Source organism: Ruegeria sp. BF8 (assembly GCF_056538625.1).
In genome coordinates, this window is sequence record NZ_JBQFTL010000006.1 from 1 (window position 1) to 107,532 (window position 107,532).

The following is a 107,532-nucleotide window of genomic DNA, read 5'->3' on the forward strand; positions in this document are numbered from 1 at the left end:
CCGGCGCACCGTCAATCTGGTCATACGCCTTGAAGTCGCCGAAATACTTGGTGATTGCTGCGGTCAGCGTCGTCTTGCCGTGGTCAACGTGGCCAATCGTGCCGATGTTGACGTGCGGCTTATTACGCTCAAACTTTTCCTTTGCCATTCCTCAGGCGCCCTTTTGCGATTTGGGGGACCCTTGGTCCCGTGGTTACATCTGCGCGCGCGAGATATTTGGTTCAAAGCGGAAAATCAAGCACATCCTGAGGGAAATCCTCAAAACTATGCCGGGTTTTGTATCGCCTGCCCGGATTCAATCGGTTGGATCAGGCCGGGGCGCAGGTCGAACCAACCATTGTCCTTGTGCTCTTCAGCCAGCCATTCCTCGACGCGGTCCGCCACTTTCAGTGCCAAACCGCTCATCTGCTCTTCCTTGGTGCGTTCGTTGCCCGAGCCCTTCAGAGCGCTGCCACCGGTGGTATCTTCGAGGACCTGAAACTGCTTGCCCTTGGCCAGAAACTCTTTCTTGCCGACATCATAGACGTTGACCAGAACGATCGCTGTGCTTTTGGGGTTGTAGATCACCGGAATACCAGGAGGCGCCAGCATATAGCCTTCGAGGCTGATCCCGATGTCATACTCCTGCGAGCCCTGATAGCGACCAAGGCGGATATCGACGGCCTTCTGGATCGCTTCGGTCCATTCCTGGGGCGTCGCGTCACGAGACACCGGCCCCTGGACGGCCTTGTCGGCAAACGCATAGTTCACACGCAGCTTGAATTCACCCAGATCTTCCGGTTCTTCGTAGAGTTGCGTCTGCGTGCAGGCGCCCACCAGGGCCAGTCCGGTAATCAGGGTCAGAATGCGCAGCATTGTCTCGTCTCGATAGGCCTGTTTTTCTTTGATCTAGCGCACCGATGCAGCTTGTGCCAAGCCGTATCGGCAGATTTCCACCGTGGTCGGCGCACGATCACGAGAACTTGTAATCGCGCGGGAACCCATAGGGCGGTTTTTTTCCGACGCTTGCGCGCTTTGCCAGCCATTGAGACATATCTGCCTCATGCCGCGTCTTGTCGCCGCCCATTGACCATTTCAAACCGTCCTCCCAGTTGAACGTCGTCAGGTCGGACAGGCCGCCATCCAGCTCCAGCGTGCCCTGGCGCCCGCGCGCCATGTTGTATTTCTGGAGACGCACGCCCTTGCCCCGCGTCATCTCGGGCAGTTCGGAGACCGGGAACACCAGAAACTTGCCGTTCTGTGATACCACAGCGACGTGATCGCCCTCGATCGGCTTGCAGATCACCGCGCGCTCGTCATCCTTGACGTTCAGCACCTGTTTGCCGTTGCGGGTCTGGGCCAGCACCTCGTCCTCGGGCACCATGAACCCGTTGCCCGCATCCGAAGCAACCAGCAATTTGCGCCCCGGCTTGTGGATCAGGATATCGACGATCTGCGCCTCGTTGGGCAGATCGACCATCAGGCGCAGCGGCTCACCCATTCCCCGGCCACCGGGAAGGTTCGCGGCGCTGACCGTGTAGACCCGCCCGTTCGATGCGAAGACCAGCAGCCGGTCGGTGGTTTCCGCATGGAAGATGAACCGCGGCCCGTCGCCGTCCTTGAACTTCAGCTCGCGGTTCAGGTCGATATGGCCGGTCATGGCGCGGATCCAGCCCATCTGCGAGCAGACGACCGTGATCGGCTCTTTGTCGATCATCGCCTCTAGCGGTACGTCCTCGACCTCGCCTGCTTCGGCAAAGCGGGTGCGACGCGCGCCGCCCTCATAATCCTTGCCGAAGGTCTTCTTGGTCTCTTTCAGCTGCTCGGCGATCTTGGCCCATTGCAGACCCTCATCCGCCAGCAGATCCTCGAGTTCTGCGCGCTCTTCCATCAGCGCGTCACGCTCACGGACCAGTTCCATCTCTTCGAGCCGACGCAGGCTGCGCAGGCGCATGTTCAGGATCGCGTCGACCTGAACTTCGGACAATTCGCCCTCGCCCGGCTTGGGCGAGACATAGTCGGCCTCGCTGGTGGCGCGGACATGGTCGATGCCCCAATTCTCGCGCATCAGCGCGGCCTTGGGATCGTCGTCATAGCGGATGATATCAATCACGCGGTCGAGATTCAGGAAGGCAACGATAAAGCCCTCCAACACCTCCAACCGGTGGTCGATCTTGGCCATGCGGTGACGAGAGCGGCGCAGCAGCACCTCTTGCCGGTGATCGAGGAAGGCGCGCAGTACTTCCTTCATCGAACAGACCTTGGGCGTCAGCCCGTCGATCAGCACGTTCATGTTCAGGCTGAACCGCACCTCGAGATCCGAGTTACGATACAGCATGTTCATCAACACCTCGGGGTCCACGTTCTTGGAGCGCGGTTCGAGGATGAGGCGGATGTCGTCGGCGGATTCGTCGCGCACATCGCCCAGGATCGGGATCTTTTTGGTCTGGATCAGCTCGGCGATCTTTTCGATCAGCTTGGATTTCTGAACCTGATACGGGATCTCGGTGACCACGATCTGCCACTGGCCGCGGCCCAGATCCTCGACCTCGTATTTGCAACGCAGCCGGAACGATCCGCGCCCGGTGCGATAGGCCTGCGCGATATTCTCGGCCGGTTCTACGATTACGCCGCCCGTTGGGAAATCGGGCCCCGGCACATAGTTCAGCAGCGTGTCGTCACGCGCGTCGGGCGTCTTGATCAGATGCAGACAGGCGTCGCACAGCTCGGCGATGTTGTGGGGCGGGATGTTCGTCGCCATGCCCACGGCAATGCCTGAGGCGCCATTGGCCAGAAGGTTCGGGAACTGTGCCGGCAAGACGACCGGTTCGGTCAGCGTGCCGTCATAGTTGTCGCGGAAATCGACGGCGTCCTCGTTCAGCCCCTCCAGCAACGCCTCGGCAACGATGGTCATCCGGGCCTCGGTGTAGCGCGAGGCCGCCGGGTTGTCGCCGTCGATATTGCCGAAATTCCCCTGCCCGTCGACCAGCGGGTAGCGGACGTTGAAATCCTGCGCCAGACGCGCCATCGCGTCATAGATCGCGGCGTCCCCGTGCGGGTGATAGTTACCCATCACGTCACCCGAGATCTTGGCCGACTTGCGGAACCCGCCCGAGGAGCTGAGTCGCAGCTCGCGCATAGCGTAGAGGATTCGCCGGTGAACCGGCTTCAGCCCGTCGCGCGCATCCGGCAGCGCGCGGTGCATGATGGTGGAGAGAGCATAGGTTAGATAACGCTCGCCAATTGCCCGGCGCAGCGGTTCGGCCACCTCGCCCCCGGCGTCGGGGGCCTCCATGTTGGGGTCGTCGATCGTGTCGTTCATAGATGATGTGATACGACGCCCGGCGCGCGTGGTAAAGCAACCAAGGCATATTTTGCTGGGGACAAGTCGGGGTTTTTGCAACAGGGGGAGCCAACCCGGCGATTTCCCCCGATTTTCGACTCGGGACCCGAACTATGGTAGGATCCCAACAATTGAATGCTGCCTTTTTCTTGTTGTTATGATTACCGGGGGATGCGCCATGACGCGCCTTATGCTTGTTACTTTTGCCATGCTCGGCTGGTTCTTCTACGTCATGAGCGGTGGATCCGAATTCGAACCGCGCGGAACCCGCGCCGAGGCACCACCCGTCGTTGCGGCAGCTGAGAAACCCGAGCCCAGGCCACTGGTCCCCTCCCCGGCAACCGAGCTTGTGACGAAAGTGGCCCTGCGCCCCGCCAAGCCGTCCGAACCTAAGCCGGAACCGATCCCCGCCGCCGATGCCGTCGATACCGAGGCGTTGCTAGCGCAGATTGCGGCCGGTCTGAATTCTGATCTGTCCAGTTTCGACAATACCGGCGGCACCTTTTCGCTGGCGTCGCTGGATGAAAACGCGGCCGTCCAGGTTTTGGACACCGACGCCGAACCGGAAACGGCAGCCGCCCCTGCACCCGCAGAGCCGCCGAAAGACATCCGCATCGTGTCCGGCACCCGCGTGAACATGCGCGACGGTCCCGGCACGATCTATCCGATCATCGGCAAAGCGCGGATGGGTCAGCAGGTCGAAGTTCTGAGCGAGTCCGGAACCGGCTGGCTGCGCCTGCGCGTGTTGCCCGAGCAACAGGTTGGCTGGATTTCCTCCTCGTTGATCCGAAAAAGCACAAATTGACGTGATGCCGTCATTGCCGGAGGCCGATCCTCGCAATAGTTTTTGCCGAGGACGACTTTGGGGCAGACATGCAGAAATCCATCCTCATCACCGGATGCTCATCCGGCATTGGTCTGGACGCGGCACACGGGATGCGTGCACGCGGATGGCGCGTGTTTGCCGCCTGCAGACATCAGCGCGATTGCGACAGACTGAGGGCACAGGGCTTTGACAGCCCAAGAATCGACTATACCGACGCCGAAACGATCACTTCGGGATTGGCCAGTGTTCTCGAAGCAACGGGCGGCACATTGGAAGCGCTGTTCAACAACGGCGCCCATGGCCTGCCCGGTGCGATCGAAGATGTGCCCACCGACGGGTTGCGCCATATCTTCGAGACCAATGTTTTTGGCTGGCACGAACTGACCCGCCAGGTGATACCCGTCATGCGTGCACAGGGCCATGGCCGCATCGTGCAGAACTCGTCGGTACTGGGTCTGGTCGCCTTTCCCTGGCGCGGTGCTTACGTCGCCACGAAATACGCAATCGAAGGCCTGACCGATACGATGAGGCTGGAGCTGCGCGGCACCGGCATCAAAGTGGTGCTGATTGAACCCGGTCCCATCACCTCTAAACTGCGCGAAAAGGCCATACCGGTTTTTGAACGGTTCATAGACTGGGAAAACTCGGCTCTGCGCGACAAGTATGAGGGGTCGCTGCTCAAACGTCTGTACGAAGACTCGGGCCCCGACCGGTTCGAACTGCCGGCGTCTGCGGTAACTGACAAACTTGCCCGCGCGCTCGAGGCAAAGTCGCCCAAGGCTCGATACTACGTGACCACACCGACCTATATCGCGGGTTATCTGCGCCGCATTCTGCCAACGGGCACGATAGACCGCATCCTTTCAGGAATCTGAGACGAAATTACCCGTTCGCTTTCGCGGGCCGCCCCGCTAGATGGTGCGCAAAGGATACAACAAATGCGGACGGTGAGTTCATGGACCTTCTAATGGGCGTACTTCTTTTGGCGATGGCGGCGGTCGTCGTTGTTCTTGCCATCGGCATATCCAATTTCGGCAAGGGCGGCATGGAGGCCGCCAAGAAAAGCAACAAGATGATGAGGCTGCGCATCCTGTTTCAATTCATTGCCGTGGTGCTGATCGTGCTCTACGTCTACCTGCGTGGACAGGGAGTGCAGTAGATGGTCGTTCTGAACAAGATTTACACCCGGACCGGGGACGATGGCAAAACCGCGCTGGGCAATGGCGAACGGGTTGCGAAGTATTCGGGCCGCGTGGCGGCCTATGGCACGGTGGACGAACTGAACGCCTTTGTCGGCGTGGCGCGCACCGAGGCCGAGGGCGAGGTCGATGCGGCGCTGGCCCGCATCCAGAACGATCTGTTCGATCTGGGCGCTGACCTGTGCCGCCCCGACATGGAAAAAGACGCCGAGGCCGACTACCCGCCCCTGCGGATCGCCCCGGCCCAGATCGATCGTCTGGAATCGGAAATCGACGCGATGAATGCCGACCTCGAACCGTTGCGCAGCTTCATCTTGCCGGGCGGATCAAAGCTGGCGGCGCATCTTCATGTCTGCCGCACGGTCTCGCGGCGCGCCGAGCGCCTGTCTGTCGAACTGACCAACATGGAACCGGTGAACGAGGCCGCGGTGAAATACCTCAACCGCCTCAGCGACTGGTTCTTCGTGGCAGCCCGCTGCGCCAACAACGGCGGTCGCGATGACGTCTTGTGGGTTCCGGGCGCGAACCGCTGAAAGCGGCACAACGTCCAGCGGACGTTGGGGCGACCGGAAGGGCGAAGCCCCGGCCCAAAGAGCGGGCGCGAACCGCTGAAACCCGTGCTTCTTGAATGCGTTTTCACACCATCCGGCGCGGCAAAACCGCCCATCGGCCGGGTAACAATCTTTCGTTCCTTCACGTCAAAAAGCGTGAAACGCGACGTCCCCACAACATGACGTGACGATTTTGCCCTGTCCCGACGCCCCGCAAGGCGCTATCTAGGCCGACGAGAGCATTGGTGGAGTCGCATTGCGGCTTGCCGTTTTTGTAAGGAGCGTACGCAAAAATGAAGGTACTTGTGCCTGTCAAGCGCGTGATCGACTACAACGTTAAAGTTCGCGTCAAAGCGGACGGCAGCGGTGTTGATCTCGCCAATGTCAAAATGTCGATGAACCCGTTCGACGAGATTGCCGTCGAAGAGGCGATCCGCCTGAAAGAAGCCGGCAAGGCCGAAGAGGTCGTGGCCGTTTCGATCGGCGTCAAGCAGGCGCAGGAAACGCTGCGCACCGCGCTGGCGATGGGTGCAGACCGCGCCATCTTGGTCGTCGCGGCGGACGACGTCCACCAGGACATCGAGCCGCTGGCCGTCGCCAAGATCCTGGCCAAGGTGGTCGAGGAAGAGCAGCCCGGACTGGTTCTGTGCGGCAAGCAGGCGATCGACAACGACATGAACGCCACCGGTCAGATGCTGTCGGCACTGCTGGGCTGGAGCCAGGGCACCTTCGCGTCCGAACTGGACATCGAAGGCGACACCGCCAAGGTCACGCGTGAAGTTGACGGCGGTCTGCAGACCATCAGTGTCAAGATGCCGGCCATCATCACCGTCGACCTGCGCCTGAACGAGCCGCGCTATGCGTCGCTGCCGAACATCATGAAGGCCAAGAAAAAGCCGCTGGACGAAAAAACCGCCGCCGATTACGGCGTCGACGTCACGCCGCGCCTCGAAGTCGTCAAGACCGAAGAGCCGCCGGCACGCGCCGCTGGCATCATCGTGGGCTCGGTCGACGAGCTGGTCGGGAAACTCAAAGAAGCGGGGGCTGTGTAATGGCTGTACTTCTGCTTGCCGAAGTCAACAATGGCGAACTGGCGATGGACGCAACCGCCAAGGCGGTCACCGCAGCCAAGCAGCTGGGTGACGTGACCGTTCTGGCCGCGGGCGGCTCGGCCGCCGCTGCCGGCGAAGCCGCCGCCAAGATCGACGGCGTGTCCAAGGTCCTGGTCGCCGAAGACCCGTCGCTGGGCCACCGTCTGGCCGAATCGACCGCCGCGCTGATCGTCAGCCTGGCCGATGGCTATGAACATATCGTGGCGCCCGCCACCACCGACGCCAAGAACGTGATGCCGCGCGTGGCCGCGCTGCTGGACGTGATGGTCATCTCGGACGCGTCGGGCGTGGTGGACGGCTCGACCTTCGAGCGCCCGATCTACGCGGGCAACGCGATCCAGACCGTCAAGTCGAACGACGCCAAGAAGGTCATCACCTTCCGTACGGCCAGCTTTGATGCGGCCGGCGAAGGCGGATCGGCCCCGGTCGAGACCGTATCGGTCGGTGAAAACCCCGGCCTGTCGGACTGGGTCGAGGACAAGGTCGCCGAAAGCGACCGTCCGGAACTGACCTCGGCCGGCGTCGTTGTCTCGGGCGGCCGTGGTGTTGGCTCGGAAGAAGACTTCAAACTGATCGAAGCCCTGGCCGACAAGCTGGGCGCGGCGGTTGGTGCCAGCCGCGCGGCAGTCGACTCGGGCTATGCCCCGAACGATTGGCAGGTGGGTCAGACCGGCAAGGTCGTTGCACCCGATCTGTACATCGCGGTTGGTATTTCGGGTGCGATCCAGCACCTGGCCGGCATGAAGGATTCGAAGATCATCGTCGCGATCAACAAAGACGAAGAAGCTCCGATCTTCCAGGTCGCGGACTACGGCCTGGTCGCCGACCTGTTCCAGGCTGTGCCGGAACTGACCGAAAAGCTGGGCTGACGGCCCCTCTTTCGAGAACTCAAGGCTCGCCAAATTGGCGGGCCTTTTTCATTCGAGGTCTCGGATCGCAGGCAGCAAACGTTCGGCAATGGCCCGGTGCGTGGCAGGCCCGATCATATATTCCGCCATCGGTTGCTGCATCGTGCCGAACAGCATGTCCTCAAGATCATCCGAAGCACCTGAAGGGCGCACCGTCATCTTCACGGTTGCCACCCCTCCATCCGACACCCCATCAATCATGGCCTGTGTAATTGGCACCGGATCAGATACCCCCCGCGCAACCAGCCCGACTGCCGGGCTGTGATCCCAGTCCAGCCACAGCAGCAGAACCCGGCTAGTGACGTTGTCCAACAGGGTGCGAAGAGCCTCTGCCCAAGCCCGCCGCAGCTCGGCGGCCACCACTTCGAACCGTGCGTCCGAAAATGCCGACAACCTGGACATAAGGTGCCGCACAAAATGAACGTCGGCGAAGTCAACTTCGGGGTACAACGCGGAAAGGTCCGAGGTTGCCTGGAGCACCCGATCATTGCGTCGGGGATGAACACGGTAGAACCGGTTGGACTGATTCAGCGCCGAGGGCAGTTGCACAACGCAAACCTCGGCGCCATTCATCAGGCTCAGAATTTCCGGATCCCGCGCCAATCCCTCGGCACCCGTGAACAGACTGCCCAGATTCAGACACTGCATTTCCAGCCGCTGCTCCAACGCTGCGGGAAACGGAGAATCGACGAACCGACCGAATGTCTCGGTGCCGCCGACGCAGGCCACATATGGTACCTGCAACGCACGCTTTGGCCCGCGAAACCACAGTTTTGACGCCCTGTACCGGCAGACGGATTCCTCGACACCGGTCGCGCCCGACTCATGATAACTCATGTCAGCCACCCATTTTCTTCACCCAATTGCCATTCTGCGGCCTTAGGTGTTTAGAAAACTCTAATGTGCGCATTTGAAGCGAATTGGACGGGTCCCAACCCCTTGCCGCCCAACCCGGACTGCCGATAATGTCCCCCTGAACCTTGATGCGGAAGGCAGTTCAATATGGACGTGAAATCAGTCGGAGTAATCGGCGCGGGCCAGATGGGCAACGGAATCGCCCATGTGATGGCGTTGGCAGGGTATGACGTTCTGCTGAACGACATCAGCCAGGATGCGCTGGATGCTGCCATTGAAACGATCAAGGGCAACCTGGCTCGTCAGGTGTCACGCGGCAAGATCGGTGACGACGAGATGCAGGCCGCATTGCAGCGGATCAAGACCACGCTGAACCTTCCCGAGATCGGCCAGACGGACCTCGTGATCGAAGCCGCGACCGAACGTGAGGCCATCAAGCAGGCGATTTTCGAGGATCTGCAGCCGCATTTGCAGGCCCACACGATCCTGACGTCGAACACTTCGTCCATTTCGATCACACGGCTTGCCAGCCGGACGGATCGGCCGGAGCGTTTCATGGGGTTCCACTTCATGAACCCGGTGCCTGTCATGCAATTGGTCGAGTTGATTCGCGGTATCGCCACCGACGAAGAAACCTTCGCCACCTGCAAGGCCGTGGTGGATCGGTTGGGCAAAACCGCCGCCAGCGCCGAGGATTTTCCGGCTTTCATCGTGAATCGCATCCTGATGCCGATGATCAACGAGGCCGTCTATACTCTGTACGAAGGGGTCGGCAGCGTTCAGTCGATCGACCAGTCCATGAAGCTGGGCGCCAATCACCCCATGGGTCCGCTGGAACTGGCCGATTTTATCGGGCTGGACACCTGCCTGGCCATCATGAACGTCCTCCATGATGGGTTGGCGGATACAAAGTACCGCCCCTGCCCGTTGCTGACGAAATACGTCGAGGCCGGCTGGCTGGGCCGCAAGACCGATCGCGGGTTTTACGACTACCGTGGCGAGGTTCCGGTCCCGACGCGCTAAGCCGTCAAGAGACCGCCCCGCTCGCTTGCGATGTTTTCGCGCAAATGAACGGTGGATCAGGCTTGTGGTGACTGCCCCAAGCCCAGCGTGTGTTTTCTGAGCCAGGTCATGAATCCGCGTGGGTCGCGTTCGAGCAGTTTCATGTCCTCGTCCGAAATCGGCTCTCCGATCACGGGGCCGACCGGTTTGTTGCAGGACCGCACGATCTCGTGCAACAGAAGTCCCTGACGCAAAATTGCCGATAGTTTGTTGGCAATCTGGTACCAGCGCGAATTGCTGCCAGGGAAGTAGATGGGCAGAACCTTTGCACCGGATCGCCGGATCATCTTGGCAGTGAATACGTTCCATTCGCGTTCCTGAGCGGGGCCGAACCACGTGTCGGACGACATCACCACGCCGGATGGGAACAGCGCGACGACACCACCGTTCTTGAGGTGCTCCATCGCTTTGCCCCGCATCTCAAGCATCTTGCTCTGGGCTTCGGGATCATGTGGAAACGGGACCGGGATCATGAACGAGGTCGCGGCCTCGTCCAGCCCGGTCAGAACCGAGCGGGTCAGGATGCGATAGTCCTGGCGCACCCGTCCGATCAACTCGGCCAGGATCATGCCGTCCACCATCCCATGCGGGTGATTGGCCACCACCACAACGGGCCCCTCTTTCGGAATGCGCGCAATCTGGTGTTCGGGCGTGGTCAGGTCGATTCCCATGATACCCAGGGCACCACCCCAGAATTTCTGGCCGCGATACTTTTCATTCTGCTTTTCAAACTTGTTGACCATGCGCAGAATGGTCAGCTTGCCTGTGCACCATTCGATCGCCTTGATGGCCGTCGAGGTCCAGGCGTCGTCAAACGAATTTGCGTAGGTCAGCGTGCGGCGGTCGTAGATTTCGCCCGCTTCCGCGGTCTCGGCCACCACCGTGTTGGTCTTGGTATCGTGCGTGGTTTCCGCCAATTCCTGGTCTTCCCGTTCTTGTTTTGTGGCAGTGCCCTGCGTCAGAAACCTTCGCCGAACTTGTCGTTCACCAATGCTTCCAGCGCATCTGCCAGCGCCTCAGCATCCGGCCCGGACGTTTCGACGTCAATAGTCGTTCCACGCGAAGCCGCCAACATCAAAAGGCCCATAATGCTGTCACCCGACGCGGACATGCCGTCTTTGGACACTTCGGCGCGGGCGTCAAACCCTTCGACTACCTCGACCAATTTGGCTGAAGCGCGCGCGTGCAAGCCCTTTTCGTTTATGATTTTCAAGCTTTTGGTGGCCATATTCAATCGATCCGATGTCAGTCCAATGTCACATTTTGCGCATTGATGTACTTTCGTCCAGCCTCCATAGCCCTACGGACGGCGTCCCCGACCGGAAGTTGGCGGCTTTTGGCCAGTTTGATCAGCATCGGAAGGTTGGCGCCGTAAAGAATTCTACGGTCCTGCGGCGCACAGGCGCGCAGGCTGAGATTCGAGGGGCTGCCCCCGAACAGATCGGTCACGACAACAACACCGTCGCCGACATCCACAGCATCCGCGGCCCGACAGATTTCGGCCTGCTTTTCTTCGCGATCATGATCAGCGTCGATCGACACTGCCACAAGGCCGGGTTGCTTGCCCACGACGTGTTGCATGGCCGCCAGGTATTCCTGGGCCAATCCGCCATGCGCCACGATTACAATTCCGATCAATCCGGCCTCACATTCAACGATCGACGTTCCATCTCGCGGTGTCTAATTGCCACCGGCTGCCCCTGCTCTGCAAGGGCTTTTGCGACCGCTTCGGCCATCGCGACCGAGCGGTGCTGACCCCCGGTACAGCCGAAGGCGACCGACAGGTGCGTTTTGCCCTCGGCCTTGAAGGCGGGCAGCAGAGACAGCAACAGCTCCACCACCCGTTCAAAAAAGGCGGCATAGTTCGTGTCAGCCTGAACATAGGACGCAACGTCCGGATTTCGACCATCAGCCTCGCGCAGCTCCGGACGCCAATAGGGGTTGGCCAGAAATCGGCAGTCGAACACCATGTCGAGGCCCAGCGGCAGCCCCCGTTTGTAGGAGAAGGACTCGATAGAAACGGCCAGATGCCGGCCTCCTTCCGGGGCGAACCAGCGTTCGACCTCGGATCGCAGCTGGTGCACGTTGAGCACGCTGGTGTCGATCAGGGTGTCGGCGATCTCGCGGATCGGCTCCAACAATTCCTTTTCCTGGCGGATGCCGGTTTCGGGGCTGGCATCGGTTGCGACCGGATGACGGCGTCGGGTTTCCGAAAACCGGCGCAACAGCACGTCGTCGCTGCAATCCAGATAAAGCGTGGACAGGTCCACCTGGCTCATCCGGCCCAGTTTGGCGACCAATTCGATAAAGCCGATGGTCGAGAAATCACGATTGCGGGCATCGATTCCCAGCGCCATCGGCCGGGACGGATCCGCGCCCTCCATCAGGCGCAGCAACAGGCCCATCGGCAAGTTGTCGATGGCCTCATAGCCCAGATCCTCGAGCACATGAATCGCCGTCGACCGGCCCGCGCCCGACGGACCTGTCACCAGAACGATGCGCGTTTGTGCTGTCATGTGCTTGGCCATTGCGGATCGACGCGCCCCATTTTCATCAGTTGAACAAGTGCTGATGCCAAGTTGGGGACGCCGGCGGCATGAAGCAAGGGAACAGGATGTCCCAGCACAAGAACCTGTCGCGGTTCCGGCAGTCGTTGGGACTCCACCTGATCCAGATCCACGATCCAATCCAACGGAACGGGACCGCAGGCCGTGGCGCGCAGCAGCCCAACGCCGCGGGCTTCGACCAATCCACGGATCTGAGGAACCGCATCCGCCAGCACCCGGTCGCCCGACAGGGTCAAATTCACACGATCATCGGCGACGAGGTCCGCTCCGAAGCCCATCATCTGCAATGCAAGCGCCGATTTTCCGACCCCGGACGGCCCCGAAATCAGGGCGCCGCGGCCAGCAACGGCAACGCATGTGGCGTGCACGCAGACCGGATCATCGCTGGGCTTTTCCGGAAGGCGCAAAGCCCACATCGCTTAAAGGGGAAGACCCACGACAAACCGCGCACCTTGCGGGTCCGACGTGATGTCCGCCTCGGTCGGGCGGATGTTCTCGGCCCAGATGACGCCGCCGTGGGCCTCGACAATCTGTTTCGAGATCGCAAGTCCAAGACCCGAGTTGTTGCCGAAATGCTCGGCCGGGCGCTGCGAGTAGAAGCGCTTGAAAACCTTGGTCAGGGCCTGGTCCGGAATACCGGGGCCGGTGTCTTCGACAACAACGAGAACCCGATTTTCGCGTTGGCGCACCCAAACGCGGATCGCGTCGCTTTCCTCGCAGAAGGAAATGGCATTTGTAATCAGGTTCACGAAAACCTGCGCCAGACGGGCCTCGAGCCCGTTTATGACGATGGGCTTGGACGGCAAATCCGTGATGTAGTCGATCCCCTTCGACCGGGCATCTTCGCCCAGATACTGACTGATATTGCCGATCAGCTTCAGTAGATCGAAGGGCTGTTCCTGCTCTTTGACCAGTTCAGCGTCCAGGCGGGACGCATTCGAGATGTCGCTGACAAGGCGGTCCAATCGGCGGACATCGTGCTCAATAACGCCCAACAATTTCTCGCGCTGATCGTCACGCTTGACCATTCGCAGCGTACCGACGGCCGATTGCAGGCTGGCCAAGGGGTTCTTGATTTCATGCGCGACGTCAGCCGCGAACTGTTCGTTGGCGTCTATTCGGTTGTAGAGCGCCGTCACCATTCCCCGCAGCGCACGGCTAAGCCGACCAATCTCGTCCGGGCGGGCGCTCAGGTCGGGGATGCGGATACGGCCGGGATTGACCCCAGTGCCGCGGTCCTTGCCCATTTCCGCCGCAGCGGCCAGATCCGCCAGCGGGTTCGCGATGGTCGAGGCCAGCACAAGGCTGAGACCCACCGAGACCAGCAGGGCAACGACAAACATCTGTAGAATGCGCTCCTGCTCTTTTCGAGCCAGTGCATCGATTTCTCCGGCGGGGCCAGCCATTGCGACAGCCCCCACAGGGGCGCCATCCAGAACGATTGGCGACGCCGCCACAATCACGGTGTCTCCGGCCGCATCAGACACGGCGTGAACCTGCATGTGGCCGTCCAGCGCGTTTGGTATGATGTCCTGAACCCGCTGTGCCAGCGTCGGCGCCTCGGTTTCAGATCCGGTGGTGAAAACCGAATACAGACCATTCCAGACGGCGGTCAGGGCATCAGAGATCAATGTGCTGCCGGTCGGAACATCCGCCTCGGCCTGAATCAGGCCCGGCAATTCCGACACGGTCGAGGAACCCCGTGTCCAGCCGATCAACGTGCCGGTGCTGTCATAGACGAAGACTTCGCCGCCTTCGGGGATGCTCAGCCCGGCAAGTGTCGCCTTGACGTTCAGGTCAGAAGCGTCCCGCGATCCGGCAACCTGGCGCAGCTGGGCCTCGAAGACGTTGCTGACCAGTTGCGCATCGCCGATCAGGTTCCGCGCCGTTTGCTGGACCCTCTCTTTTCGGGTGTCATCCAGATACAGCAGCCCTGCGACCAGGATCACCAAAGCAATCAGGTTGAACGTGATGATCTTGCGCGCCAGCGGCGAGTTGCGCAGCGTGAACAGAGTACGCCGCGATCGCCGCGCGCGCAGCTCGGCCGACTCGGGGTCTTGCGGGATGACCCAATCATCGCCCAGAACGACGTCACCGTCGCGCAACTCGCTGGATTGCTCGGTGTCACGCACGAAACAAATTCACCTTTGCAGAAAGCCGGCCCGGCTTATTCCTCGTTGTAACGGTACCCGATACCGTACAGCGTTTCGATAGCCGAAAACTCGGGATCAGCCGCACGCATCTTCTTGCGCAGACGCTTGATGTGGCTGTCGATGGTCCGGTCGTCGACATAGACCTGATCGTCATATGCGACATCCATCAGCTGATCGCGGCTTTTGACGAAGCCGGGGCGTTGCGCCAAGGCCTGCAGCAGCAGGAATTCCGTGACCGTCAGCGAAACATCGGTCCCCTTCCAGCTGACCGCGTGACGCAGGGGGTCCATGCGCAGATCGCCGCGCTCCATCACCTTTGCGTCCCCGGTGGTTGCAGCCGACGCATCCCCGTCGGTCGCTTCCTGACGGCGCAGCAGTGCACGGATGCGCTCGACCAGAAGGCGTTGAGAGAATGGCTTTTTCACGTAGTCATCCGCGCCCATCCGCAGGCCCAGAACCTCGTCGATCTCATCGTCTTTGGACGTGAGGAAAATCACCGGCATCTGGGTTTTCTGCCGCAGCCGCTGCAGCAAATCCATGCCGTCCATGCGGGGCATCTTGATGTCCAGAACCGCCATGTCCGGCAGTTTCTTGTTGAACGCATCAAGGGCTGCCTGCCCGTCATTGTAGGTTTCGACCTCGAACCCTTCGGCCTCGAGCGTCATGGATACGGACGTCAGAATGTTCCGATCGTCATCCACCAGTGCAATCTTAGACATAGGGCTGCCCCTTTACCTGCTCACTCACGATGTATTTTTGCTTTTTGTAGGGCATTCTTGGCTTTTTTAAGGCCGCGAATCAATCCGGATGTACGAATCGCGCCACATTGTTCACGATCCTGCGACAAAAAGGTCGTCCTGCGCTTCCGAAAGTGCCCGGGTTTTCCGACCGGAAAATCTTGGTTGCGCTAAACCCGGCCTTGGTTGCGCTAACTGTGCCAAACCGTCCTGTTCATGCCCTAAACGGCCGTGATATGAGGCCCTTATCCGCCGGACTAACCGGCACTACGCCTCATGAGCGCAGACGGCCCCAACCGCCGCAGCGCCGCCACAGGAGAAGACACGAATGACATTTGGACGGGTAAACCCGCAGTTCCGCCTCGAAGATCAAGGCATCGAGGGGCTGGGCAATGTCTATTACAACTTGATGGAGCCGGCGCTGATTCAGAAGGCGCTCAAGCGGAATGAAGGCACGCTGGGCAATGGCGGAGCGTTTCTGGTGTCCACCGGCAAGTTCACGGGCCGGTCACCCAAGGACAAGCACGTCGTCCGGACCGAAAGCGTGGCGGACAGCATCTGGTGGGAAAACAACGCGGAAATGAGCCCCGATGGCTTTGACGCGCTGTACGCCGACATGCTGGCCCATATGAAAGGCAAGGACTACTTCGTTCAGGATCTGGTTGGCGGCGCTGATCCTGCCTATGCGATCAATGTGCGCATGGTTACGGAACTGGCCTGGCACAACCTGTTCATCCGGCACCTGCTGCGTCGCCCGGACCGCGAGGACCTGGACGAATTCATCGCAGATTACACCATCATCAACTGCCCCAGTTTCCAGGCGGACCCGAAAAAGCACGATTGCCGAAGCGAAACGGTGATCGCGCTGAACTTTGACCGCAAACTGATTCTCATCGGCGGCACCGAATACGCGGGCGAGAACAAGAAGTCCGTGTTTACGCTTCTGAACTACCTGCTGCCGGAAAAAGGCGTGATGCCGATGCATTGCTCGGCCAACCATGCGGTGGGCAACCCCGTCGACACCGCCGTTTTCTTCGGCCTGTCCGGCACCGGAAAGACCACGCTTTCGGCTGATCCGGCACGTGTTCTGATCGGCGACGACGAGCACGGCTGGTCGGATCGCGGGACCTTCAACTTCGAAGGCGGATGCTATGCCAAGACCATCAATCTGAGCGCCGAAGCGGAACCCGAGATCTACGCGACCACGTCGAAGTTCGGCACGGTGATCGAGAACATGGTCTTCGATCCCGAGACCCTGAAACTGGATTTCAACGATGACAGCCTGACCGCGAACATGCGGTGCGCCTACCCGCTGGAATACATTTCGAACGCTTCCAAGACGGCGCTGGGCGGGCACCCAAAAAACATCATCATGCTGACCTGTGATGCCTTCGGCGTCCTGCCGCCGATCGCCCGGCTGACCCCGGCGCAGGCGATGTACCACTTCCTGTCGGGCTTCACCTCGAAGGTTGCCGGAACCGAGCGCGGCGTGACCGAGCCGCAGCCCACCTTCTCGACCTGCTTCGGCGCCCCGTTCATGCCGCGCCGCCCCGAGGAATACGGCAAGCTGCTGCGCGACAAGATCGCCCAGCACGGCGCAACCTGCTGGCTGGTCAATACCGGCTGGACCGGCGGCGCATACGGTGTGGGCAGCCGGATGCCGATCAAGGCCACGCGTGCCCTGCTGACTGCGGCTCTGGACGGCTCGTTGGCCGATGCCGAGTATCGCAAGGACGCAAATTTCGGCTTCGACGTTCCGGTGACGGTCCCCGGCGTGCCCGAAGTTCTGTTGGATCCGCGTCGCACATGGGACGATCAGGCCGCTTTCGACAAACAGGCGGAAAAGCTGGTGCACATGTTTGCCGAGAACTTTGAACAGTATTTGCCGTTCATCGACGAAGACATCAAAGCCGTCGCAATCGGCTGAACCGACATGCAGGGGCGCGGTTACGGGCCCCTGCGCGCACAATAACGGGTCCTTGCAGTTGTTTGTTCTTCCTGCAGTTGTAATGTGACATTGGCATGAACAAATTCGTTGCCCGCCTAAAAATCATGCAGTAAATCAAGGACCCATTACAAGGAAATAGCCCGGCGCAAAATGCACCGGGCCGAGACTGAAAAAACCTTTGGGCAGCTCGCGCGCGGACACTCACACTCGCAAGATGAGCAGCCTAATCAAGGCGGTAGTGTATTATCAAGGGGATGAGTGTCAACATGAGATATGCCGCGTGATAGGCGACTATCATGGGTCATTTGACCAAGCGGATATCAACTGGTGGCACTGGTAAAATCAGGAATGGAAATGACCGAGATCTCGAAACTGGCGGAACTGCGCAAGTTGATGCAGAGCATGGAACGCACGTTGGGGCTCGAAGAGCTTTCTCCGGTAGAGCGTGACATTTATTACGCGGCCGAAGAATTGTCGAAAGACACGCGCGAAGTCCGGACCTATGGCCTGATCGAGCACACTTTGGTGCAAAGCGTTTCGCGCCCGACCTTCTTCCGCGCCCTCAAGTCGCTGGTACAGAAGGGCTACTTGTCCCAAAGCGGGAACGCCAACCGGGGACGGTATGTCGTCAACGCCCCGCGTTGACCGCTGAGCAATCCTGAAAGAAGCATGACGTGATGCGATCGTGGGCCTCTGACACGTTTTACGCTTCTTTGGCCTATATCGGCGCATCGTTTCTGACATTTTGGGTTTTGATGCCCATGCAGAACGTGTTCTTTCCAGAGTACCCCAGCCGCGCCAGCCTGTTGTTTCTTCCGCACGGCGTGCGGGTCCTTGCGGCGTGGCTCTTGGGGTGGCGTGCGATACTGGCCATGCTGCCCGGTGTCTTTCTGGTTTTCGCGACACTCGGTGGCTCGGACGTTTTTTTGACAAGCCGCCTGTTGGCCATCTTGATTGCGGTCACGACGGCGCCGGCCGTATTCTATTTGTTGAAATGGCTGGGATGGGATCTGTTTCCCGCCGCTGATCGCGCGCCCTGCTGGGCCTGCATCATGGGGGTCGGGGTCATCACGTCAATCCTGGTGTCCGGCCTGACCAACCTGGCTTTTGGCAGCGCGACGGCCGAGTATTTTGCCTTTTTGATCGGCGATCTGTCGGGACTGCTGTTCCTGATGTTCGGACTGTTTTTTGCCTTCCGCTACTTTGAGCGTAAAGGTTGAGCGTTCAACCGAACACCCCCCTGCGCAGCAAGTTCGCACCTGCGATCATCAGAACCAACAAAGTCGCCTTGCGGAACGTGGCCTGATCGATCCGATTATGCATCCGCAAACCCAGCCACATGCCGGCCAAAGCCGGAAGGGTCAGCGCAGCCGAAAACGGCACGGTTTCAGCCCGCAACACGCCTGATCCAATATGCGCCACGACCAGAGCCAAGGCTCCCAAGCCATAGATCACACCCTGAATGCGCAATTGTTCAGATTTGGGGGTATTCAGCGCAGTCAGATAGGCAACGGTCGGAGGTCCCCAAACGCCTGATATGCCGCCAATGAACCCGGTAACCGCACCGACTGCGGCCTCGATCTTCGGCGATTGTTCAGACAGGCTCAGTTTCACGCCCAGCAGTTGGATCGTGGCAAAGAACGTGACGGGAATTCCGATCATCAGAAGGAAAGCCTGCGATGGAACCAAGCTGATCAGCTGAGCGCTCCCCAACAGAAAAACCAGCCCGACGGAAAGAAAGACCCGGAACTGCCGGATGGAAGACATCGCTGCCGCGCGTCCTTCTCTCAAGGCCTGGATCCCGTTCGTCACAACCGTTGGCAGGATCAGCCCGGCCAGCGCAAGCTGGGGCGGCAGCATCATGCTCAGCCCCGAAATCAGGACCATCGGCATGGCGAAGCCGACCATGCCTTTCACCGCTCCGGCCAGAAAGGCGACCGCGAACGCAAGGCAGAGTTCGGGCAGGGACATCAAAGAAAACAGATCCATTGCCCCTACATATCACCGCAGATTTTCTCTGCACCGCAAAATTCGTTACGTAATTTTTGGACCTTTTCGACGCATTTTGTGAATTTTTGTTGCGCTGCAGTTGCAGCATGATATGACCAGACAACCCAGCAAAGGACGTGATTCATGGCCCATGACGGACAAGATATGACGAACATGACTTCTCAGCCGGTTCTGCCTGATCTTCTGACCCTGACGGGGACCGCGCTGCCGGCGGTTCAGTCCGTCTTTGACCGGGCGCGCGATGCGGTGCGCGAGGTGGTCTCGGCCGAGGGTCGCGTCTCGGGCGCTTTGGTCGAGGCGAACCAGACCGCCGCGCATGGGCTGGCCTGGCTGGCGACCTACAACCAGTCGCTGCAACAGATGCAGAAATGGGCCGAGGCGCTGGACGCCCAGGGCAAGTTCGGCGAGATGGAGCAGCTGCTGCACCAGATCGCCTTTGGCGAATATCTGCACCAGGTCGCCGGCGGCATCCCGATGAACCAGGGCGAGGTCGTGCGCCTGCAGGATCTGGGGCTGGGTTGGGATGCGCTGTCAGGCTTCCAATGCGCCGAGGTGCAGACTCTGATGGCACAGGCCAACAGCCAGGCCGCGCGCAGCCGTCTGGTTCAGCTAATGCAAGACCAATCCGGGGCCACCATGTTCGGCGCCTCGGGCCTGGACGAAGAGCTTGAGATGATCCGCGAGCAGTTCCGCCGCTATGCGCTGGATCGGGTCGAGCCAAACGCCCATGAATGGCACCTGAAGGACGAGCTGATCCCGATGGAAATCATCGAGGAACTGGCCGAGATGGGCGTATTTGGCCTGACCATTCCCGAAGAATATGGCGGGTTCGGCCTGTCCAAGGCGTCGATGTGCGTGGTTTCCGAGGAATTGTCGCGCGGGTATATCGGCGTCGGCAGCCTTGGCACCCGGTCCGAGATCGCGGCCGAGTTGATCATCGCGGGCGGCACCGACGACCAAAAGGCCCAATGGCTGCCCAAGATCGCCAGCGCCGAGATCCTGCCGACGGCCGTGTTCACCGAACCCAACACCGGCTCGGACCTTGGCAGCCTGCGCACCCGCGCGGTCAAGGACGAGAATGGCGACTACAAGATCACGGGCAACAAGACCTGGATCACCCATGCCGCGCGCACCCATGTGATGACGTTGCTGGCGCGCACCGATCCCGAAACCACCGACCACCGGGGCTTGTCGATGTTCTTGGCTGAAAAAACGCCCGGCACCGACGACAACCCCTTCCCGACCCCCGGCATGACCGGCGGCGAAATCGAGGTGCTGGGCTATCGCGGCATGAAGGAATACGAGCTGGCCTTCGACGGCTTCCACGTCAAGGGCGAGAACCTGCTGGGCGGCGAGGAAAGTAAGGGCTTCAAGCAGCTCATGGAAACCTTCGAATCCGCGCGTATCCAGACCGCCGCCCGCGCCATCGGCGTGGCCCAAAGCGCGCTGGACATCGCCATGCAATACGCGCAGGAGCGCAAGCAATTCGGCAAGGCACTGATCAACTTCCCGCGCGTGTCCGGCAAGCTGGCGATGATGGCGGTCGAGATCATGATCGCGCGCCAACTGACCTATTTCAGCGCCTGGGAGAAGGACAACGGCCACCGCTGCGACCTAGAGGCCGGGATGGCCAAGCTGCTGGGCGCCCGTGTCGCCTGGGCCGCGGCCGACAACGGGTTGCAGATTCACGGCGGCAACGGCTTTGCACTGGAATACAAGATCAGCCGGGTGCTGTGCGACGCCCGCATCCTGAACATCTTTGAAGGTGCCGCCGAGATTCAGGCGCAAGTCATCGCGCGGCGTCTGCTGGCCTGAACGCCCGCCCGTCGCGGTTTCCCCAACTTGACCCGGCCCAGCGCCGGGTCTTTTCTTTTCTGGCAAGCCAAAAGCGCCGAGTGACCAGATCTGCCCTGTTCATTTCACCCAACCGGACCCGCCGGACACATGGGCCGGGAAAATTCCCCCTTGGGTCCTGGTACCGGTTTCGGCTAAGTAGCGGTCGAACCGCATCGTGCTGCGCCGCGGCTACGCAGATGCCGAACCGATCTTTGCGGAGTGACCATGGCGCGCCTACTGATCCTTGTTCTTGGCCTCCTGTTTGCAGGATGCAGCACGCCCTCCGGCTCGACCTCGGGCGATGTTGCCGGTCTGACCCGCGCCATTCAGAACCTAGGCCCCGATGTCGATCCGCAGGAAGCCGCCCGCGCGGCGCAGATCGCCCATGACTATGCGCTGCAGCTGAGGGCCGAATACCGGGTCACCGATCCGGCGATCATCCACAACGCCAAAGTCATCAACGGTTTTCGCGAACGCGGGCTGTGCAATGACTGGGCCGAGGACATGCTCAAGCGGCTGCGGCAAGAGAATTTCCGCACGCTGGACCTGCACTGGATCACCTCGCCGCCGACCCCGTTCCGGATCATCCACCATTCGGCCGCGATCAGCGCCAAGGGCGAGGGGCCCTATGACGCGATCGTTCTGGACGGCTGGCGCAACGGGGGTGACCTGTTCTGGGCCCCGGTGCGCGAGGACACACGCTACAACTGGCGCCCCCGGATGGAGGTGCGCGCCGAACTGCTGGCGCAATGACGCCTAGTCGCGGTAGAAAACCCTCATGCTGCGCCTGAGCCTGATCCTGCCCGCCCTTGCCCTGCTGCAATGCGACCGCGACGAGAGCGTCGCCGCCTACGGCGCGGCCGACCGCACCTGGGTGCTGCAGGAGGTGAACGGCCAGCCCTATGAGGCCAGCGCCCTACTGCGCTTTCCGGAGGAAGGCAAGATTGCCGGCAACGCGCCCTGCAACAGCTACTCGGGCACATTGAACGCGCCCTATCCGTGGTTCGAAATCACCGACCTGTCCGCCACCCGCGCCGCCTGCGCCGGGCTTGAGGCCGAAGGGTTCTATTTCGCCGCGCTGCTGGCGATGACGCAGTCCGAAGTGTCGGGCGACGTGCTGATCCTGCGCAACGAGGACGGGCACGAGATGGTGTTCAAAGCCGCCGAGTGAACTGATCGACAAAGCGGGCACGGGATTCGGGCAGCGGCGTGTGACCCAGCGATGGCGCCACGCAATGCGCCAGGAAATAGCCGGTCGTGCGCAGCCCGGCGGCGATCTCGCCATCCGGGGCAGCCCCCTGCCCGCGCAGCACCGGCGGCAGAGGCAACAGCCGGTCGGCCCATTCCCCGGCGCCTTCGGCGCTGACCGCCCGGCCGGTCTTGGGCGAGACATAGGCCAGCCCCTCGGTGGTGCCGGTCACGGCGCATCGGGTCAGGTCTAGCCCAAAGCCCAGCTCTTCAAGCAGGGCCAGTTCCCAGCGCAGGTAAGCCAGCGGCCAGATCTCGTCCTGGCCCAGCAGATCCATCAGCTGTTCCGTGTGTCGATAGATGCCGGGGTGCGGTTCGCGTTCGGGCAGGCAGAAGGATAGCAGCGCCACGACCGCGTTCAGCCCCGACAGCGCCAGCCGCCCCGAAAACGCCGCCGCCGCGCGCGAGCGCAGCGGTTCGACCTGGAAAGTGCCGATATGTTCCTGCAGCCGCGCCCGCCACAGCACGTCCAACTGCGCGCCGGGCTGCAGGATGGGCGCGATCTTGCGGCTGGCACCCCCGCGCACCACGCCCGCATGGCGGCCATGGGTTTCGGTGAACACCTCGATGATGGCCGCGGTTTCGCCGTGGCGGCGGGCGGTCAGTAGAATGCCATGGTCGCGCCAGTCCATGCGGGGCCCTTGGGTTGCCTTGAGATCGCGTCGGACCGCGACGGTACGGCGCGGCGCGGAAAGAAGCAAATTCAATCGGAAGACGCCGGCTGACGTGCCGGAATTGTGGACTTGGACCCGGGGCGATATTACCCAGAACAGGCAGCCACGAGACCAGACATGACCGACGCGACCTTTCCCAGTTTCAACCCCGCCTTCCGCCGCGCGGACATGACGGTGCATGCAGTGGGCCTGGCTTTGATCTTGATTGCGGGCGGCTTGCTGGTGGCTAAGGCGGCAACCCATCTGCAAGCCGCGCTGGTGGTCGCCGTCGTGGTTTACGTCTTGTGTGCGCTGGCGTCGAACCTGGCGTCCTGGGCCTATCACTTTCTACCGCTGCACGAGCGGCGCACACTGCTGCGGCGCATTGATCACGCGGCGATCTACCCCAGCATTACGGGCACCTTCACGCCGTTCTTCGTTCTGGCTGGAACGCCTTGGACCCTGGGCCTGCTGGTGGTGTGTTGGGCGCTGACAGCGGTGGCGGTCTGGAACAAGATCACCAACGAGACGGTGAAATCGCGCTGGTCGACGGCATCCTACCTGGGGTTGGGCGCGCTGGGGCTGCTGGCCCTGCCCGATCTGCGGGGCGTACCGGTGGCGACGTTGTGGTGCATTCTGGCCGGGTCGGGTTGCTATGTGATCGGAACCGCGTTCTACGCCCGCAAGACGCTGCCCTACCGCTATGCGATCTGGCATATCTGGGTGAACCTGGGCGGGATCGCCATGTTCGCGGGCGTCTGGCTGGCGCTGTCGCCTTTGTGGTAAGGCAGCCCTAGTCCAGCCCTTCCTCGTTCAACAGATGCCGGCCTTGCCGGTCTTCGACCTCGATCACCCAGAGATCGGGGTCAAAGCTGCGCTGACGGGCGATGGCCTCGTCCACCTCGGCTTCGGGACCTGTGGCGAGCTCGATCCATTTGCGTGCGCCGCTGAGCAGGTCGAAGCTGCGCTGAAAGGCGGTGGCATTGCCGTCGAGCGTGTTGAGCTTGACCAGAACCGCGCCGGCAGTGTCGTCGCCATGGGATACGACAAAGGCGGGGATCTCGTGCAGGCGCAGCCGGGCTAGGTAGGCGTGGACCCAGAACTCGGCAGTCAGGCGGGTCATGCGTTGCCGTCTTTGAAATCCAGCCCCATTTCCGAGTAGCGCTCGGCCTCTTCCAGCCAGTTGGGCCGGACCTTCACCTGCAGGAACAGGTGGACCTTGCGATCAAGGAATTCCTCCAACTCGGCCCGAGCGGCCTGGCTGACGGCCTTGATTGTCTCGCCGCGCTTGCCCAGCACGATGCCCTTGTGGCCGTCGCGCATGACATAGATCACCTGGTCGATCCTGGCAGAACCATCCTTTCGCTCTTCCCAGTTCTCGGTCTCGACCGTCAACTGATAGGGCAGTTCCTGATGCAGGCGCAGGGTCAGCTTCTCGCGCGTGATCTCGGCCGCGATCATGCGCAGCGGCAGATCGGCGATCTGGTCTTCGGGATAGAGCCAGGGGCCCTCGGGCAGATGCTGGGCCAGCCAGGCACGCAAGTCCTCGACGCCGTGGCCCTTTTCGGCCGAGATCATGAAGGTTTCGGCAAAGGGGAAGCGGTCATTCAGGTCGCGGGTCAGTGACAGCAGCGCGGGGGCTTCGACCCGGTCAATCTTGTTGATCGCCAGCGCCACCTTGCGGCCCTGCGCGATCTCGGACAGGCCATCCAGGATGCGCTCGACGCCTTCGGTGATACCGCGATGTGCTTCGACCATCAGCACGATGATGTCGGCATCGGCCGCGCCGCCCCACGCCGCCGCGACCATCGCGCGGTCAAGCCGGCGGCGGGGTTTGAACAGGCCCGGCGTATCGACGAAGACCAGTTGCGCATCACCCTCCATCGCGACGCCGCGGATACGGGCACGCGTGGTCTGCACCTTGTGCGTCACGATCGAGACCTTGGCCCCGACCATGCGGTTCAGAAGGGTGGATTTGCCTGCGTTGGGCTCTCCGATCAGGGCGATGAATCCGGCGCGTGTCGTCATTGTGTGGTGATCCTGTTTTCAAGTGCGCATCCCTATCGCAGAAAGGCACAGCGGGCCAGAGGCATTTGTCGCATTGCCGGGCCGGTACGGGAATGGCAGGACAGGCGCACAGGCCAAGCCGATCCCAGCCAGGCCGCGACCCGCATCTTGAGGATCAGGCATGAAACGACGGGAGTTTCTTTTATCGGGCGGCGCCGCAATGGGGGCCGCGGGCTTGGGTGGACTTGCATTCGCGTCCAATAACTCCGATCAGGCACTGGTGGTTCAAAGCGCCAGCTACATGTTTCGGGACCAGCCTACGCAAGGAATGGTCAGCCTGAGCCCCGACGCTCCTCCGCCCATCCTTTTTGGACGTCAGGGTGAAGCGATGAAACTGACGGTCAAAAACACTCTGTCCGACTATACCTCGATGCACTGGCACGGGATGCGAATCCGCAATGATATGGATGGCGTGCCTTATCTGACCCAGATGCCCCTGGGACAGAACGAAAGCTTCACCTACGAGTTCACACCCCCAGACGCCGGAACCTACTGGTATCACCCGCACTGCATGACGATGGAGCAGATGGCGCACGGTCTGACCGGAGTGATGGTCATCGCCGAGCCTGAAGACGTCGGGTTCGACAGCGAGCAAGTGATCAACCTGCGGGACTTTCGCCTGGACGAGACGGGGGCATTTCTGCCAGCCTACACCCAGCGGGGCGCGGCCAGAGCCGGAACTTTCGGCAATGTGCAAACCGCGAACTGGCACCAGCATCCAGTCTATGACCACTCCGCCGGCAGCCTCGTGCGGCTGCGACTGCTCAATTCGGATACGACCCGGATCTACAAGTTGCACCTGACGGGCGGAAACGCGCAGATCATCGCGTGGGACGGTCACCCGGTCACCGTCGAACTGCCGATGCCGAGTGCCGACGATCCCTTGCTAGTGGGCCCCGGTCAGCGTGTGGACTTTGCCGTTGCGATGCCAGGCGGCGAAGGGGCGCAGGTCGACCTTGTGGCCAAACTGCCCGGTCAGCCCTTGAGGACGATGGCCAGCCTGCGATCGGTCGGGCGATCCGCGCACCGGGACCTGAGAGAACTGAAGCCTTTGCCGAAGAACCCGGTCGCCCTGCCCGATCTCGGCAACGCTCAGGTGCACGAATTCGTCTTCGGCTGGACGCCAGAAGGTGAACTGCCGGACAATGGGTTCTGCGGGTCTCTTGGATACAATTTCTGGTCGATCAACCGGGTTCCCTGGCCCGGAGATGCTGCTGCGGACGTCGGGCCACTGGCGACGCTGGAACTGGGCAAAAGCTATGTCTTGAGGCTGCGCAATGAATCTCCGAACCTGCATCCGATCCATCTGCACGGGCTGGTCTTTGTGCCGTTGCGATCAAACCTGCGAGAATTGCCGCCGCTGGTGACGGACACCATGCTGCTGTTGAAAGACGAGGTCGTCGAAATCGGGCTGGTCGCAGACAATCCGGGCGACTGGGCCTTTCACTGCCATGTGATCGAACACCAGAAGACCGGGCTGACCGGGTTCTTGCGGGTCGTTAGAGCGGCAAGGTCTAGCCGTTGCAGACGTAGTTCGTGATAGGTGGACAGCCCTCGCGGACATTCCCGGACAGATCAAGAGCAGGTAACACCGCGATCGAAGAGATCAGCTTGTCACACGATCCAGCAGAGCCTGCGCAGCCGCCTGTTCCGCCTGACGTTTGGAGCCGGCCGTTGCTTGGGCCTCGGATCCGTCCTGCAGCCGGGCCGCGATGGTGAAAACAGGGGCGTGATCCGGGCCGCTGCGCGAAATCTCGACATAAGCGGGCGGTTTCTGCCCGCGCGCCTGCGCCCATTCCTGAAGCGATGTCTTGGCATCGCGCGCATCCGCTTCGACCGTGTGAATCCGGTCGCCCCACAGCGACAGGATCACTTGCTGCGCCGCCTCAAAACCGGCATCGCGATAGACCGCGGCTATAACTGCCTCCATGGCGTCGCCCAAGAGCGCCTGCTTGCGGCGCCCGCCCGACAGCATCTCTGACCGGCCCAGCTTCAGAACCGCGCCGATATCGATCTGGCGGGCAACGTCGGCACAGGTTTCCTTGCGCACCAGCGCGTTGAAACGGGGGGCCAGCTGGCCTTCGGTGGCCTTCTGATCGGCCTCGAGCAAAGCGGTGGCCATCACAAGCCCCAGCACACGGTCACCCAGAAACTCGAGCCGCTGGTTGTCCGGACGCGTCGAAGACGAGACCGAACCATGGGTCAGCGCCCGAACCAGTAGTTCGGGATTGGCGAACCTGTGTCCAAGGCGTTTTTCGAACGCCTTCATGTCGGTCGACAGCTTCAATTGACCGCCTTGAAGAACCGGTCACCGCGCCAGGTCCAGAAAAACAGCATCGAACGCCCGGCGGACGAGAACATGATGCGGTCGGCTCGACCGATCAGGTTTTCATAAGGAACGTAGCCGACGCCGCCTGCGACCTGCGGCACGCGGCTGTCACTGGAGTTGTCACGGTTGTCGCCCATGAAGAAGTAGTGCCCTTCCGGCACGGTGTAGACACCCGTGTTGTCAGTGCTCTGATTGCCGATATTCAGGATTTCATGCGACACGCCGCCCGACAGCGTTTCGATCATCCGGGTCTTTTCACAGGTGCCGCCGACACCGACCGGGCCATTTTCACAGCGCGGCCGAAGACGTTGAGGCCCTTGCGGCTCGGCGATTTCGGTAAAAGTGCCATCCGGGGTCTGCTTGGCTTCGGTACCGTTGATGTAGACCACGCCATCCTTGATCTGGATCTTGTCTCCGGGCAGGCCGATCAGTCGCTTGATGTAGTCACGCCCCGAAACCGGATGGCGGAACACGATGACGTCGCCCCGCTCGGGCTCGCCGCCCAGCAGTCGGGTATTGTCGCCCCCCATCCAGCCGCAGATGTCCTCGGCATCGACATCGAGGCCGACGCTGGGGATGATCAGACTGGGGCAGGACGCGTAGGAATAGCCGTAGGCCATCTTGTTGACGAACAGGAAATCACCGATCAGCAGCGTGGGTTTCATCGACCCCGACGGAATCCAGAACGGCTGAAAGAACAGAGTGCGGAAAACGCCCGCGATCAGCAGGGCATAGACGATGGTCTTGATCGTCTCCCAGATGGCGTTTCCGGATTTGGCTTGCTCGGCCATACTGCTCTCCAGTCCTTGCTCGGCTCGGGGGGTTACATGCGGCGCGGTCGCGGGGGTGTCAAGGCCGCTGCGTCGGGATCACCAAGCGGGCGCGCCTCGATCACCACGAAGGCCTGCGCCCATGGATGATCGTCGGTCAAGGTGACGTGGATGATCGCCTCGTGCCCTTCGGGCGTCATTTCCTTCAGCCGTTCGGCGGCCCAGCCGGTCACATGCATCACGGGCTGACCTGTGCGCAGATTGGTAACTGCCATGTCCTTCCAGGCGATGCCCATACGCAGCCCCGTGCCCAGCGCCTTGGAGCACGCCTCTTTTGCGGCCCAGCGCTTGGCGTAGGTTCCGGCCGTATCCCGCCGGCGCTCGGCCTTGCGCTGCTCGGTCTCGGTGAAGACACGGTTGCGGAACCGGTCACCGAACCGATCGAGCGTGCCCTGAATGCGCTCGATATTCGCAAGATCCGTACCAATGCCGAGTATCATGAGTGCGTCTCTTTCTTTGCCCTTTCAAGAGCCTTGAACGCAGACCGGGCGCCCACCCACAGGAATAGTCGCGAAATGAGAAACGCCACGACAAAGGTGATCGTGAAACCGATCACCAAAAAGTTCACCGGGATACCGGCCAATCCCTCGGACATGCCTGGAACGACAAGAAAGAACAGCCCAGCCATGACCAGGTTAGCCAACATGCCGACGATGCCCATCCATAGTGCGGCGCTCCACATGTCGCCGCTGCCCGGCATGGTCTGGTGCGTCTGAACCTGTCGGTGTCCTTCGAAAGTCGCGGCGGCCAAAAAGGGGATGAACGGCAGGAAACTGCTGGACAAGTCAATTCCGAACACCGCCGAAACGCCAAACAAAACAGCCGGGACCGCGATCGATGTGATCACGAAGACGACAAGAAACCTGGGAGTGTTCAAGCGCATCGGAAGATCCAGAAGAAGGAGGCTTCAAGGCAGTGGCTCATTGGCGCGCCTCATCCATCAGGCGGCGCATTTCCTGAATGGCTAGGGTGAGGCCCCGGAAGATGGACTCGCCGATCAGGAAATGACCAATGTTCAACTCGCGCACTTCGGGAAAGGCGGCAACGGGCTGGACCGTGTCATAGGACAGGCCATGGCCGGCATGCACTTCGAGGCCCAGCGAATGGGCAAAGGTGGACATCTTGCGCAGCGCCTCCAGTTCGCGTTCCGCGTCGTCCACCCGACCCTCGGCATGGGCGTCGCAATAGGCACCTGTGTGCAGCTCGATCACTTCGGCGCCGATGCGGTGGGCGGCCTCAATCTGCTTGGGGTCTGCGGCGATGAAGATCGACACGCGGCAACCGACGTCACGAAGCGGCGCGATGAAATGCGCCAGACGGTTTTCGTCGCGCGCGACTTCCAGGCCACCTTCGGTGGTACGTTCCTCGCGCTTTTCGGGGACGATGCAGACGGCGTGCGGCTTGTGACGCAGAGCGATCTTCTGCATCTCATCCGTAGCCGCCATTTCAAAGTTCAGCGGAACAGTCAGAACCTCCATCAGCCCGTCGATATCCGCATCCGAGATATGCCGCCGGTCTTCGCGCAGGTGCGCAGTGATGCCGTCGGCCCCGGCCTCTTCGGCAAGCTTTGCGGCGCGAAGCGGGTCGGGATAGGCGCCGCCACGGGCGTTGCGCACGGTGGCAACATGGTCGATATTCACGCCCAGGCGCAGAGGGGTGTCAGACATCCTTCGAATCCTTTTTGTTCGCGTCGCCCGAGCCTATCGGGTTTGGTCGGGGAACGGCAGAGCTTGCTTCGGCCAAGCGTTTGATTTCTTCGAACTTCGCCTTGATCTTTGCGCGGCGGCGCATCTGATAGGTTCGGATCACCGGCAGGCTGATATAGGTGCAGATCACGCCGGCCACGATGCCGGGAATGATGCCGCCAATCATGTAGGGAAAGAACACGTCGTCATAAAATTGCGACAGCCCGTGCCAGTCAGCGACCCGATCGGAAAACATCGCCAGGAAGTTATCCTTGAGGTCCCCCATTGCACTGGCAAATTTGCCCATAAGCCCCTTGGTGTCGCCCTCTTCGTATTCGGTGCCCAGCAGGAAATGCCCAGTTTGCAGGCAGACCACGCCGATCGGAACGTAGGTCAGCGGGTTGCCGAAAAACGTGCCGCTCAACGCGGCAAGGATGTTGCCGTTCAGCATCCGGGCCAAGACCGCGGCAACCAGAAAATGAAGGCCGTAGAATGGGGTGAAGGACGCGAACACCCCGGCCCCTACCCCACGGGCAATGCGTTCGGGCGAGTCCGGAAGACGACGGACGCGGTGTTTGACATAGTGGAAGGCGCGGGTCCAACCGCCGCGAGGATAGACCAACTCGGACAGGACTTGGAGTACCGAGCGGCGATCACGGCGCTTGAAAACCACTCCTGATCACCCCTTCTCAGCCAGCTGCGACCGCAGCGCTTGTCATGTCCCGATACCGTTCGACCGCAGCCACGTCACTTTCCGCCTCGAGCATCAGCATCAGCGAATGCAGCTGTTCAAGATCCCGCACCTCGATACTGATAAGCAGACGATAGAAATCTGGCTTCCGGTCCACGAATTCCAGGTTCGAGATATTGGCCTTTTTCTCGCCGATCAATGTGCAAATACGTCCCAGCACGCCGGCGTCGTTGCCGATGGTCAGCTCCAACGTGGCGCCATAAGCGGCCGGGTGCGTGCCGGTATGCCAGTGAAGGTTCACCCACCGTTGCGGCTGATCCTCGAATTCGGCAAGGCGATCGCAATCGATGGAATGCACCACCACGCCCTTGCCCCGAGACGTGATGCCCACGATGCGTTCGCCCGGCAAAGGCTGGCAGCACGGCGCGCGTTCAAACCCCTGCCCCGGCTCAAGCCCGATCACGGCGCGACGCAAGGGGATTGCTTCGCCCTCGTCGCGGGTCAGGTCGGGATAGACCGCGGCCACTACATCATGGGCGGTCAGTTCGGCACTGCCGACGCGGGCCAGCAACTCATCGCTGTTCTTGATGCGCAGGTGTTTGGCGGCGGTTTCCAATGCCTTGTCGGTCGCCTTGCGGCCAACATGTTCGAACCCCGCGCGGACCAGTTCGCGTCCCAGTTTGATGAACCGTTCACGGTCAACCTCGCGCAGCGCGCGGCGGATGGCGGTGCGGGCCTTGCCGGTCACGGCAATCTCAAGCCAGGTCACCTGCGGGGTCTGGCCGTCGGCGGTGATGATGTCGACCGATTGGCCATTCTTGAGCCGCGTCCACAGCGGCACACGGATACCGTCCACCTTGGCTCCGACACAGGCATGGCCGATACGCGTATGGATCGCGTAGGCGAAATCGATCGGGGTCGCCCCGCGCGGCAGTTTCACCACGTCGCCCTTGGGGGTGAAGCAGAAGACCTGGTCCGAATACATCTCGAGCTTCACCGCCTCGAGGAAATCTTCGTGGTCTTCCTCGGTATCGAACTGCTCGGTCAGGTTGGCGATCCACTTGGCCGGATCGACCGCAAAGGGGTTTTCCGTCCGCACACCGTCACGATAGGACCAGTGCGCGGCCACACCTGTCTCGGCGACATCATGCATCTGACGGGTACGGATCTGCACCTCGACCCGCTTGCCGTCACGGCCCGAGACCGTCGTATGGATCGAGCGGTAACCGTTCGATTTCGGCTGGCTAATATAGTCCTTGAACCGCCCCGGCACCGCGCGCCAGCGCTGGTGTATGGCCCCAAGGGTGCGATAGCAGTCTTCTTCGGTCTGGGTAATGATGCGGAAGCCATAGATGTCGGACAGGCGCGAAAAGCCCTGATCCTTTTCCTGCATCTTGCGCCAGATCGAGTAGGGTTTCTTGGCGCGACCAAAGACTTCGGCCTCGATCCCCGCTTTCTCAAGCTCGTGCCGCATGTCGCCGGTGATCCGGTGAATCACGTCGCCGGTTTCGCGCTGCAGCGTGATGAAGCGGCGGATGATCGACTGGCGGCCTTCGGGATTGAGGACGCGGAACGCCAGGTCCTCAAGCTCTTCGCGCATCCACTGCATGCCCATCCGGCCGGCCAGCGGCGCGTAGATGTCCATCGTTTCGCGCGCTTTCTGCACCTGCTTTTCAGGGCGCATTGCCTTGATCGTTCGCATATTGTGCAGGCGGTCGGCCAGCTTGACCAGGATCACCCGCAGGTCCTTGGACATGGCCATGAACAGTTTGCGAAAGTTCTCGGCCTGCTTGGTTTCGCGACTGGAAAGCTGCAGGTTGGTCAGCTTGGTGACACCGTCGACCAGCATCGCCACCTCGTCACCGAACAGTTCGGCGATCTTGGAATAGCTTGCCTTGGTGTCCTCGATCGTGTCGTGCAGCAGCGCGGTGATGATCGTGGCATCGTCCAGGCGCTGCTCGGTCAGAATGGCGGCAACTGCGACGGGATGCGAAAAATAGGGCTCGCCCGAGTGCCGGAACTGCCCTTCATGCATCTGCATTCCGAACTCATAGGCCCGGGCGATGCGATCGGCATTTGTCTTGGGGTTGTAGTTGCGGACCAGCGCAATCAGGTCTTCAACAGAAATCATCCGGTCCGCACCTTCGCTTGCAGGGCTTACCCCTGCCCCTGGGCCTCCATCAGGGCACGCAGGAGTTTCTCTTCGGACATGTCGTCATCTGCCGGCTTGTCCGACTCTGCACCCATCAACAGCGCCATCTGATCTTCTTCGGGCTCGTCGACCTCGATCTGTGTCTGGTTGGCCTCGATCAGACGTTCACGCAGCTCGTCCGCCGTCTGGGTTTCTTCGGCAATCTCGCGCAGAGCCACGACGGGGTTCTTGTCGTTGTCGCGGTCAACGGTGATCGATCCGCCAGTGGAAATCTCGCGCGCACGATGGGCGGCAAGCATCACCAGTTCGAACCGGTTCGGTACCTTGTCTACGCAGTCTTCGACCGTCACGCGGGCCATGAGGCGCTCTCCACAAATGAATCCGTGTCAGGAAGGGGTTTATCTAAGCGCGATTCTCTGCCTTGACAAGCGGGAAATGCCCAGCATTGGCGGCTCAGAGGGGGGTTACGGCGGCAACCTCGTCCGCAGGCAGCTGTCCGATCATTTCCCGGACGGTCAAATCCAGCACCGGATGGCGCCAATCGGGCGCGACGTCAGCCATTGGAACCAGCACGAATGCCCGGTCCTGCAGCCGCGGGTGCGGCACTATCAGTTGTTCGGGCGCGGATCGCACCTGCTGGTCCATCGGCAAATCCAACCAGCGGCGGTATCCGTCCAGGTCCGGCAGAACGCGGTCGTCCCAGCAGACAAGATCAAGATCAAGTGTGCGCATACCCCAACGCTGAACCCTGGCGCGGCCGAACTCGGCCTCGACCTCGTGCAGCAGGTCCAGAACACCGCGCGGATCCAGTTCCGTCTCGATCACAGCGGCTGCGTTCACGTAGTCCGGGCCGGCGCCCGCAGGGAAGCAGGGGGTCGAAAACAGCCGGCTTTTGGCCCGAATCACCAGCCCCTTGGCCTCCATGACCTCGAGAGCCTGCGCGAGTGTCACCTTGGGCCCGTTTCCTCTCAAGGTGAGATTTGCCCCCAACGCCACGACCACTTTTGACATGGATTTGACCACTTTTATCCCCGTATTCCGTTCAGAGAATACTTGCGATACAGGTCAAATAGCCTATTTTAAAGGCATCAATGCGCGAATTTATTTTTTTCACTCACAGACACCTCCGCGCGTTGAGCGATACCGGAAGGACAAATTAATGTTTTACAAGGACGAACGGCTTGCGCTGTTCATCGACGGCTCGAATCTGTACGCCGCCGCAAAAGCACTGGGGTTTGACATCGATTACAAGTTGCTTCGCCAGGAATTCATGCGTCGAGGCAAGCTTCTCAGAGCCTTCTACTACACAGCGCTGCTAGAAAACGACGAATACTCACCGATCCGTCCGCTTGTCGATTGGCTGCATTACAACGGCTTCACCATGGTGACCAAGCCGGCCAAGGAATACACCGACAGCATGGGGCGCCGTAAGGTCAAGGGGAACATGGACATCGAACTGACCGTCGATGCCATGGAGCTTGCGCCGCGCGTGGATCATATCGTGCTGTTTTCGGGTGATGGGGATTTCCGCCCGCTGATTGCCAGCCTGCAACGTCAGGGCGTGCGCGTGTCGGTCGTCTCGACCATCCGCAGCCAGCCGCCGATGATTTCGGACGAGCTGCGTCGTCAGGCCGACAATTTCATCGAGCTTGACGACCTGCGCGACGTGATCGGACGCCCTCCGCGGGACGTGTCCGATGAACCGCGTACGGTAGCCGTCGCAGGAAAATAAGAACTCCGCCATCCACCACTCACACATGTGGAGCAATCGCGCGGTCAGGACTTCGTGTCCTGGCCGCGCTTCTTTAATCAAAAACCCGTGCTCAAGCGGGTATTGGCTAACAGGACTTCATGTCAGCATGATGACAAGGCTGTCCTGACTGGACCAACAGGTGGAAAAGCCTTACCTGTCCCTTTCAAGGAGACAGACGCATGACCAAGCCCCCCCTGACCCTGTATCTGGCCGCCCCGCGCGGGTTCTGCGCTGGCGTGGACCGCGCGATCAAGATCGTGGAAATGGCCCTGCAGAAATGGGGCGCCCCGGTCTATGTCCGGCATGAGATCGTGCACAACAAGTTCGTCGTGGACGGGCTGCGCGCCAAGGGTGCCGTCTTTGTAGAAGAACTGGACGAATGCCCCGATGACCGGCCGGTGATCTTTTCCGCCCACGGCGTGCCCAAGTCGGTGCCCGCCGCCGCAGCCGCACGCGAGATGATCTATGTCGACGCCACCTGCCCGCTGGTGTCCAAGGTCCATATCGAGGCCCAGCGCCATGCCGAGGCCGGGTTGCAGATGATCATGATCGGCCACAAGGGCCACCCTGAAACCGTCGGCACCATGGGCCAGCTGCCCGAGGGCGAGGTTCTGCTGGTGGAAACGGTTGACGATGTGGCCGGGGTGCAGGTCCGCGACCCCGAAAAACTGGCCTTTGTCACCCAGACCACCCTGTCGGTGGACGACACGCACGACATCGTGGCCGCGCTGCAGGACCGGTTCCCGGCCATTGTCGGCCCGCACAAGGAAGACATCTGCTATGCCACCACCAACCGGCAGGAGGCGGTGAAGACTGTCGCACCCAAGTCGGACGCGCTGCTGGTGGTAGGTGCGCCCAACTCCTCGAACTCGCGCCGCCTGGTCGAGGTGGCGTCCAAGGCGGGCTGCACCTATGCCCAGCTGGTGCAGCGCGCCACCGACATCGACTGGCGGGCGCTCGAGGGGATTTCCAGCATCGCCATCACCGCCGGTGCCTCGGCCCCCGAAGTTCTGGTGAACGAGGTGATCGACGCCTTCCGCGACCGCTTTGACGTGACCGTCGAAACCGTCGAAACCGCCGCCGAGAATGTCGAGTTCAAGGTGCCCCGCATTCTGCGCGTGCCCGCATGAGCGGCATCCCCCGCGCACCATTGGTTCTGGGCCTGGCCGGTCTGATCCCCTTCGTCTGGGGCGCGCTGACCTACCTAAGCGGAGACCTGAACGACTGGGGCAGCCGCGCGCTGGGTCCCCGGTTCGTGGGGCCCTATGTGCAGCTGTTTTATGGCGCTGTGATCCTCAGCTTCATGTCCGGCGTTCTTTGGGGTTTTGCCACGAAGACCTCGGGCAGCCGGGCGGCGCTGTGCTATGGGTTGTCGGTACTGCCGGCGCTGTGGGCGTTCTTCACCACCGGCGGCGGGCCGGTCGACGCGGGCACCAACCTGATGATCGGCTTTGCCGGGCTGCTGGTGCTGGACGCGCTGTTCTGGTCCTGGGGCCTGACCCCGCGCTGGTGGATGAAACTGCGGCTGCTGCTGAGCGCCGTCGTGCTGACTTGCCTGGCCGTCGGAGTAGTCCTGTGAGCGACAAACGAACCATCGACGCCTACACAACCCGTGTGGACGACTATCTGAAAGTGCCGCTGCCGCCCGAACAGATCGAGGCGCGCGCAGCATTTGCGCAGGCGGTCGGCGACGGGCTGGTGCTGGATCTGGGGTCGGGTCCGGGTTCGGACAGCGGTTTCTTTCTGCGCCAGGGGCTGCGGGTTCGGGCGCTGGACGCCACACCTGCCTTTGTCGAACACGCCCGCGCAAATGGCGTGGACGCGCATTTGGGCACGTTCGACGACGTGACCGAAACGGCCGAATACGATGGGGTCTATGCCAGCTTTTCCCTGCTGCACGCCCCGCGCGCCGAATTCCCGCGACACCTGGCCGCCATCCACCGGGCCCTGAAGCCGGGCGGCGTGTTCTTTCTGGGCCTCAAACTGGGCACCGGAGAGCATCGCGACGAACTGGACCGCTACTACACCTATTTCACGCGCCCCGAGATCGAGACCGCGTTGGTCGAGGCCGGGTTCGTCATTGACCGTGTCACCACCGGTATGGGAAAGGGGCTGGCCGGTTCTTATGACGGTTTCATTCTGGTGCTGGCCCATGCCTGATCTGTTTGCCTATACCGATGGTGCCTGTTCCGGCAATCCCGGCCCGGGGGGCTGGGGCGTGCTGCTGCGGGCGATGGATGGAGAAACCGTCCTGAAAGAGCGCGAGTTGAGCGGCGGCGAGGCCGAGACCACCAACAACCGGATGGAGCTTCTGGCCGCGATCAGCGCGCTCGAAACATTGGAGCGGCCCTCGAAGATCACAATCGTGACCGACAGCGCCTATGTGAAAAACGGGGTGACGGGCTGGATCCACGGGTGGAAGCGCAACGGCTGGAAGACCGCAAGCAAGAAGCCCGTCAAGAACGTGGACCTGTGGCAGCGGCTGGACGAAGCCCAACAGCGCCATGACGTGACCTGGGAATGGGTCAAGGGCCATGCCGGCCACCCCGAAAACGAACGCGCAGATGAGTTGGCACGCGCAGGCATGGCCCCTTTCAAGCCGAAAAAGGCCCGCACATGAGCGGTCTGGCCCTGCTGGACTATGCCTCGGTTCTGGTCTTTGCGCTGACCGGGGCGCTGGTGGCCAGCCGGGCGCAGCTGGATCTTGTGGGATTTGCCTTCATCGCCTGTCTGACGGCGGTGGGCGGTGGCACGGTGCGTGATCTGCTGCTGGATCGGCACCCGGTCTTCTGGGTGGGCCAACCTGACTATATCCTGATCGCGGTGGCGGCGGCGGTGGTCGTGTTTTTCACCGCGCATCTGGTCGAAAGCCGCTACAACTGGTTGGTCTGGCTGGACAGTTTCGCGCTGTCGATCGCCGCGGCCGCGGGAACTGGCGCGGCGCTGGCGCTGGGTCAGTCGGGCGTGATCGTGGTGTTGATGGGTGTGACCACCGGTTGCCTGGGCGGGCTGATGCGCGACGTGGTCTGCAACGAGGTGCCGCTGGTGCTGAAACAGGGCGAGCTCTATGTCTCATGCGCCTTCACCGGGGCGCTTGTGGCCGTGTTGGCCACCCGTCTGGGGCTGGAGACGCTGCTGGCGCTGGGCCTGTGCGCACTCTCCTGCTGGGCATTGCGGGCCGGATCGCTGCTGTTCGGCTGGCAGTTGCCGGTCTACAAGGCACGCCCGCCGCGGAGCTAGAGGCCGCGCCAGACCTCTTCCTCGGTCAGGTTCAGAGATGTGAAATCTTCGGCCCGCAACGATCTGTCAGCCTCCCACTCCATGAAGAACTCATCCAATTGCGGCGGAGCGATCATCGTGTCCGAAAGCATCGAATGCACTTGCCCCCGATGGTGAATCTGGTGCTGCAGCAAGTGCAGGATCGTGCGGTCGTACCGCTCGACTTGCACCAATTCCCCACGTGGAATCCTGACGCGTGCAGTTTCATCCAAAACCTTCTCATCGCGGCAAACATCCACGAAACGTCGGTCGATGGCGCGTTGGTGCGCCGAAAGCTCGGGCAAGTCGGGATAGGGAGTTTCCGGGTCGAAGGCGTCCAATCCCATTGGCCGGCCTTCCAGAGCGGTGACGTAGAAAAGATCAACCGTATAAATGTGATTGAGAGTCTCGATGATGGACGGGAAGAAACCAGTACGGTGCTTCGCCAGTTCTTCGGGGGGCAATTGCGCGCAAGCCTCCAGAATTCGGTGGTTGGCCCATGCGTTGTTATAAGCTTGTGGGAAAAAATAGTTTTTCATTGCCGATGCCTAGTTGATTGCCAAAGCACTGTCTAGCGTGGCCTGCGGCCTGCCGCATCAACGCCGGAAATAGGTCTTCCAGATCCAGATCAGCAGCAGCGCGCCCAGCACCGCGCCGACGAATCCGGGCATCCAGCCCATGACCGTCAGCAAGGCGCGCATGATCAGCCCGCCCACCACGGCCCCGGCGATACCGATCAGCAGGGTAGTGGGGATGTCCGCCTCGATCCGCATCAGGCGGGTGGCCAAAAATCCGGCCGCGGCGCCGATGACGATCAAGGCAAGGACGGGCATCTCATTTCCTCCAGTGCGTGGGCACGATGATCAAGGCCCCCACCGACGAGATCACCGCATCCAGCCCAGGCGGTCCAAAGCTGATGCCGAACATGATGCGGATGAAATAGAACAGGAACGCCCCGCCCACGCAGATGATGATGGATTGCAGATAACCGTTGTGGGTAAAGCCCGTCACCTCGGACAGATAGCCGACGATGCCGGCAATCACGACGGTACCCATCATCACCATGAACATCAGGACGTCTCCGAGCCGAGGCGGGTTCCGGCCGGGATCGGCCAGCCCCGCAGGAAGGTTTCCCTATCCTGCGCCGCCTTGCCCGCCCGTTGCAAGCGCAGCAGTTCGACTGCGCCGGTGCCGCAGGCCACGCGCAGCGCGTCGTCCAGCACCTCGCCCGGCACGCCCTGCCCGTCCGACAGGCGCGAGGCGAGCAGCTTGACGCGCTCGCCCTCAATCTGAGTCCAGGCGCCGGGAAATGGCGACAGGCCGCGGATCTGGCGATCGACTTCGACAGCTGGGCGCGACCAGTCCACGCGGGCCTCGGCCTTGTCGATTTTTGCGGCATAGGTCACGCCGACCTCGGGCTGCGGTTCGGGAGTCAGCTCGGGCAGGCGGTCCAGAGCCTGCACGATCAGATCGGCGCCCATCGCCGACAGGCGGTCATGCAGCTGGGCGGTGGTTTCCTCGGGTCCGATCGGGGTGGCCTGACGCAGCAGGACGGGGCCGGTGTCCAGGCCGGCCTCCATCTGCATAATACAGACGCCGGTCTCGGCATCGCCCGCCATGATCGCCCGGTGGATCGGCGCGGCCCCGCGCCAGCGCGGTAGCAGGCTGGCGTGGATGTTCAGGCAGCCATGCCGGGGTGCGTCCAGAATCGGCTGCGGCAGGATCAGCCCATAGGCCACGACCACGGCCACATCGGCCTTCAGCGCAGCAAAGGCGGCCTGTTCCTCGGGCGATTTCAGCGAGGTGGGATGGCGCACCGGCAGGCCCAGCGCCTCGGCGCGGGCATGCACCGGCGTGGGCCGGTCCTTCTTGCCGCGACCGGCCGGGCGCGGGGGCTGGCAATAGACGGCGGCGATCTCGTGCCCGGCCTGCACCAGCGCATCCAGCACCGGCACCGAAAACTCGGGCGTTCCCATGAAGATGACGCGCATGCCGCCCTACCCCGCCTTTTTCGCCTTGCGCAGCAGCATGTCGCGTTTGACCTTGCTGAGACGGTCAAAATACATCCGGCCGTTCAGATGGTCGATCTGGTGCTGCACGCTGGTGGCTTCGATGCCGACGAAATCGCGCCGGTCGATCTCGCCTTTTTCATTGAGGAACCGGACCGTCACCGCACGCGGACGTTTGATCTTGGCCGACACGCCCGGCAGGTTCGGGCTGGCCTCGTCATGCTCGCGCAGTTCGATCGAGCTGTGCAGGATTTCGGGGTTGGCCAGGCGCACCGCGCGGCCACGCTCGGCCGAGCCGTCCACGACCGCCAGCCGCAGCATCACGCCGATCTGGGGCGCCGCCAGGCCGACGCCGGGCATCGCCTCCATCGTGTCGATCATGTCGTCCCAGATGGCGCGGATCTCGTCGGTAATTTCAGTCACCGGTTCGGCCTTGGTACGCAGGCGCTTGTCGGGCCATGGCAGGCAGGGACGGACGGTCATGCGCGGGCCAGCTCACGCTTGAGCTTGACCATCTTGCGCGTGATCATCTGCCGTTTCAACGGCTTGAGATAGTCGATGAACAGCTTGCCGTTCAGGTGGTCGATCTCGTGCTGCACGCAGGTGGCCCAGAGCCCGTCGAAGGTTTCGCGCTGCGCCTTGCCGTTCTTGTCCATCCAGGCAACCTCGACCTCGGCCGGGCGGGTGACCTCGGCGAACTGATCGGGGATCGACAGGCAGCCTTCCTCGTAGACGCTGGTTTCGTCCGAGGCCGAGATGATCTCGGGGTTGAACATCACCAGCGGGCGGGGGGTGGCGCCTTCCTCTTTGACGCAATCCAGAACGATCAGCCGTTCCAGCACGCCGATCTGGGGCGCGGCCAGCCCGATGCCCGGCGCATCATACATGGTTTCCAGCATGTCGTCGGCCAGCGCGCGCAGCTCGTCCGACAGGTCGTCCACGGGCGCACAGACCTTTTTCAGGCGGGGATCGGGATGGATCAGGATGTTGCGTTTCATGGGGCTGATTTAGGTCATCGCGCGCGTGGCCGCAACGCCCCCCTTGCGCCGGGCGAATTTCCCGATAGCTTTCAGGCCAACGAATGGAGCAGACATGACTTTCAACGACCTCATCGACCGCCGGGGCACCTTCAGCTCGAAATGGGACAAGATGGAGCAGCTGTTCGGCGTCTCGCCCGAGGACGGGCTGGCCATGTGGACCGCCGATTCCGACTATGCCACCGCGCCCTGCGTGATCGAGGCGGTGCGCCGCGCGGCCGATCACGGGGTGTTCGGCTATTCCTGGCAGCACCCGGCCTATCTGCAGGCGGTGCGGTGGTGGATGCAGAACCGTCACGACTGGGCGATCGACACCGATTGGATCCTGACCTCGCAAGGTCTGGGCAACGCCATCGCGCTGAGCCTCGATGTCTGGACCGAGCCGGGGGACGGGGTCGTGATCTTCACGCCGGTCTACCACGAGTTTGCGCACAAGGTGAACAAGACTGGCCGCCGGGTGGTCGAATGCCCCTTGGTGCGGGCCGGCGACACCTATGAGATCGACCTGGACGACGCTCAGTCGCGGCTGGACGGGTCGGAACGGATGTTGATCTTGTGTTCGCCGCAAAACCCGTCGGGGCGGGTCTGGACACCGGACGAGCTGCGTGCGGTGGCGGCCTTTGCCGAACGCAACGGGCTGATCCTGATCTCGGACGAGATCCATCACGATCTGGTCTATCCCGGGCACAAATTCGTGCCGATGGACGTGGCCGCGCCGGATGCACGGCCCTGGACGGTGACGCTGACAGCGGCGTCCAAGACCTTCAATATCGCAGGCCAGCGCACCGGGAACATGATCATTCCCGACGACACGCTGCGGGCGCAGATGCGTCACCGGCTGAACACGTTGGACTATGACCCCAGCGCACTTGGCGTGGCGATGATCACCGCGGCCTACACGCCCGAAGGTGCGCAATGGGTGGATGCCCAGATCGACCACCTGAGGGGCAACCGCGCGATATTCGATGCAGCGATCTCCGAAATCCCCGGTCTGTGGTCGATGCCCTTGCAGGCAACCTACCTGGCCTGGGTCGATTTCTCGGGCACCGGCATGGATCACGCCGAATTCGTGCGCCGTCTGCGCGATGATGCGCGGATCGCAACGTCATCCGGCCCAGGTTTTGGAACGGGAGGCGAGACCTTCGAACGGTTCAATCTCGCTACTCAGCGGGCGCGGGTCGAGGACGCGTGCGCCCGTTTGAAACTTGCTTTTTCCGACCTTCAATAAGGCCGCGTGAACGATCTGCCCTAGTCGTCTTTGCCGAGAAGGGCGATTGGGGCATCCGGCGCGCGATAGAAATCCAGTGGCGCCTTGTCCGCCGCGACGGTGCTGCGCTTGAACTCATATCGCATCTGGCCGCCGTCTTCCTCGTCAGCGACGATCAGGCATTGATACAGGTGGTTGGCGCCATCAAAAATATCGACCAGTCCACGCAGACGCGGTGTTGTCTCGGCCTCGACGGCGAAACCATCCTTCCACAATTTGAGGATTCTGTAGGTATTGTCGCCCATTTCCACCCGCAGGCGGCTGGACTTCTTGAGCGATGCGATTCGGGCCGCATCCAATTCGGCGCTAATTTCCTTGGAAACATAAGTACTCATCAAAATTCCCCCCAAGCTATGCTATCTATTGTGGGGGTATCTTCGTAAAAATCCAGTGAAGTCCGACCGTTGACGCGGACCTGTGGGCGATTTGTTGCACAGACATCCCGGGCGGCACTGTGCGACTGCGCAGAGATGCTGCGCGCCGTCGGCGATGTGAACTGCGGCGCTGTCGCACTAAGCTTTGTCCGGACTCGGAAACGGAGGATCCAAGATGGGCCTGTTGGTCGACGGCACCTGGCACGACACCTGGTACGACACGAAATCCACCGGCGGAGCGTTCAAACGTTCGGCGGCCCAGTTTCGAAACTGGATAACGACCGATGGCAGTGCGGGTCCCTCGGGCAAGGATGGTTTCAAGGCTGAAGCCGGGCGATATCACCTGTATGTCAGCCTGGCCTGTCCATGGGCGCACCGGACGTTGATCTTCCGCCAACTCAAGGAACTTCAGGACCTGATCACCGTATCGGTGGTTCATCCGGACATGCTGGACCGCGGATGGACTTTCCAGACCGACGATCACGGCGCCACCGGCGATGCTTTGTATGGGCTGGACTATGCCTATCAGGTCTACACACGCGCCGACCCGAACTACTCGGGCCGGGTGACGGTGCCGATCTTGTGGGACAAGGTGCAAGAGACCATCGTGTCGAATGAAAGCTCGGAAATCATCCGCATGTTCAATTCGGCCTTCGACCAAATCACTGGCAACACCGACGACTACTGGCCCGCCGAGATGCGCGACGGGATCGAAGAGGTCAATGCGAGGGTCTACTCAAACGTGAACAACGGCGTCTACAAATCCGGCTTTGCCACCTCGCAGGAGGCCTATGACGCGGCCGTGCACCCCCTGTTCGACACGCTGGATTGGCTGGAAGATCGGCTGTCCACGAACCGATACCTGATGGGGGATCGCCTGACCGAGGCCGACTGGCGCCTGTTCACGACCCTGATCCGGTTCGACCCGGTCTATCACCTGCATTTCAAATGCAACCGCAGGCGGCTGATCGACTATCCCAACCTGTGGGCCTACACGCGCGAACTGTATCAATGGCCGGGCGTGGCGGGCACGGTGAACCTGCACCATATCGTGCGGCACTATCACTACAGTCACGACAGCATCAATCCGCACCGGATCATCCCGATCAACCCCACCCTGGACTATTGGGAGCCGCACGGACGCGATCAGCGACCCGCGGCGTAGTGCTCGACCATGGCCGCCAGATCCTCGGGCGGCGTTCCGCTCTGGACATAGGCGCAGGCGTTGGGGCTGTGGGCAAAGATCGACCCGTCGGAAAAAAACGTGGTGTTGGTGACGAAAATCACCCGGGCATCCGGGCGGCGGTAGCTGGCGAAATCGGCGACCGCCAACGCGCTGCCTGAATCCAGAACCAGATCCAAGATTATGATGTCGAAGGGCGTGCCATACAGTGCAAGGATCGCTGCCTCCTGGCTTTCGACCAGAGAAACCTCAGCCCCCTGCCGTTCCAGGTGCCGCTGCCAGACCCGACCCAGGTCGGGGTTACTCTCAACAATCAGAACTTTCATTTGCAACAACCTCGGCACTTGATAAGGTGAGTGGTGCCGACCCCCATAAGCTGTGATCACGTTATTTCGTTAACAAAGGGTTAACGGTCGCTCCAGCGCTCCTCTATGAACCGGATTTGCTTGTAAAAACGGCGTAAATCCGCTTGAAGCGGGGTAATTTCGGCGTTTTGGACGATTCCGGCATGACTGACCGCACTGACGACTTGAACCCGCGCGGCAAGCGTGACCACGGCGGTGGGTTGGACGACGCCATTGCCCGTCATGGCGGCGAGCGAGGCGATTGGATCGACCTGTCGACCGGGATCAACCCGCAACCCTACCCTGTCGAGGGGCTTTCGTCTGACGACTGGACCGCCCTGCCGGATCACGGGGCCTTTGCCCGGCTCAGCAATGCGGCCCGTCGCTTCTGGGGGGTGCCGGAGAGCGCGGCAATCCTGCCCGCACCGGGGGCCTCGGCCCTGATCGCGCGGATCCCGGCGCTGGCCCCCGTCGGTGCGGTCCAGATCACCATGCCCACCTACAACGAACACGCCGCCGCCTTTGCCGCGCAGGGCTGGACGGTGCAGCCCGACGGCCCGGCGCAAGCGCGGGTGATCGTGCATCCCAACAATCCCGACGGCCGGATCTGGCAGGCCGAGGACGCCCATGCGCCGCTGACCGTGATCGACGAAAGCTTTTGCGACGTGACGCCCGATGCCTCGCTGATCAGCCTGTCCCAGCGCCCCGGCGTGATCGTCCTGAAAAGCTTTGGCAAGTTCTGGGGCCTTGCGGGCCTGCGGCTGGGCTTTGCCATCGGGCATCCCGACCTGATCGCGCGACTGAACGATCTGACCGGCCCCTGGGCGGTGTCCGGCCCGGCCCTGCGCATCGGCGCGCAGGCCCTGAATGACACGACCTGGGCTGAAACCACGCGCGCGCGACTGGCCCGTGATACGGAACGGCTGGATACGCTGATGACCGGCAAGGGCGCGCATTTGGTCGGCGGCGCCACGCTGTTCCGCCTGTACGAAGTGGACGATGCCGCCGCCTGGCAGGACCGGCTGGCACAGGCCCATATCTGGAGCCGCATCTTCCCCTATTCCGATCGGTTCCTGCGGCTGGGCCTGCCGCCCGAGCATGGTTGGTCGCGGCTCGAGGCGGCGCTGTGAGCACCGCCCTGACGCTGGCCCTGGCGATGCTGCTGGACGCCGCATTGGGCGAGCCCGACTGGCTGTGGTCGCGCCTGCGGCACCCGGCGGTTTTGATGGGCAACGCCATCGCCTGGCTGGACCGCCGCCTGAATCACGGCAAGCATCGGCGGGCCAAGGGCGTGCTCGTCGCCCTTCTACTGGTCTTGGGCGGCTGGGTGGTCGGTGCGGCGCTGGCGTGGCTTGGCTGGGTGGTCGAGGTCGTGGTCTGCGCGATCCTGTTGGCACAGAATTCTCTGGTGGCGCATGTCCGCACCGTGGGCGTCGCGCTGCGGCAATCCTTGCCCGAGGGCCGCGCGGCGGTGGCGATGATCGTGTCACGCGACACCTCGCAGATGACCGAGGCACAGGTGGCGCGCTCGGCCATCGAGAGCGCCGCCGAGAACCTTAGCGACGGGGTGATCGCCCCGGCCTTCTGGTTCCTGCTGGGCGGCTTGCCGGGGCTCCTGGTCTACAAGGCGGTGAACACCGCCGACAGCATGATCGGCTACCGCAACGACACGTACCGAGACTTCGGCTGGGCCGCCGCCCGGCTGGACGATCTGCTGAACCTGATCCCGGCGCGGCTGACTTGCCTGATGATCGTGGCCCTGTCGGGGCAGTGGCGCCAATGGCGGGCCATCGTCGCGGACGCACAGCGCCACATCTCGCCCAATGCCGGCTGGCCCGAGGCCGCCATGGCCCGCGCACTGGACGTGGCATTGGCCGGGCCGCGCAGCTATGACGGGCAGATGCGCGATCTGGCCTGGGTCAACGGCGAAGCCCGGCGCACGATCGGCGCAACGGAGGTTTTCCGCGCATGTGGAATGCTTTGGCAGGTTTGGGGGCTTGCGTTGGCGGGGCTGACGGTGTGGGTTGGTCTGAACACGGTTTTCTGAGGATGGTTTTCGTCATGCGCTTTGTCTCGGGCCTTGTGGCCGCTTGCCTGTTCGCTGCCCCTGCCCTTGCCCAATGCGGCGGCGGCTTCAACGCCTTCGTTCGCGGACTGAAGGCCGAAGCGGTACAGCAGGGTTTCGATACGGCCACGGTCGATGCGTTCTTCAAAGGTGTGCAACAGGACTCCAAGGTGCTGAAGGCCGACCGCGCGCAGGGCGTATTCCAGAAACCGTTCATCGAATTCTCGCGTCGCCTGATCTCGCAGGATCGGATCAGGCGCGGCCAGGCGATGGCACAGAAATACGACGCCGTGTTCGACCGGATCGAGGCCGAATACGGCGTGTCGCGCGGGGTCCTGTTGGCCTTCTGGGCGTTCGAGACGGATTACGGCGCGTTCCAGGGCGATTTCAACACCCGCAATGCGTTAGTGACGCTGGCCCATGATTGCCGCCGCCCCGAGCTGTTCCGGCCGCAGATCTTCGCCGCGATCGAGCTGTTCCGGAACGGCGATTTCGACCCGAACCGCACCACGGGCGCATGGGCGGGCGAGATCGGCATGGTGCAGATGCTGCCCCGCGACATTCTGGAAAACGGCGTGGACGGTGATGGCGACGGGCATGTGCGGCTGAAAACCTCGGCCCCCGATGCGCTGATGTCGGGTGGCAAGATGCTGTCTCATCTGGGCTGGCAGCCCGGTCAGCCCTGGCTGCAGGAGGTCACCGTGCCCGCACAGATGGACTGGTCGCTGAGCGGGCCGGGCAAACCGCGCCCGGTGTCAGACTGGCAGGCGATGGGCGTGCAGGCGCGCAGCGGGACATTGGCCAACCTGCCGGCTTCGCTGATCCTGCCGCAGGGGCGCAAGGGGCCAGCCTTTCTGGCCTATCCGAATTTCGATGTCTATTTCGAGTGGAACCAAAGCTTTGTCTATGTCCTGACCGCTGCCTATTTCGGAACGCGTCTCGAAGGCGCACAAGTCTATTCTGCGGGCAACCCCGATCCAGGCCTGACCGGTGCCCAGATGAAACAGCTGCAGGCGAAACTGCAGGCGCGCGGCTACGACGTGGGCAAGATCGACGGCATCTTGGGGTACGGAACGCGGGCCGCAGTGCAGGCTGAGCAAGCCCGGCTGGGCCTGCCCGCAGATGCCTGGCCGACGGTTGATTTGCTGAACCGGCTATGAAATCTCCATCAGACCAAAATCGACATCTGTCGTTTGCTCCCGATGCGGGCAATGGATACTGTTGGACAATTGGACCATCCGGTTGAGGCGAAACGTGACACTCAATCTCCGCAGACAGTTGATAGCCGACGTATTGCGCCCCTACGACACTGGCCACGAACTGATCAGGGTAGGCGCATTCGGCGATGGCGGTTACCTGGTTCCCAATGACTTCAATGGGATCCGCGCCTGCTTTTCCCCTGGCGTCTCCATTCAATCAACATTCGAATACGATCTGGCAAAAAGGTCGATCCCATCGTTCATGGCCGACGCTTCGGTTGACGCTCCGGCGGAACCGGTCCCTGGCGCGATCTTCCGCAAGAAATTTGTCGGCCCCGAGACGAAGGGTGATTTTATTTCTCTGCGCGATTGGATGGACGAGTTTGCCCCGCGGTCTGGTGACTTGATCCTGCAGATGGACATCGAGGGGGCAGAATATGCCGCGATTGCCGCTTTGCCTTCCGAATACTTGAAAAGGTTCCGGATCATCGTCATTGAACTGCACCGGATCCCCTCGATCCTTATGAAACCGAATTTTTTCGCCAGGGCAGAGCCATTTCTTCGCGCCATGGCCGCAGAATTTACCAACGCCCATCTACATACGAACAACGCCGCAGGTACCGTCTGTATCGATGACGTTGAATTTCCCAGAGTCGTCGAGGCAACTTTCATCCGCAATGATCGTGTGCGTTCGAAAAAGCCGATCACCACTCTTCCGCACGAATTGGATGTGCTGCATCAAAAGAATCGACCGGACATCGGTGTTCCGCACGAATGGCTGGGCGATCCGGACAGTTGAGCGCTTTCCAAGCCATCCGTTTCAATTCTTCATCTTAGTCGGGTCGCACCGGGTAACGTTCACCTTTTTCCGTGATCAGGATCAGCCGATCTCTGTTGCGCACGTACAGATCGCAGCGGTCGAACCCGTTGCGGTACTGCACACAGATGCTGCCATCAGCGGCGATTCTGTAGGTTCCGAAGGCCGTTCCGCCGCCATTGACCGCCGAATAGGTATAGGAATAGGCCCCACCGACCGAGTATTTCGACTGCCCGTCGTCATAGAAAGTCAGCGTTCGCCCGGCCAGCGCGTTCAGTTCAGCGGGGCTCAGGGGGATATCACCGGGGCGTACAGCCCATTCGGCAGCCCAGAGCGGCGAGGCGGCGCAGGCCGCGGCGATCAGCAACACGTGTTTCATGCAGCCAGCCTAGCCCGGCCCGGCCCGATCGCGGAATAACGTTGCAGTGAGCGGTCAGGCGACCATCTGCTCGGCCTTCTTCAGATCGACCGAGACCAGTTGGCTGACGCCCTGTTCCTGCATGGTCACGCCGAACAGACGGTCCATCCGCGCCATAGTCACCGCGTGGTGGGTGATGATCAGGAACCGCGTGTCGGTCTGGCGGCACATCTCGTCCAGCAGATCGCAGAACCGGGTCACGTTGGCATCGTCCAGCGGCGCATCAACCTCGTCCAGCACGCAGATCGGCGCGGGGTTGGCCAGGAACACGCCGAAGATCAGCGCGGTGGCAGTCAGGGTTTGTTCCCCGCCCGACAACAGGCTGAGGGTCGACAGCTTCTTGCCCGGCGGCTGGCACATGATCTCGAGCCCCGCATCCAGCGGGTCGTCGCTCTCGACCATCACCAGGTTGGCCTCGCCGCCACCGAACAGATGCTTGAACAGCATGGCGAAGTTCGCGTTGACCTGTTCGAATGCAGTCAGCAGGCGCTCGCGGCCCTCACGGTTGAGGCTGGCGATGCCGCTGCGCAGCGCCTTGATCGCCTCTTCCAGATCGGATTTCTCGCTGTTGAGCGTGTCGAACTCCTCCTGAACCTCCTTGGCGTCTTCCTCGGCCCGCAGGTTCACCGCACCCATCGCGTCGCGCTGGCGCTTGTGGCGGTTCACCTCAGCTTCCAGGGCATCGGCGGCGGGCATGTCGTCAGGGTTCACGTCCAGCTGGTTCAACAACTGGTTCGGGGTCAGTTGCTGATCCTCGGCGATGCGCTCGGCAGCGGCGGCGACACTTTCCTTGGCCGCCTCGAACCGCGCCTCAGCCGCGGCGCGGGCTTCGCGCGCCTCCGAGGCCTTGCGCTCGGCCTCGCGCTCGGCAAGCACGGCCTCGCGTTGCAGCGCTTCGGCCTGGGCCAGCTTGTCGGCGGCTTCGGCGCGGCGGGCCTCGGCGGCCTCGATCATCTCGTTCAGCTCTTCGCGTGCCTCGGCGATCTCGGCGGGCGCGGCCATCGCTTCGGTCAGCTCTTCCTCGGAACTGGCTTTGCGCTCGGCCAATTCGGCGATGCGCTTCTCGGCTGTTTCCAGACGGTGTTTCCAGCCGCTCAGGTCCTTGGCCACCTCCTGTGCGCGGCGGGTGCGGGCCTCGCCCTCGCGGCGCAGCTCGTCATGGGTCGAACGGTGCGTCAGCATGGTGATCCGCGCGGCCTCGACCGTCTGCTTGATGTCCTCGACCCGGGCACGGGCGGTGTCCAGATCGCCCAGCTCGGCCAGCGCGGCCTCGGCCTCGCGCAGCTGGGCGCGGGCCGCCATCGCATCCTGCTTGTGGCGGTCGACCGCAAGCGTCAGGTTCTCCAGCTTGCCCTGCGCCAGGTTGCGGTCGGCCTCGGCCCGGCTGAGCGCGCGGGCCGCTTCGGCCATGCGCTGATCGGCGGCGCGGCGGGCCTCGCGGGCGCGACGGTCGGCCTCTGTCACCTCGGCCAGTTGCCGCGACAGGGCCTCGTGCGCGGCGCGGGCGCCGTCGGCCTGTGCTTCGACCAGCGCCAGTTGCTGTTTCAGCGCCTCAAGCTTGTTGAGCTGCTCGAGCCGCAGCGCCGCGGCGCTGGGGGCATCCTCGGCCCAGGCGCGGAACCCGTCCCAGCGCCACAGATCGCCAGAGCGCGACACCAACCGTTGGCCGGGTTTCAGCAAGGGTTGCAGCCGCGCGCCCTGATCGGCGTCAATCAGGCCGATCTGCGCGATACGGCGGCTGAGACGGTCCGGACCCGAGACGTGTAGCGCAAGCGGCTCGGCCCCGTCCGGCAAAGGCTGATCGGCGTCATAGCCCGGCACCTGCACCCAACCCGACGGCCCATCGCCTTCGACAAGCGGGGCGCGGAGATCATCCGCCAGCGCGGCACCCAGCGCCTTTTCAAAGCCTGGCTCGACCCGCAGCAGGTCCAGCACCTGCCCGCCCTCGGCGGTGTCGCGCTCGACCAGCTTGGCCAGCGCGGTGGTCTCGGCCCGAATCGCGCCCAACTCGCCCTCGGCCTCGGAGCGTTGGGCGCGGGCCTCGGCCTCGCGCGCCTGCGTTTCACCGCGCAGCTCGTCGGCGGCGGCCAGCGCTTCTTCGGCGGCTTCGGCGGCCTCGCGCGCCTCTTCCTCGGCGGCTTGCGCGGCCTCGAACGCTTCGTCGGCGCGGGTCAGTGCGGCGCGGGCCTCGGCAACGGCCGCGCGTGCTTTTTCCTCTTCGGCCTCGGAGCGTGCCAGCGTCTTGCGGCTGTCCTCGACCAGACGCTGCGCCGATTGGTGACGCGCGACCAGACGAGCGGTGTCCTCGGTCTCCTGCGCCAGCAGATCCTCACGCTCCTGCAGAACCGCGGCGGCTTCGCGGGCAATTTCGGCGGCTTCGGCCAGCTTGTCGTCATGGCCCCCGGCGGCCTTGGCCAGTTCGCGGGCCTCCCATTCCAGCCGTTCGATCATCTCGCCGGCGTCGCGGTTCAAACCGGTTTCCCGCTCGATGTCGCGGCCCAGCTGCTGGATACGGGCGGTCAGGGTTTCGATGGTCTGGCGCGCGCGGGTTTCCTGATCGGACAGCTGATCGCGCTGCACCTGCTGGCGCTGCAGCACGGCGGCGGCAATGGCCTCCTCCTCGCGCAGCGGCGGCAGGGTCTCTTCGATCTCGGCGCGTTTCGCGCTGGCGGCGCGGGCCTCGGCCTCGGCGCGCGCGGCTTCGGTGGTGCGGTCGCGCAGACGCTCTTCGGCCTGCTGGCGGGCCATGTCGGCCTCTTTCCAGCGGCGATACAGCAACATGCCTTCGGCCTGGCGCAATTGCTCGCCGATCTCACGATACCGCGCGGCCTGACGGGCCTGCCGCGCCAACTGCGCCAGCTGGGTGCCCAACTGTTCCAGCACGTCATCCACGCGGGTCAGGTTGGCCTCGGTGCCCTTGAGCTTCAGTTCGGCCTCATGCCGGCGCTGATACAGGCCCGAGATACCGGCGGCCTCTTCCAGAATGCGGCGGCGGGCGCGGGGTTTGGCGTTAATCAGCTCGGCGATCCGGTTTTGCCCCACCAGCGCGGGTGAATGCGCGCCGGTCGAGGCGTCGGCGAACAGCATCTGCACGTCGCGGGCGCGCACGTCCTTGCCGTTGGCCTTGTAGGCGCTGCCCACGTCGCGGGTGATGCGGCGCACGATTTCGATCTGGTCGCTGTCATTGAACCCGGCCGGAGCCAGACGTTCCGAATTGTCCATGGTCAGGACGACCTCGGCGAAGTTGCGCGCCGGACGGGTGGCGGCACCGGCAAAGATCACGTCCTCCATCGCACCGCCGCGCATCGATTTGGGGCGGTTCTCGCCCATCACCCAACGCAGCGCCTCGAGCAGGTTGGACTTGCCGCAGCCGTTGGGCCCCACCACACCGGTCAACCCGTCCGCAATTATCAGATCGGTCGGGTCGACGAAGCTTTTGAAGCCGGTGAGTTTGAGTTTGGTGAAGCGCAAAGGCCGATTTCCATGATTCCCGTTCCTTGAAAGTCTGGACAAGGGAAGGCCCGCGAGTCAACGCAGTTGCGCAGGATATGGGATATTGAGCCGAGTTATCCACAATATCTTGCTGATTTGGGCGGAATTGCGCAGAGTCAATAAGGCGAACACTCGAACACCTGATACCCGGTGTCCGACCCGCTGTCATAGGTTCCGAAGTCAATGCATTCATAGTTGGTCGGCGTGACCGCAGCCAGCAGCAGCCGGTCCGACGCCCTGCGGTCGCAGGCGAGGATGCCCACGGTCACCGCCGCATCGCCCAACACGTCGGCGACCGGACAGCCCGAGACCTGCGCCATGGCCAATGCGGCCCGATCCCGGATCGGCCCCAGCCGCGGGGCATATTGGCTGTTGACGCGGACCGCCTCGGCCAGGTCACCGCGCAGGCGCACGTCGAAGACGCTGCCATTCACGGCCACGCGGGTTGCGGGCAGGTCGCGGAAATGGGGCGTGCCGGCCGAGCAGCCGGCCAGCACCAGCAAGGCGAAGAACCGGATCATGCCGCAGCTTTGCGGCAAAATGGTTAACGAAAGCTTTCCCGCGCTCAGCCGCCCAGGACCGCGCCCAACCGGGCAATACCCTCGGCAATCGTAGCCTCGTCCGAGTTGGAGAAACTCAGCCGGATCGTGTTGGCGCCGCTGCCATCGGGGTGAAAGGCCTGACCGGGCACAAAGGCGACCTTGACCGTCTCAAGCGCGCGGGCCAGCAGTTGCGCGCCATCCGAGCCGGACGGCAGGGTCAGCCAGATGAACATGCCCCCCTCGGGCCGGGTCCAGTGCACACCTTCGGGCATGTGCCGGTCCAACGCCGCCAGCATCGCGTCGCGGCGCGCACGGTAGGTTGCGCGCACCTTCGGGATGTGGCTGTCGAAACAGGTTTGGGCCACTTGGTGCACGGCCATCTGGTTGATGGTGGCCGAATGCAGGTCGGCGGCCTGTTTCATCAGCACAAGCTGCGCGATGACGGGCCGCGCCGCCACGACCCACCCCACCCGCAGCCCGGGCGACAGGGTCTTGGAAAAACTGCCGCAATAGATCGTCCGGCAGGCTTGCAGATCGCCCTTCCGCGCCAGTTCCAGCGCTAGGATCGGCGGTATCGCCTGCCCGTCATAGCGCAGAGCCTGATAGGCGCCGTCCTCGATCAGGGCGCAGTCCAACTCTTCGGCCAGATCCAGAAGGGCCTCGCGCCCTTGCCGATCGACGGTCTCGCCGGTCGGGTTGGCAAAGTCGGGCGAAAGATACGCGTATTTGACCGCCCCCGGCCCCGCCGCGCCCCGGTATTGCGCCGCGCCCGCGTTGCCGCCTGCGCGCAACCGGTCAAAGCGTGGCTCATAGGCGTTGAACGCCGCCAAAGCCCCCAGATAGGTCGGCCATCCGACCAACGCCGTGTCGCCCGGTGACAGAAACAGCTTGCCCAGATAGTCCAGCGCCTGCTGCGAGCCCGAGGTGATCAGAACGTCGTCGGGGCCGCAGTCGATGCCGATCTGGCGCATGTGGCCGGCGATCCATTCCCGCAGCGGCATGTACCCTTCGGACACAGAATACTGCAACGCCTGTGCGCCGCTGCCAGCCCCAAGCGCCTGTTGGAATGCCTGAGAAAACGCCTCGGCCGGAAAAAGCGCCGGGTCGGGGATACCGCCGGCAAAGGAAATGATGCCGGGTTGATCCAGCAGTTTCAGCAGCTCTCGGATTTCGGATGCCTTCATTCGCGCGGCGCGCGTTGCAAATAACTGGTGCATGGGCCGAGCCTCCTCCGCTGGGTCGGACTGACGCTATGACCTCCGCGCTTAAAGTCAATAATGCTGACCTAGTGTTTCAGCCAATGTGATCGCGGCCCGTTCTTGCGCGGGCCCGGCATGTGTGGTCATATGATTTGACCAATTTTCAGCGATGATCCGATGCCCTTTCAGAAAGTCCAGACCGAGAAACTGTCCCTGGCCGTCGTCAAACAGATCGAGTTGCTGATCCTGCGCGGGATCCTGCGCCCCGGTGAGCGCCTACCGTCCGAGCGCGAGTTGGCCGATCGGCTGGGCGTGTCGCGCCCGTCGCTGCGCGAGGCGATCTCGCAACTGCAGGAGCAGGGCCTGTTGACCGCCAAGGCCGGGTCAGGCATCTATGTGGCCGAGGTTCTGGGCTCGGCCTTTTCGCCAGCGCTGATCCGTCTGTTCAGCAGCCATGACGAGGCCGTGTTCGATTACCTGTCGTTCCGGCGCGACATGGAAGGTCTGGCGGCCGAACGCGCCGCGCGGCTGGGCTCGGACAGCGACCTGAAGGTGATCCAGGCGATCTTCGACAAGATGGAGGCCGCCCATGCCCGCAACGCGGCCGATGACGAGGCCCATCTGGACGCGCAGTTCCACATGGCGATCATCGAGGCCAGCCACAACGTGGTGATGCTGCACATGATGCGGTCGATGTTCGACCTGCTGCGGCAGGGCGTGTTCTACAACCGTCAGATCATGTTCCAACAACGCGCGACCCGCGAAGCCATTCTGGATCAGCACCGTGCGATCAACATGGCATTGCAGGCGCGTGCCCCCATAGAGTCCCGACACGCAATCCAGCAGCACCTAGACTTTGTGGAGAAATCCTTCTCAGAACGCATCACATACGAAAAACATGAGTCAATTGCGCGACTGCGTCTCGGGCACGTTGTGGAACAGTAGCGATCAAAGCGCCGCAGGTGCCGATAGAATCTCTTTATCTTCAGCGGTCAAACGTCTTCTCAAAATTGCACGATAGTGCGCTCGGAACTGACGACATGTTCTTGACCAAGTCAATTGGCGGACTCGCTCACGTCCTTTGGCGATCAGTTCGTTTCTAAGTTCACTATCAGACCAAACTGTAAGTAAAGCATCACTCATCTGCTCTGTGTTGAGAGGGTCAAACAGAACAGCGGCAGAGCCTACCTGTTCCGGCAAAGACGTAACGGACGAACATACCACAGGCGCGCCTGCAGAAAATGCTTCCCAAATCGGGAAACTAGCAGCTTCGTGCAATGACGGCACCGCGACGCATCTGGCGAGCCGATAAAGACTTTGCAATTCGATAGGAGTGACAAAACCGACAAATCGGACGTTCTTTTCCATGCCAAGTTCATCGACCTTGGCAGCTATAGCTGGATAGTAGTTGTTTTTCTGACCGCTGAAAACGAGATTCATGTCAGGCGCTCCACTATGTTTGGCACGTGCAGCGGCCTCAATCAAACGGATGTGGTTTTTGTGGCGCCAAGTTTGAGCAGGATAAAATGCAAAACTCGATGGCAGATCAAACTTCTCCACCGCCCGCGCGAGATCCGACGAAGAAGGCTCGTGGTAGCCAAGATTTGGTGGCGCGAAAGGAACAACCGCGACCTTTTCCCCAGGAAGCCCATAAGCTTCAACTACATCCTTCTTCACCCATGATGAAACGGTCGAAACCAGTTGTGCTTTCTCGCAGAAATATCTGTACACAGTGTCCCGCCAAGCGATCTCTTCCGACTTAAAGAACTCTGGAAAGTGTCGGTGCTGCAGATCATGCGGATGATAAATGAACGGAATTTCAGTGGCGAAGGCTTCCTGCAATGTGAAGTGCACGATGTCGATGTTCGCCGCTTCAATACGCCCGTTGCTGCCCGAAACTCCGTCTGGCGCCTGCATCTGACTAGCAAGGGTTTTAGCCACTCGCTTGTCGTGAGTTTTCTGCAGGAAGTACCGAACCCGCCCTGCGCTACGTTGAAACACATTCCTTTGTTTACTCGGTTTCATCGGGTGGGACGGAAGCAAATGGCAATTCCTTCCCAGATAAGGTTCTAGCCAATCAGCCGAGTTGGGATTCGTGAAGAAAAAGTACTGTTCATCTCCATCAGTTAACTGTGAAAATCCCTGAGCAAGCCCTATGATCAGCATCTCCACGCCACCGGCCCAACCGCCGCCGGCTCTGGCATCTATGCACACGCGCACTACAGAGACCTCCAGGCAATGGTGTCAGGTGAATTCGGAAACTTCTTGGGGAACTGGTATCCATGACGCCGGTACAATGCTATGGCGGCTTTGTTGCGAACATCCACTTTGAGTTCCACCCGTGAAGCACCCGCGTCACGCGCCGCCTGATGTAGGTAGTCCATCAATCCGTCTGACCATCCGTGGCCACGTGCTGAAGGACCTGTAGCAATTCCTAACCGGGGCACCTCAAACCCGTCATTCCATCCTCGCAACATCCCGTAGGCCTTTATGTCGGAATACTGGAAGCCAGCCGCAAAAATATCCTTTCCCGGATTGCGGCAGATGCCTTGGGCTGTTTTTGCATCGAAGAGATGTGGGTGAAAAAAACAACGATCCTGTTCGGTCAGCGAGCGAAAGAACGAAAGCAATGCCTCTACGTCATCTGATGCCAGATTTCTGAACACGCGCGACTCAGTTCTCATTTGGCAATGTTCAGTATGTGACGGCAAACAGTTTCGACGTGATCGTCACTCATTGTTGTATAGGTTGGGAGGTTCAAACCTGTCTCGGCCAAGCGTTCGGTCACGACTAGCGGTTCTTTACCAGCGTGCCCCTCACGGTAGGGTGGAAGCTTATGAAGCGGATAGAAAAACGGTCGCGTGTCCACGCCATTTTCAAGCAGCATCTCAGCAAGTTCATCTCTTGTGCAGCCAAATTCCAATGGATCGATCGTAATGCTGAAAAGCCACGGCGTCCGCTTCGCCCAATCCGCAACCGGCTGAAAACCGACGCCACCACACCCGGATAGAGTCTCTTCGTACAAGTCAAAAATTTCCTGACGGCGTTTCAAAATTTCCTGATATCGCTCGATCTGCGCGCACAGCATCGCAGCCGCGACATTTGTCAATCGGAAATTGTAACCCACAATAGGGAAGTAGTATCGGCGGTCCGGGTCAACACCCTGACCCCTTAAGGTGCGCGCGCGCAGGACAAGGTTATCGTCGTTGAGAGTAATTGCTCCACCTTCGCCGCAAGTGAAAACCTTGTTGCCAAAGAAGGAAAACGTGGCAATCGACGACATTGACCCAACACAGCGCCCTTTGTATTCGGCCATGTGCGCTTCGGCGGCGTCTTCCACAACCCATAATCCATGAACTCCGGCTATGTGGTTGATGCGATCCATATCGGCTGGATGCCCATAGAGATGGACAGCGATAATCCCTTTCGTTCTGGCAGTGATGGCATCTTCTAGGCATGAAGGATCAAGACACCATGTATCCGGATCGACGTCTACAAATACCGGCATCGCCCCCATATACTTGACTGCATTGGCAGTCGCTATGTAGGTCAGCGACGGAACCAGTACTTCGTCTCCCGGGCGCACATCCAACGCCAACAGCGCAAGGTGCAACGCAACGGTTCCATTGCAGACCGCCAAACTATGTTTGACATGGCAAAGAGACGCAAACTCACTTTCGAAGCGATCCAGAAAAGCGCCGCTGGACGAGATCCACGTGCTATCCAAGGCCTCTTGGACATATTCCTTTTCCAGTCCGCTCAGGTCTGGAATGGCTACAGGTATCACTGTTGTACAATCCTATCTTGAAAAAACTCGGCGCAAGAGGCCGAGCTTAGGCTTTCTCTGACCCAAAACCCCAAATTCGTCCTGAAACCGTCTGACATGCGCTTGGTAGACCTCGGGCATCTCTTCCAGTTTGAGATCTAGATCGTCAATAGCCATCGCCCGCACAAATTCCGTTTTCCAGAACTCAGAGTTCCCACAATGGGTACCGCTACCATCATGACCGATGTTTTGCACAAGACTTCTTCCAGGAAGCAAGTGCAATTTTTGGTTCAGGAAGCACCAAACATAAAATCTAATTGCCCAAGAGTTGTTCTTGCTGGCAACCTGATCTTCAAGCATCTTGTGAAATCCTGAATTCGCTTCAAACTCAAGGTCTTTGAGACGGCCCGACGCCTCGAGCTCGCTCAACAACGCCTGCCCGTCCCATTGCACGCAGTTCCATACTCGTCGCCAAGTTGCCCAACCCCAACTACTCCCCTTTCTCAAGAAATAGGCCTCAGGCATGTTTGATATTGGTTCAGAGTACCCACTGATACTGGCGACCTGATCACTGCATTTTAACGTAGCAAGGGATCGGTTCATAAATTCGAGGAAAGGCGGCGAGACAACTATATCATCTTCTAGGACAATCACCTGTTCATGTTCATCTAGCATCATAGTAACGCCATCAATAACTGATTTGGCGAGGCCTTGGTTTGTGCTCTGCCTGATCAACTTGACCGAGCGAAAACCTTTCGCTTCGGCCACAATATCCACAACTTCGCCCGTCAAACGCGCCTCTTCCGGAACCCTCGGACCATCAACAAACACGGTCAAATCACTGCTTTCAGCCAGCGGAGAATCTCGAAGTGCCGCAAGCGTTTGTCGGGTGTGGTCCGGCCTATTGAACGCAAACAAACAGATTGGGGCCAGTTTATCCGGCGCAATTTCAAGAAGCTTCATTGAAGGGTACCATCGGAAAAATTGAAAGTTGCGCCAACTCTATCGGCGACCCTACTTGTAAACAACTCCCACTATTACCCACAAATTAGAAAACGGCCCGCGCGATTTGGCGGGCCGTCTGGATTGACATTTTCAAGACGTGGCAGCGACAAAATCAGTGCAGTTTTAAGCCTACGTCAGCAATGGCGTCGTCAATCAGCTTGTTGGCTTGCGCCGCAGTCATCTGCTTGGCAAGCACGGACTTGGCCGCCGCAACGGCCGCAGTAACAGCCTGGTCGCGCACTTCCTTCACCGCCGATGCCTCGGCCGATGCGATTTGATCCTGTGCGGCAGCCAGACGACGCGCGATGGATTTCTCCAGATCCGCCTTTGCTTGTTCGGCAGCCAGAACCGAATCTTCCTTCGCCGCGGCCACGATGGCTTCGGCCTGAGTCTGCACTTCGCGCTGCTTGCGCTCGTATGAGGCCAGCAGGCTGCGCGCTTCTTCATGCAGGGCACGGGCCTCGTCCAGCTCAGCCTTGATGCCTTCGGCGCGGTTGTCCAACGCCCCGCCGATCATCGACGGAACCTTGAAATAGAACAGGACCGCGATAAAGACGATGAAGCCCAGCGTCACAACGAAGTCGGTGTTCGCCAGCGAGAAGAACGGCCCGCTTGCGGCCAGCGCCGGGCTGGCGAAGCTTGCGGTCAGGATAAGAGCAAGTGTATTCCGCATTTCACTTATCCTTTCATCTGGGCGCTAACGGCACTGCTGATGGTTTTGGCATCCGCCTCGCCGCCCAGCGCAGTCACCAGTTCGGCCGCCGTATCGTTGGCAACCTGTTGAATGCTTTCCAGCGCTCCGGCACGGATTTCGGCAATTGCCTTCTCCGATTCTGCCGCCTTGGCCGCGATTTCCGCATCTGCCTTGGCAATCGCGTCATCCAGATCCGCCTGGATTTCGGCGCGCGCTTCGGCTGCGATCCGCTGAGCCTCGGCACGGGCATCGGCCAGCGCCTTGTTGTAGGCCTCTTCGGCCTCGACCGCCTTGGCCTTCAGGTCTTCGGCCGCAGCCAGGTCATTTGTAATGGTCCCCTGACGCTCGGCCAGGATCGCCGCGATGCGCGGCAGGGCCACGCGGGACAGGACCAGAAAGATGACGACCAGCGTAATGACCAGCCAGAAGATCTGGTTGGGGAACCAATCGAAACAGAGCTGCGGCATCCCGATGGCCGAGCCATGGGAATCGACGCATTTGCCGACTGCTTCTGCAGCTATGGGTTCTGTCGCCATGATGTCCTCCGTCGGAACGTTGTCTTTACAACAGGTGGGCCGCTATGGCTTGGGCCCACCTGCGCGTAAGGATCAGGTTCCGCAGATTATACGGCGAACATCAGCAGCAGCGAGACCAGGAATGCGAAGATCCCCAGGGCTTCTGCGAATGCGATACCGATGAACAGGGTTGCGGTCTGCGAAGCAGCCGCCGAAGGGTTGCGCAGAGCGCCGGCCAGGAAGTTGCCGGCCACGTTGCCCACCCCGATTGCGGCCGCGCCGGAACCGATTGCTGCCAGGCCTGCGCCGATGTGTGCGAGATCGCCTTCCATGATGTTTCTCCTTACGAATTGGAAGTTTCGATTTTGGGTTATCGTTCCTGTGCTCAGGGTCGTCCCTGATCAGTGATGCGGATGCAGAGCGTCCTTCAGATAAACACAGGTCAGAATGGTGAATACGTAGGCCTGAATGAAGGCCACCAGGACCTCGAGGCCGTACATTGCGGTGATCGCCAGAACGGACACGGGCGAGATCACGGCGACCGCGGCGAAGCCGGCGAAAACCTTGATCACGGCGTGGCCGGCCATGACGTTACCTGCAAGACGAATGGAGTGGCTGACCGGGCGCACGAAGTACGAGATCAGCTCGATGATCGCCAGGATCGGGCGCAGCGCCAGCGGCGCGCTGGACACCCAGAACAGGCTGAGGAACCCGGCGCCGTTCTTGACAAAGCCCAGAACGGTCACGGTCAGGAACACGGCCAGCGCCAGCGGAATGGTGACCGCGAAATGCGATGTCGTAGTGAACGAGGTCGGGATCAGGCCGAGGAAGTTCGCTGTGACGATGAACATGAACAGGGTCATGACATACGGGAAGTATTTGACGCCTTCCTTGCCACAGATGTCTTCCAGCATCTTGTAGATGAATCCGTATGCCAGCTCGGCGATCGACTGCATACGGGTCGGAACGATGGCGCGCTTCGAGGTGCTGAGCACCAGCAGGCCGATGATGGCCAGAACCGCGAAGAACAGCCACAGGGTCACGTTGGTGGGCGTGTACCAAGCCATCTCACCGCCGAAAAGCGGCTTGACGATGAACTGGTCCATCGGATGGAAAACCAGGCTGCTGCCTTCTGCTGCGGTGGTCTCGGTCGCCACGTTCAGTCCCTCTCGTCCTTCTCGGCCTGTGTCGAGGCCGCTTGTTTCTCTTGAGCTTCTTGCGCGCTGCGGAGCATGACCTTCACGCCCGCGACAAGGCCCAGCAATGTGAACAGCACCAGGAAGATCGGGATCGTCCCGAACAGGCTGTCCAGCCCGTACCCGATGCCAAATCCGATCCCCAGACCGGAAACCATCTCGATGACCATCCGCCAGGCCAGCTCGCCCCCGGATATGTCAGCGTCCGCACGAGGTTTCGGCGCTTTGGCCTTTTTTGCCGCGTCGATCTTGGCCTCAAGCTGCGTCAGGCGCTGCTTTGGGTCGTCATCGGTCACGGGCGTTTCCCTCGCACAGTCTTGGCGCAGTTGCTATGCGGCCTCGCGCGCAGAGTCAACGCTGTTGATGGCTCCAATTGGCGCAGCTTAAACCTTTGTTTTCTAATGTATATTAAGGGAGCACGTTGTCTGCCGATCGGGTCACTGGCAATCCATTCCGCTGGAAGCACCGGATTCCGCATATTCAACCAAATGGTTGACCAAACTTTCCGGCTGTGGTTCAGCGGGATCATGTCCGATGACCTCGATACCGTCTTTGCGGCCCTGGCCGACCCCACGCGGCGCGCCATTCTGGCGATGCTGCTCGAGGATGACATGGCCGTCACCGACGTGGCCGAGCCGTTCGAGATGTCACTGGCGGCGATCTCAAAACACTTGACGATCCTGACCCGGGCCGGGCTGATCAGCCAGGAAAAGCGCGGCCGGGTGAAATGGTGCAAGCTGGAACCCGACGCGTTGCGCGCGGCCTCGGTTTGGATGCAAGGGTTCGGGCAGTTCGAACCCGTGAATCTGGACGCGTTCGAGCGGTTCCTGGAAAACCAGCTTTCCGCGGGGGACGAGGTCTAGCGCACTACGAAGACCGACATGCTGGCATGTTTGGCCAGATATCCGGCATGACTGGACAGTATAAAGTCGGTAATCCGCGGCGCATGGGTGCCCACCACGATCAGGTCGGCACCGATCTCTTCAGCGGTGCGGGCCAGGTCACCATCCACTTCGACCGCCACATCCACCGAATGAATGTTGCGGAAATCAACTTGCGCTCCACTGGCTTGGGACAACTCGTCCGCCAGATCGGACAGATGGTCCTTGATCGCGGATTCGGTTTGCGTGGGGTCGCCGGGCTGATTGCTTGTCACGCTGACGATGGTTATCCGCGCCCCCTGCCACCGGGCGACTTGTGCCGCAACCTCGGCCGCCTTGCGCACTTCGGGTGGCAGATGCAGATCGACGGGAAACATTATGTGTTTGAACATCAGTCCCTCCTTTCACGCCGACAGCTTAGCGGGTTTGACACAACCGGCCCTTGATGTGGCTCAACCCAAGAGGATCAGCCTTGCTGGCTGTACTCGACCCCTGTGACCACGCCGCTGGGATCCGCGCGGCACAGCCAGGGTGCCTGAGCGCCGGCCACTGCGACCTGCGTGACGGTTCCCGCCGGTTCGGCAGTTGTAGACAGAGCCTGGACATCCGCGGGGCTCCGGTTTGCCTCAGCAGCCACCAATGCCTCGCAGCTGGCTTGAAGGGTTGAATTGTCGGCGGTGTCCTGCGTACATCCAAAAACCAACATTAGCGTGGCCGAGGCAATCAATCTGTGCATGTTCCGGTCCTTTCGGAGTTTGCCTCACCCTGCCACGAACGGGCGCTTTGGCAAAGGTCAGTCCGGCGCGGTTTGTTGCCGAGCCATCCCTAGGTCATCCCCTTTCAGCAGCAGCACGAGGGCAAGGATCGTCAGCCCTATTCCCACCAGGACCAACGGGCCCGGCGCCGGCTGGCCCAGCGCGATCTGCCAGATGATCACCCAGCTGGGCGTAAGGTAGGTATAGGCCATGACCTTGGCCGATGGCAGCAGCAGCGTGGCGTACTGCAACAGAACGAAGGTGGCCGCGCTGGCGCAGATGGCGACGTAGAAAAGGCCGATCCAGACGATCGCCGGCAGGTTGGCCCAGTCGGTCGCGCGGATGTCGGACCAGCCGAACACCGTCAGCACAGCGCACCCGGCCACCAGCGTGCCGAAGGTGAACACGACCGGCGGCTCGCCCCGGTTCAGCTTTCGCACCATGGGCGTATAGATCGCATGGGCCACACAGCCCCAGAAATAGATGATCTCGCCCCGCCCGATCTCAAAGGCGCGAAAGGCCAGCCAATCGGCGCGGAACACCACCCACAGCGCGCCAACCGCGCCAACGCTCAATGCAAGGGCCATGTGCGGGGTGGTGATCTGGCGCAGCAACACCCACCCCGCCACCGCCGAAAGGATCGGCGTCAAGGTGAACACCGCCGCCGCGCTGACTGGCGGCGCGGTTTTCAGCCCGTAGAACATCAGCACGAAATAGGCCGAGAACAGCCCGCCCAGCACCAGATACCGCCACGGCGCGCACGCCGCGCTGCGCGGCAGGCCGGTCGTCATCAGCGCCGCAATGCCGATCACCACGCCGGCAATCGCGAACCGCGCGGCGTTCAACGCCGCCGGCGCGATCTCGTTGGCAATCATCGAACCCAGCGAGAAACTGCCCGCCACCAGCGCCGAAAACACCAGCATGGCCAGATGGCCACGCGCCTGCGGGCTCATGGCAGCCAGTCCTTGGCCTGCTCCTTGAGGAATTTAAGAAAGGTCTGCACCTTGTTGGTGCGGTGCAGATCCACATGGGTCACCAGCCACAGGTTGCCGGCCCATTCCGGCAGCGGGTCCATCACCTCCTGCAACTGCGGATGGCGGGCGGCCTCCCACCGGGCCATGAAGCCGATCCCCGCCCCGGCCAGTACCGCCTCGGCCACGGTGAAGTTGTTGGAACAGCGGAAGGTGATCGCATCGGCCGGGACATTGGCGCGCAGCCAACGTGAAAAAGGCGCGCGGCTGTTTTCATCATCCGCCCCGACGAAGGCGTGGTTGGGGAAATCCTCGACGCCCGCGGGCAGGCCGCGCCGCGCGATGTAGTCCTGACTGGCATAAAGCCCCACCTCTTGCGTCATGAAGGGCTGCACCACGTTGTCCGGCTGGTCGGGGGCCGCACCGGCGCGGATCGCCACATGCGCCTCGCCATATTCCAGGCGGAACAGGCGGTCGCCGGTCAGATAGCGCACGATCAGGTCGGGATGGTCCTGCTGGAACGCGGTCAGGGTGGGTACCACCAGCGGCGCCAGCGAGGCCAGCGAGGTCACCACCAACTCGCCCGAGACATCGTCTCCGCGCCCCTTCAGCCGCCCGACCAGTTGGTTGAACTGATCCTCGGTGGCCTGGGCCACGCGCAGCAGATCCTCGCCCGCCTCGGTCGGGGTGTAGCCGCGCGCGTGGCGCTGGAACAGCTTGACCTTCAGCCGGGCCTCGATCGCGTCGATATGGCGGATCACCGTGGCGTGGTGCACCCCCAGAACCTCGGCCGCGCCGCTGACCGTACCCATTCGCGCAACCTGATAGGCGGTGCGGACCTCGTCCCAATTGTCCATGACAAAACCAATTCTGTGCAATTTCCAACAATGCCTGTTGATTTATCCTAGTTTCGTTCGCTCACGCAATACTCATATTGGGCCCAGACGCAAAATCCGAACCCTGAGAAGGATCCACGCCATGACAAAGACCATCCTGCATATCGACGCCTCGGCCCGCCGCACCGGCTCGGCCACCCGCGACCTGTCGGCCCGCATCGTTCAACACCTGGGCGCCAGCCGCATCATCCGCCGCGACCTGGCCACGCCGCTGCCCCTGCTGACCGAGGACTGGATCGCCGCCAACTTCACCCCCGCCGATCAACGCGACGCGACCCAGCGCGACCTGCTGGCCCTGTCGGACGAGTTGGTCAAGGAACTGCAGCAGGCCGACACGGTGGTGATCGGGTTGCCGATCTACAATTTCTCGGTCCCGGCCGCCTTCAAGGCCTGGATCGATCTGGTCGCCCGTGCAGGCCTGACGTTCTCGTATACCGAGAATGGCCCCAAAGGCCTGCTGGAGGGCAAGCGCGCCATCCTCGCCATCGCTTCAGGCGGTACCGCAGTGGGGTCCGAGATCGACTTTGCAACCGGATACGCCCGCCATGTTCTGGGCTTCATCGGCATCCATGACGTGGATGTGGTGGCCGCTGACCGCATGGCGCTGGACCCGGAAGCAACTCTGAGCAACGCCCAGAAAGCCGTCGCCGAACTGGCCGCCTGATCCGGCCACTGGCCATCCCCGGTCAAACCGTCCAATCTGTCCCCGAGCGGGATCGGCAGATTGGACGGTTGTCATGAAGAAGATCGGAATTCTGGGCGGGGTCGGCTGGGCGTCGACAATAGACTACTACCGCGCCATCGCCGAGGGCGCCGGACGCCATTTTGCAGACCGTGGGCACGGATCACCGCTGCCTGTTCCTCCGATGACCATCGAGTCCGTCACCCAGGCCAAAACCCGCGCGCTGCGCGGAACCGCCGGCGACGAAGCAAGCTGGGCCGCGTTCGATGCCGTTTTCCGCGATGCACTGCTGACGCTTGAGCAGGCGGGATGTGATTTCGGCATCATCGCCTCGAACACACCTCACGCCCGTTTGCATGCGATCCGGCAGGGCGTGACCATCCCGATCCTGAGTATCTTTGATGCAACCGCCGTGGCAACCAAAACGACAGGCGCCAAAAGCGCGCTGGTGCTGGGAACCTCGGTCACGATGCAAGCGCGCCACTATGCGGAACGGCTGGCGGCTGAAGGCATCACAGCCAATGACCGACTTCCCGAGGACCAGATCGCGGAAATGCAGGCCATGATCGACACCGAGTTCTACGGCGGTGCCTCGGCCAATGCCCGCGGCCGTCTGCTGGCATTCTGCAATCGGCACGCCGCCCCCGGAACCGCGATCCTGCTGGCCTGCACGGAATTGCCGCTGGCCTTTCCCCAACATCTTGGTGACCCGGTTTTTGAGGCCGACGGGCACCTGTTCGTCAATCCCTCGGCCGCCCATGTCGCCGCCGCGTTGAAAGAGGCGCTGAGCGAATGATCACGGCAGCCAGGTGACCTCGCACCCGATCCGGTCGAAGAAGGCCATCAGGTCGTCGCGCGCCATGGCCACCGTCCGGTCGTTGACCAATGGATGCATATAGATCACGTCCGCGCGCTGCGCCGCGTGGTCCATGAAGAACCGTACACCGTTGCCAACGCCGTTTATCATGGCCAGCGGGCTGACCGCGCCGGGACGGATGCCAAGGTTCTGCATCAGCCGATCCGCCGACCCGAAGGACAGGTTGCCTACACCCAGTTCGGCGCCCAGCGCCTTGAGGTCGATCTCGCGGCTCTGTTCCAGCGTCACCAGGTAGTTCCGCTTTTTCTTGTCGCGCAGATACAGGTTCTTGAGCCGCAACGCGTTTTCGCCCGGCACCATGAACTGATCTTCGACCGCCTTCGACTCTTCGACCGTCCGCAGCGGGACGTGGCTGTGCAGACGATAGGGCAGCCCCCAATCGTCCAACTGCGCCAGCAAGGCGTCCGAACTGAGCGGCAATGAGTCCTGAAAGGCGGATGAGGCGTCCATGGTCTTCTCCCGAATATCGCGCCAGTGATGGCCGACGGGGCCAGACGATGCAACCCGGCAAGCGCGGATGGTTGACTCAGGCGGCTAATGGGCCTAAACGCCAACGCAACATCCGGAAGCGTCTGTTCTTCCGGTCCCTTGAGTCGTTCAGGGATCGCCCCCCACCAGCGAGTTTCGCCCGTGGGGGCGTTTGTGCATTGACCCGTCCGCCCCTATCTATGGGGCGCCAACCGACAACCGGCGAAGGAGGCCGAAGGCATGTTTGAAAATCTATCCGAACGCCTCTCTGGCGTCTTTGACCGGCTGACCAAACAGGGCGCCCTGTCCGAGGAAGACGTCAAAACCGCCCTGCGCGAAGTTCGCGTGGCGCTGCTTGAGGCCGACGTATCGCTGCCAGTGGCGCGTGCGTTCGTCAAAAAGGTTCAGGAACAGGCGACCGGCCAGGCGGTGACCAAGTCAATCACGCCGGGCCAGCAGGTCGTCAAGATCGTGCACGACGCGCTGGTCGATACCCTGCGCGGCGAGGACGACCCGGGCAAGCTGAAGATCGACAACCCGCCCGCGCCGATCCTGATGGTCGGCCTGCAGGGCTCGGGTAAGACGACGACCACCGGCAAGCTCGCCAAGCGCCTGAAAGAAAAAGAGGGCAAGAAGGTCCTGATGGCCTCGCTGGACGTTTACCGCCCGGCGGCGATGGACCAGCTGGCGGTGCTGGGCTCCCAGATCGGGGTGGACACCCTGCCGATCGTGCCGGGCCAGAAACCGGTGGACATCGCCAAGCGCGCCAAACAGCAGGCCACGCTGGGCGGCTATGACGTCTACATGCTCGACACAGCGGGCCGTCTGCACATCGACGAGGTCCTGATGGACGAGGTCGAGCAGGTCCGCAACGTGGTCGACCCGCGCGAGACCCTGCTGGTGGTTGACGGCCTGACCGGTCAGGTCGCCGTCGAAGTGGCCGAGGAGTTCGATGCCAAGGTCGGCATCTCGGGCGTGGTCCTGACCCGGATGGACGGTGACGGCCGCGGCGGCGCGGCGCTGTCGATGCGCGCAGTGACCGGCAAGCCCATCCGCTTCGTCGGTCTGGGCGAGAAGATGGATGCGCTGGAAACCTTCGAGCCCGACCGCATCGCGGGCCGGATCCTGGGCATGGGCGACATCGTCTCACTGGTCGAAAAAGCCCAGGAGACCATGGAGCTCGAGCAGACCGAGCGCATGATGAAGCGCATGATGAAGGGTCAGTTCAACATGAACGACCTGAAGATGCAGCTGGAACAGATGATCCAGATGGGCGGCATGCAGGGCATGATGGGCATGATGCCGGGCATGGGCAAGATGGCCAAGCAGATGGATCAGGCCGGGCTGGACGACCGGATCCTGCGCCAGCAGATCGCCATGATCCAGTCGATGACCAAGAAAGAACGCGCCAACCCCGCGTTGCTGCAGGCCAGCCGCAAGAAACGCATCGCGGCTGGTTCGGGCATGGAGGTCAGCGACATCAACAAGCTGCTCAAGATGCACCGGCAGATGTCGGACATGATGAAGAAGATGGGCAAGATGGGCAAAGGCAAGATGCTGAAACAGGCCATGAAGGGCATGTTCGGCAAAGGCGGCCCCTCGCCCGAAGAAATGGCCGCGGGCATGGACCCCAAGGCGCTGGAAGCTGCGGCCAAGGCGATGGGCGGCAAGATGCCCGGCGGCATGCCCGGCATGGGCGGCGGCATGGCCCTGCCCCCCGGCCTGAGCGGATTCGGAAAGAAGAAGTAAGTGACCGCGCCCGTCGCATATCCCTGGGAGGCTCCGGCCACCGGCCCCGCCGCCGCGCTGTCGGCGCGGCTGGCTGCGGACTTGCCGCGGCTGGAGACCGCGCGGCTGGTGCTGCGCGCGCCGCGGATCGGGGATTTCGACACCTATGCCGACATCCTGATGTCGGACCGTGCCAAACACATGGACGGCCCGTTTAACCGGCAGGCGGCCTGGCTGGATTTCTCGCAATACGTCGCGGGCTGGCTGCTGCGCGGCGCGGGAATGTGGGCCATCGAGGACCGCGCGGGCGGTCAGGTTCTGGGTTTCGTGTCGATTGGCATGGAATTCGGCGACCGCGAACACGAGCTGGGCTATCTGCTGACCGAAGCCGCCGAAAGGCGTGGCATTGCAACCGAAGCGGCCGAAGCCGCCCGCGACTTTGCACTGGGGCCGCAGGCCCTGCCGTCACTGGTCAGCTATGTGGACCCCCACAACGCAGCCTCGGCCCTCGTGGCCGAGCGCCTGGGCGCCCAGCGCGACCTGCAGGCCGAGGCCGGGTTCGACGAGCCGGTTCTGGTCTATCGCCACCTGCCCGGCGACGGCGATGGCGGGATGGAGGCCTACGCATGACGACCTTCGCCATCCCGAACCTAGAGACCGAGCGCCTGATCCTGCGGGCGCCGCATCTGGACGACCTGCCGGCCATGACCGCCTTCTATGCGACCGAGCGCAGCCACATGGTGGGCGGGCCCAGAGATGCGGCAGAGTGCTGGAGCGTGCTGGCCAACCGTCTGGGCCATTGGGCGCTGCGTGGCTATGGCCTGTGGCACCTGACCGAAAAGGCCAGCGGTGCTTTCGCAGGCTGGACCGGCATGATCTATGTGCCGGGTTGGGACGAACCCGAGCTGGGCTGGACCCTGATGGAACAGGCCGAGGGCAAGGGCCTGGGCTTCGAGGCCGCGCAGGCCGCCCGCGACCACGCGGCGCGCCATCAGGGGCTGAACGGCGTCATCAGCTATATCGCCCACGCCAATGACCGCTCGCGCGCTCTGGCCCAGCGTCTCGGCGCGACCTACGAGCGCGAGGGCGAAGTGCTGGGCAAGTCCGCGCAGATCTGGCGGCACCCGAAACTCGACACGTCAACGACCGATCTGACCACCGAAAGGACCGGCCAATGAACAATCCCGTGACGCGGGCCGCGGCCTTGCTGAAAGACCACCGCGAAAGCATCGACCGGCTGGACGCGATTCTGGTCTATACGCTGGCCGAGCGGTTCAAGCACACGCAGGCCGTTGGCAAGCTCAAGGCCGAACACGAACTTCCCCCGTCCGATCCCTCGCGCGAGGCCGCGCAGATCGCACGGCTTGAAGACCTGGCGAAAGAGGCGGATCTGGACCCCGATTTTGCCAAGGCTTTCCTGAATTTCATCATTCAGGAAGTCATCCGACACCACAAGAAACACCAGAAGTGAACCCGAGGTTCAACAAACACCAGAAATAGCCGGAACACTCCGGCCAACGCCATCCAAAGGAGATACCACAATGGCAATGAAAATTCGTCTGGCCCGTGGCGGCTCGAAAAAGCGCCCCTTCTACCGCATCGTTGCAGCGGACAGCCGCATGCCGCGTGACGGCCGCTTCATCGAGAAGCTGGGCACCTACAACCCGCTGCTGCCGAAAGACAGCGAAGAGCGCGTGAAGATGAACATGGAGCGCATCCAGTACTGGCTGGACCAGGGCGCGCAGCCGACCGACCGGATCGCCCGCATGCTGGAAGCCGCAGGCGCCAAGGAAAAAGCCGAGCGCAACAACCCTCAGAAGGGCACCCCGGGCAAGAAAGCCCAGGAGCGCGCCGAAGAGAAAGCCGCCAAGGCTGCTGAAGCCGCAGAGGCTGCTGCCGCTCCGGCCGAAGAAGAAGCTGCTGCTGCAGAAGAGTAAACAGGCGGGCGCGTGCAGGATCAGGCTTTCACCGAAGATTTCCGCACGCAGTTCGATCTGTTGATGCGGCTCCGGCGCGATGTGCGCCGGTTCCGCACAGACGCGGTGGACGAGGCAGTGCTGACGCGCTGCCTCGATGCGTTTCAGCTGGCCCCTTCGGTGGGGCTGAGCGAACCGTGGCGCGTGATCCGCGTCGAAAGCACTGCGGCCCGGACCGCGGCGCTGGAGAACTTCAAGGCGGCAAATGACGCGGCGCTGGCGGGCTACTCCGGTGACCGAGCGCAGTTGTACAGCCAGCTGAAACTGTCGGGCATGCAAGAGGCGCCGGTTCAGCTGGCGGTGTTCTGCGATGACGCCACCGACAAGGGCCAGGGGCTGGGCGCAGGCACCATGCCAGAGATGCGCCGCTATTCGGTGGTCTCGGCCGTCACTTTGTTCTGGCTGGCGCTGCGCGCACATGGGCTGGGGCTGGGCTGGGTTTCGATCCTCGATCCCGACCGGCTGGCCCGCGACCTGTCGGTGCCCGAGGGCTGGCGGCTGATCGGCTATTTCTGCGTGGGCTGGCCCGAGGAAAGCTCGGACACGCCCGAACTGGAAACCCATGGCTGGGAGTGCCGCCGCGGCAGCCTGCCGGTGGAAACGCGGTAGGGTGGCATGTTTGGTTTGATACGCCTTCCCATCCTGCTGCTGATCGCCTTTATTGTGGGCGTGTTCTTTGAGCGCAGCAATCAACGCGAAACCTGTGACGAAATCGGTGTCTGGGAAAGTGGAATATGCGTGACAACGGAAATGCCCAATGACTGATCTGATCTGTGTCGGCAGCATCGCCGGGTCCTTCGGCGTACGCGGCGAGGTCCGCCTGAAAAGCTACTGCGCGGTACCCGAGGATATCGAGACCTACTCCCCTCTGACCGACGAGAGTGGTGCCCAGCGCTATCCGCTGATCATCACCCGCGCGATCAAGAACGGATTTGCCGCGCGTCTGGGCGGGGTCGAAACCAAGGAACAGGCGGACGCCCTGAAGGGGCTGCGCCTTTATGCCCGGCGCGAGCAGTTGCCATCGCTGCCGGATGACGAATTCTATCACGCCGACCTTTTGGGGCTTGAGGTCTATGACACCGGCGGAACCCTGCTGGGGCGGGTCAAATCGGTGCAGAACCACGGCGCCGACGACCTGCTCGAACTGCACGGACCGGGACTGAAATCCACTGTATTTCTGCCATTCACCAAAGCGGCCGTACCCACGGTTGACCTTGAAGCCGGGCGTATCGTCGCCGACCCTCCCGAGGGCCTGCTGTGACGCGGCGCATCCTGCTGCATCTGGGCCTTCACAAGACCGGCACGACCGCCGCGCAATCCTTTCTGTTCGAGAACCGAGCGTTGATCTGGCCGCGCCACGCATTGGTTCTGCCCTATGTCACCCGCAAATCCGGGTTATCCGAAGCCGCCACGCGCCATTCGCTGTATGGGACATTCGGTACGCTGTCCGAATTCGGCAATCGCTGGCGCGAACTTCTGGCGACGCTGGATTTCGGGGAAAAGCGCGGCCTGATCCTGAGCGAGGAGAACTTCTCGGGGCTTCGCCCCAGCCGCAATCTGGTTATGGGATACGCCGAAGCCCCTGATCTGGCCGCCTGCCTGGTCGATACGCTGCGCAACCGGCTGGTCGGGTCGGAACTGGACATCACCGTATATCTCTCGCTGCGCCAGCGCGGCAGTTGGATCCGCAGTCTCTGGGCCCATGATCTTCAGCGCACGCGGCTGGTGCAGGATTTCGACACGTTCCGCGAAAGGCTCGAAGAGCTCCCTTCGCTGCAGCAGACTGCGGACGCCGTTCGTGATCGGCTACCCTCGGTTCGAGTGCGGACCGAATGGCTGGAAGACCTGCGTGAGCATAGCTTTGGCCCCGGCACACCTTTTGCCGAATTCCTGGACCTGCCGCCCGAGAAGGCCACCCTGCTGGTCAAGCCCACTCGGTCAAACCCGGCATTGCCGCAAGAAGCGCTGTCCGAAATGCTCGAGTTGAACCGATCGGGGCTGGACGAGGCGGCGCTGGTCCGACAGAAAGCCCGCATCGTCGAACGCGCTCAAATCAGTCTGACCACGAACACATGACGGACAAACCTGCAAAGTCATATGGCCGCAAGGCTATTCGCCCCACGCTGAAACCGCGTGAGCTGCTGACGCCCACGCCGGACCTGCATGGCGTGTGGAAGGCCAAGGTGATCACGCTGTTCCCATCTGCCTTTCCCGGCGTCTTGGGCGAAAGCCTGATCGGCAAGGCGCTGCAGGAGGGGCTGTGGCAACTGGAAACGGTCGATCTGCGGCAGTTCGGTGTCGGCAAGCATCGCAATGTCGACGACACGCCCGCAGGCGGCGGTGCCGGCATGGTGTTGCGGCCGGATGTACTGGGGGCCGCCATTGATCACACTATGGATGGGGTACAGGGCAACTGGCCGCTGATTTACCTCAGCCCGCGCGGGCGCCGGATGGATCAGCGCATGATGCAGAACTTGGCCCGTTGCGATGGCATGACCCTGTTGTGTGGCCGCTTTGAAGGCGTTGATGAACGGGTTTTGGAGCACTACGGCATACAGGAAGTCTCGCTGGGCGATTTCGTCATGACCGGAGGCGAGATTGCCGCGCAGGCGCTGATCGACGCCACCGTGCGACTGCTGCCCGGGGTTCTGGGAAATCAGGCCTCGACCGAGGAAGAGAGCTTTTCGTCCGGCTTGCTGGAACACCCGCAATACACTCGGCCGGCCGAGTGGAACGGGCGCGAGATCCCTCCGATCCTGATGTCCGGACATCATGGGCGCATCGCCGAATGGCGTCACCAGATGGCGGAAGAGATTACCCGCACGCGCCGCCCGGACCTGTGGGATGCCTACCTGAAGGCGCGCGGGGAAACCGACGACTAGGGTGCGCCCGCCTTCCATCGCGCCCAGATATCAGGCGAGCCGTTGAAGGCGTTGATGTCCACCCGCCCCTGCACGCCGGGAACCAACCCGGTGCCCGTGTACTGCCAGAACCGCCAGACTGCCTTGGGATAGACATTGCGCGGATGCCCTGCGACCGAGCGCAGCCAGAACTCGGTCTTTGGCAGACGTCCGATACCTGTGTCCTCGTAGAAATCGACCGTGGTGTAGACGATCGGCCGACGGCCGTAATGTCGCTCCAATATGTCGAGGAACCTTTCCGCCTCGGCCCGCACCGTTTTGCCATCGGGGCGCAGGGTGCAGGTCTTGGAATGGGGGGTCCATTCCATGTCCAGCACATGCGGCAGGTCGGCCCCTCGGGGAACGTTGCGAATGAACCAACGGGCCTGTTCGGCCGCGGGGCGGCAGAAGTAGTAATAGTGATATGCACCCCACGGAACCCCCGCCGCCCGGGCGCCCTGACTGTGATCCTGGAACATCGGATCGGCCACGTCGCCCCCTTCGGTCGCCTTAATGAACACGAAACTGACCCCCGAGGCCTTGGCCTGACGCCAGTCGATCGGTCCCTGCCAACGCGAGACGTCGAGCCCATGCACGGGATAGTGCTCGGGCCGCCGCCGCTCCCAGTCATGCGGGTCGGCATCCGCAAAGGCTGGGTACAGAACCGAAGGTCCGGAAAGTCCCGCGACCACCGGTTGGTCTAAGATTTGGGGCGCCGGCGCACGACGCCCGCAAGACATCAGTGCCAGCGCAAGAACCACGCAGAAAATCGCTTTGCTCATCGTGTTGCTCTGCCTCTAAACCTGCCCTCAAATTATGACCCAGAATGCCCGATCCCCGGCACAAGACAACGCCGCGGTACGTGTGACGGCGGATTCCCACCAAATCCACCGCGATTTGGCCTGAAAACCGGCGATTTGGGCTTGATATGCTCGTCCGACTTCCCTAAACGGGCGCAATCCGGTGCCGCCTTTGGGGCGACTCCGGTGTTTTGGGTTGATCGCAGGAACGCACCTGCCCTTCTTCGGATCAGGGAAGCTGTGGAATAACCCGGACCAAAAGGAACATTCGACCTGACCTCTGGCGGGCTGCAGATCGCGGGACCCGGAGAAGACCAAGAGCTCTCAGATCGTGCCCAACTTCGTGGACCAACCACGAGCAGATAGGAGTAACTGCGATGGACCTGATCGCACAGCTTGAGGCGGAACAGATTGCCGCCCTGGGGAAAGACATCCCCGACTTCAAAGCCGGTGACACCATCCGTGTCGGCTACAAGGTGACCGAAGGCTCGCGCACCCGTGTGCAGAACTACGAAGGTGTCTGCATCGCGCGTAAAAACGGCGACGGCATCGCCGGATCGTTCACCGTTCGCAAGATTTCGTTTGGCGAAGGCGTGGAGCGTGTGTTCCCGCTGTATTCGACCAACATCGACAGCATCACCGTTGTCCGTCGTGGCCGCGTCCGTCGCGCCAAACTGTACTATCTGCGTACCCGTCGCGGTAAATCCGCCCGTATCGCAGAAGTCACCAACTACAAGCCCAAGGCTGGCGCCGAGGCGTAAGGAGCGGAAAGATGAAAAAAGACATCCATCCCGACTACCACATGATCGACGTCAAACTGACCGACGGCACCGTGATCCAGATGAAATCGACCTGGGGCGCCGAAGGCGATCAGCTGGCCCTGGAAATCGACCCCTCCTCGCACCCCGCGTGGACCGGTGGCTCGTCGCGCCTGATGGACGCCGGCGGTCGCGTGTCGAAGTTCAAGAAGAAGTACGAAGGCCTGGGTTTCTGAACCAGCGCCTTTGCGGAATTTCCAAGGCCGTCCCCCAGGGGGCGGCCTTTTTCGTTGGCCGCTTCTATTGCGCGTCCGGAACGTCGAGGTCAAAGACGATGATCCCGTCGGCACCATTCTGACACAGATCACACAGCGGACCGCCCAACCGGCGGTGTGTCGGGTGTTCGGCGTAAGCCTTCACGGCGGGTCGATCCGCAAAGCGGATCACGAACCCATCGCGATAGTCCTGCGACTTTCCTTCGAAATCGAGATTGGGGCCGCTTTCAAAGGCCAAGGCCCCGTCCAGATCAGCGCATAGCTCGGCCAAGCCGGTCAGAACGGCGCGGCGCGCGTCCTGCGGTGCATCTGATCGGAAAGTGAAGAACACGCAGTGCAATATCATGATGTCGGTTCCTGGTTGGGCAAAGTCAGATCCAGTAGGCCAAGGCGAGCGGCAGCACCAGGATCGTCGTCAGGGTTGAGACCATGATGTACCCGGCCACTTCCGGGCCATATTCCGGAACATGCTGGTCGATGAACAGGTATGTCGCAACCGAGGACGGCATCAGGCAGCACAGGATCAACGCTCCGCGTTCGACCCCGGTAAAGCCGAACAGCCAGACAAGCGTGGTGGCGATCCCGGCTGCCAGAACGAGATGCAGACCTGTCAGAACGACTGCCCGGCCAAGGCTGCCCGTCCGAAGCGTGGCCAGCGTGTGACCAAGTGTCAGCAACATCAGCGGGATCGACAGCCCGCCCAGGATGTCAAAGGATTTGGCGATCGGTTGCGGCAGGGCAGAACCCGTAGCCATCAGCGTCAGCGCGATGGCAACCGCATAGATGATCGGAGATGTTGCAAGCTTGCGGGCCGAGAACTCTCCGGCCGGGATCCACATGCCTACCGTGAAAATGCTCACCAACACCACGACGACAAAAGCCATCGTATAGGCCATGCCCGCATCGCCCAGTGCCAGCAAAGTGACCGGCAATCCGATATTGCCCACATTGCCATGCATCAGCGGTGTCAGAAACGCCCGCACCGGCCAACGCAACAGCCGCAACGCCAAAAATCCGAGCACGCCGAATGCCGCAATGGCGAGGGCAGCAGCCGCCATCATGTCCAGAAACGTGGCAATCTGGATCTTGGTGGCGGACAGATGAGAGATGATCAGTGTCGGATATCCCACCTTCGAGACAATCCCGCCAATCACCTTGTTGTCGAACGGTGCGCGCGCGACCGCCAGCCCGTACCCCACACCGGCACAGATCAGCACCGGCAGAACGATGTTCAATACATTCAGGAATACGTGCTCCAAGCTAGGTCCTTGCGTCCAAGTCAGTTTGCAGACTGTGGCGGCGGACGCCCCGTTTGGCAACAACCAAGCGTCAAGCTGCGGGTATCGCGAAAAAAACCAATATAGACACTGATATTGTCCCGCAGACCCCACAGGACCGCTTTTCTTCGCGGATCACACAACATATAGTGGGTTCAAACAACGTGTAGGCAAACACGGCGCGACTTGGGAATACAGGTATGGCACATATCATCGTTGTGGGGAACGAAAAGGGCGGCGCAGGCAAGTCGACGGTTTCCATGCATGTTGCAACCGCGCTTGCGCGTTTGGGCAACAAGGTCAGCACCCTGGATCTGGACCTGCGGCAGCGCAGCCTGGGCCGCTATTTCGAGAACCGCCGCAATTTCCTTTCCACGGAAAAGCTGGAACTGCCCAGCCCGCGTCACCATGACCTGCCCGAGATCGACGCAAGCAAGCTCAAACCCGGCGAGAACATCTATGACCACCGTCTGTCCGCCGCCGTGGCCGAGTTGGAGAGCGACAGCGATTTCATCCTGATCGACTGCCCCGGCTCGCACACAAGGCTAAGCCAGGTGGCTCATTCGCTGGCCGACACGCTGATCACGCCGCTGAACGACAGTTTCATCGATTTCGACCTGCTGGCCCGGATCGACTCGAAGGGCGAAAAGATTCTCGGCCCCTCGGTCTATTCCGAGATGGTCTGGAACGCGCGGCAATTGCGGGCGCAGGCCGGGCTGAAACCGATCGACTGGGTCGTGGTGCGCAACCGAGTGGGCACCCAGCGCATGGTCAACAAGGAAAAGATGCAGCGCGCCATCGAGATGCTGTCGCAGCGCATCGGCTTTCGCGTTGCCTCGGGCTTTTCTGAGCGTGTGATCTTTCGCGAGCTTTTCCCGCGCGGGCTGACCCTGCTGGATCTCAAGGATATCGGGGTGAAACAGCTCAACATTTCGAACATCGCTGCCCGTCAGGAGTTGCGCGACATGATGCGCGAACTGAACCTGCCCGGGGTCGAGATCGACTTCTAGGCCGTCGGCGCGTAGATCGTGAACAGCTCTTTGGGTTCGGGCACGCCGCGCAGCATATAGCGCCCGACCGAGATCAGGTCCTGTTCGCAGGGCTGAGCGGCGCGGGCCACGTCATCCGAGATCAAGATACGCCGGTCCAGCGACCGGTGCATGCCTGCAATACGCGCGGCCTGGTTCACCGCCGGTCCGATCACGGTGAAATCCAGCCGGCTTTCAGCACCGATATTGCCATAAAGGATCTCGCCCGAATGCAGAGCAAGGGTGAAATTGGCGACCGGCAGGCCGGCGGCGGCCCGTTCCGCGTTGAGCTCGGCCATACGCGTCTGCAGAACACCAACAGCGGCCAGCGCGGCGCGGGCGTCCTCGTCGATCTCGCCCACGTCGAACATGGCCATCAGACCGTCGCCCATGAATTTCAGGATATTGCCGCCACAACCCTGAACGACCTCGACCGCCACGGCCAGATAGTCGTTCAGCATGGCAATGATGTCCGACCCGGGAAGGCGTTCGGCCAGGCCGGTAAAGCCCTCGAGGTCGAAGTTCCAGATCACGGCGTCGATCTGCTGCAACGATCCGCGCCGGATTTCCCCCGACAACACGCGCCGACCCGCATCCCGTCCAAGATAAACGCGCAGCAGATCCTGCGCCATTTTCCGGTTCGAGGCCGATTTCAAGGCCAGCCCCAGATGCGGCAGAGCATATCGGATCAGATCCAGGTGAATGTCGTCGAACCCCTCGGCATGGTCCGTCGTCCACGACATCAGCACCCCCTCGGGCATCTGGTCCAGGGCGATCCGGTTTTCGGGATCGACCTTCTGCAGAACCAGACCGGATGCAAAGTAGTCGGTGGCACCTTTCTGGTGCAGTTCGTTCAGAAAGGGAAATCGGCTGGGTTCGTTCTGGTCTTTCAACCTTTCACGCAGCTCCTTCGCGCCGGACTGCAGCATCGCGTAAAGCGGGCTGGAAACCCACTGATCGGGCAATTCCTCGCGGTGCTCGTAATTCTCGACACTGCCCCCTTCGTCCCGGTACCAGTTGAAGCCGGTGCCGCCGTAAGTGGGGTGATAGGCGCTCTGGGCGGCGTGAAACCGCATCAGAGGAACGCCCGCATCCACAAGCCGCAGGCAATAGCCTTCGAGTATTTCCGACTGTTCCGCCCCTTCCAGCCCTCGGTCCAGCAACCATCCAATCAGGTCATCGGCGCGGGATTTGGGGTCGGTGGATGGCATCTTGGGGCTCCGTCTGGTCTGCACCCCACTTGGGGGCTGCGGGGCCAGATTACCAGAGGTCAGTCCATCCCGGCCAGCCGCCGCAGCATCATCCTCAACAGCGCCGCCTCGCCCGTCGTGAACATGCCCGCCAGCCGGGCGTCATAGTCGCGGGCGATGTCGCGCAATTCGCGGTACACCGTCAGACCGGCGGGGGTCAGGGTCAGCCGCTCCATCCGGCGGTCGTTTTCATCGCGGGTGCGCCGCAGGTATCGGCGCTGTTCCAGCTTGTGCACCGCGCGGCTGATCTTGGTCTTGTGCATCTTGGCACGTTCCCCGATCTGCTTGGCGGTCATCTCTCCGTAATTGCCAAGGTGGAACAACACGCGCCATTCGGTGCGCAGCATCCCATAGCGGTTCTTGTAAACCTTCTGGAAATCCAACGAGCTTTCCTCGGCCGCCTGGTTGAGCAGGAAGGGCAGGAAATTTCGCAGGTCGAAGTCATCTTTTTCGGCGGAATCTGGCTGTGTCATGGTTGTTAGTTACAAAATCAACTATTATCCGACAAGCAGCAAACGGAGGAACCCCGATGAATCGTCCGACTGACCCGCACGCTCTGACCCAAGCCAGCACGCCCGTTGGCACCCATGCAGGCTATATGCCCGGCTTTGGCAATGACTTTGAAACCGAGGCGCTGCCCGGCGCGCTGCCGCAGGGCATGAACAGCCCGCAGAAATGCAACTATGGCCTATATGGCGAACAGCTTAGCGGCACCGCCTTCACCGCCAACCCGCCCGAGCGCACCTGGTGCTATCGCATCCGGCCGTCGGTCAAGCATTCGCACCGCTATGAAAAGATCGACCTGCCCTATTGGAAAAGCGCCCCGAATGTCGATCCGGACGTGATCAGCCTGGGCCAGTACCGCTGGGACGCGGTGCCCCATTCCGACCAGCCGCTGACCTGGCTGACCGGCATGCGCACCATGACCACCGCCGGCGACGTGAACACCCAGGTCGGCATGGCCAGCCACATCTATCTGGTCACCGAATCGATGGTGGACGACTATTTCTTCTCGGCCGATTCCGAGCTTCTGGTGGTGCCGCAGGAAGGCCGGCTGCGTTTTGCGACCGAGCTGGGCATCATCGACCTGGAACCCAAGGAGATCGCCATCATCCCGCGCGGGCTGGTCCACCGCGTCGAGGTGCTGGAAGGCCCCTGCCGCGGTTTCGTCTGCGAGAACTACGGCCAGAAATTCGAGCTGCCGGGCCGCGGCCCGATCGGCGCCAACTGCATGGCCAACCCGCGCGACTTCAAGGCGCCGGTGGCCGCGTTCGAGGATCGCGAGGTGCCCTCGACCGTGACGATCAAGTGGTGCGGCCAGTTCCACACCACCAAGATCGGTCACAGCCCGCTGGACGTGGTGGCTTGGCACGGCAACTACGCGCCCTACAAATACGACCTGCGCACCTATTGCCCGGTCGGGGCCATTCTGTTCGACCACCCCGATCCGTCGATCTTTACCGTGCTGACCGCGCCTTCGGGCGTTCCGGGCACGGCCAATATCGACTTCGTCTTGTTCCGCGAACGCTGGATGGTGATGGAGGACACGTTCCGCCCGCCGTGGTACCACAAGAACATCATGTCCGAGCTGATGGGCAATATCTACGGCCAGTATGACGCCAAGCCGCAGGGCTTCGTGCCGGGCGGCATGAGCCTGCACAACATGATGATCCCGCATGGCCCCGACAAGGAAGCCTTTGAAAAGGCGTCCAACGCCAATCTGGGGCCGGACAAGCTGGACAACACCATGTCCTTCATGTTCGAGACCCGCTTTCCGCAGCACCTGACCGCCTTTGCCGCGAACGAGGCGCCGCTGCAGGATGACTACATCGATTGCTGGACGGATCTGGAGAAGAAATTCGACGGCACGCCCGGCAAGAAATGACACCGGTGGCCCCACGGCCACCGCACCGCACAAGGAAACGCAATGCCTTTGATGAAATCCTGGGTGGCCTCGGCCAATGACGCGAACCACTCTTTTCCGCTGAACAACCTGCCTTATGGCGTCTTTTCGACCGAAGGCACCGAGCCACGCTGCGGCGTGGCCATCGGGGACATGATCCTTGACGTGTCCACCGCCGAGGCCGAAGGGCTGATCACGCTGGGCGACGAGCCGCTGTTCGACCTGCCCTTCTGGAACCCGCTGATGGAACAGGGACCGGCGGTCTGGGCCGCGCTGCGCGAGCGACTGACTGCCCTGCTGGCGAAAGGGTCGAAAGAGCAGAACAAGGTCGAACCGCTGCTGGTTCCGCAGGCCGAGGCCCAACTGCACATGCCCTTTGCCGTCAGCGAATACACAGATTTCTATGCGGGCAAGCACCACGCCACCAATGTGGGCACCATGTTCCGCGGCCCGGAAAACGCGCTGCCGCCCAACTGGCTGCACATCCCCATCGGCTACAACGGACGGGCCTCGTCGGTGGTGGTTTCGGGCACCGATATCCGCCGCCCGTGGGGCCAGTTGAAATCGCCCGACCACGACCGCCCAGCCTTCCTGCCCAGCCGCCGTTTCGACATCGAGCTAGAGATGGGCGCCATCGTCGGCACCCCGTCCGACGGCCCGATCACCGTGCAGGAGGCCGACGACCACATCTTTGGCTATGTCCTGTTGAACGACTGGTCGGCGCGCGACATCCAAGCGTGGGAATACCAGCCGCTGGGCCCGTTCCAAGCCAAGGCCACCGCCACCTCGATTTCGCCCTGGATCGTGACCAAGGCCGCGCTGGACCCCTTCCGCTGCGACACGCCCCCGCGTGAGGTCGAGTTGTTGGACCACCTCAAGGATTGCGGCCCGATGCTCTATGACATCGAGCTTGAGGTGACGATGGCGCCCGAAGGCAAACCGGCGTCCACCATCGCCCGCACCAACTACAAGGAAATGTATTATTCCTCGGCGCAGCAACTGGCGCATCACACCACCTCGGGCTGCCCGATGAACGTGGGCGATCTGCTGGGCTCGGGCACGATCTCGGGGCCGACGAAAGACAGCCGCGGCTCGCTGCTGGAACTCAGCTGGGGCGGCAAGGAGCCGATCACGCTGGACACCGGCGAAACCCGCAGCTTCATCGAGGACGGCGACACGCTGACCCTCAAAGGCGCGGCCCGGGGCGACGGCTACACGATCGGGTTCGGCGACTGCACCGGCACGGTGCTGCCTGCCCTTGAAGACCCATACGCACGATAAGGAGCGCCAAATGGCAAAGGCATTCGCGTCCCAGGGGGACATGACCGAAAAGAAGATCTCGTTCACCGAGGTGGGCGAAGGGCTATATGCCTTCACCGCCGAAGGTGACCCGAACTCGGGCGTGATCATCGGCGATGACAGCGTGATGGTGGTCGAAGCCCAGGCCACTCCGCGCCTGGCGCAGAAGGTGATCGACTGCATCCGGTCCGTGACCGACAAGCCGATCACCCATGTGGCGCTGACCCATTACCACGCGGTCCGCGTGCTGGGCGCCAGCGCCTTCGGCGCGCAGCAGATCATCATGTCGGACATGGCCCGCGCCATGGTCGTCGAACGCGGGAAAGAGGACTGGGACAGCGAGTTCCAGCGCTTTCCGCGCCTGTTCGAAGGGCACGAGAGCATCCCCGGCCTGACCTGGCCCACCACCACCTTCAACGACACGATGACGGTCTATCTGGGCAACCGCCGGGTCGATCTGATGCATCTGGGCCGGGCGCATACGGCCGGTGACATCGTCATCCACGTGCCCGACCAGAACGTGATGTTCACCGGCGACATCGTCGAATATCACTCGGCCTGCTATTGCGGCGATGGGCATTTCAGCGACTGGGGCGACACGCTGGATCAGATCCAGTGGTTCGACGTGGACGCCATCGCCCCGGGGCGCGGCGATGCGCTGGTCGGCAAGGAAATGGTGAACGCCGCCATCGAGAACACCCGCGATTTCGTCGAAAGCACCTATCGCCCTGCGGCCAAGGTGGCGGCACGCGGCGGCAGCTTGAAAGAGGCCTGGGACGCAGTGCGTGCGGAGTGCGATCCGAAATTCTCGGACTATGCCATCTATGAACACTGCCTGCCCTTCAACGTGGCCCGGGCCTATGACGAGGCGCGCGGCATCGACACACCCCGCATCTGGACCGCCCAGCGCGATCTGGAGATGTGGGAAGCCCTGCAAGGCTGAGAAATGGCCCGGCGACTTGATCCAGATCGTGTTGCCGGCCTGAAAACGATGCGACCATGGAGGAGAGCCATCGGCGCCCCGCGCCGGTGGGCAGGGAATGTGTGCCCGGCGCACAGAACTTGGGGAGAGAGCCCATGAACAAGATTTTTGAACAGCCGCTCTATGCCTATGCCCGCAGCCCCGATCAGGATGCCCCCGCCCCGGTGCGGCATCAGGTGATCGTGATCGGCGCGGGCCCGGTCGGTTTGGCCACCGCCATCGACTTGGCCCAGCAGGGCGTCGAGGTGGTGGTGCTGGACGACAACGACAAGGTCAGTTTCGGCAGCCGCGCCATCTGTTTCGCCCAGCGCACGCTGGAAATCGCCGACCGGCTGGGGTGTGCCCGGCCTATGGTGGGCAAGGGCGTGCTGTGGAACACCGGCAAGGTGTTCTTCGACGACCGCAAGGTCTATGAATTCAACCTGCAGCCCGATGAGGGCTATGCCCATCCAGCCTTCATCAACCTGCAGCAATACTACTTTGAGCAGTTCATGGTCGAACGGGTCCGCGCGTTGCAGGCCCAGGGCGCGCCGATCGAGATCCGTGGCCGCAACAAGGTCGAGGCGATCGGCACCCATGACGACCACGTCAAACTCGAGGTGGAAACGCCCGAGGGGTCGTACACCGTCGAAGCCGACTGGCTGATCGCCTGCGACGGGGCCAATTCGCCCACCCGCCGGATGCTGGGGCTGGATTTCGTGGGCCGGGTGTTCGAGGACAACTTCCTGATCGCCGACGTGATCATGGAGGCCGATTTCCCCTCCGAGCGCTGGTTCTGGTTCGACCCACCCTTCAACCGCGGCCAGTCTGCCCTGCTGCACAAACAGCCCGACAACGTCTGGCGCATCGACCTGCAACTGGGCTGGGACATCGACAAGGAGCGTGAAAAGCGCCCCGAAAACGTGATCCCGCGCCTCAAGGCGATGCTGGGCGCGGATGTCCAGTTCGAGCTGGAATGGGTCAGCATCTATACCTTCCAGTGCCGCCGGATGGAGAAGTTCCGCCACGGCCGCGTCCTGTTTGCCGGCGACAGCGCCCATCAGGTCAGCCCCTTCGGCGCGCGCGGGGCCAATTCGGGCCTGCAGGACACCGACAACCTGTGTTGGAAGCTGAAGATGGTCCTGGACGGTACCGCGCCCGACAGCCTGCTGGACAGCTATGACGTCGAGCGCATCCATGGTGCGGACGAGAACATCCTGAACTCGACCCGCTCGACCGATTTCATCACGCCGAAATCGGAAATGTCACGCATCCTGCGTGACGCAGTTCTGGACCTGAGTGAGCACTACGAGTTCGCCCGCCCGCTGGTGAACTCGGGTCGGCTGAGCGTGCCCTGCACCTATGGCGGATCGCCGCTGAATTCGGCGGATGCGCTGGGCGGTCCGGCCGAAACGCGCCCCGGCTCGCCCTGCCCCGATGCGCCGCTGGGGGATGAATTCCTGTTGCCCAAGCTGGCAGGCAAGTTCACCCTGCTGACCATCGACGCCGACGCCCCGGAAACGATCGAGGAAGAGGGCGTGACGGTCGAGCGACTGGCGCTGTCGGTCAAGGATGACCGCACGCTGGCGCTGAAGCGGCGGTATCTGGGCGACGCGGAAGGTGCGGTCTATCTGATCCGGCCCGACCAGCATGTGGCGGCACGGCGCGACAGCTATGAAGACAACGCGTTCCGGCATGCGATCCGCCGGGCCATCGGCAAGGAGTAGGCACAATGGATGAACTGATCCTCACCCCGAATATCGACGGCGCGGATGATTTCTATGCCGATCTGCTGGCCGCGCACGACGGTCTGGACAAGGCCGAAAGCGATGCGCTGAATGCGCGGCTGGTGCTGGTGCTGGCCAACCATATCGGCGACCGGGCCATCCTGAAACAGGCGATCGACGCGGCCAAAGCCCGATGAGCGACGTCGTCCTGTATGACTACTGGCGGTCCTCGGCCAGCTACCGGGTGCGCATCGCGCTGAACCTGGCCGGGATAGACTATCGGGCGCAGACCGTCGATCTGGTCAAGGGCGAGCAGACCGCGCCCGCGCATCTGGCGCGCAACCCGCAGGGCTTTGTGCCCGTGCTCGAGATCGACGGCGTGCAATTGACCCAGTCGCTGGCCATTCTGGACTATCTCGACCGGACGCGGGGTCTGAACCTGCTGCCGGACGAGCCGGTTGCGCGGGCCAGGGCGCAGGCGCTGGCCCATGCCATCGCGGTGGACCTGCACCCGGTCTGCAACCTGAAAGTCGCCCGCCACGCTGCGCAGTTGAGCGGCGGAAAGGGCGACATGCCCGGTGACTGGATGCGCCATTTCATCCGCCCCGGTCTGCTGGCCTTCGAGGCGATGCTGGAAGGGTTCGAACAAGCCCCCTATTGCACGGGATCGGCGCCCGGGCTGGCCGATCTCTGCCTGATCCCGCAGATGTACAACGCCCGACGCTGGCAGGTCGATCTGTCCGACATGCCACGCATTCTGGCGGTCGAGGCGGCCTGTGCCGACCACCCCGCCTTTGCAGCGGCCCACCCGGACGCCCACGCGCCGGGCTGAGCCGCGCACAGGGTCTGTGTGCCGATGCGTCTGTGCACCGGCGCCGATCGGGCCTAGCCTTGTGCCGGAAATCACCGCACGAGGCCCCCGATGCCACAGATCACCGGCTATCACGCCCATGTCTATTTCAACGCTGAAACGCAGGAGACCGCCCGCCGTGTCTGCGAAGAGGCTGCACGCCTGTTCCCCGTCCAGATGGGCCACATGCACAGCCGCAATGTCGGCCCCCACCCGCGCTGGAGTTGCCAGTTGAGTTTTGCCGCCGATGCCTTCGACAAGGTGATTCCGTGGCTGATGCTGAACCGGCAGGGGCTGACCGTGTTCACCCACCCCGAAACCGGCCAGCACCTGCCCGACCACCGCGACCGGGCGATCTGGATGGGCGAGATGCTGGAATTGGACCTGTCGATCTTTGACCGGCTGGGCGCCTAGCCCAGCGCCCGGGCCTGATCTCTGAGCTTGAATTTCTGGATTTTGCCCGTCGAAGTCTTGGGCAATGGCCCGAAAACGACCGTTCTTGGTGCCTTGAAATGGGCCATGTGATCGCGGCAGAACGCGATCAGATCGGCCTCGGTCGCATCTGCGCCCGACTTCAGCTCGACAAAGGCGCAGGGCGTCTCGCCCCATTTCTCGTCCGGCCTGGCGACCACGGCGGCCTCCATCACTGCGGGGTGCTTGTAGAGGATATCCTCGACCTCGACCGAAGAGATGTTCTCGCCCCCCGAGATGATGATGTCCTTTGACCGGTCCTTCAGCGCGATATAACCGTCGGGATGCCTCACCCCCAGATCGCCCGAGGCAAACCAGCCGCCGCGAAAGGCTTTCTGCGTGGCCTCGGGGTTCTTGAGATACCCTTTCATCACGATGTTGCCCTGCATAAAGATCTCGCCCATGGTCTCGCCATCGGCCGGAACCGGTTCGAGCGTTTCGGGATCAGCCACCATCAGCCCCGACAGGGCAACGTATTTCACCCCCTGCCGGACCTTGAGCGCGGCGCGTTCCTCGGCGGGCTTGTCGTTCCATTCGTCTTTCCACGCGCACACGACCGACGGACCGTAGGTTTCGGTCAGGCCATAGACATGAGTGACCTCGATCCCCATCCCCTCCATCGCAGCGATCACCGCGGCAGGCGGCGGGGCGCCTGCGGTCATCACCTTGATTTCATGGTCGAAATCCTTGAGATGATCGGGCGCGTTGGCCAGCATGTTCAGCACGATGGGCGCACCGCAGAAATGGGTGACCTTCTCATCCCGGAACGCCTTGTAGATCGGCTCGTCCCGCACCGCGCGCAGGCAGACCGACGTACCCGCGTTCGCGGCCATGGTCCAGGGGAAACACCAGCCGTTGCAGTGGAACATCGGCAGCGTCCACAGATAGACCGAATGCTGCGGCATGCCCCATGTCAGGATGTTCGACGTGGCGTTCAGCGCCGCACCGCGGTGGTGATAGACCACCCCCTTGGGATTGCCCGTGGTGCCCGAGGTATAGTTCAGCGTGATCGCGTCCCATTCATCGGCGGGCAGAGACCAGTCGAATTCCGGGTCGCCCTCGGCCAGCAGGTCGTCATAGGTCTGCGCGCCCAGCTTCTCGCCACCATCGAAACTCGGGTCCTCGATGTCGATCACCAGAATGTCGTGATCCACCTGCTCCAGCGCCTGCTTCACCACGCCCGAGAATTCGGGATCGACCAGCAGCACCTTGGATTCGGCGTGGTTCAGGATGAAGGCGATGATTGGCGCGTCCAGCCTTGTGTTGATGGTGTTCAACACCGCGCCTGCCATGGGCACGCCGAAATGCGCCTCGTACATTTCGGGGATGTTGGCGGCGACGATCGACACCGTATCGCCCGTGCCCACTCCACACGCAGCCAAAGCGCTGGCCAACCGGCGGCAGCGCGCATAGGTCTGCGCCCAGCTATGGCGCCGGTCGCCATAGACCACGGCCGGATAGTCAGGGTAAACGGCCGCCGTCCGCTCGATATAACTAAGCGGGGACAGGGCCGTGAAATTGGCCAGGCCTTTGTCCAGATCGCGCTGATAAATGCTGTGGGTCGCCATCCGCCTCTCCTCCCCAATTCGTCGGATTTTTCGTATTGAGCACAAAGGTTGCCGCAAAACAAACCCGTAAAAATACGCGAGGCGAATATACTGGAGCTACGCGATCGGGTAATCTGGCCCTACTGCGTACCGGGCTTTCGGGCTGATCTGCGGTATCTGGTTCATCCGCGCCTGCCGGGCATCGTGATTCCCGCGCGTCGCGTCTTACTGAAAGGACATGTCATGGACGGCACGTTCAACGAAAACGATCTTTCCCGCGTGGTCGAGGCCGACCGCGCCCATATCTGGCACCATCTGATCCAGCACAAGCCGTTTGAGACGAACGATCCGCGCATCATCGTCGAAGGCAAGGGCATGCGCGTCTGGGATCAAAAGGGCAAGGAACACCTGGATGCCGTCTCGGGCGGCGTATGGACGGTGAACGTGGGCTATGGCCGCGAATCCATCTGCAAGGCCGTCTACGACCAGCTGATGAAGCTGTGCTATTTTGCGAACTCGGCGGGCTCGATCCCCGGGGCGCTGTTTGCCGAAAAGCTGATCGAGAAGATGCCGGGCATGAGCCGGGTCTACTACACCAACTCGGGGAGCGAGGCGAACGAGAAAGCTTTCAAGATGGTCCGCCAGATCGCCCACAAGAAATACGGCGGCAAGAAGACCAAGATCCTGTATCGCGACCGCGATTATCACGGCTCGACCCTGGCGGCGATGTCGGCGGGCGGTCAGGATGAGCGCAACGCGCAATACGGCCCCTTTGCGCCGGATTTCGTGCGCGTTCCGCACTGCATGGAATACCGCAAGCACGAACTGGACGGCGCGCCCGACGCGAACTTTGGCGAATGGGCCGCCGATCAGATCGAAGCGGTGATCCTGCGCGAAGGTCCCGACACCGTAGGCGCGCTGTGCCTTGAGCCGGTGACCGCCGGCGGCGGCGTGATCGAAGCGCCTGAAGGCTACTGGCAGCGCGTGCAGGAGATCTGCAAAAAGTACGACATCCTGCTACATATCGACGAGGTCGTCTGCGGCGTTGGCCGCACGGGTACCTGGTTCGGGTACCAGCAATACGGCGTGAAACCCGATTTCGTGACCATGGCCAAAGGCGTGGCCTCGGGGTATGCCGCGATTGCCTGCATGGTGACCACCGAGGAAGTCTTTGACATGTTCAAAGACGATGCCGCGGACCCGATGAACTATTTCCGCGACATCTCGACCTTTGGCGGCTGCACCGCCGGGCCGGCGGCGGCGATCGAGAACATGCGCATCATCGAAGACGAGAACCTGCTGGGCAATTGCGCAGCGATGGGGGATCGCATGATGGGCAACCTGCAGGCACTGATGGACAAGCACAAGGTCATCGGCGACGTGCGCGGCAAGGGCCTGTTCCTGGGTGCCGAACTGGTCGCGGATCGGGCGTCCAAAGAACCGGTGGATGAAAAGCTGGCCCAAGCGGTCGTGGCCGATTGCATGGCGCAAGGGGTAATCATCGGTGTCACCAACCGCTCGGTCCCCGGCCGCAACAACACGCTATGCTTCTCTCCGGCTTTGATCGCCACGGCGGACGACATCGACCAAATCACCGATGCGGTTGATGGCGCACTGGGGCGTGTGTTCGGGTAAACCCAGCGCGGGATAAAAGACCAAGTGAAGCCGGCGTTCTTCGCGCCGGTTTCTTTTTTTAGCTCCATTTGCTCAGGCAATAGCCTTTGTTTGAGTCAATCAGCGCATCCAGACCAAAGTCTAGGATTTGCGCCCGCTGATGACAAAATGAGTTAGCGAAAAGAAAAACCGGCCCCTCGCGGCCAAGGATCTCTGCTCATCCGCCCATTCCTTGGCTTCCTGATCCGGAACGAGCTTGTTGGACTCGGCAAACCTTTTCATCAGGGTGATCATCATATTGGCCAGCCCATCTGGCCGGAGTTCGTTATCGCAAATCGTGATCGGCGTGATGCTTTCCACAGTGAAACCCGCGTCTCTCAATATCGGTGGCAGTCGTGCGGGCACGTCTCTCCCGACAAAGTGCTCGTCCCAGGCTTTTATCATCTGATCCATTCTTGCCGGATCATCACTGTACCAAACCAGACTGTCGAAATGGATGTCGCCCACGACAAGCAGACCAGCCGTCCTGAGACAGCGATGGGCCTCCGCCACCGCGGCGGCAATGTCGTCTAAATACTCGTAAACCTGAACCGATACCGCCTTGTCGAGTGACGCATCCTCGACCGGAAGTTGGCCTGCCTCACCCTCCATGATCTGGACCCAGTCATATTCATGGCAGCGGTTTTTGGCGGAACTCCGCATCGCCTCACTTGGATCGATCCCCAAAACACGCCCGGTCGGACCAACCGCCCGCGCGAGCTCTGCTGTCAAAAGACCGTTGCCGCATCCAACGTCCGCAATGGTATCACCCGGGGCTGGTCGCAACGCGTCAAAAGACCCTCGCCGCCGCCGGGTGACATCGGCACCTTGATACACGCTATCGAGTAGACGCGTTGTTGCTGCATCAAATTCAAGCATGGCACTCGCAAAACCAATGTTGGTCAATTCAGCACGTGCAAGCCTAGCGGTTTTTGGTCTAATTGTCTGCCTGCGCAAAAAAGCAGGCACTCAGGCATCAAAAAAAGCCGCCCCTTGTGGGGCGACATTTCTTTCGGTGTTTAGCGAATGGGGATCAGGAGGCCAGAGAGGCATGCACCCCAGCGACGACACCACCCGCTTTGTTCTGACCAAAGCGAGGATTTCATGGGAAGCCGTGTCGTCGGGATTATTCAACGGGGTCTTTCTGGATGATGTGATCATGGTGACTTATGCCGGACCGGGAAATGGCGTGGCGTTTGCGGCGCAATTGATGAAGAAGGGCCCCAAATAGCACCTCCAGCAATCAACGGATTAACCAGTAGGTTTCGTCGTCGATCTTTTCTGCTATTGGGTACTAAGCAACTTAACTACATCGCCGCATGAAACTGCAACAAACATGTAATTTGTCCCAAGGCCTGCCATGTCTGCCCTATTGTGCATCGGGGATTCACACACTCGTCTCATCGGCTCAAAGCCTGAAAACTCTCGTTTTAAGTATGGCCGCCTTTGTCCCGCCGAAGTACCCGGCTTCAGGGCGACCCACCTATTGAGCATAAAAGGCGCTACCGCTGCTGGATTTCGACAAAAGGATCATCAAAACTCGCCTTTTGTGCAAGCAAGCAAAGCAATAAAGCGCCTGAACCCTGACTTTTTAGTTTTTGGCTTCGGGCAAGTTGACGCTGAACTAAGCTGCTACTTCGTTGCCCTGCGCGATTCTATCAATTTGGAAAGCGCTCTTGAGACGCGGATTGCTAAATTGGGTTCCTATCTTGACGCCTGCAAAGATGTCGCGGATGGTCGGCCGTTTTTAATAAAGGGACTGAACACTTCGACACTGCACGAAACGGCGGCCTTGCACCGAATGGTCGCCAGAAATCTTCATCAGGAACTCGGGCTTATGAAACGGCAGGTGGTGCGGGCCCTGCGTCTGCGTAAGATCACAACCGACGTTCACCGTCAGCTCAACACTCAGCTTACCACGGCTCTGAGCGAGGCAGCTCAGGCAAGAAACTTCCCATACGTCGACTTACGTAAGACAACTGGTCTGAAGGAACGTCCAGGGCTGTCAAAACCATCGTTTTGCGCAGGAGGGACTGATATCCATCTAAGGCTGGCCCCTGAAGTTGAAAGCGGATTCGCACAGGCTATTGCCAATAAGGCCAAAGAACTGTTGGGAACGCGCCTTTCGTAACACAAAAGCCGCCCCGAACGGGACGGCCTTTCTTTCACTGTCTCTCGAAAGAGGATCAGGCAGCCAGAGCGGCCTGTGCCTTGGCGACGATCGCGCCGAACGCTTCCGGTTCGTGCACGGCCAGATCAGCCAGGACTTTGCGGTCCACTTCGATACCGGCCAGGTTCAGGCCGTTGATGAAGCGGGAATAGGTCAGAGCTTCGTCATGCGAACGAACAGCGGCGTTGATGCGCTGGATCCACAGGGCGCGGAAGTTGCGCTTGCGGTTCTTGCGGTCGCGGGTTGCGTACTGGTTGGCCTTGTCGACGGCCTGACGGGCAACCTTGAAGGTGTTCTTGCGGCGGCCATAGTAACCTTTGGCCGCCTTGATGACCTTCTTGTGACGGGCGTGAGTTACGGTTCCACCTTTAACGCGGGACATATCGGTATCTCCTCTTAGCGGTCGTAGGGCATGTAGCCCTTGACGATCTTGGCGTCGGGGGCGGACAGGGTGGTGGTGCCACGGGCGTCGCGGATGAACTTTTTGGTCCGCTTGATCATGCCGTGCCGCTTGCCGGCCTGAGCCGACATGACCTTACCGGTCGCGGTCACCTTGAAGCGCTTCTTGGCGCTCGATTTTGTCTTCATCTTGGGCATTTCCGTCTCCTTTCAGGGTTCGGTCCGAAACGCGACTCGGCATGCCACATCGGCCGGTCGCGCGATCAGATGCGCCGTTTACGCAAGTTCGGTCATGCTGGCAAGGGGTTTTTGACCTGTTCGGGTGCTTTTTGCACCGGGGTCGGGAACCGGGGCAGCAGGGCCGCCCCGGTTGGTGTCATCAGTCGGCAAACTTGCGGATTTCGCCGCTTTTCAGTCGCGCGCTGTACGAGGCCAACTCCTGACGCACCACTTTCATCAGGAAGTAGAGCGCAAAGACGTTGACCACGGCCATGGCAAAGATCGCCGCGTCCGAGAAGTCGATGACCGGGCCCAGGTTGGCCGCAGCCCCGATCACCACGAAGATGCAGAAGATCAGCTTGAACGCCAGCTCCTTGGTGTGGCCCTCGCCGAACAGATAGGTCCAGGCCTTGAGGCCATAGTAGGACCAGCTGATCATGGTCGAGAAGGCGAACAGGATCACCGCGATGGCCAGGATGTAGGGGAACCAGCTGAAGGCGCTGCCGAAGGCGGCCGAAGTCAGGCTGACGCCCGAGTTGCCATCCACGGTTGCGATCGCCGTGCCGGCTTCGTTCAGCACGTACAGGCCGGTTGCCGGGTCGATCACCAGCTGCTGGGTGATGATGATCACCAGCGCGGTCATGGTGCAGATCACCACGGTGTCGATGAACGGCTCAAGCAGCGAAACAAAGCCCTCGGTGATCGGTTCCTTGGTGCGGACGGCCGAGTGCGCAATGGCCGCCGAGCCCACGCCCGCCTCGTTCGAGAAGGCGGCGCGCTTGAAGCCCTGGATCAAAGCACCGACCATGCCGCCGGCGACACCCAGACCGGTGAAGGCACCAGCAAAGATCTGACCGAAGGCCCAGCCGATCATGTCGGCGTTCATGATGATGATGACCAGCGCAGTGGCGACATACAGGATGCCCATGAACGGCACGACCTTCTCGGTCACGCGGGCGATCGACTTCAGGCCGCCCACGATCACCATGAACACCACGGCCGCGAAGACCAGGCCGGTGATCCAACCGGGATAGTCACCGACGATACCCGCGATCTGCTGGTGCGCCTGGTTGGCCTGGAACATGTTGCCCCCGCCCAGCGCGCCAAGGATACAGAAGATCGAGAACAGGACCGCCAGGATCTTGCCGCCGGGCAGACCCAGCTCGGCAAAGCCCTTGGACATGTAGTACATCGGGCCGCCCGAAACGGTGCCGTCTTCATACTCGTTGCGGTACTTCACGCCCAGCGTACATTCGGTGAATTTCGATGCCATGCCCAGAAGGCCGGCAAGGATCATCCAGAAGGTCGCACCGGGTCCGCCGATGCCGACCGCCACCGCGACGCCCGCGATGTTGCCGAGGCCGACCGTACCGGACAGCGCCGTTGCCAGCGCCTGGAAGTGACTGACCTCGCCCGCATCGTTGGGGTCGGAATAGTCACCTTTGACCAGGCTAATCGCATGGCTGAAGAACCGCATCTGCACAAAGGCGAAATACAGCGTGAACACCGTCGCGGCCACGACCAGCCACATCACGATCCAGGGAAAGCTCGTCCCCGGAAACGGTGCGAAGATGAAGCTGACGAAGGGGCCCGTCAGATTCGCGAAGGTCTGGTTGATCTTTTCATCCAGACCGGGGGCCTCCTGCGCAAATGCGGGGTTGGCCAGCAGGGCCGCGGCCGCACCCGACAGGCCCAGGGTTTTGATCGATTTCATGTCTGCTCCTCCCGTCAGTTCACGACTGTGACCGGAACGTCGGCATGCATGACCAAATTCTGGGTCGAACTGCCGAAGATTCGCTTTTTGATGCCGTCAGCCGAGGATCGTCCCACGACGATCTGCGATCCGCCGTTTTCGACCGTGATCGCGTTCAGCGTTTCGGCCACATCGCCATGGCGGACAATACCGCGGGCGCTGAAGCCTGCGGCCTTCAGGGCCTCGACGGCGGGTTCCACCACGCGGCTGGTGGCAAGCGCGATCTCCTCCTCGCGCCGCTTGTGCCGCAGGGCGTTTTCCTCGGGAGTTTGGAAAGTATAGGGCGACCATTCGATGACATAGGCAACCAGCAGTTCACACGATCCAATCCGACTTGCCAGATCCTTGGCAAAGCCGACCGCGCGATCCCCGGTCTCTGTCCCGTCCAGTCCTATGACAATTTTCGTTGTCATCTCGTTCCTCCGTTTTTGTTGATTTGGCCGGGGCCCGTGCCCCCGGCAGGGCAGCCGGAACCTGGAACTCGTTTTACAAGACTGCCCTTCGGTCAAGTATCAGGAAAAATCACTAGGAAAAGGAGATTTTTTCGGTCTATTTTCAGGAAAATATGCCGCCAGACCTCAAAAACGCAGGGAAATTGCCTAATGGACAGGGATTTGGATAAGATCGATCAACGGATATTGGCCGAGCTCGAGGCCAATGGACGCCTGCCAATAGTCGAACTGGCGGCCCGAGTAAACCTGACCAACACGCCGTGTTCCGAGCGGGTGAAACGGCTGGAAAAGAGCGGGTACATCACCGGCTACAGCGCGGTGATCGACAAGGAGAGGCTGGGACTGGGGCACTTGACGGTGGTGCAGGTTTCGCTGACGGCCACAGCCGAACACTCGCTGGATCGTTTCAACGAGGCCGTGCGACGGGTACCTGAAATCGAAACCTGCCTGATGGTCGCCGGATCATTCGACTACATGCTGACCGTGCGGACACGCGACATCGCGCATTTCCGAACGGTTTTGGGCGACAAGATCAACAAGCTTCCGGGGATACACCAGACAAGCTCTTTCACGGTGATGGAAACCGTAAAAGAACCTGTCGGCGCCAAAGCAAGACCCGGCGGACCGGGTGGCTGATCCTATTCGGGATCCGTCGAGTAGATCAGACGCTCGTCGCAGGGGGCGACGCGCAGGATGTTTGTCGAGCCTGGCACGTTGAACGGAACACCGGCGGTCACCACGATCTGATCCGAGGCGCCGGCAAATCCGCTGGCACGCGCCGCGCGCGCCGCATTGACCACGGCGCTTTTGAACCGCTCGAGCTCGGGCGTCATCACGCAGTGACAGCCCCAGCTGAGGCACAGACGCCGCGCGGTGCCTCGCAGCGACGTCATGGCGATGATCGGGACACCGGGACGCTCGCGGGCGGTGAGCAGCGCGGTGGTGCCGCTTTGAGTAAAGCAGCAGATCGCCTTGATGTCGGTCTTTTCGGCAATTTCACGGGCTGCGGCCACGATGCCGTCGGCAACGGTCGTTCCCTTGGTCTGGCGCGAGGCGTCGATGATCTGTTTGTATGTTGGGTCGGCTTCGACCTCGATCGCGACCTTGTTCATGGTCTGAACGGCCTCGATCGGATACGAGCCCGCGGCCGACTCGGCGCTCAGCATGATGGCGTCGGTTCCCTCATAGATGGCGGTCGCGACGTCCGACACTTCGGCGCGGGTGGGCATCGGGCTTTCGATCATGCTTTCCAGCATCTGGGTGGCAACGATCACCGGCTTGGCGGCGGCGCGGCACTTCCGGACCAGTCGCTTTTGAATCGGAGGCACGGCCGAGACCGGGAGTTCGACCCCCAGATCGCCACGGGCGACCATGATGCCGTCCGATGCGTCGAGAATTTCGTCGAACGCCTCGACCGCGGCGGGTTTTTCAATCTTGGACAGGATGGCGGCGCGGCCGTCGGCCAGGGCGCGCGCTTCGTACACGTCCTTGGCCCGCTGCACGAAGCTCAGCGCAAGCCAGTCGACACCCAGCTGGCAAACGAACTCCAGATCGTCCCGGTCCTTCTCCGACAGGGCCGCCAGCGGCAGTACTACGTCGGGCACGTTCACACCCTTGCGGTTCGAGATGGTCCCGCCGATTTCAACTTTGCAATCCGCGAAATCGGGGCCGCATTTCTCAACCACAAGCCGGATCTTGCCGTCGTTGACCAGCAGATGCGCCCCCGCTTCCAACGCCTGAAAAATCTCGGGATGCGGCAGGCAGACCCGGCTGACATCGCCCGGAGTTTCGTCCAGATCCAGACGGAACGCGGCACCTTCGACCAACTCTTCTGCATCATTCGCAAACACACCGACCCGCAGTTTCGGGCCCTGAAGGTCCGCCAGAATGGCGATCGGGCTGTCGAGGTCCTTTTCGATCTGACGAATGATCCGGTGGCGCTCACGGATTTCGTCGTGGCTGCCATGGCTCATGTTCAGGCGGAAAACATCGGCGCCGGCCTCGTGCAGAGCACGGATCATATCATAGTCGTTGGACGCCGGGCCCAGCGTCGCCACGATTTTCACATTTCTCAGGCGTCGCATCGATCTTGCTCTCCTTGATGGTCGAATGTTACCGCAAACAATGGTCGGTTTGCTTATTGCGCAATTCCCTTTCCGAGGCAACTGTCCTACACCTGCGGCAAACTAGATGACAGGCTCATGACATACACTCCGTTTTATGTGCACGGGGCGGATCGCCCGTCCCGCTGGCTGATCACGTGTGACCATGCCACCAACACCGTACCGCCGCAGATCAACGGCGGCGACCTGGGCCTCCCGCGCGAGGACATGGAGCGCCACATCGCCTATGACGTAGGCGCCTACGAGGTGTCAAAACATCTGGGCGAGATCCTGAACGCGCCGGTGATCGCGGCCAATTTCTCGCGGCTGGTGATCGACCCGAACCGAGGCGAGGACGACCCGACCCTGTTGATGAAACTGTACGACGGGTCGATCATTCCGGCCAACCGTCATGCCGACGCCGCCGAGCGCGAACGACGCCTGAACCTGTGCTATCGCCCCTATCACGAGGCGCTGGCCAAGATGGCCGCCCTGCCCCACGCCGTTGTCGTGTCGATGCATTCCTTCACGCGCCAGTTGCGGGGCCGTCCGCCGCGCCCCTGGCATGTCGGCATCCTGCACACTGCGGACGAACGGTTCTCGGCCCCTCTGATCGACCGGCTTCGGGCCGAGGAGGATCTGTGCGTCGGCGTCAACGAACCCTACACCGGCGTGTTGCCGGGGGATGCGATCGACCGGCACGCCACCGCCTTTGGCCGCCCCAACGCCCTGATCGAGCTGCGCAACGACCTGATCGCCGATCATGCCGGGCAGCGTGCCTGGGCCGAGCGGCTGGCGCCGATCCTGCAGGACGCGCTGGCCGCAAGCGGGCTGTAACGCTGGAAAAATCCGCGACCAAACGACGCCCGTACTCTTGCACGGCGCACGGGCGGACCCCATTTTTTGGGGTGAAAGGAGGCCGTCATGACACCTGAAACCCTGACAGCCTTTTTCGGCTGGATGACCGTTTTGAACTTTGCGGTCCTGCTGCTGTCGACCCTGATGGTGGTGGCCCTGCAGGACCGCATCGCTGCCATTCACGGCCGCATGTTCCAGATGGAAAAGGCCGAGGTCAGAAAGGCCTATTTCAAGTATCTTGCGAACTATAAGATACTGACCCTGATCTTCTGCCTGATGCCCTGGATTGCCCTCAAGCTGGTCTGAACCGGCGCGCGTTGTGCAATGGCCTCGGGCTTGCTAGGTCTGGATCAAATCCCTTCAAACCGGAGCCCGACCATGGACCCCCAGACCGAGATCGAACTTCAGGCCGCCGCTTTCCGCCGTCTGCAGAAACACCTGATGCAGGACCGCACCGACGTTCAGAACATTGACATGATGAACTTGGCCGGGTTCTGCCGAAACTGCCTGGCACGGTGGTATCAAGAGGCGGCCAATGAAAAAGGCATCGAAATGGGCAAGGGCGAAGCCCGCGAAATTTTCTATGGCATGACCATGGATGAGTGGAAATCCACATACCAGACCGCGGCCGGCCCCGAAAAACAGGCCGCCTTCAAGGTCGCGTTCGAAGAGAACGTGGGCAAAAAAGACTGACACCATAACGAAAAGGCCCGCCAGATCGGCGGGCCTTTGCATTCAGATCGCTGCCTTGCGGCTTTCGTCCAGATAGATCTCGCGCAGGCGCGTGGCGATCGGGCCCGGCGTGCCGTCGCCCAGCGCGACACCGTCGATCTCGACCACCGGCATCACGAAAGCACTGGCCGAAGTGGTGAAGGCCTCGTCGGCCTCTTTTGCTTCGTCGATGGTGAACAGGCGTTCCTCGACCTCCATCTGCGCCTCAGCCGCCATGCGCAGCACCGCCTTGCGGGTGATCCCGTGCAGGATCTCGTTCGACAGCGGGCGGGTGATGATCTTGCCGTTCTTGACGATATAGGCGTTGTTGCTGGTGCCTTCGGTCACGTACCCGTCTTCGATCATCCAAGCATCATCGCACCCTGCGGCCTTGGCCATCATCTTGCCCATGGAAGGGTACAGCAGTTGCACCGTCTTGATGTCGCGGCGGCCCCAGCGGATATCCTCGATCGAGATGATCTTGGCCCCTTTCTTCGCCGCCGGGTTGTCAGCCAGCCCGGGCTTGTTCTGGGTGAACAGCACAAGCGTCGGCTTGGTGTCAGCCGAGGGGAAGACGAAATCGCGGTCGCCGTCGCTGCCGCGGGTGACCTGCAGATAGACCAGCCCCTCGGTGATGCCGTTCAACTCGACCAGCTTGCGGTGGATTTCGAGCAGCTCGTCCTTGCTGCAGGGTTCGGCCATCTGCAATTCGTCCAGAGACCGCTTCAGGCGCACCGCGTGACCCTCGAAATCGATCAGCTTGCCGTCCAGCACGCTGGTTACCTCATAGACGGCATCCGCCATCAGAAAGCCTCGGTCGAAGATCGAGACCTTGGCTTCGGTCTCGGGCAGGTATTCGCCGTTCACGTAAACGGTGCGGGTCATGTCATATCCTTCTCGTCCTTGGGCTGCGCCCATTCCTCGCCTCAGCGCGTCACCCCCAGAGAGCCGCCTGCGGCGGGTGTACTCCGGCCTCGTCGAAAACCAGCGGGGTGTCGCGGTCTTCGGCCAACAGAAGCGGGCCGTCAAGGTCCGTCACCAGCGCGCCCTGCGCCACCAGTGTCGCAGGCGCCATCGCCAAAGAGCTGCCGACCATGCAACCCACCATGATGCCATAGCCCTCGGCCTGCGCCCCGCGGCGCAGTTCCAGCGCCTCGGTCAGGCCGCCGGTCTTGTCCAGCTTGATGTTGATCACGTCATATTTGCCCTTCAACCCGGGCAGGCTGGCGCGATCGTGGCAGCTCTCGTCGGCGCAGACCGGCACCGGGCGCTCCAGCCCGATCAGCGCCTCGTCATCCCCGGCGGGCAGCGGCTGTTCGACCAGCGCGACGCCCAGCCGCACCAGATGCGGCGCCAGATCAGCATAGACCTCGGCCGTCCAGCCCTCGTTGGCATCCACGATGATTCTGGCGTCGGGCGCCCCGGCCCGCACGGCCTCGAGCCGAGGCATGTCGTCGGGCGTGCCCAGCTTGATCTTCAACAGCGGACGATGCGCGTTCTTCGCCGCCTGCGCCCGCATGGCGTCGGGCGTGTCCAGCGACAAGGTATAGGCGGTGATCTCGGGCTTGGGCGCGGGCAGGCCGGCCAGTTCCCAGGCGCGCTTGCCCGCCCGCTTGGCCTCAAGGTCCCACAGGGCGCAATCCACCGCATTGCGCGCGGCACCGGCGGGCAGCAGGTCCATCAGCGACTGGCGCGTGAACGTGTTGGGCAAACCGCGGATCTCGGCTTCGACCGATTCCAGTGATTCGTCATACCGGGCATAAGGCACACATTCGCCCCAGCCCTGATGCGCCCCATCCGTCAGGCGCACCGTCAGTACCTTGGCCTCGGTCCGCGACCCGCGCGAGATGGTGAACACCTGCGCCAGCCGGAACACATCACGAGAGACGTCGATCTGCACGCGCCCACTCCTCTGTCTTTGCAGTTTCCAGCGCCGGAGGCAGGTATCCCCGCCATCGGCGCCCCGGTTGGATCACATCGCGGCCAGCGCGTCCACCAGCTTGCCCGCGCCGAACCGGTACGGATCGGTCGCCGGTAGGCCCATCTCGGCCTCGACCTTGGCGATGTAGGCTTTCGCGTCCTCCTCGCTCAGGTGCTGTGTGTTGATCGAAACACCCGCAACCTGGCAGGCGGGGTTGGCGACGCGCGCCAAAGGCAGGGCCGTGTCGCGCAGCTGCTCCAGCGACGGCAGGGAATATTCCGGCAGACCGCGCATATGGGTGCGGGTCGGCTCATGGCACAGGACCAGAGCATCCGGCTGACCGCCATGGATCAGCGCCATGGTCACGCCGGAATACGAGACATGGAACAGCGATCCCTGCCCCTCGATGTGATCCCAGTGATCGGGATCGTTCTCGGGCGTCAGGTATTCGACGGAACCGGCCATGAAATCGGCCACCACGGCGTCAAGCGGAACGCCCTGCCCGGTGATCAGAATGCCAGTCTGGCCGGTTGCGCGGAAGGTCGATTTCATGCCGCGCTTGCGCATCTCGGCATCCATCGACATGGCCGTGTACATCTTGCCTACCGAACAATCGGTGCCCACCGCCAGACAGCGCTTGCCGCTGCGCTTGCGCCCGTTGGCGATCGGATAACCCACCGTGGGCACACGAACGTCATGCAGGGTGCATCCATGGGTCTGGGCCGCGGCCACCAGATCGCCTTCGTCGCGCAGAAGGTTGTGCAGGCCCGAGGCCAGGTCATAGCCCATTTCCAGCGCGGCGATCAGGACCTCTTTCCAAGCCTGGCTGATGACGCCACCGCGGTTCGCGACACCGATGACCAGCGTCTTGGCGCCGGCGGCCTTGCCTTCGGCCAGGGTCATGTCGGTCAGGCCCAGATCGGCCTTGCAGCCCTCCATCCGCAGCTGACCCACGGCGTTTTCCGGGCGCCAGTCCCGAATGCCGATCGCGACCTTGGCGGCCAGTTGGTCGGGGGCATCGCCCAAAAACAGCAGATACGGTGTCTCGATCATCGCGCGCTCTCCTTTTCTTCCGCCCCAACCTATTAAAGGCCGTCAACGAGCGTTTCTCGTTTTCCTCCGACCTCCCGCACCTCGACCGGAGAATTTTGCAAGATTCCCCCGAACGACGCAAAAAGCTTCGAAATTTTGAAAACGATGAAACTTTGACTGCCGCGTTCCGGGGGCTGCGCACAGCTTTCTGCAACAGCATTGCCGCAACTGCACAATCAGGCTTGCGCAGGGTCGCGCAATTTAATACCCAATTACCAACCGAAATCGCAATTTCATTACCCAGCGAGGTGCCGATGAGCTTTCGTATCCAACCCGCCGCCCCGGCGCGACCAAACCGCTGTCAGCTGTTCGGCCCCGGTTCCAACACCAAGCTGTTCCCCAAGATGGCCGCCTCGGCCGCGGACGTGATCAACCTCGACCTCGAAGATTCGGTGGCCCCGTCCGACAAGGACACCGCCCGCGCCAACGTGATCGAGGCGCTGAACACCGTGGACTGGGGAAACAAGTACATGTCGGTGCGCATCAACGGGCTGGATACGCCCTATTGGTACCGCGATGTCGTTGACCTGCTGGAACAGGCCGGCGACCGGCTGGATCAGATCATGATCCCCAAGGTGGGCTGCGCCGAGGATGTCTATGCGGTTGACGCTCTGGTCACTGCGATCGAACGCGCGAAGGGCCGCACCAAGCCCATCAGCTTTGAAGTCATCATCGAATCCGCCGCCGGCATCGCCCATGTCGAGGACATCGCGGCCTCCTCTCCACGCCTGCAGGCCATGAGCCTGGGCGCGGCCGATTTCGCCGCCTCGATGGGGATGCAGACCACGGGGATCGGCGGCACGCAGGAAAACTATTACATGCTGCGCGAGGGTCAGAAATACTGGTCGGACCCGTGGCACTGGGCCCAGGCTGCCATCGTGGCTGCCTGCCGCACCCATGGGGTGCTGCCGGTCGACGGGCCGTTCGGCGACTTCTCGGACGACGAAGGCTATATCGCGCAGGCGCGCCGTTCGGCGACGCTGGGCATGGTCGGCAAATGGGCGATCCACCCCAAGCAGATCGCGCTGGCCAATCAAGTCTTCACCCCGTCGGACGAGGCGGTGGCCGAAGCGCGCGAGATTCTGGCCGCGATGGAGCAAGCCAAGGCCAAGGGCGAAGGCGCTACCGTCTACAAGGGGCGGTTGGTCGACATCGCCTCGATCAAGCAGGCCGAGGTGATCGTAGCACAGGCCGAGCTGATCGCCGCAAACGGCTGATGGGGAATTATGAGAAAAGGCGCTCGTTTTGTGCGCCTTTTCCTGACTTCGGTTGGCCTCAGCGGCCGAACACGTTGTTTGGGGTCCAGGTAAACTTCTCACCCTGCTTGCCGGATTTCATCATCAGGCAGGACGTTCCCAGCTTCTGGAAATAGATGATCTTCAGAGGGTACCAGCCCGCCTTTGGAACTTCGACCTCGGTGCGCTGGTTGGCTTCACACCCCTGGATCCCAGTGACCCGGCCAATCTGCTGGCCACCGACATAGGCCTCGATCCCGTCATTGGACCAGGTTTCAAGCTCGTAAATGCCCGGAGAATCAAAGCGCATGTACCCGGTGATTTCAGCGGCAACATTGTAGGGGTCCGTGAATGTCAAAACCGGCTCGCCCTTGTTGGTGTCGGCATAGTCCAACCCGCGCAGTGGCTTGCCCGGCTTGGCCTTGGACAACACGCTTTTGGCCTGGCTCAGATCGCGGATCTTTCTCTGAGTACCCTGCCCCACATATTTCACGTTCAACCCCGCCTTGGGATTGGGCTGCGGGTTGGCGGGCTGCAATTTCAAAGGCGCGGCAAATGCGGCACCGGCGACAATCGCCATCACGGTCGCCAATGCGCCTGTCCGAACAAAACTCATGATCGTGTCTCCCTGACATCGCGCCCTGTTCGATCTGGTGCCGAATTTCTGGCGCTTTCAGGCTGACGATATTCCGGGATACATATGCCTGCAAGGTCCTTGCGGCAGTGGGTTCAAGCTCAGGCCCTCAGGTCTTTCGGGGATCCCATGACCACGTAGGACGTGATCGAAGTGACATGGGGCAACGTGCCCAATACGTCGGTATGGAAGGTCTTGTAGGCCGACAGGTCGGCGCATTCCACCCGCAACAAGTATTCGATCGTACCGGTGATGTTGTGGCATTCCACCACTTCGGGCGCCAATTGCACCGCTTTTTCAAAACCTTCCTGGGCGGCCTTTGTATGCTCACCCAGTCCAACGCCGATATAGGCGACGAAACCGACGCCCATCGCCGCAGGGTTCAAAACGGCGCGATACCCGCTGATGACGCCCGACCGCTCAAGCTCTTGAACCCGGCGCAGACAGGCTGACGGCGAAAGCCCTACGCGGTCCGCCAGTTCAAGGTTGCTGATCCGGCCATTCCGGGCCAGCTCTTGCAATATTTGCTGATTCTTGAGGTCAATATTCGCCATTTGTTGCAAGCTTTATGTAATCGAGCGCGAAATCGCAATTTCATTTGACCATACCTGGGCGATCTTTGCGCCATGACTTACGACATTCTACTTGCGCTGGTCGCCTTTGCCTTTGTCTCGTCCATCACGCCGGGACCGAACAATCTGATGCTCATGGCCTCAGGGGCGAATTTCGGGTTCCGGCGGACAATCCCCCATATGCTGGGTATCGGCTTGGGTTTCATGCTGATGGTTTTGTTGGTCGGCGCAGGGTTGGTGCAGGTGTTCGAAGCCTATCCCTTCAGCCACGTGATCCTCAAAATCGCGTCGGTGGCCTATCTGCTATTCCTCGCGTGGCGAATTGCCAATGCGGCTCCTGCCAAGGGCCCGGGACACGCCGGACGACCCATGACGTTTCTGCAGGCGGCAGCGTTTCAATGGGTGAACCCCAAAGCCTGGGCCATGGCGCTGACGGCGACGACCGCCTATGCCCCGGGCCAGACCCTGCAAGCCATTGGGCTGGTTGCCATTGTATTCGGCTGCGTGAATCTGCCATCTGTCAGCACCTGGACGGTTCTGGGCCAGCAGATGGCGCGCGTGCTGACCAACCGGCGACGTCTGACCGTGTTCAACTGGTCGATGGCGGTTCTTCTGGTGATTTCCTTGTACCCGGTGCTGTGGCCGGGCTGAAGTCGCAGGCAAGCGGACCTTGCCACCACGCGCGAGGAAACGTACCCCGACATGCGGTGCCGAGTTGCATCCGGGGCGACCTCGGGTCATATAGCGGAGAACTTTCGCGTTGAGAGGCGTCATGACCCAGTATCTGGATTTCGAAAAACCGCTGGCCGAGATTGAAGGCAAAGCCGAAGAGCTGCGCGCCCTGGCCCGCGCCAACGAAGAGATGGACGTAGCGGACGAAGCCGCCGCGCTGGACGCCAAGGCGGCCAAGCTGCTGGACGAGTTGTACAAGGACCTGACGCCCTGGCGAAAATGCCAGGTAGCCCGCCATCCCCAACGTCCGCACTGCAAGGATTATGTCGAGGCCCTGTTCACCGAATTCACCCCGCTGGCTGGCGACCGAAATTTTGCCGACGATCTGGCGGTCATCGGCGGCCTGGCACGGTTCAATGATCAGCCGGTGATGGTGATCGGCCATGAAAAAGGCTCGGACACCAAATCGCGGATCGAGCGCAACTTCGGCATGGCTCGCCCCGAAGGCTATCGCAAAGCCGTGCGCCTTATGGAAATGGCTGGTCGGTTTGGTCTGCCGGTGATCACCTTGGTAGATACTGCCGGCGCGTATCCGGGTAAGGGCGCGGAAGAGCGCGGGCAATCCGAAGCGATCGCCCGTTCAACCGAGATGTGTCTGAAAATCGGTGTGCCGCTGGTGTCTGTCATCATAGGCGAAGGCGGCTCGGGCGGCGCGGTGGCTTTTGCCACGGCCAACCGGGTGGCGATGCTGGAGCACTCGATCTATTCGGTGATTTCGCCCGAGGGCTGCGCGTCGATCCTGTGGAAAGATGCAGAAAAAATGCGCGAGGCCGCCGAGGCGCTGCGCCTGACCGCGCAGGACCTTCAAAAGTTGGGCGTCTGCGACCTGATCATCCCCGAACCCAAAGGTGGCGCGCATCGCGACCGCCCGGCCACGATCGAATCCGTGGGCAAGGCGATCGCCAAGATGCTGAAGGATCTGAACGGCAAGGATGCCGCCGCGCTGATCAAGGACCGGCGTCAGAAGTTCCTGGACCTCGGATCCAAAGGACTGGCGGCCTGATCCGTCAGCCACCCAATGAGCGCAACAAGCTGACCGAGGGCACGCCTGTAACGGGCAGGCCCTTGGCTTGCTGATACGCGGTGATGGCCGCGGTGGTGTTCTTGCCGATCACCCCATCAGCGCCTTGCGTGTCATACCCGGCAGCCGTCAGACGCCGCTGCAACTCTTTGCGATCTTCCAGCGTCAGGCCGGTTTCGTCCGGCCCGAATGACGCCTGAAAGGGTGCGCCACCGGCGATCCGATCGGACAGGTGCCCGACCCCGATCGCGTAGCTGTCCGAGTTGTTGTAGCGTTTGATCACCTGGAAATTGCGGAACACCGCTATGCGCGGCCCGGGTTTCTGCGGCTGCAGAATTGCAACCGGTGTGCCCGAATTCGCCGCTGCAGATCCGACCTCACCCCCCCAAGGCTGGCCCCGCACCCAACCCGCCCGTGACAGGTAGGCAGCTGTCGAAGCCAGCGAGTCCGTCGGATCGTCGGACCAGATGTCGCGTCGGCCGTCTCCGGTGAAATCCACTGCGTAAGCCAGATACGAGGTCGGGATGAATTGCGTATGCCCCATGGCGCCGGCCCAGCTGCCGGTCATGTTCGCCGGCGACGTGTCACCGTTCTGAAGGATCTTCAACGCCGCAATCAGCTGGCTTTCGAAGAACGCCCCGCGACGCCCGTCATAGGCCAGCGTGGAAAGGGCCGAAATCACGGGCACATCGCCCCGCCGCTGCCCATAGCGGCTTTCCAGCCCCCAGACCGCCACCACAACCTCTTTGTCCACGCCATAGCGCGACTCAATCTGCGTGAGGGTGGCGTTGTGGCGTTGCAGCATCTGCTTGCCGGTACTGATCCGCTCGTCTGACGCGGCAATGGCCAGATAGTCTTCGAGCGAGCGCTTGAATTCGACCTGGTTGCGGTCGCGTTCGATCACATCTGGCAGGTAACCGGCCCCCTGAAACGCCCGGTCGATCGTCGCTTGCGAAATACCCTGCCCTGCCGCGCGCGCCTTGAAACTTGCAACCCAAGAATCCCAGCCGGCATTGGGCACTGCCCGCATTCGCGACGCGGTTGTTCCGGTAGGCGCGGACCCGCCCGCGCAGGCGCTCAGGAAACCTGCACCGAGGCCCAGTGAGAATGTCCGTCGATTGATCATGGCTGAAATCTGCTCTTGTTTGTTGTTGGCAGCAGCGTAGCGCAGCAAATGCCTTGAGGCTAGCTTCGCAACCGCCGCCCGTTTGGATTTCACACTTTGAGCAAAGGCCCGCTCAGCTGACCAGCAAGCGCAGACCCTGGGTCACATCCGATCGCACCGCCAACCGCAAACCCGGTTCGTCCCCCGCCTTCAGAGCGGCGATGATCAGCTTGTGGTAATGCGGCGGCTCGGTCCGTCGCAGGCGGCCATAAAGAGCCCGCATGGTCGGACCAAGCTGCAGCCAGACTGTTTCGGCCATCGCAAGCATGGCCGGAGCCTGCGCCCGCAGATAAAGCGTGCGGTGAAACTCGAGGTTCGTTCGGATGTAGCCGACCGCATCGCGCTTGGTCACCATTTCGGCCACGGTCATGTTGATGCTCTGCAACCGGTCGATCAGAGCCATATGCGCCCGAGGCAGCGCACGGCTGGCCAGCTCGACCTCCAGCAGGGCCCGCAGCGCGGCCAATTCTTCGATCCGGTCGTTGCTGAGTTCGGGCGTGGAAACCCGACCCGAGTTGGACAGAAACAGCGCCCCTTCGGCGGCCAGACGGCGAACGGCTTCGCGCGCCGGCGTCATGGACACGCCGAACTCCTTGCCGATGCCGCGCAGCGTCAGCGCCTGACCGGGCGGGATTTCTCCATGCATGATTCGAGACCGCAGGGCGCGGTATACCTGATCATGGGTCGCGATCTGGGAGTCGGAGCTGCGGGTGGTCAACATCCCCTCATGTGATCACAAATCCCCGCGACGTCAACCGGCGGGCGCATCGAACCTGTAACGGTGCAGTTCGGCCCCATTGTCGCGCAGCCAGTGCCGGGCCGCTTTGTACGGCCCGAACAGGCGCTCGACCTGCGCCCAGAACGCCGCCGAATGGTTCATCTCGGCCAGATGCGCGACCTCATGAGCGGCGACATAGTGCAGGATTTCGGGGGGCGCCAGGATCAGCCGCCACGAAAACATCAACCCTCCCGCTGCACTGCACGACCCCCACCGCGACCGTGTATCGCGCATCGTCAGACTGGAGTAGCCCCGCCCCAGCATGGCCGCGTAGTCGTCGCAGGCTTCGGTCAGGCGATCACGCGCCAGCTCTTTCAAAAAGCGGGCGAGGCGCCGCGCCTCGGCCCCTTCGGGCACCGCAACCTGATCGGCGTGCAAACTGACCCGGCGCCCCTCCGCCGGCACGATTCGCCTAGGCACACCTTCGACCGGCAAGGTTTCCCCGAAGCCGACTGACGCCGGAACGGGCCGCGCGCCCAGATGCTGGCGGATCCAGTCCTCCTTTGAGCGCGCAAAGCCGATCGCCTCGGATTCGGACACAGCCTGCGGATAAGTCAACGTAACCCGGCCATCCAACTGGGAAATCCGCAAGCTTATGCGGCGTGCCCGCGCCGATTTGCGCAAGGTCAGCGCAACGGGAGGCTGTCCGGGCAATGAATGTCGCCCCATGGTGCGATCTCCTTGGCGCAAAGGCTTTGACAGTACCCGCCGCATGTGGCAGGTGACCTGAATCGTTGATACGACTCACCTGATATCAAGGGGAATTGACATGCCCAAGGAAGAATGGGGCGTAAAGCGCGTTTGTCCGACCACTGGCAAACGGTTTTACGACCTGAACAAGGACCCGATCATCAGCCCCTACACCGGCGAGATCGTGGAATTGGAAACCGGCAAAAGCCGGATGATCGCAG

132 protein-coding genes (1 of these 132 only partly in view) are annotated in these 107,532 nt (G+C 61.8%); 62 read left to right on the forward strand and 70 right to left on the reverse strand.

Annotation, left to right across the window (positions count from 1 at the left end; all coding sequences use genetic code 11):
* From ACR0LD_RS17425 to ACR0LD_RS17435, 3 genes are all read right to left on the reverse strand, one after another.
* Positions 1-148 (reverse strand): GTP-binding protein (locus ACR0LD_RS17425; RefSeq protein WP_234145680.1); only part of this gene is annotated, 148 nt, incomplete at its 3' end.
* Between the two features lie 116 nt (positions 149-264).
* Positions 265-855, reverse strand: a complete 591-nt coding sequence (locus tag ACR0LD_RS17430; RefSeq protein WP_170342620.1) for a hypothetical protein — start codon at positions 853-855, stop codon at positions 265-267.
* A gap of 97 nt (positions 856-952) precedes the next feature.
* Complete coding sequence (locus tag ACR0LD_RS17435) at positions 953-3,301, reverse strand: DNA topoisomerase IV subunit A (RefSeq protein ID WP_480638245.1); 2,349 nt, start codon at positions 3,299-3,301, stop codon at positions 953-955.
* Between the two features lie 199 nt (positions 3,302-3,500).
* Here ACR0LD_RS17435 and ACR0LD_RS17440 point away from each other — a divergent pair, with 199 nt between their 5' ends.
* The 6 genes from ACR0LD_RS17440 to ACR0LD_RS17465 all read left to right on the forward strand — a co-directional run bounded on the left by ACR0LD_RS17440 (position 3,501) and on the right by ACR0LD_RS17465 (position 7,879).
* A complete protein-coding gene (locus ACR0LD_RS17440; RefSeq protein WP_254429028.1) occupies positions 3,501-4,127 on the forward strand; it encodes an SH3 domain-containing protein in 627 nt (208 codons plus the stop codon).
* A gap of 68 nt (positions 4,128-4,195) precedes the next feature.
* Positions 4,196-5,023, forward strand: coding sequence for an SDR family NAD(P)-dependent oxidoreductase (locus ACR0LD_RS17445; RefSeq protein WP_170392195.1), 828 nt, complete (start codon positions 4,196-4,198; stop codon positions 5,021-5,023).
* A gap of 80 nt (positions 5,024-5,103) precedes the next feature.
* Positions 5,104-5,307 carry a twin transmembrane helix small protein gene (locus tag ACR0LD_RS17450; protein ID WP_170361566.1) on the forward strand — a complete coding sequence of 68 codons (204 nt, stop codon included), beginning with the start codon at positions 5,104-5,106 and terminating at the stop codon, positions 5,305-5,307.
* The gene (locus ACR0LD_RS17455; protein WP_093965304.1) at positions 5,308-5,880 is read left to right on the forward strand and encodes a cob(I)yrinic acid a,c-diamide adenosyltransferase; all 573 of its coding nucleotides are present in this window, start codon (positions 5,308-5,310) and stop codon (positions 5,878-5,880) included. It abuts the gene before it with no gap.
* Positions 5,881-6,191: 311 nt separating this feature from the next.
* Positions 6,192-6,950 carry an electron transfer flavoprotein subunit beta/FixA family protein gene (locus tag ACR0LD_RS17460; protein WP_093965302.1) on the forward strand — a complete coding sequence of 253 codons (759 nt, stop codon included), beginning with the start codon at positions 6,192-6,194 and terminating at the stop codon, positions 6,948-6,950.
* On the forward strand, positions 6,950-7,879 hold the full coding sequence (locus ACR0LD_RS17465; protein ID WP_170361565.1) for an electron transfer flavoprotein subunit alpha/FixB family protein: 930 nt from the start codon (positions 6,950-6,952) through the stop codon (positions 7,877-7,879). Before ACR0LD_RS17460 ends, ACR0LD_RS17465 begins: the two co-directional genes overlap by 1 nt.
* Before the next feature lie 48 nt (positions 7,880-7,927).
* On the opposite strand, the gene ACR0LD_RS17470 is transcribed toward ACR0LD_RS17465, so the two are convergent.
* Positions 7,928-8,755: a DUF6473 family protein gene (locus ACR0LD_RS17470; protein WP_217372165.1), complete on the reverse strand. Its 828-nt coding sequence runs from the start codon at positions 8,753-8,755 to the stop codon at positions 7,928-7,930.
* 165 nt (positions 8,756-8,920) lie between these two features.
* Here ACR0LD_RS17470 and ACR0LD_RS17475 point away from each other — a divergent pair, with 165 nt between their 5' ends.
* The gene (locus ACR0LD_RS17475; protein WP_170361563.1) at positions 8,921-9,796 is read left to right on the forward strand and encodes a 3-hydroxybutyryl-CoA dehydrogenase; all 876 of its coding nucleotides are present in this window, start codon (positions 8,921-8,923) and stop codon (positions 9,794-9,796) included.
* 56 nt (positions 9,797-9,852) lie between these two features.
* Here ACR0LD_RS17475 and ACR0LD_RS17480 read toward each other — a convergent pair whose 3' ends face one another.
* From ACR0LD_RS17480 to ACR0LD_RS17510, 7 genes are read right to left on the reverse strand one after another with little or no spacing between them, the layout of a single operon-like run.
* Positions 9,853-10,752, reverse strand: coding sequence for a lysophospholipid acyltransferase family protein (locus tag ACR0LD_RS17480; RefSeq protein WP_170343441.1), 900 nt, complete (start codon positions 10,750-10,752; stop codon positions 9,853-9,855).
* Between the two features lie 41 nt (positions 10,753-10,793).
* Complete coding sequence (locus tag ACR0LD_RS17485) at positions 10,794-11,063, reverse strand: HPr family phosphocarrier protein (RefSeq protein ID WP_170343440.1); 270 nt, start codon at positions 11,061-11,063, stop codon at positions 10,794-10,796.
* 17 nt (positions 11,064-11,080) lie between these two features.
* Positions 11,081-11,473, reverse strand: coding sequence for a PTS sugar transporter subunit IIA (locus ACR0LD_RS17490; protein ID WP_093965293.1), 393 nt, complete (start codon positions 11,471-11,473; stop codon positions 11,081-11,083).
* A complete protein-coding gene (gene rapZ / locus ACR0LD_RS17495; RefSeq protein ID WP_170343439.1) occupies positions 11,470-12,351 on the reverse strand; it encodes an RNase adapter RapZ in 882 nt (293 codons plus the stop codon). Before rapZ ends, ACR0LD_RS17490 begins: the two co-directional genes overlap by 4 nt.
* Complete coding sequence (locus ACR0LD_RS17500) at positions 12,348-12,818, reverse strand: HPr kinase/phosphorylase (RefSeq protein ID WP_170372753.1); 471 nt, start codon at positions 12,816-12,818, stop codon at positions 12,348-12,350. Before ACR0LD_RS17500 ends, rapZ begins: the two co-directional genes overlap by 4 nt.
* A 3-nt stretch (positions 12,819-12,821) precedes the next feature.
* The gene (locus ACR0LD_RS17505) at positions 12,822-14,534 is read right to left on the reverse strand and encodes a sensor histidine kinase (RefSeq protein WP_170361560.1); all 1,713 of its coding nucleotides are present in this window, start codon (positions 14,532-14,534) and stop codon (positions 12,822-12,824) included.
* A gap of 35 nt (positions 14,535-14,569) precedes the next feature.
* Complete coding sequence (locus tag ACR0LD_RS17510) at positions 14,570-15,274, reverse strand: response regulator transcription factor (RefSeq protein WP_170342637.1); 705 nt, start codon at positions 15,272-15,274, stop codon at positions 14,570-14,572.
* A gap of 346 nt (positions 15,275-15,620) precedes the next feature.
* Between ACR0LD_RS17510 and ACR0LD_RS17515 the strand changes: the two genes are divergently transcribed.
* From ACR0LD_RS17515 to ACR0LD_RS17525, 3 genes are all read left to right on the forward strand, one after another.
* Positions 15,621-17,219: a phosphoenolpyruvate carboxykinase gene (locus ACR0LD_RS17515; protein ID WP_170372751.1), complete on the forward strand. Its 1,599-nt coding sequence runs from the start codon at positions 15,621-15,623 to the stop codon at positions 17,217-17,219.
* Positions 17,220-17,594: 375 nt separating this feature from the next.
* Positions 17,595-17,885, forward strand: a complete 291-nt coding sequence (locus ACR0LD_RS17520; protein WP_093965332.1) for a hypothetical protein — start codon at positions 17,595-17,597, stop codon at positions 17,883-17,885.
* A gap of 32 nt (positions 17,886-17,917) precedes the next feature.
* Entirely contained in the window at positions 17,918-18,460 is a 543-nt protein-coding gene (locus ACR0LD_RS17525) for a hypothetical protein (protein ID WP_254430024.1), read from the forward strand.
* Positions 18,461-18,464: 4 nt separating this feature from the next.
* On the opposite strand, the gene ACR0LD_RS17530 is transcribed toward ACR0LD_RS17525, so the two are convergent.
* Positions 18,465-19,229, reverse strand: a complete 765-nt coding sequence (locus ACR0LD_RS17530; RefSeq protein ID WP_170434808.1) for a sulfite exporter TauE/SafE family protein — start codon at positions 19,227-19,229, stop codon at positions 18,465-18,467.
* A gap of 144 nt (positions 19,230-19,373) precedes the next feature.
* Between ACR0LD_RS17530 and ACR0LD_RS17535 the strand changes: the two genes are divergently transcribed.
* From ACR0LD_RS17535 to ACR0LD_RS17545, 3 genes are all read left to right on the forward strand, one after another.
* Positions 19,374-21,065, forward strand: a complete 1,692-nt coding sequence (locus ACR0LD_RS17535) for an acyl-CoA dehydrogenase family protein (RefSeq protein ID WP_480638251.1) — start codon at positions 19,374-19,376, stop codon at positions 21,063-21,065.
* A 246-nt stretch (positions 21,066-21,311) separates the two neighbouring features.
* Positions 21,312-21,839: a hypothetical protein gene (locus tag ACR0LD_RS17540; RefSeq protein ID WP_480638252.1), complete on the forward strand. Its 528-nt coding sequence runs from the start codon at positions 21,312-21,314 to the stop codon at positions 21,837-21,839.
* 25 nt (positions 21,840-21,864) lie between these two features.
* Entirely contained in the window at positions 21,865-22,257 is a 393-nt protein-coding gene (locus ACR0LD_RS17545; RefSeq protein ID WP_480638254.1) for an META domain-containing protein, read from the forward strand.
* On the opposite strand, the gene recO is transcribed toward ACR0LD_RS17545, so the two are convergent.
* The gene (gene recO, locus ACR0LD_RS17550) at positions 22,241-22,966 is read right to left on the reverse strand and encodes a DNA repair protein RecO (protein ID WP_480638256.1); all 726 of its coding nucleotides are present in this window, start codon (positions 22,964-22,966) and stop codon (positions 22,241-22,243) included. The two genes, ACR0LD_RS17545 and recO, sit on opposite strands and share 17 nt — an antisense overlap.
* A 159-nt stretch (positions 22,967-23,125) precedes the next feature.
* On the opposite strand from recO, the gene trhA reads away from it, so the two are divergent.
* Positions 23,126-23,773, forward strand: coding sequence for a PAQR family membrane homeostasis protein TrhA (trhA, locus tag ACR0LD_RS17555; RefSeq protein WP_170367962.1), 648 nt, complete (start codon positions 23,126-23,128; stop codon positions 23,771-23,773).
* Between the two features lie 7 nt (positions 23,774-23,780).
* Here trhA and ACR0LD_RS17560 read toward each other — a convergent pair whose 3' ends face one another.
* Both ACR0LD_RS17560 and era read right to left on the reverse strand, forming a co-directional pair.
* Positions 23,781-24,110 carry a DUF1491 family protein gene (locus ACR0LD_RS17560; RefSeq protein ID WP_170367960.1) on the reverse strand — a complete coding sequence of 110 codons (330 nt, stop codon included), beginning with the start codon at positions 24,108-24,110 and terminating at the stop codon, positions 23,781-23,783.
* The gene (gene era, locus ACR0LD_RS17565; protein ID WP_480638259.1) at positions 24,107-25,015 is read right to left on the reverse strand and encodes a GTPase Era; all 909 of its coding nucleotides are present in this window, start codon (positions 25,013-25,015) and stop codon (positions 24,107-24,109) included. The genes ACR0LD_RS17560 and era overlap by 4 nt, the downstream gene beginning before the upstream one ends.
* Positions 25,016-25,175: 160 nt before the next feature.
* On the opposite strand from era, the gene ACR0LD_RS17570 reads away from it, so the two are divergent.
* Entirely contained in the window at positions 25,176-26,594 is a 1,419-nt protein-coding gene (locus ACR0LD_RS17570) for a multicopper oxidase family protein (RefSeq protein ID WP_480638260.1), read from the forward strand.
* Positions 26,595-26,660: 66 nt separating this feature from the next.
* Here ACR0LD_RS17570 and rnc read toward each other — a convergent pair whose 3' ends face one another.
* From rnc to folK, 9 genes are all read right to left on the reverse strand, one after another.
* On the reverse strand, positions 26,661-27,341 hold the full coding sequence (rnc, locus tag ACR0LD_RS17575) for a ribonuclease III (RefSeq protein WP_170366282.1): 681 nt from the start codon (positions 27,339-27,341) through the stop codon (positions 26,661-26,663).
* On the reverse strand, positions 27,338-28,174 hold the full coding sequence (lepB, locus tag ACR0LD_RS17580) for a signal peptidase I (RefSeq protein ID WP_170361538.1): 837 nt from the start codon (positions 28,172-28,174) through the stop codon (positions 27,338-27,340). The genes rnc and lepB overlap by 4 nt, the downstream gene beginning before the upstream one ends.
* 32 nt (positions 28,175-28,206) lie before the next feature.
* Positions 28,207-28,653, reverse strand: coding sequence for a holo-ACP synthase (gene acpS, locus ACR0LD_RS17585; protein ID WP_093965271.1), 447 nt, complete (start codon positions 28,651-28,653; stop codon positions 28,207-28,209).
* Positions 28,650-29,096: an ABZJ_00895 family protein gene (locus ACR0LD_RS17590; protein ID WP_170439874.1), complete on the reverse strand. Its 447-nt coding sequence runs from the start codon at positions 29,094-29,096 to the stop codon at positions 28,650-28,652. The genes acpS and ACR0LD_RS17590 overlap by 4 nt, the downstream gene beginning before the upstream one ends.
* A 37-nt stretch (positions 29,097-29,133) precedes the next feature.
* Positions 29,134-29,880 (reverse strand): pyridoxine 5'-phosphate synthase, encoded by a 747-nt coding sequence (locus ACR0LD_RS17595; RefSeq protein WP_480638263.1) that lies wholly within the window; start codon positions 29,878-29,880, stop codon positions 29,134-29,136.
* Positions 29,873-30,571: a DUF2062 domain-containing protein gene (locus tag ACR0LD_RS17600; protein WP_170392217.1), complete on the reverse strand. Its 699-nt coding sequence runs from the start codon at positions 30,569-30,571 to the stop codon at positions 29,873-29,875. Before ACR0LD_RS17600 ends, ACR0LD_RS17595 begins: the two co-directional genes overlap by 8 nt.
* 16 nt (positions 30,572-30,587) lie before the next feature.
* Positions 30,588-32,720, reverse strand: a complete 2,133-nt coding sequence (locus ACR0LD_RS17605; protein WP_170343420.1) for a RelA/SpoT family protein — start codon at positions 32,718-32,720, stop codon at positions 30,588-30,590.
* 26 nt (positions 32,721-32,746) lie between these two features.
* Entirely contained in the window at positions 32,747-33,100 is a 354-nt protein-coding gene (gene rpoZ / locus ACR0LD_RS17610; RefSeq protein ID WP_170343419.1) for a DNA-directed RNA polymerase subunit omega, read from the reverse strand.
* Positions 33,101-33,194: 94 nt separating this feature from the next.
* Entirely contained in the window at positions 33,195-33,764 is a 570-nt protein-coding gene (gene folK, locus ACR0LD_RS17615) for a 2-amino-4-hydroxy-6-hydroxymethyldihydropteridine diphosphokinase (RefSeq protein WP_409233607.1), read from the reverse strand.
* Between the two features lie 136 nt (positions 33,765-33,900).
* Here folK and ACR0LD_RS17620 point away from each other — a divergent pair, with 136 nt between their 5' ends.
* The 6 genes from ACR0LD_RS17620 to ACR0LD_RS17645 all read left to right on the forward strand — a co-directional run bounded on the left by ACR0LD_RS17620 (position 33,901) and on the right by ACR0LD_RS17645 (position 37,734).
* Positions 33,901-34,473 (forward strand): LabA-like NYN domain-containing protein, encoded by a 573-nt coding sequence (locus ACR0LD_RS17620; protein WP_093965260.1) that lies wholly within the window; start codon positions 33,901-33,903, stop codon positions 34,471-34,473.
* Between the two features lie 200 nt (positions 34,474-34,673).
* Positions 34,674-35,624: a 4-hydroxy-3-methylbut-2-enyl diphosphate reductase gene (ispH, locus tag ACR0LD_RS17625; RefSeq protein WP_480638265.1), complete on the forward strand. Its 951-nt coding sequence runs from the start codon at positions 34,674-34,676 to the stop codon at positions 35,622-35,624.
* Positions 35,621-36,073 (forward strand): DUF3429 domain-containing protein, encoded by a 453-nt coding sequence (locus ACR0LD_RS17630; protein ID WP_170361528.1) that lies wholly within the window; start codon positions 35,621-35,623, stop codon positions 36,071-36,073. Before ispH ends, ACR0LD_RS17630 begins: the two co-directional genes overlap by 4 nt.
* Positions 36,070-36,654, forward strand: a complete 585-nt coding sequence (locus ACR0LD_RS17635) for a methyltransferase domain-containing protein (RefSeq protein ID WP_170367947.1) — start codon at positions 36,070-36,072, stop codon at positions 36,652-36,654. The genes ACR0LD_RS17630 and ACR0LD_RS17635 overlap by 4 nt, the downstream gene beginning before the upstream one ends.
* On the forward strand, positions 36,647-37,114 hold the full coding sequence (gene rnhA, locus ACR0LD_RS17640) for a ribonuclease HI (protein WP_170343414.1): 468 nt from the start codon (positions 36,647-36,649) through the stop codon (positions 37,112-37,114). The genes ACR0LD_RS17635 and rnhA overlap by 8 nt, the downstream gene beginning before the upstream one ends.
* A complete protein-coding gene (locus ACR0LD_RS17645; protein ID WP_170343413.1) occupies positions 37,111-37,734 on the forward strand; it encodes a trimeric intracellular cation channel family protein in 624 nt (207 codons plus the stop codon). The genes rnhA and ACR0LD_RS17645 overlap by 4 nt, the downstream gene beginning before the upstream one ends.
* On the opposite strand, the gene ACR0LD_RS17650 is transcribed toward ACR0LD_RS17645, so the two are convergent.
* Genes ACR0LD_RS17650 through def (ACR0LD_RS17675) form a run of 6 tightly spaced genes read right to left on the reverse strand, consistent with a single transcriptional unit; the run spans position 37,731 to position 40,759 of the window.
* Positions 37,731-38,291 carry a DinB family protein gene (locus tag ACR0LD_RS17650; protein WP_170361520.1) on the reverse strand — a complete coding sequence of 187 codons (561 nt, stop codon included), beginning with the start codon at positions 38,289-38,291 and terminating at the stop codon, positions 37,731-37,733. The genes ACR0LD_RS17645 and ACR0LD_RS17650 overlap by 4 nt on opposite strands.
* A gap of 57 nt (positions 38,292-38,348) precedes the next feature.
* Positions 38,349-38,585 (reverse strand): GlsB/YeaQ/YmgE family stress response membrane protein, encoded by a 237-nt coding sequence (locus ACR0LD_RS17655; RefSeq protein WP_149776373.1) that lies wholly within the window; start codon positions 38,583-38,585, stop codon positions 38,349-38,351.
* A gap of 1 nt (position 38,586) precedes the next feature.
* Entirely contained in the window at positions 38,587-38,823 is a 237-nt protein-coding gene (locus ACR0LD_RS17660; RefSeq protein ID WP_005981317.1) for a hypothetical protein, read from the reverse strand.
* Complete coding sequence (fmt, locus tag ACR0LD_RS17665; RefSeq protein ID WP_480638268.1) at positions 38,823-39,743, reverse strand: methionyl-tRNA formyltransferase; 921 nt, start codon at positions 39,741-39,743, stop codon at positions 38,823-38,825. The genes ACR0LD_RS17660 and fmt overlap by 1 nt, the downstream gene beginning before the upstream one ends.
* 6 nt (positions 39,744-39,749) lie before the next feature.
* Positions 39,750-40,244, reverse strand: a complete 495-nt coding sequence (def, locus tag ACR0LD_RS17670) for a peptide deformylase (RefSeq protein ID WP_005981313.1) — start codon at positions 40,242-40,244, stop codon at positions 39,750-39,752.
* Positions 40,241-40,759, reverse strand: a complete 519-nt coding sequence (def, locus tag ACR0LD_RS17675; RefSeq protein WP_170361514.1) for a peptide deformylase — start codon at positions 40,757-40,759, stop codon at positions 40,241-40,243. Before def (ACR0LD_RS17675) ends, def (ACR0LD_RS17670) begins: the two co-directional genes overlap by 4 nt.
* Positions 40,760-40,853: 94 nt before the next feature.
* Between def (ACR0LD_RS17675) and ACR0LD_RS17680 the strand changes: the two genes are divergently transcribed.
* A complete protein-coding gene (locus ACR0LD_RS17680; protein ID WP_480638270.1) occupies positions 40,854-42,026 on the forward strand; it encodes a MalY/PatB family protein in 1,173 nt (390 codons plus the stop codon).
* Between the two features lie 20 nt (positions 42,027-42,046).
* On the opposite strand, the gene ACR0LD_RS17685 is transcribed toward ACR0LD_RS17680, so the two are convergent.
* Complete coding sequence (locus ACR0LD_RS17685) at positions 42,047-42,400, reverse strand: hypothetical protein (protein ID WP_093965240.1); 354 nt, start codon at positions 42,398-42,400, stop codon at positions 42,047-42,049.
* Positions 42,401-42,614: 214 nt separating this feature from the next.
* Here ACR0LD_RS17685 and ACR0LD_RS17690 point away from each other — a divergent pair, with 214 nt between their 5' ends.
* Positions 42,615-43,604, forward strand: coding sequence for a glutathione S-transferase family protein (locus tag ACR0LD_RS17690; RefSeq protein WP_480638272.1), 990 nt, complete (start codon positions 42,615-42,617; stop codon positions 43,602-43,604).
* On the opposite strand, the gene ACR0LD_RS17695 is transcribed toward ACR0LD_RS17690, so the two are convergent.
* Positions 43,586-43,948 (reverse strand): response regulator transcription factor, encoded by a 363-nt coding sequence (locus ACR0LD_RS17695; RefSeq protein WP_170342693.1) that lies wholly within the window; start codon positions 43,946-43,948, stop codon positions 43,586-43,588. The genes ACR0LD_RS17690 and ACR0LD_RS17695 overlap by 19 nt on opposite strands.
* A 182-nt stretch (positions 43,949-44,130) precedes the next feature.
* Between ACR0LD_RS17695 and cobD the strand changes: the two genes are divergently transcribed.
* The 4 genes from cobD to ACR0LD_RS17715 all read left to right on the forward strand — a co-directional run bounded on the left by cobD (position 44,131) and on the right by ACR0LD_RS17715 (position 48,029).
* Positions 44,131-45,096 (forward strand): threonine-phosphate decarboxylase CobD, encoded by a 966-nt coding sequence (gene cobD, locus ACR0LD_RS17700; RefSeq protein ID WP_480638274.1) that lies wholly within the window; start codon positions 44,131-44,133, stop codon positions 45,094-45,096.
* Entirely contained in the window at positions 45,093-46,013 is a 921-nt protein-coding gene (cbiB, locus tag ACR0LD_RS17705) for an adenosylcobinamide-phosphate synthase CbiB (RefSeq protein ID WP_480638276.1), read from the forward strand. The genes cobD and cbiB overlap by 4 nt, the downstream gene beginning before the upstream one ends.
* A gap of 14 nt (positions 46,014-46,027) precedes the next feature.
* Positions 46,028-47,191 (forward strand): lytic murein transglycosylase, encoded by a 1,164-nt coding sequence (locus ACR0LD_RS17710; RefSeq protein ID WP_480638278.1) that lies wholly within the window; start codon positions 46,028-46,030, stop codon positions 47,189-47,191.
* 94 nt (positions 47,192-47,285) lie between these two features.
* On the forward strand, positions 47,286-48,029 hold the full coding sequence (locus ACR0LD_RS17715) for an FkbM family methyltransferase (RefSeq protein WP_170367931.1): 744 nt from the start codon (positions 47,286-47,288) through the stop codon (positions 48,027-48,029).
* Positions 48,030-48,063: 34 nt separating this feature from the next.
* Here the strand turns inward: ACR0LD_RS17715 and ACR0LD_RS17720 are convergent, their stop codons facing one another.
* From ACR0LD_RS17720 to ACR0LD_RS17735, 4 genes are all read right to left on the reverse strand, one after another.
* On the reverse strand, positions 48,064-48,426 hold the full coding sequence (locus tag ACR0LD_RS17720; RefSeq protein ID WP_170367930.1) for a hypothetical protein: 363 nt from the start codon (positions 48,424-48,426) through the stop codon (positions 48,064-48,066).
* A 54-nt stretch (positions 48,427-48,480) separates the two neighbouring features.
* Positions 48,481-51,936, reverse strand: coding sequence for a chromosome segregation SMC family protein (locus ACR0LD_RS17725; RefSeq protein WP_480638281.1), 3,456 nt, complete (start codon positions 51,934-51,936; stop codon positions 48,481-48,483).
* A gap of 137 nt (positions 51,937-52,073) precedes the next feature.
* On the reverse strand, positions 52,074-52,478 hold the full coding sequence (locus tag ACR0LD_RS17730) for a hypothetical protein (RefSeq protein WP_170434859.1): 405 nt from the start codon (positions 52,476-52,478) through the stop codon (positions 52,074-52,076).
* A 44-nt stretch (positions 52,479-52,522) separates the two neighbouring features.
* Entirely contained in the window at positions 52,523-53,716 is a 1,194-nt protein-coding gene (locus ACR0LD_RS17735; protein WP_480638283.1) for an aminotransferase-like domain-containing protein, read from the reverse strand.
* Positions 53,717-53,875: 159 nt separating this feature from the next.
* On the opposite strand from ACR0LD_RS17735, the gene ACR0LD_RS17740 reads away from it, so the two are divergent.
* Complete coding sequence (locus ACR0LD_RS17740) at positions 53,876-54,643, forward strand: FCD domain-containing protein (RefSeq protein ID WP_170367924.1); 768 nt, start codon at positions 53,876-53,878, stop codon at positions 54,641-54,643.
* Between the two features lie 3 nt (positions 54,644-54,646).
* On the opposite strand, the gene ACR0LD_RS17745 is transcribed toward ACR0LD_RS17740, so the two are convergent.
* The 9 genes from ACR0LD_RS17745 to ACR0LD_RS17785 form a co-directional block, all read right to left on the reverse strand.
* A complete protein-coding gene (locus ACR0LD_RS17745) occupies positions 54,647-55,864 on the reverse strand; it encodes a glycosyltransferase family 4 protein (protein WP_244952484.1) in 1,218 nt (405 codons plus the stop codon).
* A gap of 53 nt (positions 55,865-55,917) precedes the next feature.
* Positions 55,918-56,364 carry a GNAT family N-acetyltransferase gene (locus ACR0LD_RS17750; protein WP_170367920.1) on the reverse strand — a complete coding sequence of 149 codons (447 nt, stop codon included), beginning with the start codon at positions 56,362-56,364 and terminating at the stop codon, positions 55,918-55,920.
* Between the two features lie 14 nt (positions 56,365-56,378).
* Positions 56,379-57,485, reverse strand: coding sequence for a DegT/DnrJ/EryC1/StrS family aminotransferase (locus ACR0LD_RS17755; protein WP_480638285.1), 1,107 nt, complete (start codon positions 57,483-57,485; stop codon positions 56,379-56,381).
* Positions 57,486-57,497: 12 nt separating this feature from the next.
* Entirely contained in the window at positions 57,498-58,427 is a 930-nt protein-coding gene (locus tag ACR0LD_RS17760; RefSeq protein ID WP_480638287.1) for a glycosyltransferase family protein, read from the reverse strand.
* Between the two features lie 154 nt (positions 58,428-58,581).
* Entirely contained in the window at positions 58,582-59,142 is a 561-nt protein-coding gene (locus ACR0LD_RS17765; protein WP_170367914.1) for a F0F1 ATP synthase subunit B, read from the reverse strand.
* 5 nt (positions 59,143-59,147) lie between these two features.
* Complete coding sequence (locus tag ACR0LD_RS17770; RefSeq protein WP_170372687.1) at positions 59,148-59,699, reverse strand: F0F1 ATP synthase subunit B'; 552 nt, start codon at positions 59,697-59,699, stop codon at positions 59,148-59,150.
* A gap of 86 nt (positions 59,700-59,785) precedes the next feature.
* Positions 59,786-60,010 carry a F0F1 ATP synthase subunit C gene (locus ACR0LD_RS17775; protein ID WP_005981269.1) on the reverse strand — a complete coding sequence of 75 codons (225 nt, stop codon included), beginning with the start codon at positions 60,008-60,010 and terminating at the stop codon, positions 59,786-59,788.
* Positions 60,011-60,079: 69 nt separating this feature from the next.
* Positions 60,080-60,835 (reverse strand): F0F1 ATP synthase subunit A, encoded by a 756-nt coding sequence (locus ACR0LD_RS17780; protein WP_093965215.1) that lies wholly within the window; start codon positions 60,833-60,835, stop codon positions 60,080-60,082.
* Between the two features lie 2 nt (positions 60,836-60,837).
* Entirely contained in the window at positions 60,838-61,170 is a 333-nt protein-coding gene (locus tag ACR0LD_RS17785) for an AtpZ/AtpI family protein (RefSeq protein WP_093965213.1), read from the reverse strand.
* A gap of 231 nt (positions 61,171-61,401) precedes the next feature.
* Here ACR0LD_RS17785 and ACR0LD_RS17790 point away from each other — a divergent pair, with 231 nt between their 5' ends.
* The gene (locus ACR0LD_RS17790) at positions 61,402-61,737 is read left to right on the forward strand and encodes an ArsR/SmtB family transcription factor (protein ID WP_170361571.1); all 336 of its coding nucleotides are present in this window, start codon (positions 61,402-61,404) and stop codon (positions 61,735-61,737) included.
* Here ACR0LD_RS17790 and ACR0LD_RS17795 read toward each other — a convergent pair.
* The 4 genes from ACR0LD_RS17795 to ACR0LD_RS17810 form a co-directional block, all read right to left on the reverse strand.
* A complete protein-coding gene (locus ACR0LD_RS17795) occupies positions 61,734-62,147 on the reverse strand; it encodes a universal stress protein (RefSeq protein ID WP_170361483.1) in 414 nt (137 codons plus the stop codon). The two genes, ACR0LD_RS17790 and ACR0LD_RS17795, sit on opposite strands and share 4 nt — an antisense overlap.
* A gap of 74 nt (positions 62,148-62,221) precedes the next feature.
* Positions 62,222-62,491, reverse strand: coding sequence for a hypothetical protein (locus ACR0LD_RS17800; protein WP_141138530.1), 270 nt, complete (start codon positions 62,489-62,491; stop codon positions 62,222-62,224).
* A 57-nt stretch (positions 62,492-62,548) separates the two neighbouring features.
* A complete protein-coding gene (locus ACR0LD_RS17805) occupies positions 62,549-63,463 on the reverse strand; it encodes a DMT family transporter (protein ID WP_170361481.1) in 915 nt (304 codons plus the stop codon).
* On the reverse strand, positions 63,460-64,338 hold the full coding sequence (locus ACR0LD_RS17810) for a LysR family transcriptional regulator (RefSeq protein WP_170361479.1): 879 nt from the start codon (positions 64,336-64,338) through the stop codon (positions 63,460-63,462). Before ACR0LD_RS17810 ends, ACR0LD_RS17805 begins: the two co-directional genes overlap by 4 nt.
* Before the next feature lie 121 nt (positions 64,339-64,459).
* Here ACR0LD_RS17810 and ACR0LD_RS17815 point away from each other — a divergent pair, with 121 nt between their 5' ends.
* Positions 64,460-65,041: an FMN-dependent NADH-azoreductase gene (locus ACR0LD_RS17815; RefSeq protein ID WP_480638290.1), complete on the forward strand. Its 582-nt coding sequence runs from the start codon at positions 64,460-64,462 to the stop codon at positions 65,039-65,041.
* 73 nt (positions 65,042-65,114) lie between these two features.
* Positions 65,115-65,855, forward strand: a complete 741-nt coding sequence (locus ACR0LD_RS17820) for an aspartate/glutamate racemase family protein (protein WP_480638292.1) — start codon at positions 65,115-65,117, stop codon at positions 65,853-65,855.
* On the opposite strand, the gene ACR0LD_RS17825 is transcribed toward ACR0LD_RS17820, so the two are convergent.
* Complete coding sequence (locus tag ACR0LD_RS17825; RefSeq protein WP_170392258.1) at positions 65,856-66,386, reverse strand: prolyl-tRNA synthetase associated domain-containing protein; 531 nt, start codon at positions 66,384-66,386, stop codon at positions 65,856-65,858.
* Positions 66,387-66,644: 258 nt separating this feature from the next.
* Between ACR0LD_RS17825 and ffh the strand changes: the two genes are divergently transcribed.
* From ffh to trmD, 10 genes are all read left to right on the forward strand, one after another.
* The gene (gene ffh / locus ACR0LD_RS17830) at positions 66,645-68,153 is read left to right on the forward strand and encodes a signal recognition particle protein (protein ID WP_170392260.1); all 1,509 of its coding nucleotides are present in this window, start codon (positions 66,645-66,647) and stop codon (positions 68,151-68,153) included.
* Entirely contained in the window at positions 68,154-68,762 is a 609-nt protein-coding gene (locus tag ACR0LD_RS17835) for a GNAT family N-acetyltransferase (protein ID WP_480638294.1), read from the forward strand.
* Positions 68,759-69,310 (forward strand): GNAT family N-acetyltransferase, encoded by a 552-nt coding sequence (locus ACR0LD_RS17840; protein ID WP_480638296.1) that lies wholly within the window; start codon positions 68,759-68,761, stop codon positions 69,308-69,310. Before ACR0LD_RS17835 ends, ACR0LD_RS17840 begins: the two co-directional genes overlap by 4 nt.
* Positions 69,307-69,603 (forward strand): chorismate mutase, encoded by a 297-nt coding sequence (locus ACR0LD_RS17845; RefSeq protein ID WP_170342735.1) that lies wholly within the window; start codon positions 69,307-69,309, stop codon positions 69,601-69,603. The genes ACR0LD_RS17840 and ACR0LD_RS17845 overlap by 4 nt, the downstream gene beginning before the upstream one ends.
* A 70-nt stretch (positions 69,604-69,673) precedes the next feature.
* Positions 69,674-70,069 carry a 30S ribosomal protein S16 gene (gene rpsP / locus ACR0LD_RS17850; RefSeq protein ID WP_093965193.1) on the forward strand — a complete coding sequence of 132 codons (396 nt, stop codon included), beginning with the start codon at positions 69,674-69,676 and terminating at the stop codon, positions 70,067-70,069.
* Positions 70,070-70,081: 12 nt separating this feature from the next.
* Positions 70,082-70,717 (forward strand): 5,6-dimethylbenzimidazole synthase, encoded by a 636-nt coding sequence (gene bluB / locus ACR0LD_RS17855; protein WP_480638298.1) that lies wholly within the window; start codon positions 70,082-70,084, stop codon positions 70,715-70,717.
* Positions 70,718-70,723: 6 nt separating this feature from the next.
* Positions 70,724-70,873, forward strand: coding sequence for a hypothetical protein (locus ACR0LD_RS17860; RefSeq protein WP_480638299.1), 150 nt, complete (start codon positions 70,724-70,726; stop codon positions 70,871-70,873).
* Positions 70,866-71,369 (forward strand): ribosome maturation factor RimM, encoded by a 504-nt coding sequence (gene rimM / locus ACR0LD_RS17865; protein ID WP_093965189.1) that lies wholly within the window; start codon positions 70,866-70,868, stop codon positions 71,367-71,369. Before ACR0LD_RS17860 ends, rimM begins: the two co-directional genes overlap by 8 nt.
* The gene (locus ACR0LD_RS17870; protein WP_480638301.1) at positions 71,366-72,184 is read left to right on the forward strand and encodes a hypothetical protein; all 819 of its coding nucleotides are present in this window, start codon (positions 71,366-71,368) and stop codon (positions 72,182-72,184) included. The genes rimM and ACR0LD_RS17870 overlap by 4 nt, the downstream gene beginning before the upstream one ends.
* The gene (trmD, locus tag ACR0LD_RS17875) at positions 72,181-72,990 is read left to right on the forward strand and encodes a tRNA (guanosine(37)-N1)-methyltransferase TrmD (protein ID WP_170367887.1); all 810 of its coding nucleotides are present in this window, start codon (positions 72,181-72,183) and stop codon (positions 72,988-72,990) included. The genes ACR0LD_RS17870 and trmD overlap by 4 nt, the downstream gene beginning before the upstream one ends.
* On the opposite strand, the gene ACR0LD_RS17880 is transcribed toward trmD, so the two are convergent.
* On the reverse strand, positions 72,987-73,790 hold the full coding sequence (locus tag ACR0LD_RS17880; RefSeq protein WP_170367885.1) for a glycoside hydrolase family 25 protein: 804 nt from the start codon (positions 73,788-73,790) through the stop codon (positions 72,987-72,989). The genes trmD and ACR0LD_RS17880 overlap by 4 nt on opposite strands.
* Before the next feature lie 395 nt (positions 73,791-74,185).
* Here ACR0LD_RS17880 and rplS point away from each other — a divergent pair, with 395 nt between their 5' ends.
* Together rplS and rpmE are read left to right on the forward strand one after the other, a co-directional pair.
* The gene (gene rplS / locus ACR0LD_RS17885) at positions 74,186-74,569 is read left to right on the forward strand and encodes a 50S ribosomal protein L19 (RefSeq protein WP_093965183.1); all 384 of its coding nucleotides are present in this window, start codon (positions 74,186-74,188) and stop codon (positions 74,567-74,569) included.
* An 11-nt stretch (positions 74,570-74,580) separates the two neighbouring features.
* Positions 74,581-74,802: a 50S ribosomal protein L31 gene (rpmE, locus tag ACR0LD_RS17890; RefSeq protein ID WP_093965180.1), complete on the forward strand. Its 222-nt coding sequence runs from the start codon at positions 74,581-74,583 to the stop codon at positions 74,800-74,802.
* A 64-nt stretch (positions 74,803-74,866) separates the two neighbouring features.
* Here the strand turns inward: rpmE and ACR0LD_RS17895 are convergent, their stop codons facing one another.
* Entirely contained in the window at positions 74,867-75,187 is a 321-nt protein-coding gene (locus tag ACR0LD_RS17895; protein ID WP_480638304.1) for a Dabb family protein, read from the reverse strand.
* Positions 75,188-75,212: 25 nt separating this feature from the next.
* Complete coding sequence (locus tag ACR0LD_RS17900) at positions 75,213-76,100, reverse strand: AEC family transporter (protein ID WP_170367879.1); 888 nt, start codon at positions 76,098-76,100, stop codon at positions 75,213-75,215.
* A 218-nt stretch (positions 76,101-76,318) separates the two neighbouring features.
* Between ACR0LD_RS17900 and ACR0LD_RS17905 the strand changes: the two genes are divergently transcribed.
* Positions 76,319-77,128 (forward strand): division plane positioning ATPase MipZ, encoded by an 810-nt coding sequence (locus ACR0LD_RS17905; RefSeq protein WP_093965175.1) that lies wholly within the window; start codon positions 76,319-76,321, stop codon positions 77,126-77,128.
* Here the strand turns inward: ACR0LD_RS17905 and ACR0LD_RS17910 are convergent.
* Positions 77,125-78,357: an adenylate/guanylate cyclase domain-containing protein gene (locus ACR0LD_RS17910; protein ID WP_170445829.1), complete on the reverse strand. Its 1,233-nt coding sequence runs from the start codon at positions 78,355-78,357 to the stop codon at positions 77,125-77,127. The genes ACR0LD_RS17905 and ACR0LD_RS17910 overlap by 4 nt on opposite strands.
* Before the next feature lie 59 nt (positions 78,358-78,416).
* Positions 78,417-78,869: a MarR family winged helix-turn-helix transcriptional regulator gene (locus tag ACR0LD_RS17915; protein ID WP_093965172.1), complete on the reverse strand. Its 453-nt coding sequence runs from the start codon at positions 78,867-78,869 to the stop codon at positions 78,417-78,419.
* Positions 78,870-78,925: 56 nt separating this feature from the next.
* On the opposite strand from ACR0LD_RS17915, the gene hmgA reads away from it, so the two are divergent.
* From hmgA to ACR0LD_RS17950, 7 genes are all read left to right on the forward strand, one after another.
* Positions 78,926-80,281 carry a homogentisate 1,2-dioxygenase gene (hmgA, locus tag ACR0LD_RS17920; RefSeq protein WP_480638306.1) on the forward strand — a complete coding sequence of 452 codons (1,356 nt, stop codon included), beginning with the start codon at positions 78,926-78,928 and terminating at the stop codon, positions 80,279-80,281.
* A gap of 42 nt (positions 80,282-80,323) precedes the next feature.
* The gene (fahA, locus tag ACR0LD_RS17925; RefSeq protein WP_480638308.1) at positions 80,324-81,580 is read left to right on the forward strand and encodes a fumarylacetoacetase; all 1,257 of its coding nucleotides are present in this window, start codon (positions 80,324-80,326) and stop codon (positions 81,578-81,580) included.
* 10 nt (positions 81,581-81,590) lie between these two features.
* On the forward strand, positions 81,591-82,541 hold the full coding sequence (locus tag ACR0LD_RS17930; protein ID WP_005981205.1) for an MBL fold metallo-hydrolase: 951 nt from the start codon (positions 81,591-81,593) through the stop codon (positions 82,539-82,541).
* Between the two features lie 134 nt (positions 82,542-82,675).
* Positions 82,676-84,286, forward strand: a complete 1,611-nt coding sequence (locus ACR0LD_RS17935) for an FAD-dependent oxidoreductase (RefSeq protein ID WP_480638310.1) — start codon at positions 82,676-82,678, stop codon at positions 84,284-84,286.
* Between the two features lie 5 nt (positions 84,287-84,291).
* Positions 84,292-84,483, forward strand: a complete 192-nt coding sequence (locus ACR0LD_RS17940; RefSeq protein WP_005981201.1) for a DUF2783 domain-containing protein — start codon at positions 84,292-84,294, stop codon at positions 84,481-84,483.
* On the forward strand, positions 84,480-85,118 hold the full coding sequence (gene maiA, locus ACR0LD_RS17945) for a maleylacetoacetate isomerase (RefSeq protein WP_480638312.1): 639 nt from the start codon (positions 84,480-84,482) through the stop codon (positions 85,116-85,118). Before ACR0LD_RS17940 ends, maiA begins: the two co-directional genes overlap by 4 nt.
* Positions 85,119-85,208: 90 nt before the next feature.
* On the forward strand, positions 85,209-85,550 hold the full coding sequence (locus ACR0LD_RS17950; RefSeq protein ID WP_480638314.1) for a DOPA 4,5-dioxygenase family protein: 342 nt from the start codon (positions 85,209-85,211) through the stop codon (positions 85,548-85,550).
* Here the strand turns inward: ACR0LD_RS17950 and ACR0LD_RS17955 are convergent.
* Entirely contained in the window at positions 85,547-87,175 is a 1,629-nt protein-coding gene (locus ACR0LD_RS17955) for an acyl-CoA synthetase (protein WP_170367864.1), read from the reverse strand. The genes ACR0LD_RS17950 and ACR0LD_RS17955 overlap by 4 nt on opposite strands.
* Positions 87,176-87,397: 222 nt before the next feature.
* Here ACR0LD_RS17955 and ACR0LD_RS17960 point away from each other — a divergent pair, with 222 nt between their 5' ends.
* The gene (locus ACR0LD_RS17960; RefSeq protein WP_480638316.1) at positions 87,398-88,789 is read left to right on the forward strand and encodes an aminotransferase family protein; all 1,392 of its coding nucleotides are present in this window, start codon (positions 87,398-87,400) and stop codon (positions 88,787-88,789) included.
* 120 nt (positions 88,790-88,909) lie between these two features.
* Here ACR0LD_RS17960 and ACR0LD_RS17965 read toward each other — a convergent pair whose 3' ends face one another.
* The gene (locus tag ACR0LD_RS17965) at positions 88,910-89,686 is read right to left on the reverse strand and encodes a methyltransferase domain-containing protein (protein ID WP_170361430.1); all 777 of its coding nucleotides are present in this window, start codon (positions 89,684-89,686) and stop codon (positions 88,910-88,912) included.
* On the opposite strand from ACR0LD_RS17965, the gene ACR0LD_RS17970 reads away from it, so the two are divergent.
* Positions 89,685-90,038 carry a hypothetical protein gene (locus tag ACR0LD_RS17970; protein ID WP_170367858.1) on the forward strand — a complete coding sequence of 118 codons (354 nt, stop codon included), beginning with the start codon at positions 89,685-89,687 and terminating at the stop codon, positions 90,036-90,038. The two genes, ACR0LD_RS17965 and ACR0LD_RS17970, sit on opposite strands and share 2 nt — an antisense overlap.
* A gap of 129 nt (positions 90,039-90,167) precedes the next feature.
* Complete coding sequence (locus ACR0LD_RS17975; RefSeq protein ID WP_480638319.1) at positions 90,168-90,938, forward strand: SGNH/GDSL hydrolase family protein; 771 nt, start codon at positions 90,168-90,170, stop codon at positions 90,936-90,938.
* Between the two features lie 55 nt (positions 90,939-90,993).
* Here the strand turns inward: ACR0LD_RS17975 and rplT are convergent, their stop codons facing one another.
* The 4 genes from rplT to ACR0LD_RS17995 all read right to left on the reverse strand — a co-directional run bounded on the left by rplT (position 90,994) and on the right by ACR0LD_RS17995 (position 93,761).
* Positions 90,994-91,359 (reverse strand): 50S ribosomal protein L20, encoded by a 366-nt coding sequence (rplT, locus tag ACR0LD_RS17980; protein WP_093965154.1) that lies wholly within the window; start codon positions 91,357-91,359, stop codon positions 90,994-90,996.
* A gap of 14 nt (positions 91,360-91,373) precedes the next feature.
* A complete protein-coding gene (gene rpmI / locus ACR0LD_RS17985) occupies positions 91,374-91,574 on the reverse strand; it encodes a 50S ribosomal protein L35 (RefSeq protein ID WP_039523697.1) in 201 nt (66 codons plus the stop codon).
* Between the two features lie 181 nt (positions 91,575-91,755).
* Positions 91,756-93,309 (reverse strand): alanine/glycine:cation symporter family protein, encoded by a 1,554-nt coding sequence (locus ACR0LD_RS17990; RefSeq protein WP_170361427.1) that lies wholly within the window; start codon positions 93,307-93,309, stop codon positions 91,756-91,758.
* 14 nt (positions 93,310-93,323) lie between these two features.
* Entirely contained in the window at positions 93,324-93,761 is a 438-nt protein-coding gene (locus tag ACR0LD_RS17995) for a universal stress protein (protein ID WP_093965150.1), read from the reverse strand.
* A 189-nt stretch (positions 93,762-93,950) separates the two neighbouring features.
* Between ACR0LD_RS17995 and ACR0LD_RS18000 the strand changes: the two genes are divergently transcribed.
* Positions 93,951-94,436: an Lrp/AsnC family transcriptional regulator gene (locus ACR0LD_RS18000; protein WP_093965149.1), complete on the forward strand. Its 486-nt coding sequence runs from the start codon at positions 93,951-93,953 to the stop codon at positions 94,434-94,436.
* 2 nt (positions 94,437-94,438) lie between these two features.
* Here ACR0LD_RS18000 and pyk read toward each other — a convergent pair whose 3' ends face one another.
* Complete coding sequence (pyk, locus tag ACR0LD_RS18005) at positions 94,439-95,884, reverse strand: pyruvate kinase (protein ID WP_170361425.1); 1,446 nt, start codon at positions 95,882-95,884, stop codon at positions 94,439-94,441.
* A gap of 117 nt (positions 95,885-96,001) precedes the next feature.
* Between pyk and ACR0LD_RS18010 the strand changes: the two genes are divergently transcribed.
* The 3 genes from ACR0LD_RS18010 to ACR0LD_RS18020 all read left to right on the forward strand — a co-directional run bounded on the left by ACR0LD_RS18010 (position 96,002) and on the right by ACR0LD_RS18020 (position 97,453).
* Complete coding sequence (locus ACR0LD_RS18010) at positions 96,002-96,739, forward strand: N-formylglutamate amidohydrolase (protein ID WP_480638322.1); 738 nt, start codon at positions 96,002-96,004, stop codon at positions 96,737-96,739.
* Between the two features lie 87 nt (positions 96,740-96,826).
* Positions 96,827-97,066 carry a DUF6868 family protein gene (locus tag ACR0LD_RS18015; protein ID WP_005981131.1) on the forward strand — a complete coding sequence of 80 codons (240 nt, stop codon included), beginning with the start codon at positions 96,827-96,829 and terminating at the stop codon, positions 97,064-97,066.
* Positions 97,067-97,138: 72 nt separating this feature from the next.
* Positions 97,139-97,453: a DUF1244 domain-containing protein gene (locus ACR0LD_RS18020; protein ID WP_480638323.1), complete on the forward strand. Its 315-nt coding sequence runs from the start codon at positions 97,139-97,141 to the stop codon at positions 97,451-97,453.
* Positions 97,454-97,495: 42 nt separating this feature from the next.
* On the opposite strand, the gene ACR0LD_RS18025 is transcribed toward ACR0LD_RS18020, so the two are convergent.
* The 3 genes from ACR0LD_RS18025 to dgcN all read right to left on the reverse strand — a co-directional run bounded on the left by ACR0LD_RS18025 (position 97,496) and on the right by dgcN (position 100,445).
* Complete coding sequence (locus tag ACR0LD_RS18025) at positions 97,496-98,356, reverse strand: D-amino-acid transaminase (protein WP_480638325.1); 861 nt, start codon at positions 98,354-98,356, stop codon at positions 97,496-97,498.
* Between the two features lie 49 nt (positions 98,357-98,405).
* Complete coding sequence (gene dgcA / locus ACR0LD_RS18030) at positions 98,406-99,371, reverse strand: N-acetyl-D-Glu racemase DgcA (RefSeq protein WP_480638327.1); 966 nt, start codon at positions 99,369-99,371, stop codon at positions 98,406-98,408.
* A 72-nt stretch (positions 99,372-99,443) separates the two neighbouring features.
* Positions 99,444-100,445, reverse strand: coding sequence for an N-acetyltransferase DgcN (gene dgcN / locus ACR0LD_RS18035; RefSeq protein ID WP_170445794.1), 1,002 nt, complete (start codon positions 100,443-100,445; stop codon positions 99,444-99,446).
* A gap of 293 nt (positions 100,446-100,738) precedes the next feature.
* On the opposite strand from dgcN, the gene ACR0LD_RS18040 reads away from it, so the two are divergent.
* Positions 100,739-101,701, forward strand: coding sequence for an L-malyl-CoA/beta-methylmalyl-CoA lyase (locus ACR0LD_RS18040; RefSeq protein WP_170407868.1), 963 nt, complete (start codon positions 100,739-100,741; stop codon positions 101,699-101,701).
* A gap of 58 nt (positions 101,702-101,759) precedes the next feature.
* On the opposite strand, the gene ACR0LD_RS18045 is transcribed toward ACR0LD_RS18040, so the two are convergent.
* Both ACR0LD_RS18045 and ACR0LD_RS18050 read right to left on the reverse strand, forming a co-directional pair.
* A complete protein-coding gene (locus ACR0LD_RS18045; RefSeq protein WP_170361412.1) occupies positions 101,760-102,335 on the reverse strand; it encodes a PA14 domain-containing protein in 576 nt (191 codons plus the stop codon).
* 119 nt (positions 102,336-102,454) lie between these two features.
* Positions 102,455-102,907, reverse strand: a complete 453-nt coding sequence (locus tag ACR0LD_RS18050; protein WP_170342784.1) for an Lrp/AsnC family transcriptional regulator — start codon at positions 102,905-102,907, stop codon at positions 102,455-102,457.
* A gap of 72 nt (positions 102,908-102,979) precedes the next feature.
* On the opposite strand from ACR0LD_RS18050, the gene ACR0LD_RS18055 reads away from it, so the two are divergent.
* Together ACR0LD_RS18055 and ACR0LD_RS18060 are read left to right on the forward strand one after the other, a co-directional pair.
* A complete protein-coding gene (locus ACR0LD_RS18055) occupies positions 102,980-103,576 on the forward strand; it encodes a LysE family translocator (RefSeq protein ID WP_480638330.1) in 597 nt (198 codons plus the stop codon).
* Positions 103,577-103,697: 121 nt separating this feature from the next.
* On the forward strand, positions 103,698-104,660 hold the full coding sequence (locus tag ACR0LD_RS18060; RefSeq protein WP_170372615.1) for an acetyl-CoA carboxylase carboxyltransferase subunit alpha: 963 nt from the start codon (positions 103,698-103,700) through the stop codon (positions 104,658-104,660).
* A 4-nt stretch (positions 104,661-104,664) separates the two neighbouring features.
* Here ACR0LD_RS18060 and ACR0LD_RS18065 read toward each other — a convergent pair whose 3' ends face one another.
* The 3 genes from ACR0LD_RS18065 to ACR0LD_RS18075 all read right to left on the reverse strand — a co-directional run bounded on the left by ACR0LD_RS18065 (position 104,665) and on the right by ACR0LD_RS18075 (position 107,290).
* Positions 104,665-105,804, reverse strand: coding sequence for a lytic murein transglycosylase (locus ACR0LD_RS18065; RefSeq protein ID WP_170361404.1), 1,140 nt, complete (start codon positions 105,802-105,804; stop codon positions 104,665-104,667).
* A 112-nt stretch (positions 105,805-105,916) separates the two neighbouring features.
* Positions 105,917-106,564, reverse strand: coding sequence for a GntR family transcriptional regulator (locus ACR0LD_RS18070; protein ID WP_093965127.1), 648 nt, complete (start codon positions 106,562-106,564; stop codon positions 105,917-105,919).
* 30 nt (positions 106,565-106,594) lie between these two features.
* Positions 106,595-107,290 (reverse strand): M48 family metallopeptidase, encoded by a 696-nt coding sequence (locus ACR0LD_RS18075; RefSeq protein ID WP_244952479.1) that lies wholly within the window; start codon positions 107,288-107,290, stop codon positions 106,595-106,597.
* Positions 107,291-107,390: 100 nt separating this feature from the next.
* On the opposite strand from ACR0LD_RS18075, the gene ACR0LD_RS18080 reads away from it, so the two are divergent.
* Positions 107,391-107,532: the 5' end (the start) of a TIGR02300 family protein gene (locus tag ACR0LD_RS18080; protein ID WP_170342794.1), read on the forward strand. The gene runs 179 nt beyond the window's last position; the window shows 142 of its 321 coding nt (coding positions 1-142); it begins with the start codon at positions 107,391-107,393; the stop codon falls past the right edge of the window.

Bases quoted from the DNA above. Each gene is read 5' to 3' on its own strand.
- ACR0LD_RS17470 (WP_217372165.1), bottom strand. From the start codon at position 8,755: ATGAGTTATCATGAGTCGGGCGCGACCGGTGTCGAGGAATCCGTCTGC.
- fmt (WP_480638268.1), bottom strand. From the start codon at position 39,743: ATGCGCGTCATCTTCATGGGAACGCCCGAGTTTTCGGTGCCGGTGCTG.
- trhA (WP_170367962.1), top strand. From the start codon at position 23,126: ATGACCGACGCGACCTTTCCCAGTTTCAACCCCGCCTTCCGCCGCGCG.
- ACR0LD_RS17570 (WP_480638260.1), top strand. From the start codon at position 25,176: ATGAAACGACGGGAGTTTCTTTTATCGGGCGGCGCCGCAATGGGGGCC.
- ACR0LD_RS17745 (WP_244952484.1), bottom strand. From the start codon at position 55,864: ATGCTGATCATAGGGCTTGCTCAGGGATTTTCACAGTTAACTGATGGA.
- ACR0LD_RS17540 (WP_480638252.1), top strand. From the start codon at position 21,312: ATGGCGCGCCTACTGATCCTTGTTCTTGGCCTCCTGTTTGCAGGATGC.
- ACR0LD_RS17535 (WP_480638251.1), top strand. From the start codon at position 19,374: ATGGCCCATGACGGACAAGATATGACGAACATGACTTCTCAGCCGGTT.
- ACR0LD_RS17740 (WP_170367924.1), top strand. From the start codon at position 53,876: ATGCCCTTTCAGAAAGTCCAGACCGAGAAACTGTCCCTGGCCGTCGTC.
- ACR0LD_RS17820 (WP_480638292.1), top strand. From the start codon at position 65,115: ATGAAGAAGATCGGAATTCTGGGCGGGGTCGGCTGGGCGTCGACAATA.
- ACR0LD_RS17695 (WP_170342693.1), bottom strand. From the start codon at position 43,948: ATGAAAGTTCTGATTGTTGAGAGTAACCCCGACCTGGGTCGGGTCTGG.
- ACR0LD_RS17710 (WP_480638278.1), top strand. From the start codon at position 46,028: ATGCGCTTTGTCTCGGGCCTTGTGGCCGCTTGCCTGTTCGCTGCCCCT.
- ACR0LD_RS18050 (WP_170342784.1), bottom strand. From the start codon at position 102,907: ATGGCGAATATTGACCTCAAGAATCAGCAAATATTGCAAGAGCTGGCC.
- ACR0LD_RS17815 (WP_480638290.1), top strand. From the start codon at position 64,460: ATGACAAAGACCATCCTGCATATCGACGCCTCGGCCCGCCGCACCGGC.
- ACR0LD_RS17690 (WP_480638272.1), top strand. From the start codon at position 42,615: ATGGGCCTGTTGGTCGACGGCACCTGGCACGACACCTGGTACGACACG.
- ACR0LD_RS17940 (WP_005981201.1), top strand. From the start codon at position 84,292: ATGGATGAACTGATCCTCACCCCGAATATCGACGGCGCGGATGATTTC.
- ACR0LD_RS18045 (WP_170361412.1), bottom strand. From the start codon at position 102,335: ATGAGTTTTGTTCGGACAGGCGCATTGGCGACCGTGATGGCGATTGTC.
- ACR0LD_RS17660 (WP_005981317.1), bottom strand. From the start codon at position 38,823: ATGTTCATGGTGATGATGGGTACCGTCGTGATTGCCGGCATCGTCGGC.
- ACR0LD_RS17720 (WP_170367930.1), bottom strand. From the start codon at position 48,426: ATGAAACACGTGTTGCTGATCGCCGCGGCCTGCGCCGCCTCGCCGCTC.
- ACR0LD_RS17895 (WP_480638304.1), bottom strand. From the start codon at position 75,187: ATGATATTGCACTGCGTGTTCTTCACTTTCCGATCAGATGCACCGCAG.
- ACR0LD_RS17950 (WP_480638314.1), top strand. From the start codon at position 85,209: ATGCCACAGATCACCGGCTATCACGCCCATGTCTATTTCAACGCTGAA.
- ACR0LD_RS17445 (WP_170392195.1), top strand. From the start codon at position 4,196: ATGCAGAAATCCATCCTCATCACCGGATGCTCATCCGGCATTGGTCTG.
- ACR0LD_RS17630 (WP_170361528.1), top strand. From the start codon at position 35,621: ATGAGCGGCATCCCCCGCGCACCATTGGTTCTGGGCCTGGCCGGTCTG.
- dgcN (WP_170445794.1), bottom strand. From the start codon at position 100,445: ATGATCGAGACACCGTATCTGCTGTTTTTGGGCGATGCCCCCGACCAA.
- maiA (WP_480638312.1), top strand. From the start codon at position 84,480: ATGAGCGACGTCGTCCTGTATGACTACTGGCGGTCCTCGGCCAGCTAC.
- ACR0LD_RS17860 (WP_480638299.1), top strand. From the start codon at position 70,724: ATGTTTGGTTTGATACGCCTTCCCATCCTGCTGCTGATCGCCTTTATT.
- ACR0LD_RS17455 (WP_093965304.1), top strand. From the start codon at position 5,308: ATGGTCGTTCTGAACAAGATTTACACCCGGACCGGGGACGATGGCAAA.
- ACR0LD_RS18025 (WP_480638325.1), bottom strand. From the start codon at position 98,356: ATGACCCGCACCGTTTACGTGAACGGCGAATACCTGCCCGAGACCGAA.
- ACR0LD_RS17990 (WP_170361427.1), bottom strand. From the start codon at position 93,309: ATGAAATCGATCAAAACCCTGGGCCTGTCGGGTGCGGCCGCGGCCCTG.
- ACR0LD_RS17430 (WP_170342620.1), bottom strand. From the start codon at position 855: ATGCTGCGCATTCTGACCCTGATTACCGGACTGGCCCTGGTGGGCGCC.
- ACR0LD_RS17450 (WP_170361566.1), top strand. From the start codon at position 5,104: ATGGACCTTCTAATGGGCGTACTTCTTTTGGCGATGGCGGCGGTCGTC.
- ACR0LD_RS17905 (WP_093965175.1), top strand. From the start codon at position 76,319: ATGGCACATATCATCGTTGTGGGGAACGAAAAGGGCGGCGCAGGCAAG.
- ACR0LD_RS17735 (WP_480638283.1), bottom strand. From the start codon at position 53,716: ATGCACCAGTTATTTGCAACGCGCGCCGCGCGAATGAAGGCATCCGAA.
- rplT (WP_093965154.1), bottom strand. From the start codon at position 91,359: ATGTCCCGCGTTAAAGGTGGAACCGTAACTCACGCCCGTCACAAGAAG.
- ACR0LD_RS17765 (WP_170367914.1), bottom strand. From the start codon at position 59,142: ATGCGGAATACACTTGCTCTTATCCTGACCGCAAGCTTCGCCAGCCCG.
- cobD (WP_480638274.1), top strand. From the start codon at position 44,131: ATGACTGACCGCACTGACGACTTGAACCCGCGCGGCAAGCGTGACCAC.
- ACR0LD_RS17605 (WP_170343420.1), bottom strand. From the start codon at position 32,720: ATGATTTCTGTTGAAGACCTGATTGCGCTGGTCCGCAACTACAACCCC.
- ACR0LD_RS17460 (WP_093965302.1), top strand. From the start codon at position 6,192: ATGAAGGTACTTGTGCCTGTCAAGCGCGTGATCGACTACAACGTTAAA.
- ACR0LD_RS17975 (WP_480638319.1), top strand. From the start codon at position 90,168: ATGTCTGCCCTATTGTGCATCGGGGATTCACACACTCGTCTCATCGGC.
- ACR0LD_RS17475 (WP_170361563.1), top strand. From the start codon at position 8,921: ATGGACGTGAAATCAGTCGGAGTAATCGGCGCGGGCCAGATGGGCAAC.
- ACR0LD_RS18065 (WP_170361404.1), bottom strand. From the start codon at position 105,804: ATGATCAATCGACGGACATTCTCACTGGGCCTCGGTGCAGGTTTCCTG.
- ACR0LD_RS17840 (WP_480638296.1), top strand. From the start codon at position 68,759: ATGACGACCTTCGCCATCCCGAACCTAGAGACCGAGCGCCTGATCCTG.
- def (WP_005981313.1), bottom strand. From the start codon at position 40,244: ATGACCGTCCGTCCCTGCCTGCCATGGCCCGACAAGCGCCTGCGTACC.
- ACR0LD_RS18020 (WP_480638323.1), top strand. From the start codon at position 97,139: ATGGACCCCCAGACCGAGATCGAACTTCAGGCCGCCGCTTTCCGCCGT.
- ACR0LD_RS18010 (WP_480638322.1), top strand. From the start codon at position 96,002: ATGACATACACTCCGTTTTATGTGCACGGGGCGGATCGCCCGTCCCGC.
- ACR0LD_RS17525 (WP_254430024.1), top strand. From the start codon at position 17,918: ATGCGATCGTGGGCCTCTGACACGTTTTACGCTTCTTTGGCCTATATC.
- ACR0LD_RS18055 (WP_480638330.1), top strand. From the start codon at position 102,980: ATGACTTACGACATTCTACTTGCGCTGGTCGCCTTTGCCTTTGTCTCG.
- ACR0LD_RS17965 (WP_170361430.1), bottom strand. From the start codon at position 89,686: ATGCTTGAATTTGATGCAGCAACAACGCGTCTACTCGATAGCGTGTAT.
- recO (WP_480638256.1), bottom strand. From the start codon at position 22,966: ATGGACTGGCGCGACCATGGCATTCTACTGACCGCCCGCCGCCACGGC.
- rpmE (WP_093965180.1), top strand. From the start codon at position 74,581: ATGAAAAAAGACATCCATCCCGACTACCACATGATCGACGTCAAACTG.
- ACR0LD_RS17845 (WP_170342735.1), top strand. From the start codon at position 69,307: ATGAACAATCCCGTGACGCGGGCCGCGGCCTTGCTGAAAGACCACCGC.
- ACR0LD_RS17440 (WP_254429028.1), top strand. From the start codon at position 3,501: ATGACGCGCCTTATGCTTGTTACTTTTGCCATGCTCGGCTGGTTCTTC.
- ACR0LD_RS17935 (WP_480638310.1), top strand. From the start codon at position 82,676: ATGAACAAGATTTTTGAACAGCCGCTCTATGCCTATGCCCGCAGCCCC.
- rimM (WP_093965189.1), top strand. From the start codon at position 70,866: ATGACTGATCTGATCTGTGTCGGCAGCATCGCCGGGTCCTTCGGCGTA.
- ACR0LD_RS18015 (WP_005981131.1), top strand. From the start codon at position 96,827: ATGACACCTGAAACCCTGACAGCCTTTTTCGGCTGGATGACCGTTTTG.
- ACR0LD_RS17645 (WP_170343413.1), top strand. From the start codon at position 37,111: ATGAGCGGTCTGGCCCTGCTGGACTATGCCTCGGTTCTGGTCTTTGCG.
- ACR0LD_RS18070 (WP_093965127.1), bottom strand. From the start codon at position 106,564: ATGTTGACCACCCGCAGCTCCGACTCCCAGATCGCGACCCATGATCAG.
- ACR0LD_RS18060 (WP_170372615.1), top strand. From the start codon at position 103,698: ATGACCCAGTATCTGGATTTCGAAAAACCGCTGGCCGAGATTGAAGGC.
- ACR0LD_RS17530 (WP_170434808.1), bottom strand. From the start codon at position 19,229: ATGGATCTGTTTTCTTTGATGTCCCTGCCCGAACTCTGCCTTGCGTTC.
- ACR0LD_RS18075 (WP_244952479.1), bottom strand. From the start codon at position 107,290: ATGGGGCGACATTCATTGCCCGGACAGCCTCCCGTTGCGCTGACCTTG.
- ACR0LD_RS17595 (WP_480638263.1), bottom strand. From the start codon at position 29,880: ATGTCTGACACCCCTCTGCGCCTGGGCGTGAATATCGACCATGTTGCC.
- ACR0LD_RS17520 (WP_093965332.1), top strand. From the start codon at position 17,595: ATGACCGAGATCTCGAAACTGGCGGAACTGCGCAAGTTGATGCAGAGC.
- ACR0LD_RS17770 (WP_170372687.1), bottom strand. From the start codon at position 59,699: ATGGCGACAGAACCCATAGCTGCAGAAGCAGTCGGCAAATGCGTCGAT.
- ACR0LD_RS17620 (WP_093965260.1), top strand. From the start codon at position 33,901: ATGTTTTACAAGGACGAACGGCTTGCGCTGTTCATCGACGGCTCGAAT.
- ACR0LD_RS17910 (WP_170445829.1), bottom strand. From the start codon at position 78,357: ATGCCATCCACCGACCCCAAATCCCGCGCCGATGACCTGATTGGATGG.
- ACR0LD_RS17810 (WP_170361479.1), bottom strand. From the start codon at position 64,338: ATGGACAATTGGGACGAGGTCCGCACCGCCTATCAGGTTGCGCGAATG.
- ACR0LD_RS17880 (WP_170367885.1), bottom strand. From the start codon at position 73,790: ATGAGCAAAGCGATTTTCTGCGTGGTTCTTGCGCTGGCACTGATGTCT.
- ACR0LD_RS17545 (WP_480638254.1), top strand. From the start codon at position 21,865: ATGCTGCGCCTGAGCCTGATCCTGCCCGCCCTTGCCCTGCTGCAATGC.
- ACR0LD_RS17930 (WP_005981205.1), top strand. From the start codon at position 81,591: ATGGCAAAGGCATTCGCGTCCCAGGGGGACATGACCGAAAAGAAGATC.
- ACR0LD_RS17590 (WP_170439874.1), bottom strand. From the start codon at position 29,096: ATGCGCTTGAACACTCCCAGGTTTCTTGTCGTCTTCGTGATCACATCG.
- ACR0LD_RS17790 (WP_170361571.1), top strand. From the start codon at position 61,402: ATGTCCGATGACCTCGATACCGTCTTTGCGGCCCTGGCCGACCCCACG.
- rpsP (WP_093965193.1), top strand. From the start codon at position 69,674: ATGGCAATGAAAATTCGTCTGGCCCGTGGCGGCTCGAAAAAGCGCCCC.
- rplS (WP_093965183.1), top strand. From the start codon at position 74,186: ATGGACCTGATCGCACAGCTTGAGGCGGAACAGATTGCCGCCCTGGGG.
- ACR0LD_RS17500 (WP_170372753.1), bottom strand. From the start codon at position 12,818: ATGTGGGCTTTGCGCCTTCCGGAAAAGCCCAGCGATGATCCGGTCTGC.
- ACR0LD_RS18000 (WP_093965149.1), top strand. From the start codon at position 93,951: ATGGACAGGGATTTGGATAAGATCGATCAACGGATATTGGCCGAGCTC.
- ACR0LD_RS17915 (WP_093965172.1), bottom strand. From the start codon at position 78,869: ATGACACAGCCAGATTCCGCCGAAAAAGATGACTTCGACCTGCGAAAT.
- lepB (WP_170361538.1), bottom strand. From the start codon at position 28,174: ATGGCCGAGCAAGCCAAATCCGGAAACGCCATCTGGGAGACGATCAAG.
- def (WP_170361514.1), bottom strand. From the start codon at position 40,759: ATGAAACGCAACATCCTGATCCATCCCGATCCCCGCCTGAAAAAGGTC.
- ispH (WP_480638265.1), top strand. From the start codon at position 34,674: ATGACCAAGCCCCCCCTGACCCTGTATCTGGCCGCCCCGCGCGGGTTC.
- rpmI (WP_039523697.1), bottom strand. From the start codon at position 91,574: ATGCCCAAGATGAAGACAAAATCGAGCGCCAAGAAGCGCTTCAAGGTG.
- ACR0LD_RS17970 (WP_170367858.1), top strand. From the start codon at position 89,685: ATGGCACTCGCAAAACCAATGTTGGTCAATTCAGCACGTGCAAGCCTA.
- ACR0LD_RS17655 (WP_149776373.1), bottom strand. From the start codon at position 38,585: ATGCCCGTCCTTGCCTTGATCGTCATCGGCGCCGCGGCCGGATTTTTG.
- era (WP_480638259.1), bottom strand. From the start codon at position 25,015: ATGACGACACGCGCCGGATTCATCGCCCTGATCGGAGAGCCCAACGCA.
- ACR0LD_RS17955 (WP_170367864.1), bottom strand. From the start codon at position 87,175: ATGGCGACCCACAGCATTTATCAGCGCGATCTGGACAAAGGCCTGGCC.
- ACR0LD_RS17800 (WP_141138530.1), bottom strand. From the start codon at position 62,491: ATGCACAGATTGATTGCCTCGGCCACGCTAATGTTGGTTTTTGGATGT.
- ACR0LD_RS17730 (WP_170434859.1), bottom strand. From the start codon at position 52,478: ATGATCCGGTTCTTCGCCTTGCTGGTGCTGGCCGGCTGCTCGGCCGGC.
- pyk (WP_170361425.1), bottom strand. From the start codon at position 95,884: ATGCGACGCCTGAGAAATGTGAAAATCGTGGCGACGCTGGGCCCGGCG.
- ACR0LD_RS17510 (WP_170342637.1), bottom strand. From the start codon at position 15,274: ATGTCTAAGATTGCACTGGTGGATGACGATCGGAACATTCTGACGTCC.
- rpoZ (WP_170343419.1), bottom strand. From the start codon at position 33,100: ATGGCCCGCGTGACGGTCGAAGACTGCGTAGACAAGGTACCGAACCGG.
- ACR0LD_RS17825 (WP_170392258.1), bottom strand. From the start codon at position 66,386: ATGGACGCCTCATCCGCCTTTCAGGACTCATTGCCGCTCAGTTCGGAC.
- rapZ (WP_170343439.1), bottom strand. From the start codon at position 12,351: ATGACAGCACAAACGCGCATCGTTCTGGTGACAGGTCCGTCGGGCGCG.
- ACR0LD_RS17760 (WP_480638287.1), bottom strand. From the start codon at position 58,427: ATGAAGCTTCTTGAAATTGCGCCGGATAAACTGGCCCCAATCTGTTTG.
- ACR0LD_RS17650 (WP_170361520.1), bottom strand. From the start codon at position 38,291: ATGAAAAACTATTTTTTCCCACAAGCTTATAACAACGCATGGGCCAAC.
- ACR0LD_RS17805 (WP_170361481.1), bottom strand. From the start codon at position 63,463: ATGAGCCCGCAGGCGCGTGGCCATCTGGCCATGCTGGTGTTTTCGGCG.
- ACR0LD_RS17515 (WP_170372751.1), top strand. From the start codon at position 15,621: ATGACATTTGGACGGGTAAACCCGCAGTTCCGCCTCGAAGATCAAGGC.
- trmD (WP_170367887.1), top strand. From the start codon at position 72,181: ATGACGGACAAACCTGCAAAGTCATATGGCCGCAAGGCTATTCGCCCC.
- rnhA (WP_170343414.1), top strand. From the start codon at position 36,647: ATGCCTGATCTGTTTGCCTATACCGATGGTGCCTGTTCCGGCAATCCC.
- ACR0LD_RS17960 (WP_480638316.1), top strand. From the start codon at position 87,398: ATGGACGGCACGTTCAACGAAAACGATCTTTCCCGCGTGGTCGAGGCC.
- acpS (WP_093965271.1), bottom strand. From the start codon at position 28,653: ATGATACTCGGCATTGGTACGGATCTTGCGAATATCGAGCGCATTCAG.
- ffh (WP_170392260.1), top strand. From the start codon at position 66,645: ATGTTTGAAAATCTATCCGAACGCCTCTCTGGCGTCTTTGACCGGCTG.
- ACR0LD_RS17680 (WP_480638270.1), top strand. From the start codon at position 40,854: ATGACTTTCAACGACCTCATCGACCGCCGGGGCACCTTCAGCTCGAAA.
- hmgA (WP_480638306.1), top strand. From the start codon at position 78,926: ATGAATCGTCCGACTGACCCGCACGCTCTGACCCAAGCCAGCACGCCC.
- ACR0LD_RS17775 (WP_005981269.1), bottom strand. From the start codon at position 60,010: ATGGAAGGCGATCTCGCACACATCGGCGCAGGCCTGGCAGCAATCGGT.
- ACR0LD_RS17995 (WP_093965150.1), bottom strand. From the start codon at position 93,761: ATGACAACGAAAATTGTCATAGGACTGGACGGGACAGAGACCGGGGAT.
- ACR0LD_RS17685 (WP_093965240.1), bottom strand. From the start codon at position 42,400: ATGAGTACTTATGTTTCCAAGGAAATTAGCGCCGAATTGGATGCGGCC.
- ACR0LD_RS17465 (WP_170361565.1), top strand. From the start codon at position 6,950: ATGGCTGTACTTCTGCTTGCCGAAGTCAACAATGGCGAACTGGCGATG.
- ACR0LD_RS17485 (WP_170343440.1), bottom strand. From the start codon at position 11,063: ATGGCCACCAAAAGCTTGAAAATCATAAACGAAAAGGGCTTGCACGCG.
- ACR0LD_RS18040 (WP_170407868.1), top strand. From the start codon at position 100,739: ATGAGCTTTCGTATCCAACCCGCCGCCCCGGCGCGACCAAACCGCTGT.
- ACR0LD_RS17795 (WP_170361483.1), bottom strand. From the start codon at position 62,147: ATGTTCAAACACATAATGTTTCCCGTCGATCTGCATCTGCCACCCGAA.
- ACR0LD_RS17560 (WP_170367960.1), bottom strand. From the start codon at position 24,110: ATGACCCGCCTGACTGCCGAGTTCTGGGTCCACGCCTACCTAGCCCGG.
- ACR0LD_RS17435 (WP_480638245.1), bottom strand. From the start codon at position 3,301: ATGAACGACACGATCGACGACCCCAACATGGAGGCCCCCGACGCCGGG.
- fahA (WP_480638308.1), top strand. From the start codon at position 80,324: ATGCCTTTGATGAAATCCTGGGTGGCCTCGGCCAATGACGCGAACCAC.